Origin of the sequence: Rheinheimera sp. WS51, from assembly GCF_050936095.1 — a bacterium.
GTDB lineage: Bacteria > Pseudomonadota > Gammaproteobacteria > Enterobacterales > Alteromonadaceae > Alishewanella.
In genome coordinates, this window is the sequence record NZ_JBOTRC010000001.1 from 113,604 (window position 1) to 228,946 (window position 115,343).

At 42.4% G+C, this 115,343-nt stretch carries 101 protein-coding genes (2 of these 101 cut by a window edge); 50 read left to right on the forward strand and 51 right to left on the reverse strand.

All coding sequences use genetic code 11. The features are described from left to right. Nucleotides 1-375 carry the 5' portion of an LPS assembly protein LptD gene (gene lptD, locus ACRCA4_RS00630; RefSeq protein WP_433182681.1) on the reverse strand. 1,887 nt of this gene lie to the left of the window's left edge, so the window shows 375 of its 2,262 coding nt (coding positions 1-375); its start codon is at nucleotides 373-375; the stop codon falls past the left edge of the window. Between the two features lie 164 nt (nucleotides 376-539). Between lptD and djlA the strand changes: the two genes are divergently transcribed. Further along, nucleotides 540-1,322 (forward strand): co-chaperone DjlA, encoded by a 783-nt coding sequence (gene djlA, locus ACRCA4_RS00635; protein ID WP_433182684.1) that lies wholly within the window; start codon nucleotides 540-542, stop codon nucleotides 1,320-1,322. Between the two features lie 5 nt (nucleotides 1,323-1,327). On the opposite strand, the gene ACRCA4_RS00640 is transcribed toward djlA, so the two are convergent. The 5 genes from ACRCA4_RS00640 to rapA all read right to left on the reverse strand — a co-directional run bounded on the left by ACRCA4_RS00640 (nucleotide 1,328) and on the right by rapA (nucleotide 7,560). After that, nucleotides 1,328-2,098, reverse strand: a complete 771-nt coding sequence (locus ACRCA4_RS00640) for a DUF3530 family protein (protein WP_433182687.1) — start codon at nucleotides 2,096-2,098, stop codon at nucleotides 1,328-1,330. Nucleotides 2,099-2,153: 55 nt separating this feature from the next. Further along, nucleotides 2,154-2,516 (reverse strand): hypothetical protein, encoded by a 363-nt coding sequence (locus ACRCA4_RS00645; RefSeq protein ID WP_433182690.1) that lies wholly within the window; start codon nucleotides 2,514-2,516, stop codon nucleotides 2,154-2,156. A 210-nt stretch (nucleotides 2,517-2,726) separates the two neighbouring features. After that, the gene (locus ACRCA4_RS00650) at nucleotides 2,727-3,824 is read right to left on the reverse strand and encodes an OmpA family protein (RefSeq protein ID WP_433182693.1); all 1,098 of its coding nucleotides are present in this window, start codon (nucleotides 3,822-3,824) and stop codon (nucleotides 2,727-2,729) included. Between the two features lie 172 nt (nucleotides 3,825-3,996). Next, nucleotides 3,997-4,650 (reverse strand): bifunctional tRNA pseudouridine(32) synthase/23S rRNA pseudouridine(746) synthase RluA, encoded by a 654-nt coding sequence (gene rluA, locus ACRCA4_RS00655; protein ID WP_433182696.1) that lies wholly within the window; start codon nucleotides 4,648-4,650, stop codon nucleotides 3,997-3,999. Nucleotides 4,651-4,656: 6 nt separating this feature from the next. Beyond that, nucleotides 4,657-7,560 carry an RNA polymerase-associated protein RapA gene (rapA, locus tag ACRCA4_RS00660; protein WP_433182699.1) on the reverse strand — a complete coding sequence of 968 codons (2,904 nt, stop codon included), beginning with the start codon at nucleotides 7,558-7,560 and terminating at the stop codon, nucleotides 4,657-4,659. A 198-nt stretch (nucleotides 7,561-7,758) separates the two neighbouring features. Here rapA and ACRCA4_RS00665 point away from each other — a divergent pair, with 198 nt between their 5' ends. Beyond that, nucleotides 7,759-8,826, forward strand: a complete 1,068-nt coding sequence (locus ACRCA4_RS00665; RefSeq protein ID WP_433182702.1) for a hypothetical protein — start codon at nucleotides 7,759-7,761, stop codon at nucleotides 8,824-8,826. A 12-nt stretch (nucleotides 8,827-8,838) separates the two neighbouring features. Here ACRCA4_RS00665 and ACRCA4_RS00670 read toward each other — a convergent pair whose 3' ends face one another. Both ACRCA4_RS00670 and ACRCA4_RS00675 read right to left on the reverse strand, forming a co-directional pair. Beyond that, nucleotides 8,839-9,789 (reverse strand): hypothetical protein, encoded by a 951-nt coding sequence (locus ACRCA4_RS00670; RefSeq protein WP_433182705.1) that lies wholly within the window; start codon nucleotides 9,787-9,789, stop codon nucleotides 8,839-8,841. A gap of 5 nt (nucleotides 9,790-9,794) precedes the next feature. Next, nucleotides 9,795-10,463 (reverse strand): choice-of-anchor H family protein, encoded by a 669-nt coding sequence (locus tag ACRCA4_RS00675; RefSeq protein WP_433182708.1) that lies wholly within the window; start codon nucleotides 10,461-10,463, stop codon nucleotides 9,795-9,797. A gap of 84 nt (nucleotides 10,464-10,547) precedes the next feature. On the opposite strand from ACRCA4_RS00675, the gene ACRCA4_RS00680 reads away from it, so the two are divergent. Beyond that, complete coding sequence (locus ACRCA4_RS00680; protein WP_433182711.1) at nucleotides 10,548-11,384, forward strand: RluA family pseudouridine synthase; 837 nt, start codon at nucleotides 10,548-10,550, stop codon at nucleotides 11,382-11,384. A 257-nt stretch (nucleotides 11,385-11,641) separates the two neighbouring features. After that, nucleotides 11,642-11,971 (forward strand): hypothetical protein, encoded by a 330-nt coding sequence (locus ACRCA4_RS00685; protein ID WP_433182713.1) that lies wholly within the window; start codon nucleotides 11,642-11,644, stop codon nucleotides 11,969-11,971. On the opposite strand, the gene ACRCA4_RS00690 is transcribed toward ACRCA4_RS00685, so the two are convergent. Beyond that, entirely contained in the window at nucleotides 11,968-12,432 is a 465-nt protein-coding gene (locus tag ACRCA4_RS00690) for a TerB family tellurite resistance protein (protein WP_433182716.1), read from the reverse strand. The two genes, ACRCA4_RS00685 and ACRCA4_RS00690, sit on opposite strands and share 4 nt — an antisense overlap. A gap of 162 nt (nucleotides 12,433-12,594) precedes the next feature. On the opposite strand from ACRCA4_RS00690, the gene ACRCA4_RS00695 reads away from it, so the two are divergent. After that, the gene (locus ACRCA4_RS00695) at nucleotides 12,595-13,416 is read left to right on the forward strand and encodes a zinc-dependent peptidase (protein ID WP_433182719.1); all 822 of its coding nucleotides are present in this window, start codon (nucleotides 12,595-12,597) and stop codon (nucleotides 13,414-13,416) included. Nucleotides 13,417-13,418: 2 nt separating this feature from the next. Here ACRCA4_RS00695 and ACRCA4_RS00700 read toward each other — a convergent pair whose 3' ends face one another. After that, nucleotides 13,419-13,604, reverse strand: coding sequence for a hypothetical protein (locus ACRCA4_RS00700; RefSeq protein WP_433182722.1), 186 nt, complete (start codon nucleotides 13,602-13,604; stop codon nucleotides 13,419-13,421). Nucleotides 13,605-13,745: 141 nt separating this feature from the next. Between ACRCA4_RS00700 and ACRCA4_RS00705 the strand changes: the two genes are divergently transcribed. From ACRCA4_RS00705 to ACRCA4_RS00715, 3 genes are all read left to right on the forward strand, one after another. After that, nucleotides 13,746-14,714 carry a calcium/sodium antiporter gene (locus ACRCA4_RS00705; RefSeq protein WP_433182725.1) on the forward strand — a complete coding sequence of 323 codons (969 nt, stop codon included), beginning with the start codon at nucleotides 13,746-13,748 and terminating at the stop codon, nucleotides 14,712-14,714. A gap of 127 nt (nucleotides 14,715-14,841) precedes the next feature. Beyond that, nucleotides 14,842-16,296: an NAD-dependent succinate-semialdehyde dehydrogenase gene (locus ACRCA4_RS00710; protein ID WP_433182728.1), complete on the forward strand. Its 1,455-nt coding sequence runs from the start codon at nucleotides 14,842-14,844 to the stop codon at nucleotides 16,294-16,296. Nucleotides 16,297-16,577: 281 nt separating this feature from the next. Next, nucleotides 16,578-16,787: a cold-shock protein gene (locus tag ACRCA4_RS00715; RefSeq protein ID WP_070048214.1), complete on the forward strand. Its 210-nt coding sequence runs from the start codon at nucleotides 16,578-16,580 to the stop codon at nucleotides 16,785-16,787. Nucleotides 16,788-16,888: 101 nt separating this feature from the next. On the opposite strand, the gene rmuC is transcribed toward ACRCA4_RS00715, so the two are convergent. Beyond that, on the reverse strand, nucleotides 16,889-18,493 hold the full coding sequence (rmuC, locus tag ACRCA4_RS00720; RefSeq protein WP_433182731.1) for a DNA recombination protein RmuC: 1,605 nt from the start codon (nucleotides 18,491-18,493) through the stop codon (nucleotides 16,889-16,891). 360 nt (nucleotides 18,494-18,853) lie between these two features. On the opposite strand from rmuC, the gene ACRCA4_RS00725 reads away from it, so the two are divergent. Together ACRCA4_RS00725 and ACRCA4_RS00730 are read left to right on the forward strand one after the other, a co-directional pair. Beyond that, nucleotides 18,854-19,993: an efflux RND transporter periplasmic adaptor subunit gene (locus ACRCA4_RS00725; protein ID WP_433182734.1), complete on the forward strand. Its 1,140-nt coding sequence runs from the start codon at nucleotides 18,854-18,856 to the stop codon at nucleotides 19,991-19,993. A gap of 12 nt (nucleotides 19,994-20,005) precedes the next feature. Beyond that, nucleotides 20,006-23,137, forward strand: a complete 3,132-nt coding sequence (locus ACRCA4_RS00730) for an efflux RND transporter permease subunit (RefSeq protein WP_433182737.1) — start codon at nucleotides 20,006-20,008, stop codon at nucleotides 23,135-23,137. A gap of 27 nt (nucleotides 23,138-23,164) precedes the next feature. Here the strand turns inward: ACRCA4_RS00730 and ACRCA4_RS00735 are convergent, their stop codons facing one another. From ACRCA4_RS00735 to ACRCA4_RS00745, 3 genes are all read right to left on the reverse strand, one after another. Then, nucleotides 23,165-23,788, reverse strand: coding sequence for a TetR family transcriptional regulator (locus tag ACRCA4_RS00735; RefSeq protein WP_433182740.1), 624 nt, complete (start codon nucleotides 23,786-23,788; stop codon nucleotides 23,165-23,167). An 88-nt stretch (nucleotides 23,789-23,876) separates the two neighbouring features. After that, nucleotides 23,877-24,596 (reverse strand): M15 family metallopeptidase, encoded by a 720-nt coding sequence (locus ACRCA4_RS00740; protein ID WP_433182743.1) that lies wholly within the window; start codon nucleotides 24,594-24,596, stop codon nucleotides 23,877-23,879. Beyond that, nucleotides 24,593-25,984, reverse strand: a complete 1,392-nt coding sequence (locus ACRCA4_RS00745) for a Na+/H+ antiporter NhaC family protein (protein ID WP_433182746.1) — start codon at nucleotides 25,982-25,984, stop codon at nucleotides 24,593-24,595. The genes ACRCA4_RS00740 and ACRCA4_RS00745 overlap by 4 nt, the downstream gene beginning before the upstream one ends. A 272-nt stretch (nucleotides 25,985-26,256) precedes the next feature. Here ACRCA4_RS00745 and ACRCA4_RS00750 point away from each other — a divergent pair, with 272 nt between their 5' ends. Then, entirely contained in the window at nucleotides 26,257-27,621 is a 1,365-nt protein-coding gene (locus ACRCA4_RS00750; RefSeq protein WP_433182749.1) for a M14 family zinc carboxypeptidase, read from the forward strand. Between the two features lie 39 nt (nucleotides 27,622-27,660). Here the strand turns inward: ACRCA4_RS00750 and ACRCA4_RS00755 are convergent, their stop codons facing one another. The 4 genes from ACRCA4_RS00755 to ACRCA4_RS00770 form a co-directional block, all read right to left on the reverse strand. Further along, a complete protein-coding gene (locus tag ACRCA4_RS00755; RefSeq protein ID WP_433182752.1) occupies nucleotides 27,661-28,206 on the reverse strand; it encodes an NADPH-dependent FMN reductase in 546 nt (181 codons plus the stop codon). A 134-nt stretch (nucleotides 28,207-28,340) separates the two neighbouring features. Next, nucleotides 28,341-29,555 (reverse strand): exo-beta-N-acetylmuramidase NamZ family protein, encoded by a 1,215-nt coding sequence (locus tag ACRCA4_RS00760; protein ID WP_433182755.1) that lies wholly within the window; start codon nucleotides 29,553-29,555, stop codon nucleotides 28,341-28,343. Continuing rightward, nucleotides 29,552-30,481 carry an N-acetylmuramic acid 6-phosphate etherase gene (murQ, locus tag ACRCA4_RS00765; protein WP_433182758.1) on the reverse strand — a complete coding sequence of 310 codons (930 nt, stop codon included), beginning with the start codon at nucleotides 30,479-30,481 and terminating at the stop codon, nucleotides 29,552-29,554. The genes ACRCA4_RS00760 and murQ overlap by 4 nt, the downstream gene beginning before the upstream one ends. Beyond that, nucleotides 30,481-31,365 carry a BadF/BadG/BcrA/BcrD ATPase family protein gene (locus ACRCA4_RS00770; RefSeq protein WP_433182761.1) on the reverse strand — a complete coding sequence of 295 codons (885 nt, stop codon included), beginning with the start codon at nucleotides 31,363-31,365 and terminating at the stop codon, nucleotides 30,481-30,483. Before ACRCA4_RS00770 ends, murQ begins: the two co-directional genes overlap by 1 nt. A 323-nt stretch (nucleotides 31,366-31,688) precedes the next feature. On the opposite strand from ACRCA4_RS00770, the gene ACRCA4_RS00775 reads away from it, so the two are divergent. Together ACRCA4_RS00775 and ACRCA4_RS00780 are read left to right on the forward strand one after the other, a co-directional pair. Further along, nucleotides 31,689-33,647 carry a glycoside hydrolase family 3 N-terminal domain-containing protein gene (locus ACRCA4_RS00775; RefSeq protein ID WP_433182764.1) on the forward strand — a complete coding sequence of 653 codons (1,959 nt, stop codon included), beginning with the start codon at nucleotides 31,689-31,691 and terminating at the stop codon, nucleotides 33,645-33,647. Continuing rightward, complete coding sequence (locus tag ACRCA4_RS00780; protein ID WP_433182767.1) at nucleotides 33,601-34,842, forward strand: acyltransferase family protein; 1,242 nt, start codon at nucleotides 33,601-33,603, stop codon at nucleotides 34,840-34,842. The genes ACRCA4_RS00775 and ACRCA4_RS00780 overlap by 47 nt, the downstream gene beginning before the upstream one ends. 56 nt (nucleotides 34,843-34,898) lie before the next feature. On the opposite strand, the gene ACRCA4_RS00785 is transcribed toward ACRCA4_RS00780, so the two are convergent. The 6 genes from ACRCA4_RS00785 to ACRCA4_RS00810 all read right to left on the reverse strand — a co-directional run bounded on the left by ACRCA4_RS00785 (nucleotide 34,899) and on the right by ACRCA4_RS00810 (nucleotide 40,399). Beyond that, the gene (locus tag ACRCA4_RS00785) at nucleotides 34,899-36,005 is read right to left on the reverse strand and encodes a transporter substrate-binding domain-containing protein (protein WP_433182770.1); all 1,107 of its coding nucleotides are present in this window, start codon (nucleotides 36,003-36,005) and stop codon (nucleotides 34,899-34,901) included. 72 nt (nucleotides 36,006-36,077) lie between these two features. Further along, on the reverse strand, nucleotides 36,078-36,944 hold the full coding sequence (locus ACRCA4_RS00790) for an aminotransferase class IV (protein ID WP_433182773.1): 867 nt from the start codon (nucleotides 36,942-36,944) through the stop codon (nucleotides 36,078-36,080). A gap of 144 nt (nucleotides 36,945-37,088) precedes the next feature. Next, complete coding sequence (locus tag ACRCA4_RS00795) at nucleotides 37,089-37,955, reverse strand: DUF4392 domain-containing protein (protein WP_433182776.1); 867 nt, start codon at nucleotides 37,953-37,955, stop codon at nucleotides 37,089-37,091. Then, nucleotides 37,956-38,933 carry a biotin-dependent carboxyltransferase family protein gene (locus tag ACRCA4_RS00800; protein WP_433182779.1) on the reverse strand — a complete coding sequence of 326 codons (978 nt, stop codon included), beginning with the start codon at nucleotides 38,931-38,933 and terminating at the stop codon, nucleotides 37,956-37,958. Continuing rightward, the gene (gene pxpB / locus ACRCA4_RS00805) at nucleotides 38,930-39,628 is read right to left on the reverse strand and encodes a 5-oxoprolinase subunit PxpB (RefSeq protein WP_433182782.1); all 699 of its coding nucleotides are present in this window, start codon (nucleotides 39,626-39,628) and stop codon (nucleotides 38,930-38,932) included. Before pxpB ends, ACRCA4_RS00800 begins: the two co-directional genes overlap by 4 nt. A 45-nt stretch (nucleotides 39,629-39,673) precedes the next feature. Further along, nucleotides 39,674-40,399, reverse strand: coding sequence for a 5-oxoprolinase subunit PxpA (locus tag ACRCA4_RS00810; RefSeq protein WP_433182784.1), 726 nt, complete (start codon nucleotides 40,397-40,399; stop codon nucleotides 39,674-39,676). A 228-nt stretch (nucleotides 40,400-40,627) separates the two neighbouring features. On the opposite strand from ACRCA4_RS00810, the gene ACRCA4_RS00815 reads away from it, so the two are divergent. Continuing rightward, nucleotides 40,628-41,635 carry an isopenicillin N synthase family dioxygenase gene (locus ACRCA4_RS00815; RefSeq protein ID WP_433182787.1) on the forward strand — a complete coding sequence of 336 codons (1,008 nt, stop codon included), beginning with the start codon at nucleotides 40,628-40,630 and terminating at the stop codon, nucleotides 41,633-41,635. 26 nt (nucleotides 41,636-41,661) lie between these two features. Beyond that, a complete protein-coding gene (locus ACRCA4_RS00820) occupies nucleotides 41,662-42,822 on the forward strand; it encodes a trans-sulfuration enzyme family protein (protein WP_433182790.1) in 1,161 nt (386 codons plus the stop codon). 145 nt (nucleotides 42,823-42,967) lie between these two features. Here ACRCA4_RS00820 and ACRCA4_RS00825 read toward each other — a convergent pair whose 3' ends face one another. From ACRCA4_RS00825 to ACRCA4_RS00855, 7 genes are all read right to left on the reverse strand, one after another. Continuing rightward, a complete protein-coding gene (locus tag ACRCA4_RS00825) occupies nucleotides 42,968-43,762 on the reverse strand; it encodes a putative hydro-lyase (protein WP_433182793.1) in 795 nt (264 codons plus the stop codon). Nucleotides 43,763-43,788: 26 nt separating this feature from the next. Continuing rightward, a complete protein-coding gene (gene recG, locus ACRCA4_RS00830; protein WP_433182796.1) occupies nucleotides 43,789-45,870 on the reverse strand; it encodes an ATP-dependent DNA helicase RecG in 2,082 nt (693 codons plus the stop codon). Then, entirely contained in the window at nucleotides 45,870-46,262 is a 393-nt protein-coding gene (locus tag ACRCA4_RS00835; RefSeq protein ID WP_433182799.1) for a RidA family protein, read from the reverse strand. The genes recG and ACRCA4_RS00835 overlap by 1 nt, the downstream gene beginning before the upstream one ends. Nucleotides 46,263-46,268: 6 nt before the next feature. Then, on the reverse strand, nucleotides 46,269-48,413 hold the full coding sequence (gene spoT / locus ACRCA4_RS00840) for a bifunctional GTP diphosphokinase/guanosine-3',5'-bis pyrophosphate 3'-pyrophosphohydrolase (RefSeq protein WP_433182802.1): 2,145 nt from the start codon (nucleotides 48,411-48,413) through the stop codon (nucleotides 46,269-46,271). Between the two features lie 127 nt (nucleotides 48,414-48,540). Then, nucleotides 48,541-48,816: a DNA-directed RNA polymerase subunit omega gene (gene rpoZ, locus ACRCA4_RS00845; RefSeq protein ID WP_433182804.1), complete on the reverse strand. Its 276-nt coding sequence runs from the start codon at nucleotides 48,814-48,816 to the stop codon at nucleotides 48,541-48,543. A 41-nt stretch (nucleotides 48,817-48,857) separates the two neighbouring features. Further along, nucleotides 48,858-49,490 (reverse strand): guanylate kinase, encoded by a 633-nt coding sequence (gene gmk / locus ACRCA4_RS00850; RefSeq protein ID WP_433182807.1) that lies wholly within the window; start codon nucleotides 49,488-49,490, stop codon nucleotides 48,858-48,860. A gap of 68 nt (nucleotides 49,491-49,558) precedes the next feature. Next, entirely contained in the window at nucleotides 49,559-50,044 is a 486-nt protein-coding gene (locus ACRCA4_RS00855) for a DUF4442 domain-containing protein (protein ID WP_433182809.1), read from the reverse strand. Between the two features lie 172 nt (nucleotides 50,045-50,216). Here ACRCA4_RS00855 and ACRCA4_RS00860 point away from each other — a divergent pair, with 172 nt between their 5' ends. From ACRCA4_RS00860 to ACRCA4_RS00890, 7 genes are all read left to right on the forward strand, one after another. Continuing rightward, nucleotides 50,217-53,162, forward strand: a complete 2,946-nt coding sequence (locus tag ACRCA4_RS00860; RefSeq protein WP_433182812.1) for a ligand-binding sensor domain-containing diguanylate cyclase — start codon at nucleotides 50,217-50,219, stop codon at nucleotides 53,160-53,162. Between the two features lie 103 nt (nucleotides 53,163-53,265). Continuing rightward, nucleotides 53,266-54,726: an aminoacyl-histidine dipeptidase gene (locus ACRCA4_RS00865; RefSeq protein ID WP_433182815.1), complete on the forward strand. Its 1,461-nt coding sequence runs from the start codon at nucleotides 53,266-53,268 to the stop codon at nucleotides 54,724-54,726. Nucleotides 54,727-55,037: 311 nt separating this feature from the next. Next, nucleotides 55,038-57,074 carry a methyl-accepting chemotaxis protein gene (locus ACRCA4_RS00870; RefSeq protein WP_433182817.1) on the forward strand — a complete coding sequence of 679 codons (2,037 nt, stop codon included), beginning with the start codon at nucleotides 55,038-55,040 and terminating at the stop codon, nucleotides 57,072-57,074. Nucleotides 57,075-57,153: 79 nt separating this feature from the next. Then, entirely contained in the window at nucleotides 57,154-58,719 is a 1,566-nt protein-coding gene (locus tag ACRCA4_RS00875; RefSeq protein WP_433182820.1) for a serine hydrolase, read from the forward strand. Between the two features lie 10 nt (nucleotides 58,720-58,729). Beyond that, entirely contained in the window at nucleotides 58,730-59,248 is a 519-nt protein-coding gene (locus ACRCA4_RS00880; protein WP_433182822.1) for a DUF1569 domain-containing protein, read from the forward strand. A gap of 81 nt (nucleotides 59,249-59,329) precedes the next feature. After that, on the forward strand, nucleotides 59,330-60,049 hold the full coding sequence (locus ACRCA4_RS00885) for a helix-turn-helix domain-containing protein (protein WP_433182825.1): 720 nt from the start codon (nucleotides 59,330-59,332) through the stop codon (nucleotides 60,047-60,049). Nucleotides 60,050-60,116: 67 nt separating this feature from the next. Beyond that, nucleotides 60,117-60,818 carry a transglutaminase-like domain-containing protein gene (locus ACRCA4_RS00890; protein ID WP_433182828.1) on the forward strand — a complete coding sequence of 234 codons (702 nt, stop codon included), beginning with the start codon at nucleotides 60,117-60,119 and terminating at the stop codon, nucleotides 60,816-60,818. A gap of 52 nt (nucleotides 60,819-60,870) precedes the next feature. On the opposite strand, the gene ACRCA4_RS00895 is transcribed toward ACRCA4_RS00890, so the two are convergent. From ACRCA4_RS00895 to ACRCA4_RS00905, 3 genes are read right to left on the reverse strand one after another with little or no spacing between them, the layout of a single operon-like run. Further along, nucleotides 60,871-62,232 carry a leucyl aminopeptidase family protein gene (locus ACRCA4_RS00895; RefSeq protein WP_433182831.1) on the reverse strand — a complete coding sequence of 454 codons (1,362 nt, stop codon included), beginning with the start codon at nucleotides 62,230-62,232 and terminating at the stop codon, nucleotides 60,871-60,873. 51 nt (nucleotides 62,233-62,283) lie between these two features. Beyond that, nucleotides 62,284-63,207: a M14 family metallopeptidase gene (locus tag ACRCA4_RS00900; RefSeq protein WP_433182833.1), complete on the reverse strand. Its 924-nt coding sequence runs from the start codon at nucleotides 63,205-63,207 to the stop codon at nucleotides 62,284-62,286. A gap of 45 nt (nucleotides 63,208-63,252) precedes the next feature. Further along, nucleotides 63,253-65,646 (reverse strand): fatty acid cis/trans isomerase, encoded by a 2,394-nt coding sequence (locus tag ACRCA4_RS00905; protein WP_433182836.1) that lies wholly within the window; start codon nucleotides 65,644-65,646, stop codon nucleotides 63,253-63,255. Nucleotides 65,647-65,815: 169 nt separating this feature from the next. Between ACRCA4_RS00905 and recC the strand changes: the two genes are divergently transcribed. The 3 genes from recC to recD all read left to right on the forward strand — a co-directional run bounded on the left by recC (nucleotide 65,816) and on the right by recD (nucleotide 75,116). Then, nucleotides 65,816-69,244: an exodeoxyribonuclease V subunit gamma gene (gene recC, locus ACRCA4_RS00910; protein ID WP_433182839.1), complete on the forward strand. Its 3,429-nt coding sequence runs from the start codon at nucleotides 65,816-65,818 to the stop codon at nucleotides 69,242-69,244. Then, entirely contained in the window at nucleotides 69,237-73,052 is a 3,816-nt protein-coding gene (gene recB, locus ACRCA4_RS00915; RefSeq protein ID WP_433182842.1) for an exodeoxyribonuclease V subunit beta, read from the forward strand. Before recC ends, recB begins: the two co-directional genes overlap by 8 nt. A gap of 75 nt (nucleotides 73,053-73,127) precedes the next feature. Continuing rightward, nucleotides 73,128-75,116, forward strand: coding sequence for an exodeoxyribonuclease V subunit alpha (recD, locus tag ACRCA4_RS00920; protein ID WP_433182844.1), 1,989 nt, complete (start codon nucleotides 73,128-73,130; stop codon nucleotides 75,114-75,116). A gap of 70 nt (nucleotides 75,117-75,186) precedes the next feature. Here the strand turns inward: recD and ACRCA4_RS00925 are convergent, their stop codons facing one another. From ACRCA4_RS00925 to ACRCA4_RS00935, 3 genes are all read right to left on the reverse strand, one after another. Next, complete coding sequence (locus ACRCA4_RS00925; RefSeq protein WP_433182847.1) at nucleotides 75,187-76,245, reverse strand: NADP-dependent oxidoreductase; 1,059 nt, start codon at nucleotides 76,243-76,245, stop codon at nucleotides 75,187-75,189. A gap of 91 nt (nucleotides 76,246-76,336) precedes the next feature. After that, nucleotides 76,337-77,494, reverse strand: coding sequence for an iron-containing alcohol dehydrogenase (locus tag ACRCA4_RS00930; RefSeq protein ID WP_433182850.1), 1,158 nt, complete (start codon nucleotides 77,492-77,494; stop codon nucleotides 76,337-76,339). A gap of 89 nt (nucleotides 77,495-77,583) precedes the next feature. After that, the gene (locus tag ACRCA4_RS00935; protein ID WP_433182853.1) at nucleotides 77,584-78,168 is read right to left on the reverse strand and encodes a TetR/AcrR family transcriptional regulator; all 585 of its coding nucleotides are present in this window, start codon (nucleotides 78,166-78,168) and stop codon (nucleotides 77,584-77,586) included. Between the two features lie 228 nt (nucleotides 78,169-78,396). On the opposite strand from ACRCA4_RS00935, the gene ACRCA4_RS00940 reads away from it, so the two are divergent. Continuing rightward, a complete protein-coding gene (locus ACRCA4_RS00940; protein ID WP_433182856.1) occupies nucleotides 78,397-80,442 on the forward strand; it encodes a prolyl oligopeptidase family serine peptidase in 2,046 nt (681 codons plus the stop codon). Nucleotides 80,443-80,505: 63 nt separating this feature from the next. On the opposite strand, the gene ACRCA4_RS00945 is transcribed toward ACRCA4_RS00940, so the two are convergent. Then, nucleotides 80,506-82,365 (reverse strand): Na/Pi cotransporter family protein, encoded by a 1,860-nt coding sequence (locus ACRCA4_RS00945; protein ID WP_433182859.1) that lies wholly within the window; start codon nucleotides 82,363-82,365, stop codon nucleotides 80,506-80,508. A 103-nt stretch (nucleotides 82,366-82,468) separates the two neighbouring features. Further along, nucleotides 82,469-83,323, reverse strand: a complete 855-nt coding sequence (locus tag ACRCA4_RS00950; RefSeq protein ID WP_433182862.1) for a PA4780 family RIO1-like protein kinase — start codon at nucleotides 83,321-83,323, stop codon at nucleotides 82,469-82,471. A gap of 246 nt (nucleotides 83,324-83,569) precedes the next feature. Between ACRCA4_RS00950 and ACRCA4_RS00955 the strand changes: the two genes are divergently transcribed. The 3 genes from ACRCA4_RS00955 to ACRCA4_RS00965 all read left to right on the forward strand — a co-directional run bounded on the left by ACRCA4_RS00955 (nucleotide 83,570) and on the right by ACRCA4_RS00965 (nucleotide 88,084). Beyond that, nucleotides 83,570-84,739 carry a nuclease-related domain-containing protein gene (locus ACRCA4_RS00955; RefSeq protein WP_433182865.1) on the forward strand — a complete coding sequence of 390 codons (1,170 nt, stop codon included), beginning with the start codon at nucleotides 83,570-83,572 and terminating at the stop codon, nucleotides 84,737-84,739. Between the two features lie 317 nt (nucleotides 84,740-85,056). Beyond that, nucleotides 85,057-87,360 carry a TonB-dependent receptor gene (locus ACRCA4_RS00960; protein WP_433182867.1) on the forward strand — a complete coding sequence of 768 codons (2,304 nt, stop codon included), beginning with the start codon at nucleotides 85,057-85,059 and terminating at the stop codon, nucleotides 87,358-87,360. Between the two features lie 43 nt (nucleotides 87,361-87,403). Beyond that, nucleotides 87,404-88,084: a Fe2+-dependent dioxygenase gene (locus tag ACRCA4_RS00965; RefSeq protein WP_433182870.1), complete on the forward strand. Its 681-nt coding sequence runs from the start codon at nucleotides 87,404-87,406 to the stop codon at nucleotides 88,082-88,084. Between the two features lie 63 nt (nucleotides 88,085-88,147). On the opposite strand, the gene ACRCA4_RS00970 is transcribed toward ACRCA4_RS00965, so the two are convergent. From ACRCA4_RS00970 to ACRCA4_RS01005, 8 genes are read right to left on the reverse strand one after another with little or no spacing between them, the layout of a single operon-like run. Then, nucleotides 88,148-88,684, reverse strand: coding sequence for a DUF3833 domain-containing protein (locus tag ACRCA4_RS00970; RefSeq protein ID WP_433182873.1), 537 nt, complete (start codon nucleotides 88,682-88,684; stop codon nucleotides 88,148-88,150). Beyond that, the gene (locus tag ACRCA4_RS00975; RefSeq protein ID WP_433182876.1) at nucleotides 88,681-89,211 is read right to left on the reverse strand and encodes a chalcone isomerase family protein; all 531 of its coding nucleotides are present in this window, start codon (nucleotides 89,209-89,211) and stop codon (nucleotides 88,681-88,683) included. The genes ACRCA4_RS00970 and ACRCA4_RS00975 overlap by 4 nt, the downstream gene beginning before the upstream one ends. Further along, entirely contained in the window at nucleotides 89,204-89,707 is a 504-nt protein-coding gene (locus ACRCA4_RS00980; protein ID WP_433182879.1) for a DUF2878 domain-containing protein, read from the reverse strand. The genes ACRCA4_RS00975 and ACRCA4_RS00980 overlap by 8 nt, the downstream gene beginning before the upstream one ends. Next, a complete protein-coding gene (locus tag ACRCA4_RS00985; protein WP_433182882.1) occupies nucleotides 89,707-90,972 on the reverse strand; it encodes a class I SAM-dependent methyltransferase in 1,266 nt (421 codons plus the stop codon). Before ACRCA4_RS00985 ends, ACRCA4_RS00980 begins: the two co-directional genes overlap by 1 nt. 26 nt (nucleotides 90,973-90,998) lie before the next feature. Then, nucleotides 90,999-91,727 (reverse strand): DUF1365 domain-containing protein, encoded by a 729-nt coding sequence (locus ACRCA4_RS00990; protein ID WP_433182885.1) that lies wholly within the window; start codon nucleotides 91,725-91,727, stop codon nucleotides 90,999-91,001. Then, nucleotides 91,727-92,992, reverse strand: coding sequence for an NAD(P)/FAD-dependent oxidoreductase (locus ACRCA4_RS00995; protein WP_433182887.1), 1,266 nt, complete (start codon nucleotides 92,990-92,992; stop codon nucleotides 91,727-91,729). The genes ACRCA4_RS00990 and ACRCA4_RS00995 overlap by 1 nt, the downstream gene beginning before the upstream one ends. Nucleotides 92,993-93,009: 17 nt before the next feature. Beyond that, entirely contained in the window at nucleotides 93,010-93,723 is a 714-nt protein-coding gene (locus ACRCA4_RS01000; protein WP_433182890.1) for an SDR family NAD(P)-dependent oxidoreductase, read from the reverse strand. After that, nucleotides 93,720-94,157: a nuclear transport factor 2 family protein gene (locus ACRCA4_RS01005; protein ID WP_433182892.1), complete on the reverse strand. Its 438-nt coding sequence runs from the start codon at nucleotides 94,155-94,157 to the stop codon at nucleotides 93,720-93,722. The genes ACRCA4_RS01000 and ACRCA4_RS01005 overlap by 4 nt, the downstream gene beginning before the upstream one ends. Before the next feature lie 209 nt (nucleotides 94,158-94,366). On the opposite strand from ACRCA4_RS01005, the gene ACRCA4_RS01010 reads away from it, so the two are divergent. The 11 genes from ACRCA4_RS01010 (at nucleotide 94,367) to ACRCA4_RS01060 (ending at nucleotide 103,038) form a co-directional block, all read left to right on the forward strand. Then, the gene (locus ACRCA4_RS01010; RefSeq protein ID WP_433184382.1) at nucleotides 94,367-94,951 is read left to right on the forward strand and encodes an LON peptidase substrate-binding domain-containing protein; all 585 of its coding nucleotides are present in this window, start codon (nucleotides 94,367-94,369) and stop codon (nucleotides 94,949-94,951) included. 42 nt (nucleotides 94,952-94,993) lie between these two features. Beyond that, on the forward strand, nucleotides 94,994-95,611 hold the full coding sequence (locus tag ACRCA4_RS01015; RefSeq protein WP_433182895.1) for a sigma-70 family RNA polymerase sigma factor: 618 nt from the start codon (nucleotides 94,994-94,996) through the stop codon (nucleotides 95,609-95,611). After that, nucleotides 95,608-96,273 (forward strand): ChrR family anti-sigma-E factor, encoded by a 666-nt coding sequence (locus ACRCA4_RS01020; RefSeq protein WP_433182898.1) that lies wholly within the window; start codon nucleotides 95,608-95,610, stop codon nucleotides 96,271-96,273. The genes ACRCA4_RS01015 and ACRCA4_RS01020 overlap by 4 nt, the downstream gene beginning before the upstream one ends. Before the next feature lie 352 nt (nucleotides 96,274-96,625). Beyond that, entirely contained in the window at nucleotides 96,626-97,570 is a 945-nt protein-coding gene (locus tag ACRCA4_RS01025; RefSeq protein ID WP_433182901.1) for a hypothetical protein, read from the forward strand. Between the two features lie 357 nt (nucleotides 97,571-97,927). Beyond that, nucleotides 97,928-98,941 carry a hypothetical protein gene (locus ACRCA4_RS01030; protein ID WP_433182904.1) on the forward strand — a complete coding sequence of 338 codons (1,014 nt, stop codon included), beginning with the start codon at nucleotides 97,928-97,930 and terminating at the stop codon, nucleotides 98,939-98,941. Continuing rightward, a complete protein-coding gene (locus ACRCA4_RS01035) occupies nucleotides 98,938-99,441 on the forward strand; it encodes a hypothetical protein (RefSeq protein ID WP_433182907.1) in 504 nt (167 codons plus the stop codon). Before ACRCA4_RS01030 ends, ACRCA4_RS01035 begins: the two co-directional genes overlap by 4 nt. Before the next feature lie 248 nt (nucleotides 99,442-99,689). After that, the gene (locus ACRCA4_RS01040) at nucleotides 99,690-100,214 is read left to right on the forward strand and encodes a hypothetical protein (protein ID WP_433182910.1); all 525 of its coding nucleotides are present in this window, start codon (nucleotides 99,690-99,692) and stop codon (nucleotides 100,212-100,214) included. A 145-nt stretch (nucleotides 100,215-100,359) separates the two neighbouring features. Beyond that, entirely contained in the window at nucleotides 100,360-101,310 is a 951-nt protein-coding gene (locus ACRCA4_RS01045) for a hypothetical protein (protein ID WP_433182913.1), read from the forward strand. 2 nt (nucleotides 101,311-101,312) lie between these two features. Further along, a complete protein-coding gene (locus ACRCA4_RS01050; protein ID WP_433182916.1) occupies nucleotides 101,313-101,999 on the forward strand; it encodes a hypothetical protein in 687 nt (228 codons plus the stop codon). A 122-nt stretch (nucleotides 102,000-102,121) separates the two neighbouring features. Beyond that, entirely contained in the window at nucleotides 102,122-102,436 is a 315-nt protein-coding gene (locus ACRCA4_RS01055) for a hypothetical protein (RefSeq protein WP_433182918.1), read from the forward strand. A 311-nt stretch (nucleotides 102,437-102,747) separates the two neighbouring features. After that, on the forward strand, nucleotides 102,748-103,038 hold the full coding sequence (locus ACRCA4_RS01060; RefSeq protein ID WP_433184385.1) for an RHS repeat-associated core domain-containing protein: 291 nt from the start codon (nucleotides 102,748-102,750) through the stop codon (nucleotides 103,036-103,038). A gap of 40 nt (nucleotides 103,039-103,078) precedes the next feature. Here the strand turns inward: ACRCA4_RS01060 and ACRCA4_RS01065 are convergent, their stop codons facing one another. Then, nucleotides 103,079-103,417, reverse strand: coding sequence for a Fic/DOC family N-terminal domain-containing protein (locus tag ACRCA4_RS01065; protein ID WP_433182921.1), 339 nt, complete (start codon nucleotides 103,415-103,417; stop codon nucleotides 103,079-103,081). Nucleotides 103,418-103,485: 68 nt separating this feature from the next. Here ACRCA4_RS01065 and ACRCA4_RS01070 point away from each other — a divergent pair, with 68 nt between their 5' ends. The 9 genes from ACRCA4_RS01070 (at nucleotide 103,486) to ACRCA4_RS01110 (ending at nucleotide 112,293) form a co-directional block, all read left to right on the forward strand. Continuing rightward, the gene (locus tag ACRCA4_RS01070; RefSeq protein WP_433182924.1) at nucleotides 103,486-103,755 is read left to right on the forward strand and encodes a hypothetical protein; all 270 of its coding nucleotides are present in this window, start codon (nucleotides 103,486-103,488) and stop codon (nucleotides 103,753-103,755) included. 397 nt (nucleotides 103,756-104,152) lie between these two features. Further along, on the forward strand, nucleotides 104,153-104,938 hold the full coding sequence (locus ACRCA4_RS01075; protein ID WP_433182926.1) for a DUF3427 domain-containing protein: 786 nt from the start codon (nucleotides 104,153-104,155) through the stop codon (nucleotides 104,936-104,938). A 394-nt stretch (nucleotides 104,939-105,332) separates the two neighbouring features. Further along, the gene (locus ACRCA4_RS01080; protein ID WP_009575812.1) at nucleotides 105,333-105,623 is read left to right on the forward strand and encodes a helix-turn-helix domain-containing protein; all 291 of its coding nucleotides are present in this window, start codon (nucleotides 105,333-105,335) and stop codon (nucleotides 105,621-105,623) included. Continuing rightward, nucleotides 105,613-106,962, forward strand: coding sequence for a type II toxin-antitoxin system HipA family toxin (locus tag ACRCA4_RS01085; protein WP_433182930.1), 1,350 nt, complete (start codon nucleotides 105,613-105,615; stop codon nucleotides 106,960-106,962). The genes ACRCA4_RS01080 and ACRCA4_RS01085 overlap by 11 nt, the downstream gene beginning before the upstream one ends. 18 nt (nucleotides 106,963-106,980) lie before the next feature. Beyond that, a complete protein-coding gene (locus ACRCA4_RS01090; protein ID WP_433182932.1) occupies nucleotides 106,981-107,985 on the forward strand; it encodes a YecA family protein in 1,005 nt (334 codons plus the stop codon). A 10-nt stretch (nucleotides 107,986-107,995) separates the two neighbouring features. Continuing rightward, nucleotides 107,996-108,940 carry a hypothetical protein gene (locus tag ACRCA4_RS01095; protein WP_433182935.1) on the forward strand — a complete coding sequence of 315 codons (945 nt, stop codon included), beginning with the start codon at nucleotides 107,996-107,998 and terminating at the stop codon, nucleotides 108,938-108,940. A gap of 624 nt (nucleotides 108,941-109,564) precedes the next feature. Continuing rightward, nucleotides 109,565-109,870: a transcriptional regulator gene (locus ACRCA4_RS01100; protein WP_433182938.1), complete on the forward strand. Its 306-nt coding sequence runs from the start codon at nucleotides 109,565-109,567 to the stop codon at nucleotides 109,868-109,870. Then, complete coding sequence (locus tag ACRCA4_RS01105) at nucleotides 109,867-111,117, forward strand: type II toxin-antitoxin system HipA family toxin (protein WP_433182941.1); 1,251 nt, start codon at nucleotides 109,867-109,869, stop codon at nucleotides 111,115-111,117. Before ACRCA4_RS01100 ends, ACRCA4_RS01105 begins: the two co-directional genes overlap by 4 nt. Before the next feature lie 438 nt (nucleotides 111,118-111,555). After that, on the forward strand, nucleotides 111,556-112,293 hold the full coding sequence (locus tag ACRCA4_RS01110) for a DUF3427 domain-containing protein (protein WP_433182944.1): 738 nt from the start codon (nucleotides 111,556-111,558) through the stop codon (nucleotides 112,291-112,293). A gap of 136 nt (nucleotides 112,294-112,429) precedes the next feature. On the opposite strand, the gene ACRCA4_RS01115 is transcribed toward ACRCA4_RS01110, so the two are convergent. The 3 genes from ACRCA4_RS01115 to ACRCA4_RS01125 form a co-directional block, all read right to left on the reverse strand. After that, nucleotides 112,430-113,416: a nucleotidyl transferase AbiEii/AbiGii toxin family protein gene (locus tag ACRCA4_RS01115; RefSeq protein WP_433184388.1), complete on the reverse strand. Its 987-nt coding sequence runs from the start codon at nucleotides 113,414-113,416 to the stop codon at nucleotides 112,430-112,432. Beyond that, on the reverse strand, nucleotides 113,403-113,807 hold the full coding sequence (locus ACRCA4_RS01120) for a DUF6088 family protein (RefSeq protein ID WP_433182947.1): 405 nt from the start codon (nucleotides 113,805-113,807) through the stop codon (nucleotides 113,403-113,405). The genes ACRCA4_RS01115 and ACRCA4_RS01120 overlap by 14 nt, the downstream gene beginning before the upstream one ends. 352 nt (nucleotides 113,808-114,159) lie before the next feature. Beyond that, nucleotides 114,160-115,008: a YicC/YloC family endoribonuclease gene (locus tag ACRCA4_RS01125; RefSeq protein WP_433182950.1), complete on the reverse strand. Its 849-nt coding sequence runs from the start codon at nucleotides 115,006-115,008 to the stop codon at nucleotides 114,160-114,162. Nucleotides 115,009-115,145: 137 nt separating this feature from the next. Between ACRCA4_RS01125 and rph the strand changes: the two genes are divergently transcribed. Further along, nucleotides 115,146-115,343: the beginning of a ribonuclease PH gene (gene rph / locus ACRCA4_RS01130; RefSeq protein WP_433182953.1), read on the forward strand. It continues 516 nt past the right edge of the window; the window shows 198 of its 714 coding nt (coding positions 1-198); its start codon is at nucleotides 115,146-115,148; the stop codon falls past the right edge of the window.

The window sequence follows — 115,343 nt, forward strand, 5'->3', positions numbered from 1 at the left end:
TAACTTAGCGCTATCTTTTGCGATAATAGCCTCAAAACTACTGCCATTTACCGTCATATTTGAATTAAAATATGCAATGCCGCCATCGGCGGTTAAGCTTTGTCTCAACTGGCTATAGCTAGCGTTTGGAGCTATTAATAAAGTGTCGCGATGACTTATTTCAACTTGACCACTGAAGTGTGCGGTTTGATTTTGGTTTAAATCAACGGTATTAGAGTTAATATAAATAGCAGGATCATTACTATCTAAATTCGTCAACGTATCTGGTAATAAAATCGGCTGATAGCAAAAGTTAACAGCAGACTGCTCTGCAAATGCCCTGTTGCATGTTGCCATGAGAAATAAATAAAAAAACAGAATAAACCGATGTTTCATGCAGCGACTTTTGCCTTACCTTGGATTATCATCATCATATTACTGATAGTTAACGTGCTATGATAAATCAATTTTAGAAATCCTGCTAATCCGATATAGTGCACAAGTGAATTCATTGATACAAAAGCGCATGTTTGTAGCATCTGGCCAAGAAGGATTTAAGCGTGTGGGGTAAAATTTTAGGCGGTTTATTTGGTTTAGCCTTATTTCGTATACCAGGTTTAGTGCTAGGCATTATGATAGGTCATTGGTTTGACAAGGCCTATAGCCAACAGTTTGAACAAAAAGGCGGCTTTAATAGCTTATTTGGTGAAAAATCAGATGAGCAGGCGCTTTTTCGTTATACGACCTTTGCTACTATGGGCCATATTGCTAAAGCAGCGGGGGTAGTAACTCCTGCTCATATTCAACAAGCAAGCCACTTTATGGCTCAGTTAGATTTAACAACAGAGCAAAAAAAAGAAGCGCAAGCGGCTTTTCGTGATGGTAAATTAGTTAGTTTTCCGCTAAGAAAACAGTTACTAGATTTTTATCAAGTATATCGTCGGCGTAAAGATGTATTACAATTATTTCTTGAAATTCAAATTAACACAGCCTTTGTTCAAGGCAAGATGTCTGATGGCCAGTATCAAATTTTGCACCAGGTCGCAGGCTATTTAAGTATCAGTTCAGTTCAGCTAGAGCAGCTATTACAGGTTTTCACTCATCAACATAAGCAACATCACCATAACCACAAAACAAATGTAAGTGATGCTTATAAGGTGTTAGGAGTTGACGCTTCAGTTAGCGATGCTAGCTTAAAGCGTGCTTATCGTAAGCTAATGTCACAACATCACCCAGATAAGTTGATGGCGCAAGGTGTTCCTGCTGAAATGTTAGAAGTAGCTAAGCGTAGAACCCAAGATATTCAAGCTGCGTATGAGCAAATTAAACGCTCTCGACACTGATATCGCTATAGCCCTATTGAAGTTAACCAGCCATATATTTCTTGTAATACCCAATACTGGTTATCGGCTTCGTAACCAGATCCTGTGATTAAACGCTGGCGATAAATTGCTTTAAATAGCTTGTCTACCAATTGTTGGCGTTGCTTCAACTGGCTTAATGCGAAATGATTATCCAAACTGCTGGTGATATCTAGCGTTGGGATTGCATGGCTTGCAATGGCTTGTGCCTGCTGGTTGTTCAAAGTGACATCAGGAAAATACGCACCTAAAATAATTAATGCTGATACTTCAGTCAGCTGTTGATTCGCATATAACTGATTAATAATTGCTGCGCTGGTGCCTTGTGCAATTATTAATACAGCACCTGGAGCCTGCTGAGCTTCATTAATTGCCGATTGCGTTCGTTGTTTAACTTGTTTTTGGTAAAGATCTACACTAACCGGATCAAAGAGATTGATAACCGGTGGCATGATGGATAATGTATTCCAGCCTAACTCTGGGAGACTCACTCGTAGAAAATTAATATATTTTGCACTGGCGGCATGTTCGTATAAATCCGGGACTAAAACGACAGTACCTTTTTGAAATCCTGTTTGGTAGGGGCGCTTTAATGCTAAAAAAGTAGGGTCTTGTCCAAGCAGCATCTGTTCATGCTCTGGAAACTGACGCTGTAGGTCGGCTTCTATAATAAGTGTACTAGCAAAGCTTGCAGGAAATAAAAAGGTTGCAAGACTAAAAATCAGGAGTAAAACGATACAATAAAACAGTTGCCGCATATCTATTCTTTATTTAAAAAGCCTATTGCAGATATCGGCGGCGTTAATTTTTTCTTTAATCTACTTGCGCCATCTCTGGCTCTTCCTGTGGAGCGCTTAAATACTTATTAAAAGTATATAAGGTTTGAGTTTTATATTTAAACTTTACGTAGGTAGGGTAGGTTTCAAGTATTTGGACATGGCTGTCTGGAGTTAATATAAAGCAATATTTTGTTGCTTTAAATTCGACCAACGCTCTTGCCATCTCTTGAAGCTGTTCATTTTCGGCTAAACGAGCCACTTCAGTTTCAAGATTACAAACATGGGAGTGAGCTAATAGATTGACTGTTGCTAATGGCAGTTGCTCAGCGAGAGTAGCAGGGCTAGATACTAGCGAAAGTAATGATACTAAAAATAATGGGCGTTTAGACTTTAACATTATTACTCCAAGGCTGCCGGCTGTTGTCAGAGTGTTATGACTGACACTGGCAAATAATGATTAATATACTGTAGTAAATCGCTGCTTATTTTTGCAACTGTATTGCATCCTACCATAGCTTTTTAGGCCTGACAGCTCTTATTTCTGGCAAGAAATTCAGAAAATAAAAAAGCCGCTGGAATTCAGCGGCTTTGGTTAATAAAAAATTAATTAACGTAATACTGGCTCTTTAATTTTAGCAGTTACTTTAGCCTCGATACGTTGGTTAGCACGGTGCGCAGCACGAGTGTTTCCTTCAACGCGAGGTTTAGTGACACCATAACCAACAGAGCTGATGCGTGACTCTGCAATGTTAAAGTCTTGCTTTAACATTTTCGCAACAGCGTCAGCACGACGTTGTGATAACTTCATGTTATAAGCTGGGTTACCAATGTTAGAGGCATGACCTTCAATGGCAACGGTAGACTCAGGGAAGCGTTGCATAAATGCACCTAAGCTTTGTACATCAAAACGTTGATCAGCTGGAACAACTGCAGAGTCAAAGCCGAAACGAACTTCGATATCTACATCACCAACAGCAGCCATTTTTTCAACATAAATAGTACAGCCATCTGGTCCAACTTTATGATTAGCGGCCGTATTTGGACACTTATCATCTTTGTCATTAATGCCGTCATTGTCTGAGTCAACAACTTTTACGACTACAGGTTTCTCAACCACTTTAACCGGAGTCGGCGCTGGTGCAGGAGCTGGAGCCGGAGCAGCTTTTTCTGCTACTGAACCAAATAAATAACTAACGCCTAGTTTAATACCAGCATCTGCGTAACTTTCATCAATACCTTGATAGCGGTTAGCTTCTGCAAATAAGGCTACATTTTGATTAAAGAAATGTTTATAGCCAAGACCTAGGTTTACTGCAGTAGTTGTTTGCGCAGCATCAAAACGCTTTAAACCACCGACAATATACACAGATGGCATTTGAGAAATATGATACATAGCATCAAAACCAATACGGTTACCGTTAACATCAGTACCGTCTAATTTAGACTCCATTTCTAAACGAGCATATTCAGCACGTAGTGCCCAAGTCTCATTTAAATAATAACCAAGTTCAATTCCGTAACCCCAATCTTTAGTCATGTAATCCCAAGCCGCTGATTCAGTTTTATCAGTATCAGGCATGTAATATTCTGTAAATATTGAACCAAAAACACGTTTTTCTTTATCAACATCGGCAGCGTTCGCAGCAAAAGAGCCTAACAGAGGCAAAGTGGCGGCAATGGCGACACATAATTTGTTTAGTTTCATCCATATCTCCTTGGGTAGATTTATTATATCGATACTATTATACAGTAAAGATTAAAGTGTTTCTGTAAAAATAGTATAAATCAGATACTTTTCAATAATATTTACAATATTATACTAAGTAAATGAATGCGAGATTAATAAATATCAAGCCTGAGTATTATTTAAATAAAATTTAAAAAGGACAAGGACATGTAAATTGCATTTTTTTATTAGAGCTTGGATGCCTAATAGTTAATGCTTCTGCATGTAATTGGAGCCGATTGGCTTTAGTAAAGGCGGCTTGGTGTGCGTAAAATTTATCGCCTAATATAGGATGACCAAGCCATTGCATATGCACCCTCAATTGATGCGAACGACCCGTTATTGGCGTAAGCAATATTCGACTAGAATCTTGGTTTTGACTGATAACTTGATAATGGGTTAATGAGGGTTTGCCATGCTGGTAGCAGACCTTCTGCTTTGGCCTGTTAGGCCAGTCACATATCAAAGGTAAGTCTATGCTGCCGCTATTTGCGGCGAGTTGGCCCCACACATTGGCAATATAATGCTTTTGGGTTTCACGTAGTTGAAACTGCCAGTTTAGCTGGCGTTGGCTATCGGCAGTTAGTGCCATAATAACTATGCCTGAGGTCGACATATCAAGTCGATGTACTAGCCGTATCTCAGGCCAAACCAAACGAGCACGATATTCTAAGCTATCTTTATGCTCAATGGCTTTACCCGGCACGGTTAATAAGCCGCTAGGTTTATTAAACACCACCAACTGCTGATCTTGGTAAATAATATCCAGATAAGGCTCGGTTGGTGGTGAATAGATAAAGTTCATCAACAATTATTCGCCAGTAACAACAATTAAGCGTAAAGCATCTAGTTTTAAACGCGCCTTGCTAACATAGTCTACTAATTGTTGCTTTTGCTCTAATACCGCATCCACTTCATCAGCTCGTACTGAAGGGTTGAGTTCTCGCAAGGCTGTTAAGCGCTGATGTTGCTGGCTAAGTTGCTCGGTTACTAGCTGCTGCGCTTGTTGTTGTACTTGTGCTAACTGTTGTTCTGCTACCTTATTTGCTTGGTTAATAAGTGGGTGAATTAAGCTTTGTAAGGCATTAACTAATTTAGAGCCGGTTTGCCGACCTACTGGCTTTAATTGCTTATTTAATTGCTCAAAACTGACTTTGTCTGACAAATTATTTGCAGACTTGTCTAATAAAACGCGAATAGGCGTGGCTGGTAAATAGCGGTTTAGCTGTGATTGAGCAGGCGCACTCGCTTCAACGATAAAATTAAACTCGACAAAGTAACTACCTGCAGGGAGTGCTTTATTCACTAATATCGCAACTGAACTATTACCTTGCGGCTCTGTTGTCAGTAAGTCTAAGGTGCCACGAACCATGGGGTGATCCCAAGTGAGTAGCTGAATATCTTCTTGTGCTAAGGCGGTTGCTCTATCGAATGTTACGGTAGTACCATCTTCTGCTAAGCCTGGGTAGTTACACTGCATATGATCGCCTGGCGTCAGTACTATGCTGGTGTCACTGTGATCATCTTGATTAACACCAAACATGTCCCAAGCTTTAAGCATTAACATTGGCAGTTCTGTGGCGTCATCTTGTTTACCTATAGTGCTTGCTAATTGTTGAGCAGCACTGCCACCACCAGAGTTAATTTCAAGCAATAAGTCTCGGCCTTGCTCTAGTTGTAATTTTAACGCTTGGTTCGCTTGAGCTGTTTCTGCAATCAGGATGCTAGCAGCTTGCTGATCAATATTATTACTGGCTAATAAGGCATGGAGTTGGTTGGCAAATTGTTCAAAAATAACCCGACCGGTTTGGCAAGTTTGATTAAAAGCATTTAAGCCTTGATCATACCATTGCATTAATAGCTGTTGGGCTTGGTCGACAAAATAAGGAATATGAATTTGAATATCGGCAGTTTGACCAATACGATCTAAACGGCCAATTCGCTGCTCGAGTAAGTCTGGATTTAAAGGTAAATCAAATAATACTAGATGATGAGCAAATTGGAAGTTTCGACCTTCACTGCCAATTTCTGAACATAACAATAACTGTGCCGCGTAATCATCTTGGGCAAAGTAGGCTGCGGCTTTATCGCGTTCAACAATAGTCATACCTTCATGAAACACTGCTGCTCGAATGCCTTCTTGAGTTCTTACTGCTTCTTCTAAAGCGATTGTTGTCGCTGCATTGGAGCAAATAAGTAAAAACTTTTCATGCTTGTGTGTTTTAAGCAGTTGCAGTAGGTAATCTACTCTTGGGTCAAATTGACACCAGCTAGCGCTTGGATCTAAAGCTTGAAATATATGCTCTGGAAATAAATTAGCTTCTGCTTGCTGCGCTAATGTTAGGTTGCCATTTAGACTATGATGTACCTTTAATGCGGTTGTGTACTGCTCAGGTAGTGTTAAACCTGTTAGTTGCGGTTGCCTCTGTGGGAAGCCTTTAACGCTGGCTCGGCTATTTCTAAATAAAATACGGCCGGTACCGTGCCGGTCAAGTAATTGTTCTAATATTTGCTGGCGCGCTAGCTGCTGTTGCTCGCTATCACTTGCATTTAATTGGTTTAACTCGTTACTAATATCTTGCTCACTAATGCACTGTTTTAATTCTTCAATTTCAGTGGCACTGATGGCTTCATCACCTAATAACGGTTTAGCAATAGTGGCAATATGCTGATAGTTTTTTTCTTCTGTAACAAATTGCTCGTAGCTATGAAAACGATTAGGATCAAGTAGCTTTAAGCGGGCAAAGTGGCTTTGGTGGCCTAACTGATCTGGGGTTGCGGTAAGTAAGATTAACCCTGCTGTTTTTTCTGCTAATTCGCTGATCCGCAAATAATCTTCACTTGGTGCATCTGGTTGCCACTGTAAATGATGCGCCTCATCGACGACTAATAAATCCCACTGACTTTCAAGTGCTTGCTGATGCCATTTTGCAGAATTCTTTAAGAAGTTTAAGCTGCACAGTACCAGTTGCTCGGTATCAAATGGATTAGCGGTGTCTAAACTGGCTTGCTCACAACGCTCTTGATCAAAAATGGCAAAGTGTAAATTAAAACGACGCAGCATTTCTACTAACCATTGGTGCTGTAATGTTTCAGGCACAACAATAAGCACTCTACTTGCTAAACCGCTAATCAGTTGTTGATGGATAATTAAACCTGCTTCAATCGTTTTGCCTAAGCCAACTTCATCGGCAAGTAAAACACGTGGTGCATGACGTTTAGCCACGGTATTGGCAATATGTAATTGGTGCGGGATTAAGCTAATACGAGCGCCAACTAAACCTTGTAGTGGATTTTGTTGTTGTTGATGTATTTGCTGCCATGCTTGATAACGTAAGGTAAACCAGTCAAAGCGATCAATTTGGCCCGCAAATAAACGATCTTGAGGCTTATTAAAGCTAATAAAATGGTCAAGAAAAGTTTCGCGTAACTCAATGTACTCGTCGGTATCGTTGCGCTGACCACAATAAATCAAGTTGTCATGCTGTTGCTTAATGGCGCTGACTAATACTTTAAAACCATCAGCACTACTGACTTCATCGCCAACATTAAAGGCAACACGGGTAAGAGGGGCTTCGGCTTGTGCATAATAGCGTGTTTCGCCACTAGCAGGGAACAGTAAGGTTAACATGCGGCCTTCAAGGGCCACTATGGTGCCTAAGCCTAAATCTGATTCTGTATCACTAATCCAACGCTGACCAAGAGCAAACTTCATTACATACCATATCAACAAAAAATCGGGGCGCTATAGTACTAAAAATACAGCCGAACTGCACCTAGTATTACGCAATAAAAGACTTGCATTTTATTAGATGAAAAGTCATTAAAACTCGCTGTAAAATTGACTTATCAGCCTGTTCAACTAGGCTAATTGAGGAGTTCTCACCTTTGTCTTATATGCATAAGGAGTTGCATGAAAAACCCTGTTTATCTTGAATATCAACGAGCTAAATTGTTAGGCGTTATTCTAATTGTTGGCTTGTCTGTTTTAGGGGCCTTGAGTCATTATTTAAGAGCGGTTGATGACGGTGTAATAAAAACTAAGCAGCAACTTAATACGGCTAGTAGTCAGTTAAATGAAAAGTTTAATGCTCTGCAGAGTTATGCGACAGCATTACAAAGTACGGCTCAGTTAAAATTACTTGCAGTTCGTCCTATCGTAGATGCTGAAGTTGCCGTATTGTCATTCAGTGATGCTCAAACAATTAAGATTGCTTTAGATGATGAGCAAGATCCTTTTTTTATTGAAGCTAATATGTTGCAGCAACTGCAACCTTATTTTGATTTGATTTCGCAAGTGCAGCCTTTTATAAGTAATATTTATTATGTTTCTGAACAAAATGTTGCTTTTAATGGTTTATCACGCTGGCCAGATTATATTGCTGAACAGATGCTAAGTTGGCATAGTGGTTTTGTTAAAAGCCAGTCTTTTAATCGAGAAAATATTTTTCATTCGACATTTATTCAGCAACAGTCGTTATTGCAAGTTCCATTATATGAAAATGATAAAATATTAGGCCGATTTTTATTTGCTTTAGATTTAAAGTCTTTATTAAAACCGGTTTATTCCTTATATCCACAAAATGATTTAATGTTATTAGATCAAGCAGGTAATTTAATTGCTAATTCAACCTCACGAGCTTTACCTGAAATTGAGCAACAGATGATGCATGTGCAAAGATTAACTAATACGCCTTGGTCTTTAGCGATTCTTGCACCTAAAACCAGCTTATTTGCCTCTGGTTTTAAAGTGTTCATTATTCACTTTATCAGTTACTTAGTTTTATTGTCATTATTATTCAGTTTAATGAATTACCGATTTAAACGTAGAGTGGTTTCACCTATTAATAGGCTATTTATTCATATTGAACGCTTAGCCAGCAGTGATACCGATGGCGTAAGGCATATTCCGCTGGGATGGAATGATATTTTTGATAAGGTGTACCGGTTAACTCAGCAGAATAACTCTAAGCAGCAATGATTATAGCTGAAGTTAAAATACCCTATAGTCACTAGGCCCATTTTGAATATAGGTTTTATACTCTGAACTTATTTTACCTACTTGTAGCTGGGCAGGGCCGGTGGCATCGACAAGCACATAAAGCTGACCTGCTATTAACGCTGTTTCGTCTTCGTCTTTTGGCTTAATGGCAACAGCAAGTAGGGCATGGTTAGGCGGATAGATAAAAGCGAGCTTTATTTTGGGAAACATTATCTTAATTAAAGTGGCTAATAATACCGCTTTACTATCACAGTCACCGCGATTCTCAGCTAATAGCTTTAAAGGTACATTAAAACTTGAACCGCTAGAGTGCTGCCTATCGGTTAAGTCTTGATAAGGTATCTGTTGCAACCAATTGCTGATATAAGCCAGCATTTGCCGTGGGGTTAGATCAGGCTGCTGCTGTTTTATTGCTGAGGCTACAGGCGCTAAGTCTGTTAAGCTGTCTAAGACGATTCTTACATGATCAGGTATTATGCTAGGTTGGCCATAAGCGAAACGAAATTGGGTGTAATACATCTGCGCTAAATAGTGAGCTTCTCGTTCAGTAGCTAAGGCTGTGAGTTCATTACTTAGCTGCTTTATTAATTCAGGATCTTGGCCTTTTATTTGGTAGCGCAAAGCCGAGAGAGCATTTAAGCGCTGCAACTTTATACCAGGATAACTCGCTGCATGTTGTTGCAGGTCTCGCCAAATATATTGCTGAATATAAGTAGGTTGATAACGCCTAAATTGACGAAAGTGCTCAGCAACAGTTAGGTTGCTAAGGCTAAACTGTAAGCGTTCTAATTTATTTTGATAATGAAATAAATAACTAAACTGCTGGCTTTGTTCTTGGGATGTTATTTTTATTTGTAAAGGTGCGGTTGCCATAGAGCTAAATGGCAACCAGCAAGCAATAAGACTACTACAGAAAATGCGGCGAGCTAAAATTACATTCATTCAATTTAGACTAGTTTGCGACGTATACATAGCAAGCTTAAGCCGAATAAAGCAACTATGCCAGTGCTACCTGCTGCAACGCCAACACTGACAGAGCTATTAGGAAATCTATTATCTCGTTGGTAATCCTCCAACGGCAATAAATCTAGGTTAATATCGTCATATCCAGAGATTTCCGCGACTAAATAGCCGCTATTCGCATCAAATAGGCGTATGGTGAGTAAGTACTCGTCGCGAGGATAATCTTGCTCTAAAATAGTATCAATCGCTAGCCAATCTTCGCTGCTTTCACCATATAACTCAAAAATTGAGCTGGTATAGAAAATATATTCATCACCATAACTCGATTTTAGACTAAATTCGGCAAACACTTGAGTATATGGCTCGAACGTATCTGCATCTATTTCAACTTCTAAGCGGTGATAAAATCCATTATTATTAATATCACGGCTAAGATATAAGTCTACACTGTGAAACCAAACATAACTCTCATAAGCTTGGCTCACTACTTTTGCTGGACCTTTAGTTGGCTTTTTTAGCTGCATTGCTTGGTTTAATTGGCTTATATCGGGAGCGCCAAACCGTTCTGTTGTGGTCGATTTAGCTTGCTCAGTACTATAGGCTGGTGCCGCTAACACCGTAAACAATACGATAGATAACAGTATGTTTTTCATATCAGTGTCTCCATTTGCTTTGATACTATTACAGGCTAATGGCATGAATATTGGCTGAATTGACTGTAAATAATAGGTAAAGAGATGAAATTAGTACGTTGCTTGACGGCAGAGCAAACCACAACCGCTATCGATTTATTAGCAACAGCATTACCAGAATTATCAAAAGGGCGGATAAAAGATGCTATGGCTAAAGGCGCTGTCTTGCTGAATAGCAAACCTAAAAAACGCTTAAGGCGAGCCCAAACAAAACTACAGCCAGGCCAGAAACTAGACATTCATTATGATGACGTTTTGTTGCAACGCCAATGTGATAATGCTGAATTATTACATGATATGAAAGGCTATAGTATATGGTTTAAACCTGCGGGTATGTTGTCGCAAGGTAATGAATGGGGCGATCATCTCGCCTTGTTGCGTGCAGTAGAGTTGCATTTTCAGCATAAAAGACAGGTATTTTTATTGCATCGCTTAGATAGAGAAGCCAGCGGTATAGTAATACTGGCGCATTCAAAAAAAATGGCTGCCGCCTTTAGTAATATGATTGCTCGCCATGAAATTGATAAATTTTATCAAATCGCGGTTAGAGGGCAGCTAACATTAGAGTTACAGCAACAGGCAAAAATTAATTTGCCGCTAGATGGTAAAGTTTGTGAAACGCAATTTACCGATGTGATATATGAACCAGAATTAAATCAAAGTAAGCTGCAAGTGAAGCTGATATCGGGCCGTAAACACCAAATACGTCGTCATTTTGCTGAAGTTGGCCATCCCGTTATGGGCGACCCTATGTATGGTAGCAATAATAAAGATGGCAATGGCTTAGCCTTACAAGCCGTAGGTGTAGACTTTATTTGTCCGCAATCTAAGCAAAAACAAAGTATTAGATTACCAGAGCAGTTAAAGCATATTTCAGTGTAGCCTTATGCATTATAGCTTAAGTTGAACCGGCCATTTTTGCTCGGCTTAGCCTATTAATGTTAATTCAATTTATTAAAAACGCCGATAAATAATAGCCAAAGCATTGTAATTGGCTCAAGGTGGATATATTAAGGTTAGTTCAGGTGCCGCTCAGTGTTAACTGTTACACTTAAACAACCTAGCCGCCTAATTTAGTCATTAAAGTGTCGTTAAACAGTTTTGATTTTTAGCGGCACATACAAACAGCCGAGGTAATTATGTTTTCATCATCTTTTAAGCGACAGACGAGTCAGTGGCAGCAAGCTTTTGCTCAGCGCCAAGCTGCAGGACCGCTGCAAAAGTTATTCGCTTGGCTAATGTTAGGTGTGCTTTTAGTGCTCGGTGCGGGTTTATTGCTATTTATGTTATTGCTTAGCTGGATAGTGATCCCTGTTATGTTATTTAAACACCGAGCGAAAATGAAAGCCTGGCAACAACGGCAACAGCAAGCCCGAGGCGAACATTCAGCTGATTTCTCAACTGATGACTCAGCTCAGCAGGGACCTACTGTTATTGAAGGTGAAGTGTTAAATAAAAAACAAGATTAGCTATTAACTGCTTTTAGTTTAGCCTGAATATAATCGCTATGGCGAATAAAGAGTAAATCCGCTATTTTGCGCAACATCGCCTCTTCGTTAGGATCTAACTCCTTGTCTATATAGGCCTGCAGCCACAGTTGCTCAATTAAATCTAGCCGAGTATCGTAACTTAATTGTTTTAACTCTTTGGTAAATTCATGCAAAGACACTGCATCATCTGCCCGTTTTATGGCTTGCTGGCAAACTTCTTTTGCCTCTGCTGCGGTTAATGCTAGTTCGGTCTGCAAATAGTGCTCGACAAGGGCGGTTTCTTCATTGCCAAGTGAGAAGTCGGCATTAGCTAACATTAACATTAAAGAGACACTAGCAAATTGTTCGCTACTCAAGCCAGATACCGTCTTGTGCTGATTGCTAGAAGAGGCTTCAGTGCCACTAAGGTTATCAAGTAACGTTTTAAATAATTGCAGCATAAATTTTCCTGTTTTACTACTTTAAGGGCCTGAATTAGAGCCTAGATTATATATTTAGTTACATAAACTCTGCATGAACTTGTATTTACTCCGTTTTAGCCGCATTAACTCTGTAATACGTTAATACTGCATTGGAATAAGCAGCATCTTTAGGGGTAACTTTTGGCTATTTTTATTACCTCAGTAATTGGTTTTGTTATTATTGGCTTTATACTCTTGTTACCGCAATGGCAGCGTTATAAACGCCAGCGTTTAATGGCTCAGCCTTTCCCTGCTGCTTGGCGGAAAATTCTTAAACAACGGGTGCCTTTTTATCACTCACTCCCTACAGATCTTCAATTACAGTTAAAACAGCATATCCAAGTTTTTATTGCTGAAAAGCAATTTATAGGATGTGCAGGGCTTACAGTAACAGATGAAATGAGAGTAACAATAGCGGCGCAAGCCTGTTTGTTGTTATTTAATCGGCCTAATTATTATTACCCTAAGCTAAAGCAAATTTTAATCTATCCCAGTGCCTTTATCGTTAAAGGGCCTCAGCGTGATGGAGCCGGTGTTATGCATCAGCAGCAGCGTTTATTATCAGGCGAGTCGTGGGGGTTAGGTAAAGTGATTTTAAGTTGGTCTGATACCAAGCAAGGTGCGGCAGATCCTAGCGATGGCCGAAATGTAGTTATTCATGAGTTTGCTCATCAGTTAGATCAGGAAAAAGGGATGGCGACAGGTGCGCCATTATTAGAGCGAAGCACAGATTATCAGCAATGGTCAAAGGTGTTAGCAGCAGAATTTAGTCAATTACAACAGCAAGTCGCGTTGGGGGAAGCCAGTTTATTTGATGCCTATGGTGCAACAAATCCTGCCGAGTTTTTTGCCGTGATTTCTGAAGTGTTTTTTGAGCAACCCCAAGCGTTTTTTGCTCAGCATAAAAAGCTATATCAACAGTTAAGTCGGTTTTATCGAATAAACCCTCTTAGCTGGCGCTAGGTTTAGAAACCATCGGGCCAAAATAAAGCACGTAATACCTGTAACGCAACCATCACAATAAGCAAAGGCACAATAAAGGCGCTAATTTTACTGGGCTTAGTCTCGCCTTTGTTAGCAAATTTTTCGGTTAGGCTAACAAGAGCAATTAAGCTAACAAATAAAACCGCTAAAATAATTAATAAAGTCACAATATTCTCAATGTTGCTTTGACAGAAGCTAGGCTATGTAGCTTAGCGGTAAAAAGCTGGCAAAAGCAAGCTATCAAGACTGTGCCATACTTTTGCATCGTGCTATGCTGCGCGCATTTGAGCAAGATAATAGGATGGGTGATGTTATTAGCAATTTTAGCATTAGTTGCTGGGTTAGCGTTATTAGTTTGGAGTGCCGATAAGTTTGTTGATGGGGCGGCTGCAACTGCAGGTTATGCCGGTATGCCACCTTTATTAATTGGTATGGTCGTTGTTGGCTTTGGTACTTCAGCACCTGAGATGGTGGTATCTGCTATTGCTGCTTTAGATGGCAATCCCGCTTTGGCGATTGGTAATGGTTATGGCTCAAATATCACCAATATTGCGTTAATTATTGGCTTAGTTGCGCTAATTAGCCCTATAGCTGTCAATTCTCAAGTGGTTCGCAAAGAGCTACCTATTTTAATGTTAATTACTTTATTTGCCGGTTGGCAGCTGTACGACGGTTACCTAAGTCGAGCTGATGCTTGGGGTTTGTTAGCGGTGTTTTTTGCTGTTATGGGCTGGTCAATATGGCAAGGTATGCGAAATGCAAAAGACGATTATAGCGCCCAGTCTGATGCGGAATTTAGTGAAACTAACTTGTCATTAAAACAAGCTCTCTTTTGGTTGGTTGTCGGCTTAGTTTTATTGGTTGTCGCCTCAAGATTAGTGGTATTTGGCGCCGTATTTATTGCCCAAAGTTTAGGGGTTAGCGATCTTGTTATTGGTTTAACCGTAGTGGCTATTGGCACTTCTTTACCCGAGCTTGCGGCCTCGCTTATAGCAATAAAAAAAGGAGAGCATGACTTAGCCTTAGGTAATGTCATTGGCTCTAATCTTTTTAATACTCTTGCCGTTGTAGGTATTGCAGCAGCAATAAAACCAATGTCACTGGATTCGGTTGTACTTAGCCGAGATTGGGCATTAATGACCGGATTAACAGCAGCGTTATTTATCATGGGCTATGGTTATAAAAAGCAAGGGCGTATTAATCGTTTACATGGGGCGTTATTGCTAATGGTTTATATTGGCTATAGTGGTTATTTAGTGAGTACCGTTATCCTTTAATGTTGTAGTGTACTACAGTGATGTTTAATCTGGTGACTAGTTACTAAGCTGATAGGCTAGTTAGGTTTAATCCTTAAATATGGTAGCGAAACGCCGTTAAAGTCTGTTTAAAGATAGAGGAGTGAAAATGCAACCGACACTTTCAAACTATTTACTACGAAACGGCTCATATATAGGTGGAAACTGGCATAACTCAGATAATTTCTTTGCGGTAATTAACCCCGCGGATGGGCAACAATTGCACCAGGTTGCTAATGCTGGAGTAGAACAAGCAACAGATGCTATAGCTGCTGCGAGTGATGCCTTTACTCGCTGGAGTACGCAGCCTGCCGCTAAGCGATCTGAGATTTTATACGCTTGGTATCAGTTGTTAATTAGCCATACCAAAGATCTCGCTCTGCTACTCACCGCCGAGCAAGGTAAACCATTAGCCGAAGCTGAAACAGAAATTCAATATGGTGCCTCTTATTTGCAGTGGTTTGCCGAACAGGCTAAGCGCATGGATGGCGATACTATTCCTGCGCCCTCTGCCGATAAGCGTATTATTGTCCAGAGGCAAGCGGTAGGCGTGGTTGCCGCTATTACGCCTTGGAACTTTCCCAATGCCATGATGATGCGCAAGGCCGCCGCGGCTTTAGCTGCTGGTTGCACCTTTGTTGTAAAGCCTGCCCAGTTAACTCCTTTGTCTGCCCTTGCTATGGCAGTTTTAGCCGAAGAAGCTGGTATTCCTAAGGGCGTATTTAATGTCGTGGTAGGTACAGATGCTAAAGCTTTAGGTACAGTATTAACTTCTGATCCTCGGGTGGCCAAATTTAGTTTTACCGGCTCAACAGCGGTAGGCAAAGTGTTAGCAGCTCAGTGCGCCCAAGATGTTAAACGAGTCACTATGGAATTAGGTGGCAATGCGCCTTTTATTGTATTTGATGATGCAGACTTAGACGCAGCTGTACAAGGTTTGCTGGTGGCAAAATTTCGCAATGCAGGGCAAACCTGTGTCTGTGCTAATCGTGTTCTTGTGCATCAAGCTGTGTATAGCCGTTTTACCGAAAAGTTAATTACAGCGGTGCAACAGTTACAAGTAGGGTCCGGCCTAGTTGCTGGCTCTGATCTAGGCCCTTTAATTAGTAAAGAGGCCCTAGATAAAGTAGAAACGCTGGTTCAAGAGGCTGTTGAACAAGGGGCTAAGGTTGAACTTGGTGGTCAGCGTCATAGTGCGGGGGCGCAGTTTTACCAGCCGACAATACTGAGTCAGGTGACAGCGGATATGCAAATTAGCCAACAGGAAATCTTTGGCCCTGTAATTGCGTTACAAACCTTTACTGATGAAGCACAAGCCATTGCCTTGGCGAATGATACTAAATACGGCTTAGCAGCTTATTTTTATAGTCGTGATGTTGGTCGAGTTTTTAGGGTAAGCCAAGCCTTACAATTTGGCATGGTGGGGATTAATGACGGCGCTATCTCAAATGCTGCAGCGCCTTTTGGTGGCATAAAGCAGTCGGGATATGGTCGTGAAGGCTCTAAATATGGCCTTGATGACTATACCGATATTAAATATCTGTGCTTAGGCGGCTTGGCTTAAAGCTACATCGCTATAGCTATTACGCGTAAATTAGGCTGGCAAAGTGGTACTGTCAGTATTGTTATCTGTATTTTTGCACGTTTTTTCAACTAACAGTTGACAGCCTCTCTCAAGTCGCGCTATAGTCGCCTTGGCTTGAGGGAAAGCCTAGTTTTATTTAAGTACAATCCGCAGTTTTAGTCATAAACCTTCGTTCTGTTATATCTAAATCTCAGTTTTCTTCTTGCTGAATTGCCTATTCAAGGCTTATATATTTTTTAATTTATTTCAGGATTTTAATTATGTCTAATACTGTTACTGGTACCGTTAAATGGTTCAACGAAGCTAAAGGTTTTGGTTTTATTGAGCAAGCTTCAGGTCCAGACGTATTTGCCCATTTCAGCGCTATCAAAAGCGACGGTTTCAAAACTTTAGCTGAAGGCCAACAAGTACAATTTACTTTAAGCCAAGGTCAAAAAGGCCCACAAGCTGAAAACATCGTTTGCATCTAATTGTTAATTAAGCGCGTTTTGCAATTTAGCCAAACATAGCTTAAACAACGAATGCATATCCTAAGGCCTTATATTAAGGCCTTAGTTGTTTCTGTCCCTGCCTAATTTATTCCATTTGTTTTATCTGCCACTTCGTTAGATCCCGCTTCATTGCTCTGTGCTATAGGCTCAATTAGCATAGATAACCGCTCTGACTCAAAGTCGCGGTGTGACGTCTCTAGTTGAGGTAAGCTTTTACTCACCTTGGCTGAAAGCTGACTAAAGCGATCAACCTTGCCATATAAGCCTTGCTGTCCAGCTAAGGCGGTAACAGTACTATTATAATGATTACTAACCGTGTTTAAGGTTACGCCTAATTTTTGCAAACGCTCTGCAACTAGACAAACTTGATTATAAACTTCGGCTGCCCGTTCACTAATTTCACATGCCTCCGTATTACTGCGTTCTATCATCCATAAATTAGAGACGGTACGTAAAATGGGGATCAAGGTCGTGTGCGAAACAAGCACGATATTTTGTTTATATCCGTATTCAAATAAGTCTTTGTTATGCTTTAAAGCCTCAATATAAGCGGGTTCTATTGGCATAAACATTAAGACAAAACTAGGGCTATGCATGCCAATTAAATTGGTGTAATCCTTGCTGGCTAAGTCATCAATATGCCGCCGTACAGCTTTAATATGTTCAGCCATCGCAAGCTGGTAGGCTTCGTTAGAGTCAGCTGAAATTGCTCTATCGTAGGCAACTAATGAAACTTTGCTATCAATAATAATATGCTTATTATCCGGCAACTTTACTAAAAAATCGGTTTGCTTTTGTTTGCCGTCACGATCTTTAAAACCAGTTTGTACCGAAAAGTGCGCATCTTGTACTAAGCCGCTCATTTCTAGCGTGCGTTGCAGTTGGGCTTCACCCCAGGCTCCTCGTTGTTGTGAATCACCTTTTAATGCTGTGGTTAAATTATTGGCTTCTTTGCTCATGTTAATACCAATATCCAGCACTTTTTGTATTTCAGCGTTTAAATTTGCGCTGCCGCGAGTGGCTGAATCATGAACTTCATTAACGCGCTTTTGAAAAGCTTCAATTTGCTCACGAAAGGGCTTCAACATCCCATCAATGCTTTGTTTGCTGGTATCAGTAAAGGTTTTGCCTTTTTCTTCAAAAATTTTATTGGCTAGGTTTTCAAATTCTTTACTGAGGATTTGTTTGTTTTCGGCTAGTTGAGACAGCTGCTGCTCAAAGTGGCGTTCTCGTTGTTGTAATGAGGTATCTAATTCTGTGTGCTGCTTGGTTAGCTGCAAGTGTTGCTGCTGTAGTTGGCTGAATTTGCTTTGTTGTTGTTCAAGCTGGCTTTTTAACTCAGTAATGTAATCTTTGGCTTGCAAGCTGGATGTTTCAAACATCTTCGCTTTTTTACCTTCTTCACTCAGTTGCTGTTGCAGCTGGTTTAGCGTATTGCGTTCTTGTTGTAATTGCTGTTGCTGTTGCTGTAAATGCTGTTCAATATTGTGCTGGCTAGTTTCGGCTGCAATTAGCTGTTGCGCTAATCGGCTATTATGTAAGGCGCTGTCTTGTAACTGCTGTTGTAACGCGGTCAGTTTGCGCTGGCGCAGGATAAATGTCACTAAAGCAGCAAAAATAGCCGCGATTAAGCATGCCATGCTAAAGAGGCTAATAAGTTCAGTGTTCCATTGCAAAGACGACATGGTTTATCCTGTAGGTTATTAATCGCAATATACAGCAGCTGTTTTCAGGCTAACTGATTAAACTAACATTTTCTGTTACTTATAGTACTGCTAAATCATTGTTAAGCCTACCGTTGCTGTACCTAGTTTCGCTAATTTTCGTCTTGGTATAATAAGTGACTTTCTATTTTTGCCTAGTTGATTCAGAAGTTGGCTTTATAGACTAAAATTACAGAAGTTAATTTTAAGCTTTTTAACGACAATAATTGGCTATGTAACGGATCTTGTATTGATAACATACATGCATGTATGTATATTGCACTGCATTATAATGCCGAAGTTTTCCATGCTAGAAACGGCAGTCTTCTAAAGGATGTTTTTATGACAACAAAGTTAAAATTACTAGTCACCGCTGTAGCCAGCTTAGTGCTAGTTGCTTGTAGTGAGCCGCAGCAGGGGCCTGCACAACAATTTACTCCAGAAGTTGAGGTTATTAGCTTAACTACTTCTAGCGTTGCTTTAAATACTGAGTTACCAGGTAGAACAATCGAGTTTCGCCAAGCAGAAATTAGGCCTCAAGTCAGTGGGATTTTACAGCAGCGTTTATTTCGTGAAGGCCAGTACGTTGAAGCGGGGCAGGTTTTATATCAAATTGATGCGGCCACTTACCAAGCTGCTTTAGCTAGTGCTAAGGCAAATTTAGCTAGCGCTAAAGCGGTGCAACTTAATGCGGTAAATAAGGCTAAGCGGATCCAAGGTTTGTTAGATAGCAAAGTGGTTAGCCAACAAGATTATGATGATGCTAATGCATTAATGATGCAGGCAGATGCAGGCGTAGCAAGTGCAGAGGCCGCACTACAAAGTGCCCAAATTAACCTTGATTATACGAAAATTAAAGCGCCAATTAGTGGCAAAATAGGCCGCTCAGCTGTTACAGAAGGGGCATTATTAACAGCTAACCAGGCGCAAGGTTTAGCGACAATACGTCAACTGGATCCAATTTATGTTGATTTAACTCAGTCTAGTACTGAATTGTTAAAGTTAAAAAGACAAGTCGGTGCTGATATTAATCAAGAGGTGACGGTTGACTTGCTATTAGATGATGGCTCTAAGTACTCTCAGCAAGGTCGTTTAGCGTTCTCAGAAGTGAGTGTCGACCCTAGTACGGGTATGGTGGCGCTTCGGGCCGTTTTTGATAATGAGCAGTCAGATTTATTACCAGGCATGTTTGTTCGAGCCATTTTACATCACGGCACTAATGATAATGCCATTTTAATCCCGCAAGCGGCTATTAGTCGGACACCTAAAGGCGCAGCTTTAGTAATGGTGGTTAATTCAGATAACCAGGTTGAGGCTCGTCCTGTAGAGCTTGGCCAAAGTGTTAATGGTCACTGGGTTGCTAATTCAGGCGTCGCTGTTGGTGAGCGGGTTATTATTTCTGGTTTGCAAAAAGTGCGTCCAGGTGCAATGGTACGTACTGTGAATGCAAGTGATAATTCTACTAACACTGCTGCGCAGTAAACGGAGTAGCAGATGGCTAATTTCTTTATAAATCGTCCTATTTTTGCCTGGGTAATTGCTATTGTTATTATGTTGGCAGGTTTACTGTCGATTAAACAATTACCAATTGAGCAATATCCTAGTATTGCCCCGCCAGCAGTCACGATTACCGCGAGTTATCGTGGTGCTTCAGCGCAGACAGCTGAAGATGCGGTTACTCAAGTTATTGAGCAAGCCATGAATGGCCTAGATAACTTAATGTATATGTCAGCGAATACCGATTCAATTGGTAATGTATCTATTACTTTAACCTTTGAAACCGGGACTGATGGCGATATAGCGCAAGTTCAGGTACAGAACAAATTACAGCAAGCGTTACCTTTATTGCCGCAGGAAGTGCAGCAACAAGGGGTACGTGTTGCTAAGTCTAATGGTAGCTTTTTAATGGTTATCGGCTTTATTTCTAATAATGAGAATATGAGCCGGGATGATATTGCCGACTATGTTGTTGCTAATATTAAAGATCCAATCAGCCGTACTGAAGGCGTAGGTAATGTAACGGTATTTGGTAGTCAGTATGCGATGCGGATTTGGTTAGATGCCGATAAGCTTAATCAGTTTAAAATGACGCCTTCTGATGTTGTCTCCGCTATTCGGGTGCAAAACAACCAAGTGACAGCAGGGCAGTTAGGTGGTACGCCTTCGTTACCCGGACAGCAGTATAGCGCAGCTATTTTAGCCCAAACGCGCTTAACTTCAGCGCAAGAGTTTAGCGATATTCTACTGCGAGTAAATCAAGACGGCTCATTAGTACGTTTAGGTGATGTTGCCAGAGTGGAACTAGGTGGTGAAAGCTACGCGGTAAAAGCGAGATTTAACGGTAATGTCGCCACAGGTATGGCTATTGAGTTAGCCACTGGAGCCAACGCCTTAGATACTGCCGATGCGGTTAGAAAACGGGTGGCTGAATTAGAGCCTTATTTTCCCGATGGCCTAAGTGCGGTTATTCCTTATGACACAACGCCTTTTGTTGAAATTTCAATTAACTCAGTTGTGCAAACCTTAATAGAAGCCATTATTTTAGTCTTTGTTGTAATGTATTTGTTTTTACAAAACTTTAGAGCAACCTTGATCCCAACTTTAGCGGTGCCAGTTGTACTGTTGGGCACCTTTGGCATTATGGCTGCCTTTGGCTTTACCATTAATACCTTAACCATGTTTGGCATGGTGTTGTCTATCGGCTTATTGGTAGATGACGCTATTGTTGTGGTTGAAAACGTTGAGCGGGTAATGACCGAGGAAGGCTTATCAGCAGTTGAGGCCACTCGTAAGTCTATGGGACAAATTACCGGTGCGTTAATTGGTATAGGCTTAGTGTTGTCAGCCGTATTTGTTCCTATGGCATTCTTTGGTGGTGCAACGGGCGCTATTTATAAGCAGTTCTCTATTACTATAGTGTCGGCAATGGCGTTATCTGTACTGGTTGCTATTATTTTCACCCCAGCGCTATGTGCCACTATGTTAAAGCAAAATAAAAATGGCCATGTTAAAAAAGGTGGCTTTTTTGGTTGGTTTAACCGAAGTTTTGACAGGACTAATCATAGCTACCAGCGCGGCGTAGCCGGCATGTTAAAACGACCAGTACGCTCAATGCTGGTTTATGGCGTTATTGTGCTAGTTATGGCGGTTATGTTTTTACGCTTACCGTCATCGTTTTTACCCTCAGAAGACCAAGGTATTTTTATTACTATGGTGCAACTGCCAACGGGTGCTAGCCAAGAGCGGACAGAAGCGGTGATGACCAAGATTGCTGACTACTATAATAGCGAAGAGGCTGTAGAGTCTGCGTTTACAGTATCTGGCTTTAGTTTTAATGGCCAAGGTCAAAACGTTGGTTTAGCCTTTGTTCGCTTAAAAGATTGGTCAGAGCGTGATGCTAGCCAAAGTGTGAATGCTGTTATAGGCCGTGCTATGGGCTACTTTAGTACTGTTAAAGAAGCGCAAATTTTTGCCTTCAACTTGCCACCTATTGCGGCCTTAGGTAATGCAACCGGCTTTACTTTATTCTTGCAAGACCGAGCAGGCTTAGGCCATGAAGCGCTACTGCAAGCCCGTAACCAATTATTGGGAATGGCTGCACAAGATCCCACACTAATGGGTGTGAGACCAAATGGGATGGAAGATGCGGCGCAATTACAGGTTGATGTTGATCAGCTAAAAGCACAAGCCTTAGGTGTATCGCCTGCGGATATTAACCAAACCTTATCTATAGGTTGGGGCTCAAGTTATGTAAATGACTTTGTTGACCGAGGCCGTGTGAAAAAAGTCTTTGTTCAAGCGGATGCAAAATTCCGAATGAAACCTGAAGATATTAATAACTGGTATGTACGCAATAAAGCCGGTGAAATGGTGAGCTTTGCCTCTTTCGCTACCAGCCGTTGGGTATATGGCCCGCAGCGTTTAGAGCGCTATAACGGGGTGTCGGCGATGGAAATTCAAGGTCAGCCTGCGCCAGGTGTTAGTTCAGGTGATGCCATGTTAAAAATGGAGCAGTTAATTGCTAGCCTACCTGACGGAATAAGCTTTGAGTGGACAGGTACCTCGTATCAAGAAAAGCAATCTGGCTCGCAAGCGCCGGCATTATATGCCCTATCTATTTTAGTGGTGTTTTTATGTTTAGCGGCGCTATATGAAAGCTGGTCTATACCTTTTGCCGTTATTCTCGTTGTACCACTTGGTATAGTAGGGGCTTTAGCTGCAACCTTTATGCGTGGCTTAGAAAATGATGTGTACTTCCAAGTTGGTTTGTTAACAACTATGGGCTTAGCCTCTAAGAATGCTATCTTGATTGTTGAATTTGCTAAAGAGTTACAGGAACAAGGTAAAGGCTTAATTGATGCAATTTTAGAAGCGGTTCGCTTACGCTTGCGGCCTATTATTATGACATCAATGGCTTTCTCATTAGGTGTGTTGCCTTTAGTTATCAGCAGTGGTGCAGGCTCTGCAAGCCGTAACGCTATTGGTACTGGTGTGCTTGGCGGTATGATTTCTGCGACTGTATTAGCGGTGTTCTTAGTGCCTATCTTCTATCTTGTTATCATGAAGATTTTTGATAAAAAGCATATTGAAACAGAAGTACAGCAAGTAGCTAAAACCAGAGAGTAGGTTTTCAACCTTGATAAAAAAAGCCGGCTAACAAGCCGGCTTTTTTAATCCTAATAACATCATGTCGACAATGTTTGGTGCATTAGCAGCAAGATCACATTGCGTGGGCTTAAGTAAAAAGTGGCTAATAACGCCGCGAATATACATATGTAATGATAAAGCCGCAAAACGTGGGCTGAGATCGTGGCGTAATAAGCCGGCTTTTTCAGCCCGGCTAAAGGCGCGCTCAATTACTGTGATTGCTCTGGCATCAATGTCATCTTGCTTAGTTACCGCCGGATTAAGCTCATCGATAAACTCGCAGCGGTGAAAAACAATGGTCAGGATCCGGTGATGTTGCTCATTATTAGCGACTAATAATAAACATTTAATCATTAGCTGGCGAATTTGTTGCAAAGGATCACTGCTTTCATCTTTAGCAACATCGGCAAGTAAATGTTCAAAGGGTAAGCGAACTCGTTCTAACATGGCGTTAAATAAGTCGGCTTTATTGTCAAAATGCCAATAAATTGCCCCCCGAGTCACATTCGCTTGTTGGGCTATTTTTGCTAGCGTTGTTTGTGAAACACCCTGTTCGTAAAATAAGTATACGGCAGCATCTAAAATAGCTTCACGTGTACTTTCAGCGTCAGCTTTTGTCCGTCTTGCCATGGCCTATACTTAGTTCCCATTTGCCAAAAATTTAATAAACAAGTTTACCATAAATAGCCCCTGCAGGCACCTATACTAAGGGCTAGTCTTAGCGGATCATAAAGTCGAAATAGGTGTTGGTATAAGCCGGTGGTTGATGAGTAAAGTGCCACCATTCCATGTTATAAACCTTAAAGCCGGCTGCAGTCATAATATCTAATAATTGCTGTCGGTTTGCTTGTTGCTGTTGGCTAATTCCACTTGCCCCAACATTAGAAATAGGATCAAACAAGTCAAAGGGGCTGCCGGTATCTAGCTGCTGCCACTGACCGTTATTATCTTGTTTGGCTAAGGTTAAGTCCACGGTACTGCCACGACTATGGCCAGACTTTTGGGCAATATAGTCACCCACTAAAATGTCTTTGGCTAAATTAGGGTAAAACTCCGCTTTGGTTTTAGTGTTGTTTAAATCTGCGGCCCAACGCATAAAGTGATCAACGGCCCGTTGCGGTCGATAACAATCAAATAGCCATAAGCTATAGCCTTGCTCTGTTGCGATTTGTTGCGCTTTGGCTAAGGCGTGTGCCGCATCGGTATGCAGAATACACTTATTAGCTTTATAGCCATCAATTACAGTACCAACGAAATTATTCGGAGTAAAATAGGCCATATGCACTTGGATAGAAGGCGCAATAGTGGCTACATCTACAAAATCAGCCGGAATAGCTGCAGAACTTTCTGCTGTCGCTGATAGGCTGGCAAGACTACAGCAGGCTGCGGCAAAAAAGCCTGCTAACAGTGGCAATGCTTTTAGAGTGCTCGGCTTCATATCATTATTACTCCTGCAATGACAAAGGCGATTAATGCTAAGGCACCACAGGCTAAAGCATAAGGAAGTTGCGTTTTTACATGCTCGAGTAAATCGCAGCCTGAGGCAACAGAGCTTACAGCTGTACTGTCGGAAATGGGGGAGCAATGATCGCCAAAGACGCCACCACTTAAAATAGCGGCTAGCACTAAAGATGGCGGTAAGCCAAGCAGTTCCACCATTGGCATACCAATAGGGATTAAAATGGCAAAGGTGCCCCAGCTAGTGCCTGTGGTGACTGAAATTAAACCACCGGCTAAAAATAACAAGGCAGGGATCAGGACTAAGGGTAAGTTTTCATTCACAATAGAGGCAATAAAAGTGCCTGTGCCCAGCAGTTTTAAACTGCTACCTAAAGATAACGAAAGCAAAACAATCGTCACTAAAGGCAGTAATTCGGCTATGCCTTTAAAGCCAATATTGACAAGTTGTTGATGGTTAAAACGACGGCTGAATAACATCATACTGTAGGCCACTAAACAGGCCACTGTAGTGGCATATAACACTGACTTTGAGCCAGAGCCTGCAACAAGTTTGCCATCGCCTGTCATCATCATAAAGCCGAGCATCGCTGCCACTAAGGTAAATAGCGGAACCAGCATAAAAGATGGATGTGATGGGGTTTCATTAATTTCAGTTGCTTGGGCTTGGCTGGCTAACTTTTGCTCAGCGCGTCGTAGTGGGCCATGCACTTTACCTGTGATAATAGTGTACAGCACGGCGGCTAAGGCAAATAAAGCATAAAAATTAAAAACAATGGTGCCCATCAGTACAGAAACGGCGTTTTCACCTAAAGAATAATTGCTTAGCAAACCTAAAATATAAGCTCCCCAACCATTTAGTAAAATAATAATACAAATAGGGGCGCTGGTGCTGTCAATAATATAGGCTAGTCGGGCTCGGCTCATTTTAAACTTATCAAAGAGTCCGCGTGAGCTAATACCGGCCGTGAGTGAGCTTAGGTTCGACTCAATAAAAGTAACAGAGCTAATAAAAAAGGTAAGTAAACCCGCTTGTCGCGGCGTTTTAGCGATGCCTTTACGCACCAACATTTCTACCGTAGCTGAAACGCCACCGGAATCACGCATATAGGCTAATAAGCCGCCAACTAATAATGAGAACATTAATATGCGTGCATTGCTGGCATCGGCTGTTACAGCAACTATGCGTTCAATAGTATTAATGCTGCCATGTAAGACTAAACTAGGATCAAGCGAGTTATTGCTAAAGACATAAAGTAATAGCTCTGAGCAACAAAGTGATAATAACAATGCCAAAATAACTTCTTTGCGCCACAGCACAATAATAATAGCAATGAGAGCAGGAATTAAGGTTAGCCAATCAGCCAAAGCGGCCTCCTATAGGGTATGCTTTATAATACTTTATAATGTTATGCATAATTATACTTATATATTTACAATGAATAACGCAGTTAGCTGTTATAACTTAACTTGTTTTATTGATAGTTGCTGTAACAAATAACATAATTTTTGCAAATGCTTAAATATTTGTTTTATAGACTATTCAACGAGTATGACTCTTTGTTAAGTTAACCGCAAAATCTGCGGCTTCTATGCTTTATTCTGCTGTCGTTAACTCTTTTCTTTACCATGGTGTACCTATGAACTTGTCATTGATAACAAATGAATTTTCACTGCAATATCCTCAATATAAGCAGCAGGGTTTAGATAAACCGCAGCTAAACTATGATGATATAGCGCAAATACTAGAGCAGCATAGAAACAATAGCTTATTTAATTTCAGTCAATTAGGCGAGTCAACACTAGGTATCCCTATTTGGCAAATTGAAATAGGCACAGGCGATGAAAGAATTTTAGCTTGGTCACAAATGCATGGTAATGAATCTACCGCTAGCGCAGCATTAATGGACTTTTTAAATTTTTTAGCATCTGAGCAGCAAGCCGCTTGGTGTCAGCAATGGCTAAGTAAAGTTAAGCTACGCATTATTCCGATGCTTAACCCCGATGGTGCCGCACGAGCAAGTCGTTTAAATGCAATGAGCATGGATATTAACCGTGACGCTAGCGCATTACAAACGCCAGAAGGGCAATTATTAATGCAAGCAGCAAAAAACTTTAAGCCAGCATTTGCCTTAAATTTGCATGATCAAAGCCGCTTTTATGCCGTAGGCGACAGTAATAAAACGGCCACTATTTCATTGTTAGCACCGGCTTTTAATGTTGCTAAAGATATTAATGCAATACGAAAAAAAGCCATGCAATTAATTGGCGATATGCACGATTTAATTCAGTATGAGTTACCAGGGCATTTAGCTAAATATAACGATACCTATTCTACTCGTTCATTTGGCGATATTTTCACTGGTATGGGGATAAGCACTATTCTAATTGAGTCGGGAGCTTATCCTAAGGATGATAATAGAAGTGTGGCAAGAAAGCTGAATTATCAGTTATTGATTTTAAGTGTGCAAAGTATTGCAAGCCAAGCTTATAACAAGCAATCGCTCGCTGTGTATGACTCAATTCCTTATAACCGCAAAGAAGCGATTAAAGACGTTTTAATTACTAACCTGAGCATTAACTTGCAACAGCATCAGGCTAAAGTCGATTTAGCTATAGAATTTAAAAAGCAAAACCAAGCAGAGATAGTGGAAGTGGGTGATTTATCTGTATATAGCGCCTTTCATTGCTTTGATGCCTCGGGGTTAGACTATCAATCAGGTAAAGCCTACCCATTAACGACCGCATTAAACTTAGATGATGCTGCTTATATAGCATTATTAAGTCAGGGCTATAGTCATTTCACCGGCGACAGCAATTTATTGCAGGTGAAAACAAGCTTACCGGTTAGTATCAATGGCCCCTCTTCAGGGCCGACGACGCCAGAGCTTAATCAGGCCGCGGTATTTTTAATGGCTTCTAGCGAGGGGGTGCAATTTGCGATGTTAGCTGGCCTGTTAGTAAATTTAACAACGGGCCAGCTGGTTTATCAGCGCGGCACCTAAGACGCTGCTTTAATGAGGTTAAAGGCCGCTAGGCTTGTATTAGCGGTTTAATTGTTTATGCCAACTTAATAAGGCGTCTAATTGCTTAGTAACAAGGCCTTGGATCCTTTCGTCGATTAAATCGCCGTTATTATCAAAGCTACCACTAAAGGCATTAGAAAATACTTCTGGTTGATTTAGCGGGTAGAGGTTTAAAAAGACACATACTTGGCGCAAGTGATATTGCGCTCTAGAAGTACCCATACCACCGCCAGATCCCATAATGGCAACCGCTTTACCGGTTAGCATATGATTATCTGGCTCTCTTGATGCCCAGTCTAAAGCGTTCTTTAAAGCTGGCGCTATAGAATAGTTATATTCTGGGCAAGCAAAAATTAAGGCATCGGCTTGGCTAATTTGCTGTAATAAGGTTTTAACTGCGGCGGGTTTCTCATCTAAATCAGCATTATAAAAAGGGACATCTAATAAGTCAGCTATATGAATTTTCATGCCTTCAGGAGCATGAGCTTGGGCATAACGGATTAAACCGTGGTTGGTTGACTTGGCGCGTAAGCTTCCGCAAATAGCTAGAACATTTATACTCATAAATTACTCCTGTTAATAATCAGCTATCACAACAATAGCTTACTATAAGACATTTTTGTAGTGAAATTAGCAAGGCTATCAGCAATAATTTTATTTAGCTAAAAGCAAATAAGTCACTGAGCTGCAAAGCTTTACTAGGGATACAATAGATAAGGTTGCCGTTGCTGTTTAAATTTAACTAAGTCAGCTTGCCAGCTTTGTCTTATCTGCTCTTCGCTTAACCCTTGTTCTATCTGCAACCGAAGTTTATTGGTGCCAGCGAGCTTATCCATAAAGCTCTCTGAGCTAAAAAATACTGCATTATGCTGTTTAAACAACTGATACCAATTAATAAGATAACTTAAATTCAAACCTTGGCTGTGAACTTGGCGTAAATCTTGGCCTAAAACCGGTGTATTCATTAAAGGCGGCGTTAAAGCTGCACCCGGTGTAGAGACTGGCGTAAAACTAAAATTAGCTAAACTAAATTTGTCGTAGCCAATAACCTGAAAAGGAAAATCAGTGCCACGGCCAATACTTAGCGGCGTAGCCTCAAAAAAGCCAAGCGAGGGGTATAACGCTATGGCTTGATCATTAGGCAAATTAGGGCTGGGTTTAACAGGCAATGAATAGGCCATATCATGGCGATAATTGCTAAGCGGGATCACTGTTAGCTGTAGGTTATCGGCTTGCTTAATCCAGGCTTCACCTTTTATCATTAAGGCTAACTCGCCTACTGTCATACCGTGCAATAAAGGAATAGGGTGCATGCCAACAAAGGACTGATAGGCTAAATCTAACACTGGGCCATCAATAAAGGCTGCATTAGGGTTTGGCCTGTCTAGCACGAGTAACGGAATCTTAGCTGCCGCGGCCGCTTGCATAAAGTAATGTAACGAGCTGATATAAGTGTAATAGCGCACGCCGACATCTTGAATATCAAAAACTAACACATCAATATTGGTTAATTGTGTTGGCGTAGGCGCTTTGTTGGCGCCGTATAACGAGACAATTTTCAGTCCGGTTTTGCTATCTATGCTGTTATTAACCTGAGCGCCTGCATCATAATTACCTCTAAAGCCGTGCTCTGGCGCGAAAATAGTCTCTATATTGATATTCTGTTGCAGCAATAAATCCACTAGATGCAGTTCGTCGACAGTTGCAGTTTGGTTAACTAGTAAACCGACTCTTTTGTTAGCTAATAATGGCAAGTAAAGATCGAGTTGAGCCGCGCCTATAGTTAGCTCTGTGCTAGCAGCTTGGGTTTTTACGCTATCAACCGGCAATGCTTGGCTACAAGCACTAATTAACAGCACCAGTAGTAATATCGCACCTTGGCTAGTTGCTGCCGATAATCTTGCGAAACTCATAACTTAGCAGCCATTAAGGTTTGCCGAATTGAGCCGGAATTTTGCTGCAACTTGTGCTGGCACTGCTCAATAGTGTCGCCAGTTAAAATATGCAAGATCGCTAATTTAGCGCTGTTATTGGCAGCGGTTAAAGCGGCGCGAGCTATATCGGGGCTACATTCGGTTGCTTGCATCACAATACGCACAGCGCGAGCTTGCAGTTTTTCATTGCTGGCGTGTAAGTCGACCATTAAATTTTGATAAACCTTACCGCTGCGGATCATAGCGGCTGTGCTTAGCATATTTAAAATCATCTTTTGCGCTGTACCTGCCTTCATTCGGGTTGAGCCGGTCACTACTTCAGGCCCGACAACGGCACAAATGGCATAATCGGCTTTGCTTAATATAGGCGCTTTAGCATTACAGCTTATCGCAGCGGTAGTTGCGCCTACAGTGCGGGCATAATCTAAACCACCTAAGACATAAGGCGTGCGGCCACTAGCTGCGATGCCAATTAAAATATCGTTGTGGCTAAAGTTAATTTGCTTTAAATCGGCTTTGGCTAAATCAAAATTATCTTCAGCACCTTCTACCGCTTTATAGATGGCTTTATCACCGCCGGCGATTAAACCAATCACTTGTGAAGCTGGCACACTAAAAGTAGGCGGACATTCCACTGCGTCTAAGATCCCTAAACGACCACTGGTGCCGGCGCCCATATAAATTAAGCGGCCGCCTTGGCTAAAGGCAGTAACAATTTTATCAACTACTTGGGCTATTTGTGGCAAGCAAGTGGCAACAGCAGTGGCAATAGTTTGATCTTGTTGATTAATTTTTTCAACAATCTCTAAACTAGACAGCTGATCAAGATCCCAAGTATCAGGGTGTCGCGATTCTGAAGCCATGGCTTCAAGCTGCTGTAATAAAACATCTTGCTGTTGAGACATTAGGGTAAATCCTTGTGCAGATTATCGCGTTGATATAATTGCAGGGCTAAAAAGTGAGCTCCATCTAGAGCCGAGCCTTTTGCTGGCTGTAATATGGCTTGTTCTGATTGCCGTAATAAAGTGCCTGTTAGTTTAGCTAAGCCGCCTAACAGTACAACAGGTAATTCAGTGTCCTCACGGGCAGCATAAATTAACTGACTCACGGCTTGGCCTTGTTGAATTAATAGTTGTCTAGCAATACTACATTGCTGTTGATACTCAAACACTAAAGGCGCCAATTGAGCATAATCTTGGGCTTTAGCATGTTGTAGCCAAGATAATAATGGCGTCGGTTTTGCCGCTGTTTTATCGGCTATAGCTTGCAGTAAGGGGCTGTTAATTCCTGCTAAGCTATCAAGTTGCCATAATAATTTACGCATTGCTAATTTACCTAGCCAAGCGCCACCACCTTCATCACCAATAGCAAAGCCCCAGCCCCCTACTTGATGTTCATGACCATCTGCTTGTAAACGCATAGCAACCGAGCCGGTACCTAAGGCAACGACAATAACAGGCTGACCTAAATTAGCGCCATATAAAGAGGTACGTGCATCTGTTGTAATTAAAAGCTGAGCAAATAAAGGGGCAAGCTCAGTGTTTGCTTGTTGCTGCAGTTGACTATTATTAGCGCCGGCTAAGCCCATGACGGCAATTATCTGGCTAGGCACAGCGCCTGAAGCTTGACATAACTGACTAATCAATAGGTTTATATTGGCCAAGGCTAAGGTAAAGTCATTAGTTAATGATGCGGGGCCTGCTTGTTGCTGCCAGTGTTGGCCTGTTTCTATATTGCTAAGTTTAGCTAACGTTTTACTGCCACCGCCATCTAGGGCTAGAATCCACATAATCACCTCCACCACTTGCTGATCGTAAAGCAAGGTTAACTTTTAAAAGCGCTGCTGCGATCTGAAATAATAATGCTGAACGGTTATTAATGATAAGATTAGGCCGTTAGCAGCCTGTTCACCATCGTCTTTGATTTTACGCCGAAAGTTTTAGAACAGGCTAAAGCTAATCAGAGTCGTAGAGTTTATCACTTAGTAAAAGTTTTCAATAACTTAACCTTACCATAATGTTGAATATTGCAGTAAAGTATTCATTAGATTAGGTTAAGATAAGTTATTTCTTGCAGTTGCTTTTTACATTATAGGAAGCCAAGGTGGCCATATTGCGTATTGGAGTTAATAAGTTATGCCAAGCCTCATTTTTACTACCATTATTAACAACAATAGCAACAGTCTGTGCTTTGTTAAGCAGCAGCTTATTGGCGGACACTATGGCGAATAAACAGGGCTTAAACAATAGTCAGCAAAGCTTAGCTGCAGCAAAAATACCACCAGCGAGCATTAAGCAAATGCTAGGGCAAAAGCTGATGTTAGATTTGCGTTATTATTGCCCATCGGTAAAGCCGCAAGCTAAAGGCAGCTGTAAAACCGCCATGACAACCTTACCTGCCGAGCTCGCACAGTTAATCCGCGATTATGATATTGGCGGTATTATTTTATTCGCAGAGAACCTAGCGGATGTAGAGCAAATTGTGCGTTTAAACCGAGACTTACAGCAAGCCGCTGCTGAGTCTAAGCTTAAGCAACCGCTTTTTATCGCTATTGACCAAGAGGGCGGTCGCGTAGCGCGTTTACCCCGGGCCTTAGCGACCTCTTTTAGTGGCAATATGGCCATAGGGGCAACTTATCCGCAGCAGGGAACTTATTTTGCTTCTGAGGTAGGCAAGGTGTTTGCTGCTGAATTACTGCCGCTGGGTATTAATGTCAATTTTGCGCCTACTGTGGATGTTAATGTTAACCCAGATAACCCGGTGATTAATGTTCGGGCTTTTTCAGAAAGCCCGCAGCAAGTAGCCGAGCTAGGTGCGGCTATGACAGAAGCCATGCAACAACAAGGCATGATAGCGGCGTTAAAGCATTTCCCAGGCCATGGCGATACCTCGGTTGATAGCCATTTTGGTTTACCCCTAGTCAAACATGATGCAAAGCAAATTCGAAAAGTTGACTTATATCCTTATAAACATATTTTTCAGCAGCATAGCCCCGGCATGGTGATGACGGCGCATATCCAATTTCCAGCCTTAGATAATAGTACCTTTGTGGCTAAAAACGGCGAGGAAATGATTAAGCCCGCGACCTTGTCACGCAAAATATTACATGATGTATTGCGTCAAGAATTAGCTTATCAGGGGGTTATAGTAACAGATGCGCTAGATATGGCGGGGATAAGCCAGTTTTTTAGCCAGTCCGAAGCGGTTATTCAAACCTTTGCTGCCGGCGCCGATATTGCCTTAATGCCAGTTAAGTTGCAGCAGCCAGCAGAGCTTACCGCTTTAGGGACTTTATTAGATGAGTTAAGCCAAGCGGTAAGTAAAAATATTATTCCGCAAGCGGAGTTAACCGCGTCTTATCAGCGTATTATTCGTTTAAAGCAGCAATATCCTTTATTGCCTAAAGCAAACTCTATTTCTGAGCAGGTGCAACAAGCACTAAAGGCCTTAGGTAGCCCAGAGCACAGAGCAACAGAGTTAGCCTTGGCTCAAGCGGCTATTAGCCAAGTTAAGCCTGCGACAGCTAACCCTAAACTGCTGAATAAAAAGCAGAATATTTTAATAATTATGCCAGATCAGGCCAAAGCGGCGGCATTAAAAGCAAGCTTGCACCATTATAGCCGGACAGCGCTTAAAATAGAGACCCTAAGCTTGCTGCAGCAGGATATCAGTCGGGCAGCTGAAAAAATTGCTGTAGCAGATGTCGTTATTAGTGGTTTTATTTCGCCGATGCAAAGCCTAGCCGAGATTGGTGGCATGGATGATATGGCCAATATTGGTAATGTATCAGCGGCTTATCAGCGGCAAAAATCACGGTTTGAAGCTTTATTACCACAGATTACTGAGGCTAAAAAAACGCATGTTTATATAAGTTTACGCGCGCCTTATGATATTAGTGAATATGGTCATACAGCAGAGTGGGTATTAGCAACCTATGCTTATAATACAGCTGAAGATCCCACTAATATGGCTGGGGGTAATGCAAGTTACCAAGCCTTAGCGCAAGTCTTGCTAGGGCAAATTAATGCCGTTGGGCAACTACCTGTCACCGTTAAGCCGAGCTCACTGTAATATGTTGCGCGCTTTTAAGCAGCACTGCCAGCAGATCATGGCTCAGTTACCGTCAGAGCGGATGTTGGCCTTAGATGTATTACGTGGCTTAACCATAACGGCGATGATCTTAGTGAATAATCCAGGCAGTTGGCGTTATGTTTATGCGCCACTGCAACATGCCCAGTGGCATGGTTGGACATTAACCGATCTTATTTTCCCATTTTTTATCGTTATAGTAGGCATATCAATTCAACTGAGCTTAGCTAAAAAAACACTTTTACCTAAAAGGCAGCTCTTAAATCAAGGCCTAGTCCGCAGTGCTAAGTTGTATATTTTGGGGCTGTTTTTAGTACTGTTTTACTATAATTTTCGTGATCCTAATTATAGTTATCTAGAACAAAAGCTGCAGACACTGCGAATCTTTGGTGTGCTACAACGTATAGCGGTTGTTTATTTTATTAGTTTAATTATCGCTTTATATTGTGCGACTAGAGGCAGAATTGTTGCAGCGGCTAGCTTAACCATTATTTATTTACTGGCTATGTATAAGCTACCCTATCAATCGGTATATGGCCGCGAGTTTGTAGGCTTATTTGAGTACGGTAATAGCTTTGCTGCTTGGCTTGATCATACCGTGTTAGGCGCTGCACACGTGCATTTTAGTAAAGCGACACCTTTTGCTTTTGATCCCGAAGGACTATGGTCAAGTTTACCGGCTATTGTAAGTTGTATTAGTGGTTTACTTATTGGTCAGTGGCTGCAAACAGAGCGCAACCTAGTGGCTAAAGTACGGGGTTTGGCATTATTCGGTGTAGTGGCTGTCTGGTTAGCCGAGCTGTGGCATTTTAGTTTGCCTATTAACAAAAACCTGTGGACTCCTAGTTTTGTGTTATTAAGTAGTGGCTATTGCGCCTTAGCGCTGGCGGCTTGTCTTTGGTTGTGTGATATCAAGCGCTACCGATTATGGTGTGCACCCTTTATTGTGTTCGGTGCTAACGCCATTTTATTTTTTATATTCGCGGGGGTAATGGCGCGAGTGTTAGGCATGATAAATGTTGGCGGTAGCTCATTACATAGTTGGTTATTTAACAGCCTTTATCAGCCGGCTTTTGGCAATTATAACGGCTCATTGGCTTATGCATTAAGCTTTCTAGTGTTGTCGTATTGCATTATGTATCAGTGTTATCGGCGCGGTTATATTTTTAAAGTCTAGGCTTGAATATCCAGATTAAAATATAACCGCAGCCTGTAGCTTATTAGGTTGATGGTTTAATTGCCATCAAAGTAATTACTCACGCGCTGTGGCCAATTGGGTGAGTTAATTCTACTTAATAAGCTAGCATTAATTTGCTCTCGTATAGGGCTGTTATCAGGCAAAATAAACACATAGTCTTGCCGAGCTAAGGTGATAGGTAATACTTGTAGCTTACCTGAAAACTCTTGCATAATGGTCCAGCGCAATAAAGGCTCATCATAAATAACCGCATCTACCTTGCCATCTTTAAGTTGCTGTAAGGCTTGGCTTAAATTTTCGGCTTTATTGTAGTTTAATTTGCGACCTTCTAACCAATGAGCGCTAGAGCTACCGTGTAAGCTGGCGATATTCATACCTTTTAAATCATTGGCACTACTTAGTTTATTGCTAAGTTGGCCAACGGTTAAAGCACTAGTAATAGAGGCAGTAAAAAAAGAAACGATAATTAGCGCTGTTAGCATCCAAACTAAGCCTAATAAGCGCCCTGCTACAGTGCGAGGGGCAACATCACCATAACCAACCGTTGTCATGGTTACCATGGCCCACCAAAAGCCAGAAAATAAACCTTGGGCCGTACTGCCGCCAAATTGTTCTTGGTTTTTTTTACGCTCAAGTAACCAAACCACAAAGCCTACGGCCAGTAGCAATAACACCAGTAAAGAGATGATCTTTAAAAATGCAGCTGAAGCTAAGGCGGATAACACGGCCATCCAGCCTGAAGCCCATTCACTACGAACTGCAACCGATAAACCTGAGCTTGTTAGGGTGTGAGTAAAGTCCATTTGCAACGCACGCTGCGCTGTCGCGGTAATAGCACCAATGCCAACATCAACTTCACCGCTAGTTGCTGCATCTAATAGCTCAGCTAAGCCATAAGGTTGATACTCAAACTTCCAACCATGTTCATCGGCAATTTCTTGCCATAAATCTATAGATAAGCCGCTGTATTCCGTACCGTCATACATAACAAAAGGCGGTGCTTCTTTAACACCTATACGTAAAACAGTTTGTTCGGGATCAGTTAAATTAACCTCTTGCGCTTGGCTAAGGCCACTAAAACAGATAAACACGAATGCGAATAAGCTGCAAAATACAGAATAAAAAAGGGGCTTTTTTAGCATTAAATTGTCCTTAATAAAGTGAAACCTTTAAATAAGATACTACAGAGCTTTAGCTGTTGGCGACTAAGTTAATTAATAATCAAATTTGTGGGCGCTAAATAACTGCTGAGCAACTAGCCATAAATCGTCAACTTGGCCGCTACCTACAGGCTGGTTGTTGACGGTTAATACTGGTGCTACTTCTTTGCTGGAGCTGGTTAGCCAAATTTCATCAGCGGCTAATACTTCGGCTTGGCTTATCTCGCGTTGCTGTATTTCTATATCAGTATGCTTAGCTAAAATAGCTAATAGTATTTGTCGAGTAATGCCAGGCAGTATTTTGTTGCTTAATGGCGGGGTGGCAATAACGCCATCTTTAATAATAAAGACATTAACAGAGGCACCTTCGGTTAAATTGCCTTGCTCATCAAACAGCAGTATTTCTTGGCCACCTTGGTCGGCTCCTTGCTGATAATGCAGCACATTACCTAGCAGTGACGTCGATTTAATATTACAACGCTGCCAGCGTAAGTCTTGCCCGGTGACTACATGAAAGCCTGTGGTTTTTGCTTTATCAGCGATAGGTTGTGCAGGAATAGCGAAGGCAAAAGCAAATATAGTTGGCGTAATATTAGCGGGAAAAGCATGGCCGCGTTTAGTATCGGTGCCACGACTGACGTGTAAATAAATGCCTAAATTATCGCCTAATTCAGCTCTATTGTCGGCAATTAGCTTATCGGTTATCTGTTGCCAGTTTTTAGCCGTTAACTTGGCATCAATAGACAGTAAGGCTAAGCCATTTTGCATTCGCTCTAGATGCGGAGTAAAACCAACGCAACGGCCGTTATAGCTGGGGATCACCTCATAAATACCATCACCAAATAAAAAGCCTCTATCCATAGGCGAAATTTTGGCTTGGTTGGCGGGAATAAAATCGCCATTTAAATACACTGTTGTCATTGCTGTTCTCGTATTAAAGCAAGTTTGAAATTTGCAACGTTGAACAGACGTGTTCTAAGCCAGCCGTTGCAGCCCTGGACGGGCGGAAACGAGCCTACAGGGATGTATTTACGGCGTGTTGGTGTGGACACGACTGTTCTAAGTTTAGTTAACGCTTTGATATAGAGTGCCTAGAACGTTAATTAGGTTTAAGCCTTCGCTAGGGGGCAAACCGTCTTCGGTTAAGGTGTTTAATCGTGTTACGCCATCTACGCTGCCTTTGGCACTTAGATACTGCAAAATGGATAAGGGATCGGCCTTTGCTAGTAAATCTTGTTTTGTTAGTACTGATACCATAGCAATAAGTCCCCATGCCGCCCAATTAGACACATCCGCCACTATTAATTCATCACACTCAGTTATAGAGGGAATAATATCAAGTTGTGCTAAAGCTTGCTTGAGATTTCCCATACCAATTTCGTTGCCGCCATCGCCTATACCTATAGTTGGGCAAGTGGCTAAATTTAAAAAATGATCAAAGCTTGCGCAGCGCTCTGAAATATCTTCACCACGCATATTGCTATAACGCTGTGCAGCATTAAAACCAGGGCGCTCAATTGCAATTATTAATTCTGGTGCAAGGTGAGTTAAGGCGTGCTGGGCTATATCGGTTAAGGCCTGGTACTGATTTACCTCAAGTTGATAACAATGATAATCAGCTTCTAATTGGCTAAAAAGCGGATCACCACAAACAATAATAGGCTTGGCGCCTAGCTGTTGTAATAATTGATATAAGGCAATAGCGCCAACGGGACCATCGGTTTCAAAGGTGTCTAGTACCGGAAAGCCCGTGCCAATTAATACCGTACCGCGGCATTGTAAAACTAACTGAGCCGCGCGTAAGATATAGCCAGGTTTAAGTAAAGGTTGTAACTGGGCCATTCCGCGCAAATTTTTGCGCACTAATAGCCTTTCAATGTGCTGGCTTAAGGCTAAATGATTTTGGTTTAAGTTCTGATGTAAAGCGTCCATTTAAGCTTGAACCCAAGCTGCAGTGAGCCGCTTAAAATGGGCATCGGCTAAGCATAAAGCATTATGCGCTTGTTCAATAGAAATAGGTGTAAAATAAACTTTAGTGCCAGGGCTAGCTTGGGCGAGTAAAGCGCAATCTAAAGATAATACTGAGCCTATTTTCGGATAGCCGCCCAAGGTTTGGCGGTCATTAAGCAAGACAATAGGTTGGCCATCAGGCGGAATTTGTACCGCACCGTAACTAATACCTTCTGACAATAAGCTTTGTTGCTGGCAATGGATAGCGGCGCCGGTTAATTTGTAACCCATTCTATCCGACTGTGGTGTTACTGTATAAGGCTGTAGATAGAAGCGTTGTCGCTCAGACGTTGAAAATTGCTCAGCTTGATAACCTTCAACTAAACGCAGGGTTAAGCTGTTATTAAATTGCCGCCAATGCTGTTTAGCTAAACTATGCGACGTTGCACGACTGACACTAGTAATAGCTAAAGTATCGCCAACTTGTAATTTATCGCCATTTAAGCCGCCAATTTTTTCCCGTAATACGGTAGCGGTACTAGAAAATTGTGGCTTAACCTTAAAGCCTTGAGCAACCGCTACATAAGCGCGTAAACCGGCACTAGCCATACCTAGTTCAATAATATCTCCTGCACTAACCGCTAGACTCGTCCACATGGCTGCAGCTTGGCCGTTAATCGTTAAACTAAGTTCAGCGCCAGTAACGGCAATAAAGCTGGCGCAATGGGCTTCTAATTGTAAGCCGCCAATACTGCACTCAATTAAGGTTGCGTTGCTATTATTATTTAATAGGGCGTTAGCCATAGCCGCAGAGTAGGGATCAGCCGGGCCACCCGTAGTTAAGCCTAAATCACTTTGGCCAAAACGCCCGCGATCTTGCAATAAGCTAAGAATGCCGGCAGAGCGTACAGTAAAAATATCACTAGAGCTATCATTCAAACTAGCCATTTTGTGACTCATAGCTCACCACCTAAGCGTAGGAATTCGGCTTTATCAATAGCGACAAACTGCACTTCATCGCCTACTGCAACTGGCATAGCGGGTGTTGTTTCTGGTGTAAACATGGGGCTTGGGCATAAGCCTATTAAATTCCAGCCACCGGGTGATACCGCAGGGTAGACAGCGGTTTGTCTATCGGCAATCGCCACCGCACCTTTTGGCACCTTGGCTCTAGGAGAATTTAAACGGGGCATCTGTAAAATGGGATCAATTTGGCCTAAATAAGCAAAACCGGGGGCAAAGCCAATAGCATAAACCCGATATAGTACAGCTTGGTGCAGTTGAATAACTTGACTAATGCTTATTTGTTTAGTTTTAGCAATTAAGGCTAAGTCGGGGCCACTTTCTTCACTGTAATAGACAGGAAGCTCAACTCGCTTGCCGCTGCGGCTTTGTGCGCTAAAAGGCTGAGCTAAACAGCGCTTAATGTTGGCGCTGACCATAAAGTGATTGGTTGTCAGTGGATTAAAAACAACTAATACAGAAGCATAAGAAGGTAATAGATCAATTAAATCATCAGCTAAGGCAAGACGAATTTGCTCAGTGGCCCATTGTACTTGGCCTGATATTTCAGCCGACATTTGCTGCTGAAAATAGACTATAAACGCATTCTCACTGGCAATGTCTAATTGATACTCTAGCTGCTGCGGCTTCATAGTTGCTGACTCATAAAAACTGTCTGCTAGCAGTTATATCTATTTTCATACTAGTAGCTGACGTATTTTGGCTATTTGTAAAATAGCAGCAGAATTATCACCATGCACGCATAGCGTATCTGCTTTTAAGGCTAATTTTTGGCCAGACTGGGTGGTGACAGTGCCCGACTGCACGAGCTGTTGCACTTGTTGCAACATCTCAGCTTCTGATAGCACAGCACCGGCTTGGCTGCGTGGGGTTAGTTTGCCCTCGTCGGTATAGCGGCGATCAGCAAAAGCTTCAAATAATAAGCTAACGCCGGCTTGTTTTGCCAAGTGTTGATAATGATCTTGCTCAGCGGTAGCTAAAATCATTAATTTTAACGGCTGATGGTAACTGGCAATCGCTGTTAATACGGCATTAAAAATCTGCGGGTTACTCATCATATCGTTATACAAAGCACCGTGTGGCTTAACGTATTCAAGGGTTAAGCCTTGTGTTTTAGCCATGCCTTCTAAAGCGGCAATTTGATAATGGATAATATTAATAATTTCACTATCAGATAAAACCATACTACGCCGACCAAACCCCTGTAGATCTGGATAAGCAGGGTGAGCACCAATGCTAACTTGATATTGTTTAGCCAGTGCCAAGGTGCGGGCTATTACATCAGGATCACCGGCATGAAAGCCACAAGCAATATTCGCCATATCGATATGAGGCATGGCGCTGGCATCTAAGCCCATTTGCCAACTGCCAAAACTTTCGCCTAAATCACAGTTTAATTTCATTTTTTTACCTTTTCCAAGCGAGACAAACAGTGTGCGATATGGCCTAAATGAAGTCCAGCCGATCTAGCTTATTGGCTTAGTAATTTGTCGTAATTGCTTAAAATTCTAAAATGGATGTATAGATGGCTCTATATAGCTAATTGGAATCAATAAGCTTTATTTGATCCTTATGGTTATAGTTAATTAAGCCTAATATAGCGACATTATAGAGTAATGTTAGGTGGAAAAATGGCTCAATTAAATTTGCCTGTGTTAGATCTTAGCTTATGGTTCGCAAAAGGACAGTCTCGGCAGCGTTTCTTACAGCAATTAGCAGAAGCATCGCGCGAGGTCGGCTTTTTTTATTTAACCGGCCATGGCATAGCAATAGAGCAGCAACAACATATTCTCGACTTAGCAAAAACATTTTTTGCTTTACCTGATGCCGATAAGCAAGCAGTACAAATGGTTAAATCACCGCACTTTCGTGGTTATACTCGTTTAGGTGGCGAATTAACTCAAGGTCAAATTGATCAACGTGAGCAATTCGACATTATGAATGAGCAACAGGTACTGCCTGCGAGTACTGAAACGCCAGCTTGGCAAGGTTTAGTTGGACCTAATCAATGGCCTGCGGCTTTACCTATGATGCAATCAACCCTACTTAACTGGCAGCAACAATTATCTGATCTTACTGTTACTTTGCTTGAAGCGTTTGCCGCGGTATTACAGCAACCTGAAAATGCCTTTGCTGATACTGTAGCAGATGGCCCTTATACGCATATGAAACTGATTCGTTACCCAGGCTCTGATACAGCACAAAAGCAAGGGGTGGGGGCGCATAAAGATCCGGGTTATTTAACCTTAGTATTGCAAGATCAGCATTCTGGTTTAGAAGTATTAACTGATAAAGGTTGGGTAGGCGCGGCACCTTTAGCTGGGGCATTTGTGGTTAACATAGGTGAGCTGTTAGAATTAGCCTCAAATGGTTATTTAAAGGCCACGCTACATAGAGTTGTTAGCCCGCCAGCGGGTATAGAGCGATTATCCTGTGCTTTTTTTATGGCAGCCCAGCTTGATGCAACAGTGCCTTTATTAAACTTGCCTGAAGCTTTAGCTGCAGAGGCAAAAGGGCCGGCGAGTGATCCTAATAATCCATTATTTTATCAAGTGGGTGAAAATGTACTAAAAGGCCGCTTACGCTCACATCCCGATGTAGCCCAGCAGCATTACGCCACTTTAAAAAAGATAGCCTAACAGCGCGACGATAACGGAGCCCAAAGATGAAGTTTAAAACCCAATTGTTGCATAGCAACGGCGGTGCTGATGCGCAAACCGGCGCCTTAACTACCCCAATCTATCAAAGTAGTACTTTTACTTACGGTACGGCAGAACAAGGCCGGGCCCGTTTTGCCGGTGAACAACCTGGTTTTATTTATAGCCGTATGGGTAACCCGACAGTGCAAGCCTTAGAGCTGCAACTCGCTAAATTAGAAGGTGCTGATGAGGCTCTGGTTGTAGCCAGTGGTATGGCGGCAGTGAGCAGCATTTTTTATGCTTTAGCTAGCCAAGGTGATGAAATTGCATTTATTGATCCAGTCTATGGTGGTACAGCCGCTTTTTTAATAAATACCCTAACCCGAGCTGGCATTAAAGTAAGCCGTTATCAAAGCGATGATGATTTACTAGAGAATATTAATTCAGCCACCAAAGTTATTTTATTTGAGCCTATTACTAACCCTAATCTACGGGTGAATGATTATCGCAAAATTAAGGCCGCAGCAGAAAAATCTGGTGCCATTACCGTGTGTGATAATACCTTTTTAACCCCGTATTTATTTAAGCCTTTAGAGCATGGTATCGATATTGTTATGCACAGCGGTACTAAGTACCTAAGTGGTCATGGTGATATTATTGCTGGTGTAGTGGCGGGGCGCACTGAACTGATGCAACCTATTCGCACTATAGCGTTAAAGCATATAGGGGCGCCAATAGGGCCACAAGAAGCGTATTTGTTACAGCGCGGTATGCGAACACTAGCATTACGAATGGATGCGCATTTAGCTGGCGCTATGCAAGTGGCCGAGTTCTTAGCTAAGCACCCTAAGGTTGATAAGGTTATTTTCCCAGGCTTAGCCAGTGATACCGGCCATTCGGTGTTAGCAGAAACTGTCGGCGCCTTTGGTGGCATGATAAGCATAGAGTTAGAAGGCGGTTTTAGCCGCGCCGCTCGCTTTTTAGATCAATTACAACTATTTACCCAAGCGGTAAGTTTAGGTGATTTAGAGAGTCTAGCTTGCCATCCTGCCAGCACAACGCATGCCGCCATGGATAAGCCTAGCCGCTTGGCCGCAGGTGTTACGGATGACTTAATTCGCTTTAGTATCGGTGTTGAAGATCCGGCCGATTTAATTGCCGATTTAAAACAGGCATTAGAATACTAAATGAGCCGCTAAGTCGCCGTTAAATCTATGTCGTATTTAAAGCAAAGCTGCATTTAAAGCCCTAGGGGCATGGGGCATGGCTAAATTAAACAGCTGCAGTAAGGTTAACAATTCTGTTAATAATAGCTGCAGCTTTTTATTGGCGTTAAAGCAGCGACAACTTACTATTGGCTAAATCGGTTACTAACATATAGCCTGGGCTATGGGTAATGCAAATAGCTAATTTAGCATTAGCAATTGCCACTTGCGGAGTTACACCACAGGCCCAAAATACCGGGACTTCACCGGCTTTAATACTAACAGCATCACCAAAATCGGGTTTATTAATATCCGTAATACCAATAGCGGCAGGATCAGCAAAGTGCACCGGCGCACCATGCACTTGCGGAAAACGTGAACAAATTTGGATAGCCCGTATCGCATCAGCTGGTTTCATCGGCCTCATACTTACAACCATGTTGCCAGAAAATACGCCCGCGGGCTGACAAGCAATATTGGTTTTATACATAGGCACATTAACCTGCTCGGTAATATTACGAATTTCTATGCCATCGGCAATTAACGCTTCTTCAAATGAAAATGAGCAGCCAATGGCAAAGCTAACAAAATCATCCTGCCAAAAAGGCGTAATATCACTCACTTCTTCTGTTAATTGGCCTTGTTTAAATACCCGATATTTAGGGATATCGGTTCTAATATCTAAGTTTGCTGCCAGTTGCGGCATATCGACAGCACCTGCTGTGGCCGACATAGCTAACAGCGGGCAAGGTTTAGGATTAAAATGGCAAAACTGTAAAAAATCTGCCGCATATTGCTTGGGCATAATGGCTAAATTGGCTTGAACAAAGCCCGGTGCTTGGCCAGAGGTATGAGCGGTAAATTGATTTAAGCGAATTTGCTGGCGCAATTGTAATGGCGATAAGATCGGACTTGCAGACATAGCGACACCTTGATAGTTAGTTGATGTTAAGCATTACCGTATATTTCTTTATTAGCCAGCCAGCGCTGGATTAAGCGCTCACATTGATCGGGCGCTTGCTGCCATAGTGTAGTGGCAATTTGTTGTGCTTGAGGTAGCAGTTCAGCGTCACGGTTTAAATCGGCAATTTTAAATTGTAAAACGCCAGTTTGTCTTGTGCCAAGTAACTCGCCAGGGCCGCGTATTTCTAAATCGCGCTGGGCAATAACAAAGCCATCATTGCTGTCACGCAGCACGGCTAAGCGGGCTTGGGCTGTTTTTGATAAAGGCGCATGGTATAGCAAAACACAGTGCGATGCTGTGCTGCCTCTGCCGACTCGGCCACGAAGTTGGTGCAGTTGGGCTAGGCCTAACCGCTCTGGGTTTTCAATAATCATTAAACTGGCATTCGGTACATCAACCCCGACTTCTATTACCGTAGTCGCCACTAGCAGATCTAATTTAGCTTGGCTAAACTGTTCCATTACGGCTTGTTTTTCTGTAGGTTTTAATCGGCCATGAATTAAGCCTACTTTTAAATTAGGTAAGGCTTGTTGCAAGTTTTGCCAAGTATCTTCAGCCGCTTGGCATTGCAAGGTTTCCGATTCTTCAATTAAGGTGCAAACCCAATAGGCTTGACGCTGTTCTTGGCTAACAACATGGTTAACCCGAGCGATAACATCATCACGCCGCGAGTCGGGTAGGGCCACAGTAGTCACGGGGGTTCGTCCCGGTGGTAGCTCATCAATAATAGAAGTATCTAAGTCGGCATAGGCTGTCATGGCTAAGGTGCGAGGAATAGGTGTCGCTGTCATCACGAGTTGATGTGGATAAAGGTTTTTAATACCACCTTTTTCGCGTAGCGCTAAGCGTTGATGAACACCAAAGCGGTGTTGTTCATCAATAATAATTAAACTTAAAGCATGAAATTCAACTTGTTGCTGAAATAAAGCATGGGTGCCCACTACCATTTGGGCGCTGCCATCGGCTATTACTGCTAAGGTGCTTTGTCTTGCTTTACCTTTAGTTTTGCCTCCTAGCCATGCCACACTAATATTCAGCGGGGTAAACCAAGTCGCAAAGTTAGCGGCATGTTGCTCGGCTAGTAATTCAGTCGGGGCCATAAGGGCCACTTGATAGCCATTACTAATAGCGGTTAAAGCAGCAAAAGCAGCAACTAAGGTTTTACCTGAGCCAACATCGCCTTGCACTAGCCTTAGCATAGGTAAAGCTTTAGCCATATCATAACTAATTTCGTCACTAACTCGTTGCTGTGCTTTAGTTGGAGTGAAAGGTAAAGCCGATAAAAATTGCTGTAATAAATTCGGATTCATTTTAAGCGGTAAGCCCTGCTGCTGTTGGCTTTGGCTGCGCAGTTTAATCATACTTATTTGCTGGGCGACTAATTCTTCAATAATTAATCGCTGCTGAGCAGGGTGTTTGCCTTGTTCTAACAAGGCTAAGCTGGCGTCTGGTGGCGGCCGATGAATATAGTGCAGAGCCTCAGATAACGACCAAGTTTGGCCTAAGCCACTAGCACCAAGTAACTCTTCTGGCGCCATGGTGGTTAAATAGCCTAAGGCCGCATCAGTTAAATTACGCCAAGTCGCTTGGCGTAGACCTTCTGTTGTGGGGTACACCGCTGTTAAGGTTTCAGCCACCTCTATTAAGGGTTGCTCCGCTTGTAAACGGTATTCAGGGTGAAGCATTTCTAAGCCGCGAGGGCCGCGTTTAGCTTCCCCAAAGCAGCGTATAATAACGCCTGGTGTTACTGCATTTTTTTGCGCGGCACTAAAATGAAAAAAACGTAAGGTTAAAAAACCACTACTATCTTTTACTTTAACTAACCAGCTGCGTCTTTTACCAAATTGCACCTCACTAGACACAACTTCAGCAACAATAGTGGCATGCATTAAAGGCATAAGATCGGCAATGGCATAGATACGGGTGCGATCTTCATAGCGAAGTGGTAAATGAAACAAAATATCTTGGATGGTAAAGATATTTAATTTTGCTAGCTTTTCAGCCACTTTAGCGCCAACGCCTTTAATTGAGGCGATGGCGACTTGATGTAGTGCCGTGTTAGACATTAGTAAGTTGAGGGTACTTCCAATACGCCATCAATTTCAATTTGGCTGGCTTTAGGTAAGGCGCTAATTTGCACGGCGGCACGGGCTGGATATGGCTCAGCAAAGTACTGACTCATAATCTCATTAACGGTGGCAAATTGGCTTAAATCGGTTAGATAAATATTTACCTTAACCATATCGTTTAAAGTACCGCCTGCTGCTTCACAGACGGCTTGTAAATTTTTAAACACTTGATGGGTTTGTTCAGCAAAGTCTTCTGACACCATCTGCATAGTGCTAGGCACTAAAGGTATTTGCCCAGAAATATAAACTGTATTTTGAATTTTAACTGCTTGGCTATAAGTGCCAATGGCAGCAGGTGCAGCGTCTGTGCGAATAATGACTTTTGACATGTCGCGTTATCTCCTTCTATAAACTTTTTGCACGTCAGGCATGACCCTAATTTTACGCATAACGTTAGCTAAATGAACTCGGTCATTGACCGAAAGTGTAATTTTAATGACGTATTCACCCGTGTCTCGATCTTCAGTAGTCAGATTTTGGATATTTGACCCTTGAGCTGCAATAAGGGTTGTCAGTTTAGCTAATAAGCCGTGGCGGTTTAGAATAATAATGCGAATATCACATAAAAATTGCTGATCGACGGTTTTATCCCATTTAACAGGGAAAAATTTACCCGGCTCTTTATCCCAACTTTTTATATTGCGACAGTCTGAACGATGAACATATAGCCCCTTACCAGGGGTGGCACTAGCGACAATCTCATCGCCATGAATAGGGCGACAGCACTTCGCAAAAGTAATCAACATGCCATCAGAGCCGACGATAAAGGCCTTACTTTTTAGTTTACTATTTTCGCTGTTGTCTACAGTAGATGTTTTCGCGGTAGCTTCGGGATCGGGCGAGTCAAATTCACCCAGTAAGCGTCTAGCAACAGCAATAGCTAGTTGGTTGCCTAAACCAATTTCACTGCATAACTCGTCTAAAGAATGTTGTTTGCTGTTATGCAACACCTGCTCTAAGCGTTCAGGTTCAATCTCTTCAAGCTTTATATCACCCAAAGCTGAGCTAAGTAAGCGCTTACCTAAGGTAATAGCTTCAGCTTGTTTTTGTTTTTTCAAATAATTTCGAATACCTAAAATAGCGCGACTTGTAACAACATAATTTAGCCAGTTGGCATTAGGTTTGCCGCCAGGGCTGGTAATAATTTCTATTGTCTGGCCGGTTTCTAAGGGCTTGTTTAACGGGTAAGGCCGACGGTCAACTTTAGCGCCTACACAGCGATTACCAATATCAGTGTGAACCGCGTAGGCAAAGTCGACACAGGTTGCTCCTATAGGTAACTCAACAATGCGACCTTTAGGTGAGAAAACATAGAGTTCGTCGGGGTAGAGCTCTGATTTTACGTTTTCAACAAACTCAGCACTATTACCAGCATGTTGCTGTAGCTCTAATAGGCTCTGCATCCACCGGCGGGCGCGAATTTGCGCCGTAGTATCTTGGTGTTCGCCATCCGCTTTATACATCCAATGCGCAGCGATACCATTATCCGCTGTTTCATTCATTTCATGAGTACGCATTTGAATTTCAATAGGAATACCGTGAGGCCCAACTAAAGAAGTATGTAAAGACTGGTAGCCATTTTGTTTTGGCATGGCGATATAATCTTTAAAACGAATTTCAATTGGCTTGTATAAGTTATGGACAACACCTAAGGTGCGATAGCATTGATCGATCGTATCGACGACGACCCTAAAGGCATAAATATCCATAACATCGTTAAACATCAGCTCTTTATTTTTCATTTTACAGTAAATGCTGTACAGATGTTTTTCTCGGCCACTTACTTCAGCAATAATGCCAACGGTACTAAGGCGATCTAAAATTTCATGACGAATTTTTTCTAGCAATTCGTGACGATTTCCCCGGGCCTGACGGACAGCGGTTGATAAAGCGCGATAACGCATGGGATATAAGGCTTGAAAGCCGCAATCTTCTAGTTCATTTTTTATATTATGAATACCCAAGCGGTTCGCTATGGGTGCATAGAGCTCTAAGGTTTCTTTGGCTATACGGCGGCGTTTTTCTGGGCGAAGTGCGCCTAAGGTGCGCATATTATGGGTACGATCAGCTAACTTAATTAAGATAACCCGAATATCCTGGGTCATGGCCATAAACATTTTTTGTAAGTTAGTGACTTCGAACTCGTGATAATCTTTAAATTTTACTTTATCTAGCTTACTTACACCTTGAACTAGCTCAGCAACTGTTTCACCAAAGAGTTCCGCTAAGTCTGTTTTATCGTAAGGTGTATCTTCAATAACATCGTGCAGCAAAGCGGCCATTAAGGTTTCATGGTCCATGCGCATTTCTGCCAAGATGCTACTAACAGCAACGGGGTGAGTAATATAAGGCTCGCCACTAGAACGGGTTTGTGGGGCGTGCGCATCCCTTGCCACAATATAGGCTTGCTGCACTAAGGCAACTTGCTCAGGTGGTAGATAAGCACTAATCTGATTTTTTAGACCTTCAAATAAATACACTGGTGCTCCCAAACGGTGACAGCAAACAAGAAACGCCGTAAAGCGCGGGATCTATTATGAATATACGTCTATTTTAGGAAGTTGCCAACGGCTAATGTGCCGTTGGCATACAGATATGCAGGATTTTTTATTGGTCAGAGCCAATAATAGCAGCAACAGCAGCCATTTCAGTTGCTTCTTGCTGAATTTGATCGCGACGCTCTAGAGCATCTAGAGTTGTACTGGTGATCAAACCTTTTTCAATTTCACGTAAAGCAACTACAGTTGGTTTATCATTTTCTAACTCAACTAAAGCTTCTTTACCTTCAACCGCAAGCTGACGAGCACGACGAGATGCTACTAAAATCAAATCAAAGCGGTTACCAATTTTATCTACTGCATCTTGAACTGTTACGCGCGCCATTTACCACTCCAGTGTGTTTTCACAAGACTCATTAGTTTACGCTATTTTGTTGGATTGGCCAACAACTCTGTGACTAAGCTGTGATGTTTACTCAATTGCGACTGAAAACTGTTGCGTTGCGCTAATACAATTTGCTTAAATTCTTGTTCAGCTTGAGCAAAATTATCATTAATAATTAAATACTCATACTCATTGGCATGGCTCATTTCGCTATAGGCTTCAGCCATGCGTTTTGCAATAACTTCAGCACTATCTTGGCCTCGCTTAGTTAATCTTGTTTTTAACTCGGTTAAATTAGGCGGGAAGATAAAAATACCTGTTACAGCCTGAGTTTGCTGGCGAATTTGTCTTGCACCTTGCCAGTCTATGTCTAAGAAAACATCTATACCTTGCTCTAATTGTTGCTGAATGGCTTGTTTAGAGGTGCCATAATAATTGCCAAACACTTCAGCCCACTCAAAAAAAGCATCTTGCTTAATCAGCGCTTTAAATTTATCGACACTAATAAAGTGATAGTGAACACCATCAATTTCACCAGGTCTAGGTGCTCTTGTAGTATGAGATATGCTGACCTGCATATCATTATGTTGTTTTAAAAGCGCTTGGATCAGGCTAGATTTCCCTGCACCGCTAGGCGCAGAGATAATAAATAGATTACCGCTAAGTTGCTGCATAGTTTTCAGTATTAAAGTAGCTAAGAGACTGGCAGATTCTAATCGTTGTCGGCGTTAGGTGCAAACAGCTAGCCTTTGCGTTTTTTGGCCTTTACTGAGAGAGTTAAGGTAAATGTCGCCATAGGCTCAGCACCATGTAAACTGGGGCAAGTGGCTACAACTGAGACTGGACGGTTAATGCGTTCACCGCTAGCTAAGGATTCATCTATCATTTGGTCGATAATGTCACCATCGTGGCTGGTAAAATGCACTTTAGCTTCAGGACGTTTCAAAAATTGGCCTTGAACATCTTTAAAGGCAAAATTAGCGTTAACACCACGGTTTTGCGCCTTAGTAAATACCAAAAAAGCACCTGCTAAGTCGGCACCTATGGCGAGGGCGCCAAAATACACACTGCCTAAATGATTTTTAGTGCGCCAACCGCAAGGAATGGTGACTTCGAGAGACTTCTCGTCCATATGAACAATTTTGGGAGAACAAAAACCAATTAATGGAATATAGCGCCACGAAAAAAATTTCAAACCCCAATTTGCTTTACGTAATGAAACTGCCATTGATGTTATTCCAAAGTATTTACTTTTATAAAGCTTATACTGGTACGACCATTACTGCAAGCGCACCGTTAAAGCAGTAAAAAAGACCGTTCATCGGTGATGATTAACTGTTCAATTCAAACTATAGTAAAGTGGATTAGCAAAAAAGCTTTGGGATAAAGGTGTTAACGCATTGGTTCGATATCAATTTATTTTATTTCTACTTATTTTTAGCTGCTTCTTTTCGGCTCCTACGCATGCTAATGCCCCAGAGCAAAAGGATTATTTATACCGTTTTTGGTCGGTTGAGGCGGGCTTACCTCAGATCTCTGTTACGGCGATTGTTCAGGATGAGTTAGGCTTCCTTTGGGTGGGTACGCAAAATGGTTTAGCCCGTTTTGATGGCGTTAACTTTCGAGTATTTAATACAGCAAATACAGCCCAATTATACTCTAACTTTATTACCGCTTTATATATTGATCGACAGCAAAGGCTTTGGATTGGTACTGCCAATGGTTTAGTTCTTTATCAAAATAATAGTTTTACCGCAGTAGACAACCTGCGTTTAAATAACGGTATCAACAGTATTGCTCAGCGCGAAGATGGTACTGTTTATATCGGTGCTGGGGCACTTTATCGATGGCATGAAGAGAAAAAGGTGTTAGAGCCAGTCTTAACCTATGATGGCAGTGTGGTATCGCTACATCAACAGCAAGATACACTTTATATCGGTGGTATAACTGGGTTTGGTCTACTTAATCAAGATAGCTATCAATGGCATGCCGCACCGGAGGAGCTTGGCGAGCTGCAGGTGCTCCATATCGCTCGCCAGCAAGAAGATTTATATTTAGGCACTACCAAAGGGCTATTCCGTTGGGATCAAGGGCAATGGCAGCTTATTACCCTAGCTGGACACCCAGCTGATAAACCACTTGAAATGTTTTACCTCGATCCGCAGCAACATTTGTGGGTCGCAAGTTACAATAGCTTATACCGAATATATCAAGGTCAGGTATTTAGTGCTGAAAATATTCAAGGGCAGGCTGAAGACTTCTCTTGGATTGAAGCCATGTTGCAAGACAAATTTGGCAATATATGGCTAGGCAGTCATGCGCATGGTTTAAAACGGCTGCGTCTGCCTAAAGCACAGCGTTATAGTACTAAGCAGGGAATAACGGATCCTTTTGTTTGGTCACTGCAGCCGTGGCATCAAGATTTACTGGTTGGCACTAATGATGGTTTATCTTTATTAAAAGAGGGGCAATTTGAACATTTAAAGGCGAATAGTCATATTCCTAACCCATTAATCTATAGCATGATGTTAGATTCTCAACAGCGACTGTGGGTTGGCACTCGAGGTGGATTAAGCCGGTTAGATGGCACAACGTTACAGTGGCAGCAAAACTATGAGGCCATATCGCATTTATTAGTAAGTACCTTTGCTGAAGATAATGACGTAATTTGGGTTGGTACTAATAAAGGATTGTATTATTTAAAAAATAATAAATTAGAGATACTCGCTGAACCAGCCTTATTACGCGATGCTCAAGTACGTATTATTATGCGCGACAGCCAGCAGCGTTTATGGGTTGGCACTGAAACAGGGCTATATTTACGTGATGAAAATGGGCTGTCTAAGCTAGAAAACTTACCAATATCTAATAACTTTATTAGCGCTATAAAAGAGTTTCCAGATGGTAACTTTCTTATTGGCAGCTTGGATTATGGTTTTGTTTTTGGCAAGCCGGGTCAATGGCAATGGTTTAATCAAAGTCATGGCTTGCCCAGTAGCGGTGTAATACATATTGAAAAAGTAAAAGATTACCTTGTTATTAGCAACTTATCGGGTGTTTATCGACTGAATTATCATGAGTTGACCCAAGGTAATCTTGAGCAAGTTTATGTGCTTTTAGACGATAGAAAACCAGAGGCTGCAACGGATTCACGACGCTGTTGTAATGGTGCTGGTAGTAGTAAAGGGGCTCTACATAATGGCAAGTTATGGTATCCAACATTAGATGGCGTCTTGTCCTTTCCTACCGAGTTTGTCGGCCAAGACGGCTTGATACCGCAAGCTGTGCTAGAAAGCTTAACTGCCGATAATGTACAATATTTTAATACCAATGTTACGCTGCCTGCAGAGCAACGTGATTGGCACTTTCGTTTTACCTCTCCTTTTTTCGCTTTAGCTTCAACTATACATTTTCGTTATAAATTAGAGGGCTATGATAATAACTGGGTGGAAGCCGGTGGTCGGCGAGAGGCGTTTTATACTAACTTACCGCCTGGTAATTATCAGTTTAGCGTACAAAGTCGTTTAGCTTCAGATTATCGCTGGAGTGACAAAGTGAGTATAAATATTAGGTTAAAGCCTTTTTGGCATGAAACATATCTAGCTCGAGTTGTAGCCTTGTTGATCTTGTTGCTACTATTTTGGGCTGTATATCGTTGGCGGCTAAAAGCATTGGCTAGATCAAAGCAACATTTAGAACAGCTAGTGAAAGCGCGAACTGGTGAATTACATCAAGCGAATGAAAAGTTAAAACTTTTAAGCATGCAAGATGCCCTTACAGGGGTAAGTAATCGGCATTATTTAAATACAAACATACAACAAATTATCTCTAGGGCTAACCGTAATAAGACCCCTCTTATTTGGCTATTACTGGATTTAGACTACTTTAAACAAGTGAACGATAACTATGGTCATCATGCTGGTGATGAGGTATTAGTTGCTGTTGCCACTATACTGAGGAAAAGCAGCCGTAACACTGATCATCTTATTCGTTGGGGCGGAGAGGAATTTTTACTGTTACTTGAGCAGACAGAAGACCCATTATTAGTATTAGAGCGGATCCAAAGCGCCTTGGCTCAATACCCTTGGCAAGACAAAACTGCTTTACAGCAGCCATTAACCTGCTCTATGGGGGCAGTTATACAACTGACAGATTGTGATTGGCAGCAGAGTTTACGCTTAGCCGATCAAGCATTGTATTGGATAAAAGAGCATGGCCGCAATGGCTATATGTTGCTTGAGCCAAGTGTAATACCTTGTTCAGAATTGGTTGATAACATCAATATTAACCAACTAATAGCTGAGGGTAAATTAAAGGCTAAATCTAATAAAGATCTCACTATTTAGCTTTAACAACAGGTGAAGTAATCAGGTGAGCTGTGAACCTAATAAAGGCTTGTGGTAAAATGGGCTATTCATTTGTTGCAAAAAACAATCTTCAGGAGTTCACGTGTCAGAATTAGCCTCTTTATACCCACAATCTCTGTGGCAGTGGTTCAGTGAAATTTGTGCCATTCCTCACCCCTCTAAACATGAACAAGCATTAAGTTTGCATATCCAAAATTGGGCTAAAGACAAAGGCTTAGCCATTGTTGAAGACAAAGTAGGTAACCTTATTATTAAAAAGCCTGCCACTGCGGGTATGGAAGACCGTAAAACGGTTGTGCTGCAAGCCCACTTAGATATGGTGCCGCAAAAAAATGCTGATAAAGTGCATGATTTCACAACCGATCCTATAGAAGCTTATATCGATGGTGATTGGGTAAAAGCTCGCGGCACAACCTTAGGTGCTGATAACGGTATTGGTATGGCATCTGCTTTAGCTGTGTTAGCAAGCGATACTATTAAACATGGCCCATTAGAAGTGCTACTCACTGTAGATGAAGAAGCTGGGATGACAGGCGCTTTCGGTGTAGAGCCAGGCATGTTAGAAGCTGAGATCTTGATTAATACAGACTCAGAGCAAGAAGGTGAAATTTATATGGGCTGCGCTGGCGGTGTAGACGCTGAGTTTAGCGTTAAAGCTCAATGGCAAGAAAGCGCAGCTGATAGCGAAGCATGGCAACTTAATATATCAGGTTTAAAAGGTGGCCACTCAGGTGTCAATATCCATTTAGGTCGTGGCAATGCAAATAAATTATTGGCGCGCTTTTTAGCAGATAACAGCGCCGAGCTTGGTTTGCAATTAGCCAGCTTTAATGGTGGCTCATTACGTAATGCGATACCGCGTGAAGCCAGCGTAGTGTTGATGGTAGAAAAACAAAAAGTTAGCTTATTACAACAAAAATTGGCTGAATATCAGCAGATTTTACAGCAAGAACTTGCTGCAGTAGAGCCAAGTATCGACCTAAGCTTAACGAGTGTGGCTAAACCAAGTAAAGTGTTAAGCGCAGAGAGGCAACAAAGTTTAATTCATCTTATTAACGCTTGCCCTAATGGCGTAATGCGGATGAGCGATGAAATTGAAGGGGTGACAGAAACCTCATTAAACTTAGGCGTTATTGAGACGACTGAACATAGTATTCAGGTTTTATGTTTAATTCGTTCGTTAATCGACTCAGGCCGTGAGCAAGTGCAAGGTATGTTAACGTCATTAGCTCAGCTAGCGAATGTTAAAGTTGAATTTAGTGGTGCTTATCCAGGCTGGAAGCCAAATCCTGATTCAGCGGTGATGGCAATAGTTAACCAGACTTATCAAGATATTTATCAAAAAAAGCCAGTAGTTATGGTGATCCATGCTGGCTTAGAATGCGGTTTATTTAAAAAGCCTTATCCAGATATGGATATGGTATCTATAGGGCCAACCATTCGTTACCCACATGGCCCAGATGAAATGGTCAATATTAAAACCGTAGGACAATATTGGCAGTTGTTACTAGCTGTATTAGAGCGCATCCCAGCTAAAATGTAGTTATAGCCTAGCTCACAACCCCGCCTTAAAGAGCAGCAAGTTAATTGGCTTATCTTGCTGCTTTAATTTAATGTTGTTTCTGCGTAATAAATACTGTATCTATATCAAATCGTTATTTGAAATATAATCGAATCTATTATAATTTTTCTATTATCACTAGGATGGTGTAAACCAGGTTTTAATGATGTAACTAATTTTATTACCGACAATAAAATTACGACCAAAACAATCTGACTGTTATCATGGAAAGCTAGCATTTTTATAAAGAGTGTGATTAATATTAGTTTATATGCTTTGCGCTAGGAGTCACTATGGTCAAAATTAAGCAACTGTCTATAAAACAAAAATTTCTGTTTAGTATCGCTTCAGTTATTACAGTATTGTCGGTGATGACTTCTTGGTTTACCGTGAATCATCTAAGCGAATTGACTCGTGATAGAGTTAAAACAGAAGTAAGTAGTAAGGTTGAAGCCGGTGCTATAGATGCACTTAAATTTTTTAGCGAATACACCCAAGTATCTCGTACCTTTATTGAAAATCCCCAGTTTATAAAATGGTTTGCTGAGTATCCAGGTCGGGGCGTAGATCTGAATACAGTTCCAGGCTATGAAGATATTAATAATACTTTTAAAAGCATTAGTGAGCGAGATCCGGTTATCTTGTCTGCTTTTTTTGGTTTTGGTCCTTCAGACGAATATTTTCGTGAAGATGAACGCACTGGGGTAGATAAAGAAGGGCCAGATGCAGGCAAGCTTGATAAAGGTTACTTTGTTACTAAGCGTCCTTGGTATCAAGAAATGGTTAAAGAAAATGCTTATGTGGTTCGCTCTCCGCATGAAGATTTTCAAACTGGCCGTATTTCAGGGGTAGTTCAAGGCCCAGTTTATTTCCCTGACGGCACTTTAATGGGTTTTGGTGGTGTTGATCTGCATATGAATAAAATGGGCGAGCAAGTCGACCAAATTCAATATGAAGGTGAAGGTTTTGCATTCTTGCTAGATGAAAAAGGCAATTTAGTGCATTTAGCCACTCGCGCGGGTATTGATCAAATAAAAGTAAATGACAGCTTTAGTAAGTTAAATGATTTACCTGACTCATCAGGCTTTCATTTATTAGTTGAAGCGGCAAAAAAACAAACTTCAGGCTTTATTCCGGTGAGACTTAAAGGCAAAAATTATTATGCCTCATTCCAGCCTGTGGCAGCTGATTTCCCTAAAATAGCTTGGTTAACAGGCTTGTTAGTGCCAGAGCATATGATTGAGGCTCCAATCCAACAGGCAGCAAACTGGGCCATTGTATTTACCGTTATCTTTATTACCGCTATGGTTATCGTGGTATTGCTATTAATTCGTATTATTCTAAAACCACTGTCTGCATTAGAGTTGGCGCTGCGTGGTATTGCTAGTGGTGAAGGTGATTTAACGCGTACTATTCAAATAACCAATGAAGATGAAGTAGGTATTATTGCTAAGCATTTTAATGCGTTTGTCGCAAAACTGCGTCAGTCAATACAAGATACCGCCAGCCAAGCGGATAAAGTGCAGTACTCTAGCCAGCACCTAACCGCAGTCGCAACTGATACCAATAACGAAATTCAAGCAAATAAGCAGCAAATAGACTCTGTCTCTGCAGCGGTAAATGAAATGGCGGCAACTGTTCAAGAAATTAGCCATAACGCCCACGAGACAAGTGATGCTGCTATTGTTGCTCAGCAACAAGTAGATGAAGGCACTAATTTGTCTAATAGCTCAGTGTCAGATATGGGTATGCTAGCTAAAACGATGCTTGATAGTGTAGAAGTTATTGCCGGTTTAGCTAAAGAATCTGAAAATATTGGAACTGTTGTTGATGTAATTAAATCAATTGCTGATCAGACTAACTTACTGGCATTAAATGCTGCTATAGAAGCTGCGCGGGCCGGTGATCAAGGTCGCGGGTTTGCAGTAGTTGCTGACGAAGTAAGATCATTAGCCGGACGGACAAGTGATAGTACTGAGCATATTCGAGTTATGGTCGAAAAGTTACAGCATATTGCTAAAAATGCCGAAAATAAAATGCAGCAAGGTAAGCAACAAACTGAACAGAGCGCTGACAGAGCTAAAGCAATCCAAAGTGCACTGGCTAAAATTAGTGTAGCTATCGATAAAGTGCAGCAGCAAAGTAGTGAAATTGCTGGGGCAACTTCACAGCAGCAAGTGGTGGCTGAAGATATTAATCAGCGTCTAACGGAAGTGAATGACTTAGTGAATAGTACTGCTAAACATGCGGATGCATTATCGTTAGAGGCTATTTCATTAGATAAGTCAGCCACTGAGCTTAATAAAATTGTTCAGCAATTTAAGATTTAATCCCACTTAAACCTAGATGCTGTTAACCGCCACGGTTAGCAGCACCTAGGCAAAACTATTTCACTTTGGAGGCCCTTCCATGCACGCAATGTCTAAAATAATTAGCGTTTCTTTATTAAGCGCCTTGATATCCGCCTGTAGCTCTACAGTCACCAGCCCTGAACAGAGCAATCTAGCTTTAGATCAAAAAATTCGCCAAACAGCACAAGCAAGTTTGCAAGCATTTAATATTCCCGGTATTGCCGTGGTTGCAGTACAAGATGGCAAAGTTGTTTTAGCTGAAGGTTTTGGTATTCGTGATCTTGCCAACCAAGAGCCGGTAACAGCGGATACATTGTTTGGTATCGCTTCTCATACTAAAGCCTTTACCGCTGCGGCTATTGGACAGCTGGTTGCACAAGGGAAAGTGAATTGGGATGATAAAGTTATTCAACATTTACCCGAATTTCGCTTAGCGGATGCAAGCTTAACGGAAAAAGTGACTATTAGAGATTTATTAAGTCATCGCACAGGCTTAGGCTTAGGTGCAGGTGACTTAATGATTTGGCCAAATACAGATAAAACCTCAGAGCAACTCTTAGCGGGTGTTGCTCATATACCGATAGAAAAAGATTTACGCCAAGGGTTTGCCTATAACAACCTAATGTTTGTAACCGCAGGGCTAGTAATAGAACGAGTAACCGGCGTACCTTATGCGCAATATATTGCCGAGCACTTTTTCCAACCGTTACAAATGGAAAACAGCGTTGTAGGCTTTGATAACTTAAAGCCAGATAACAGCAATATTGCTATTGGTAATATCGACTATAAAGGCGAAGTACACCGTTTCCCGCTTGATTATTTACAAGATTTCGCAGCTGCAGGTGCCACCCTATCTAGTGTTGATGATATGGGTAACTGGCTTCTTACGTTATTAAATGAAGGTAAAAGCCCAAGCGGTGAGCAAATAATAGCGCCTGAGCAATTAGCGCAAATGTGGCAGCTAACTACACCATTGCCGGTGCGGCATAAACCGGGCCAGCAAAGCACTCATTTTAGAGGCTACGGCATGGGCTGGTTTGTAAAAGACTACCATGGTGTAAAACATATCTCGCATAGCGGTGGTATCTTAGGCATGTTGTCGTTAACAACGCTAATTCCAGAGAAAAATTTCGCCATTACAGTATTGTCTAATCAACAGGCTTTCCAAGGTTTAACAACAGTAACAGAAGAAGCCTTAGAGCAAGTGCTTAACTTGCCCGACACTGATTGGTTAGCATTGCAAACTAAACAATATCAAGAGTTTATGCAGCATAAAAATAGCTTTGCATTAAAGCCTGCTGATAATAAAGCTGCTGCACTACCGTTAAAACATTATGCCGGCAAATACCAAGATAATTGGTATGGTGAAGTGACAATACAGAAACAAGCTGAACAACTGCATATTCGTTTTGAGCATACTGAAATGTTAAAAGGTGTATTAGAGCACTATGATGGCAATACCTTTGTTGTCCGTTGGAATGAACCTTTATTAGAAGCTGACGCTTTTATCCGCTTTACTGCGGCTGATAACGGTAAAATTAACAGCGCAACAATGGAAGCTATAGCCGACTTTACTGACTTTAGCTTTGATTTTCATAATTTAAACTTAGTTAAAAAGCAGTAACCAATAACTTATGCAGCGGCGTAAGTTTATCCAATTCGCTCTTGCCGTTCCGGTGGCGACCTTATTAGGTACTAAGGTTGTTGCTATGGTGCGGCATTATCCGTTGGCTGATTTGCTGCAACAGCTTAAACGTTATCCAGCAGATAAGTTAATTAACCACGGCGACTGGCCTGTCAGTCAGATATTGCAGCACTTAGCGCAAAGTGTCCGTTATTCTCGCCTTGGTTATCCTGAGCATAAATCAACCTTATTTCATTATACTGCTGGCAGCATTGCATTTAATGCTTTTGCCGCCAGCGGTAGCATGCATCATGCGTTAAATGAACCTATACCTGGGGCACCGAGTTTAGTGAACAAGGTGCCTAATGATGTCGCGCTGGCTGAGTTGATACAAGAGCTAGAAATATTCATTGCTTGGCAAGGTGACTTAGCGGCGCACTTTGCTTATGGCCACCTAACTAAACAGCAATATTACACTGCGCATTATTTGCATATTCAGGATCATCTTAAGCAAATTAGTTTAAGTTAAAATATAAAGTTTAGTGGATCGCTAAAATGAGAGCTGCAATGACGAACCGCTGTACCTATTACACAAAGCAAGAGCATTAAAGTGGCTGAATCATCAAGGTCTTTACAAACCGTGTCATATTTTTTGCCGGGTATGGCTATTGCCTATGGCCAGGCTATTGATACCCATCCGCATCGCCATTCACTATGGCAGCTTTGTTTACCTAGTGATCTTTATTATTTAAATGGTCAGCCATTAACAACGGGTAAAGTTATTCAGCCCAATGAATTGCATCAGCTTTCTATGCCTAATGGCTGGGTTATTTTAGCAGAGCCAGAAAGCTTATTAGGCGAGGCGATTAGCGGCTTACCGCAGCAGTTACCTAGCGTAACTAAAGACGCTAGGTTAGAAGCCTTACTTGGCCAGTTAAGTGGTTTTGATCAGTTAGCTTTTGCGTTAAACCATAATAGCTATCAATGCCGTGATCCGCGCTTATTAGCTTTACTGGCTAAGTTAGATAATTGCCTGCAAGCAGAATGTGTCAAGCCGGAACAATGGCGAGCCAAAGAGATTGCATTTGACTTAGCTCTTTCTGAAAGCCGATTTTTACATTTAGTTAAAGCCGAACTAGGCATAGCGTGGCGGCCATATTTATTATGGCGACGGCTGATCTGTGCGGTGCAGGCCATCAAAAGTGGCCGTAGTGCAACAGATGCAGCCTATTTAGCCGGGTTTAGTGATAGTGCTCATCTTAGCCGGACGATTAAAAGCACCTTTGGCATGACCAGCAAACAATTATTAACGAGCTTCTCAGCAAGATAGCCAGTTTATTCAATTTTCAGCTACAGCCAAAGGTTAAGCTAGCCTCTAAACCTAGGAGGTAAGCATTATGAATCAATTAACAGCAGCAACCCCCATTCTGGATTTTCAACACAAGAGTATTCAGCAATTAATTAAGCAGCGAGGTTGGAACAAACTTGAGCCTGTGCAAGCTGTAACCGCAATATATTATTTTATTCGTGATGAAATTCACTTTGGTTATAACCGTGATGATGCCATTGCCGCCAGTGAGGTGTTAGCCAATGGCTATGGCCAGTGTAATACCAAAGGCTCATTGTTTATGGCGCTTGTGCGAGCCCTTAATATACCTTGTCGCTTGCATGCTTTTACTATTTATAACTCTTTGCAGCAAGGCGCTATTCCGCGCTATTTTATGCCACTGGCACCTAAGCGTATTTTGCATAGTTGGGTAGAGGTGTTATTAGATGGCCAATGGCTTAATGTAGAAGGCTTTATCATTGATAAGGCCTTTTTAAGCCAAGTGCAACGTGGCTTTTCCCAGTGTAATAGCTTTAGTGGTTATGGCATTGCTGTGCCTTGCTTACAACAGCCAAATAATGAATTTAATAACAATCATACTTATATTCAAGCTGAAGGAATTGCCGATGATTTTGGTGTTGTTGCAAGCCCAGATCAGTTTTACGCTAAGCATGGCAGTAATTTGCAAGGCATAAAGAAATTAGCCTACCGTTATGTGTTAAGACATCTTATTAATGTCAATGTAAAACGGATCCGTCAGTATGGCATTTAACAAAAAAGCCCAAGCTAATTGACTTGGGCTTTTAGATAGCTGACTAAGCTCACTAGCTTGCAAAGCGTTGCTGTAAGTATTCAAACACGGCACGAAGACCAAAGGCTTCACCACCTATAGGCCGACCTGGTAGGGCGCGATTATTCCAAGCCATTATATCAAAATGACTCCAGCTAATGCCTTCGTCAACAAAAGCTTCTAGGTATAAAGCGGCTGTTATCGCCCCGCCAAAAGGTGTTTTGCCGCAGTTGGCTAAATCGGCGATATCACTGCCGGTTAGGTCATAATAAGGCTTATAGAGCGGCATGCGCCAAACCGGATCTTCAACCTTTAAACCCGCGGCGGTTATCTCTGCGGCAACGGTATCATCATTACTGAAAAAGCCGGGTAATTCAGTGCCTAAGGCTACCCGCATAGCGCCGGTTAAGGTTGCAAAATCAATCAGTAAGTCAGGCCTATCGTTACTGGCTTCTGCTAAGGCGTCACATAATACTAAGCGGCCTTCGGCGTCGGTATTATCTATTTCAACAGTTAAGCCTTTGCGCGTTTTAATTACATCGCCAGGCCTAAAGGCATTTGCTGACACTGCATTTTCAACCGCAGGCACTAATACCCGCAGGCGCACGGGTAACTTTGCCGCCATAATCTGGTGAGCAAGGCCAATAACATGAGCTGCACCGCCCATGTCTTTTTTCATTAAACGCATGCCAGAGCCTGGCTTTAAATCTAAACCGCCAGAGTCAAAGCAAACACCTTTACCCACTAGGGTGACTTTAGGTGCATTTTCATCGCCCCAGGTTAGGTCAATTAAGCGCGGTAAATTGTCACTAGCACGGCCAACCATATGAATAGTAGGGTAGTTTTGCTTTAATAAATCATCACCAACAATTTGCTGAACCTTGCCACCAAATTCGTCGGCTAATTGCTGCATAACCTCGGCTAAGTGTTGCGGCATCATGTCTGCTGCGGGCGTATTAACAAGATCACGCACTATCGACACCGAGCGAACTAATTGTAAAGTACTGGCTACGATATCGGGGTTATCAATAACCAGTTGCGGGTACTGCTTATCGTTTTTCTTATAACGATCAAACTTATAAGCACCTAAAGCCCAACTAAAAGCAGCAACACGACACTGGGCATCACTGGCTGATAGTAAATATTTGTTTGCCGGCAACTGATTAATAATATCACCACATACCCAATAAGCATCAGGCTTATCGGTAACATAAATAACTTGGCTAATTTGGCCATCGCTATCAGGAATAAGGCTTAAGCCTTTAGCTGAAAATTGAGTGGCCTCAAGCCAGTTTTGTAGCGAAGTGGCTTGTTTAGAAAGCCATTGCTCAAAGTCTTGCTTAGCAATAATAGTTAAAGGAATTCCGGCTGAGCCGTTAATAAGTAATGGGTTCATAAAAATCCACTTAATCAGATAGGTCAGACATAAAATTAACTAAGGTTAGCATTAACCTTGGCTCAATAAGTAATCTAGTGCAGCACAAACAGCAGCAACTTGGGCTTGAATACATTGCTCTGGTGTTGCGGTTGGGCTATCTGGGTAAACCTCTGTTGTGCTAACTAAAGGGGCATTGGTTACGCTGCCACATAGGCCTAGAGAGGCTTTAGCATAGTTGATAACACCAGGTTGTTGTATTGGCTCGCCAATGAGTTTGCCGTTGTCATCTGCAGGGGCGATATGGGTAACCTTTGCTACGGCATCAATAATGGCTTTTTGCAGGGCAGGGCTTGGATGCTCACTGTCGTCTACGGTGTAAAAGCCGTCTGGAATATTCCAATTATGGTTTACGGTGCCATCATGTGCGGCTTTGGCTGGCCTAAATTCGCTGTTGTCGCTATCGGTGGTTTCGTGTAAATCAATGTGTAATGCAAAATTTGTCGCGACTGATTGCACATATTGGCGTGCTGCTATGGCTTCTGCAGCTTTACCCTCTGGGCCAAAGCTGCGGTTAGGATCAATAGCTTCCGGGTTCCAGCGGTTGATGGTTTCATAACCCCAAGGGCTAATACAAGGTAAAACCACTATATTAAAATTGCGGCTATATTCAGCGGCTTTGCTTTGTAAAAAACGCAGTGCGCCATGGACACCACTAGTTTCATAACCATGAACACCACCTGTAACTAGCACAGTTACTTTATTTTGCTGCCAATCGCGGCTTTTAACTGCATATAGAGGGTAAGTTTTTCCACATACGGCTTTGTAATCAAGCTCGCCATATTTAACTAGATTAAACTCTGCAGCTAAGGCTTCTATGTCAGGCAACACTTCAGTAAAAAAACTGCGCTTTATGCTTTGCTCGGCTAACCACTGAGCTTTTTCTGCTGCTGTCCAAGGTTGGCCTGCGGTACCAATGTGATAGGTTTTATTCATATTTAATCCTGTATTCGGCATTCTGAAATCTGGCTACTATAGCATTTATCTGTTATCTAAGCGGTTATAGTCTAATAAGCCGGCTTCTATAGGGTTAAGTTGATTAAAAATAGCATTGAGTTGGTCACTAAACTGCCAAAAGTCGCTGGCGGTTCTGCGCACACCATAATTATTTAATAATTGCTGATAATCTTGTTCATTGGTTAGCTGCTGGGCCATAGCGACTACTTTAGCTAGGTCAGTTTCTTTAACATGCCAAAATACATTGGGATAGCTACCTAATAAACCATTAACAATAGTCATATTATCATTGGCATAGTCACGGTTACTTTCCTCTTTAAATAAACTGTTCACATTGTAGTGGGCGCTATTTCTTATCAAGGTAAATAATTGCGGCGCTAAGTTGCTGTCAGTGGGCTGCAGCATAATCATGGTCAGTTCGGGTAAAAGCGACGCCGCTTTGCCTTTAATTTTGCCCAGCTGCTGCAATAAGGCCTGGCTGTTTGGGCTCAAAGGGCTGTTTTCTAGTTGGTAACGCTTTGGTTGAACTTGGCTTAGTTTGTTGGCAAAAATTTGATAAAGCTCGGCTTTAGGTTGGTCAGTATTAAAAGTGATACCACTAGGCTGAGCAAAGGGGTTAATATCGCCGGCAATAAACTGAGTTAATTCAACCCCCGCTTTTTGATACCAGTCTTTAAATTCAGCGCGGCGTACCTCTGGCGGTAAATAAGCTAGGAAGTTAGACTCGCCTTCCATGCGTAAAAAGTCCATATATAAGCGGGTCATTAATTGGTGGCCATAGTTACCATAGACATCAAAGCCAGCAACTAATAAATAATGAATGCGCTCTAGCAATACATAATCAATAACCCAAGCTGTTTTCGGTGCATCGCCTATTAAGCCTTTTACTACAGTCGCATTATCAAAGTGGCGAAACACAGTAAGGCTAGCGTTATTATTAGTGCCATCCCCATCCCATAGCGCATCAGCGGTTAAATGGCGGCCATCTTTTAATACGCTGTTTAAAAAGTCGCTGCGAGCGCGTAAGTAATCGCCTTGGCGTTTAGCATAAGCCGGCCAATTAATGGCACGAGCCGAGCTTTCGTCTTCAGCTGGCAAGCGTAAGTTATCTTTTTGAGCTAGATAAAAGGCTTCTACCTTGTCGTTAGTAACAAGATCAGGGTCAAGAAAATATACCCAAAAATGATCGTTTATTACGTTTAATGCCACTTGGCCACGACAAACGGGGCCTTTGATATAGCCCATAATTGTATTTTCAGCCCGCTCTAGCATAAAACGATAACGCGCATTAACCGGCAGTTGCACAAAAGCCGTTAGCGGATTAGCAGCAATTTCTGGCTGATAGCTAGGTAGCTCTGCCACCTTATAATCGGCTGCAACAAACCACTGCTGCCACTTAGCTAATAAGTCTTTATTAATTGGATAGGGTTGGTGGGTTTTATTAACAATAGTGGCCCGCACCGGTTGTAAGCGATAATAGACTCTGCTTACCTTAGGATCGTCGTAAGGGCGTCGACTAGCGATTATGTCAATTGCTTGGCCTGGCGGAGTTGTTGAGCGGACTAAGTTATAAAACTGCGGTTGCTGTTGCGCAGTAACCAGTTGCTCAAAATAGAGGTGTGAGGTAAATAAATGCTCATAAATATAACGCGCACTTAGCTGCATTTTTAAGCTATCGTCGTTAAGCCAAGTTTCTAGTTTTTGTATGGCTTGTAATTCGCTATCAGCTAAAGGCGGCTCGGTTGTCATTTTTGCCCCTTGGGCTAACCAAGTGAGTAATTTGCTATGCTCATCAGGAGCTAAAGCGGGCAAACCATAAGGCATGCCAGCTAAAGGCTGGTTACTGGCAAAGCCATCAAATTCTTCTATAGTTGGGCACTGCTGAGCTCTGTTTAAGCTAAAATCAAACTGGTTTGACAAAATAGTCGTATCTGGCAGCGGATGTTGCTGCTTTAACATTAGACTGCGGGCTAATAATGAGGCTTGGGTATTGGCTTCAATATTTTGTTTGCGCTCATTCAGTACAGGAAAAAAGCCACGCTCACGCCATTGCTGAATTTCTAAGGCATCGATAAATAAACGATTTGGCTCCGCTGCATTAAAACGAGTTGCATCATAAACTAAGTCTTTATGGGCACCGCGTTCTATGCCGGCAATAGAGCTTAAATTAAGCTGGCAGGGCGAGTCATAGCAAGCGTGACAGACAACACAGCGCTGTTCTAAAATGGGTTTAACCGTTTGATGATAAACATCATCTTTAGCAGCATTAACTGCAGAGCTTATTGCGCTAGCTCGGTTTGTCGGGGTTGTTTCACCAAATTTTTGATTAAGATCACGCGTTGCAAGTGCGGCACAGCCAGCAATAATAACTAGCATGACTAGTAAAACGGTTTTATTAATACGAAATTTTGCAGCCATGCTGTCTCCGCAGCCTAATTAGAGATGTTGAATAATAACGTTATTTTAGGTTATTTACGAATTATGGCCGGTTAACTTATTACTGCTGTATTTTTTACCAGTGATGTCCATTCTAAAATCTTAGTTGCTGTGCTAATCTGCCAAGATATTGTTTTTGTAGAGAGTTAGCATGCTGCAGCCTGGCTTTGTGGTTATTCATAGTAATCAATTAGAAACCCTACGCGAGTTACTGGTACAGTGGTTAAGTGCTAATCCAGTGCCCGTACTGGGCACAGAAGAGGTGCTAGTACAAAGTAACGGTATTGCTCAGTGGCTAAAAATGGCCTTAGCCGAAACCGCTAATGGTCATCCTGGTATTGCCGCGGGTTTACAGGTTGAATTACCCAATCAATTTGTTTGGCAGCTTTATCGGGCCGTATTAGGCGAGGCCATTCCTAAAAGCTTACCTTATGATAAAAACAACTTAAGCTGGCGCATTTTAGGCTTATTAAACCAGTTATCCGATCCGGTGTTTGCGCCTTTAAACCGCTATTTACAGCAAGACTTAGATGGGCGCAAAAGTTATCAGTTAGCGTTGCGTTTAGCCGACTTATTCGACCAATATCAAGTGTATCGAGCCGACTGGCTACAACATTGGCGTAATGGCGACGATGTTTTAGCTAAAACCCCCCTTAAAACCGTACCCGACGATCAATTATGGCAGCCGGCGCTCTGGCGTTTATTGCAGCAGGATATTGCCAGATCCGCAGGTGATTTAGCCTATTCTAGTCGCGCAGATGTGCATAATCAGGCGTTAGCCGCATTACAGCAGGGCCAATTAGCTAGGCCAGATTTATTGCCTGATCGCATAGTGGTGTTTGGGGTGTCATCGTTAGCTCAGCAAACCATAGAATTGCTGGCGGCTTTGGGATCGCAGCGCCAAGTGTTACTAACGGTACTTAATCCGTGCCGGCATTTTTGGGGCGACATTAGTAGCATTAAAGATGATATGCGAGCTAAGCAAAAGCGTCAGCAGCGTAAGCCAGGCTTGCCCGACGTGCTTGATGCCGATGAACTGTATTTACATGCGCCTGTTTTGCTGGCGAGTTTAGGTAAGCAAGGTCGCGATTACATTAGTTTACTGGATAAGTTTGACCAACCAGAGCAGTATCAGCATTGGTTTAATAATAAAATAGACTTATTCTCTGAGCCGGTAGCAGATATCGCTAAGCTGCCTTTATTGCAACAGCTACAGCAAGATATGTTAGAGCTAAATGCCAGCACAACCGAACCTAGAGTCGTCGCCGCTGACGACAAGAGTATTAGCTTTCATGTTGCCCATAGCCGCCAACGTGAAGTAGAAATTCTGCAAGATAATTTGCTCAGTCAATTTGCCAGTGATAGTAGCTTATTACCGCGTGATATTATTATTATGACGCCAGATATTAGCTTATATCAAAGCCATATTCATGCGGTATTTGGCCGCTTAAACCGCGATGATAAACGCTATTTACCTTATACTTTAGCCGATCAAAGTTTGCGTGGCAGTCAGCCGTTAATGGTGGCGTTAGAATATATTTTACAGCTACCAGAGCAACGCTTTACCTTAACCGAAATGAGTGACTTGCTGGATGTTCCGGCCATTCAGCGCCGTTTTGCTATTAATCCTCAGGCGCTAGGGCAAATTCGCTTATGGCTAAATGAAGCGGGGGTGCGCTGGGGGTTAGATGGCGAACAACGTGCTAGCTTAGGCTTAGATCAACTGGCCGATAATTATAGTTGGATGTTTGGTATAGAGCGGATGCTGCTTGGCTTTGCTCTTGGTGATGTTGAGCAATGGCAGGGCCGGGCACCTTATGCTGAAGTATCAGGCTTAGCCGCCGCAGAAGTGGGGCCTTTACTGCAGTTTATTCAGCAACTTAAACATTGGCAGCAACAACTTGTTGCTCACCCCCAAGCCAGCTTAGCGCAGTGGCAACAAATGCTGTTTGCACAGCCCGGTTTATTAACAGATTTATTCGACTTTAGCAGTGATCAAGATCAGCTTATTTATGGCCGTTTAGCTGATGCTATGCAGCAGTTAGTGGATGCTGGTCTAAGTGGGGATTTTAGCGGTGACATTAGTCTAGCAGTGCTGCGTGAAGCTTGGTTAGACCAAGCCAGTGAATCAGGCTTAAGCCAGCGTTTCTTGGCCGGTAGTTTAACTTTTTCTACCTTAATGCCTATGCGGGCTATTCCGTTTAAACGGGTCTATTTACTGGGTTTAAACGATGGCGAATACCCGCGTACTCGGCAAAGTGATGACTTCGATTTAATGGCCAATGATTATCGCCCTGGTGATCGCTCGCGACGTGATGATGATAGATTTTTATTTTTAGAAGCCATGCTTAGTGCTCGACAAGCATTGTATATAAGCTGGGTAGGCAAGCATATTCGCAATAATAGTGAGCTACCGCCTAGCGTACTGGTAAGTCAATTAGGTGATGTGATAACGCATGGCTGGCAGCATCAGTCTGGTTTACCTGTGCTAAAAGCACTTAGCCAAGAATACCCATTACAGCCTTTTTCACCACGCTATTTTAATGGTGAATACGCAACCTATGCTTATGAATGGCAAGCTGCGCATCAGACTGAGCCAGCATGTAAAGACTCACTTAACAGTACAGAGCAAGAAGCACTTAGCAGTACAGCGCAACAAGAGGCTTTGCCGGTATTAAGTGTGCGTTTATTAGATGACTTTTTAGCCAACCCCTGTCGGCATTATTTAAATCAACGCTTTAAAACCCGCTTTTATCAGTCGGCAATGCAGGCGCAAGATGATGAGCCTTTTGTACTCGACACTCTGCAACTTTATCAATTAAAGCAACAGTTATTGCAACAGCTGTTACATAAACCCGATTTTAATTTATCTGCCGCTGTAGCTCAATTAAGCCAGCAAGCTAAATTACCACTGGCTATATTTGGCAAAAATGTTGCGGCAAGCATAGAGCGTGAAGTGGAGGTAGTTTTTAATCGATATCGCTCTGATGGCATCGCTTGGCAAAAAGCTGCTCAGCCCTTAGCTATTTCCTTGCAGTTTGCTGATGTGGCATTAAACGACAATTTAACTCAGCTCTACCAAGCTGGCTCGTCAGGCATTGAGCAACAAGCACTGATATTATTACGCGCTAGCGCTATTCGTAAAGATGACCAATTGCGTTGGTATACCTTGCGCACTAGTTGGTTACAGCAATTAGTGGCCAATGCGCAAGGCGCTAAGGTAAGCACCTTGCAGTATGGGTTAGATGATAAAGTGCAGCTAATAGCGCAAGCGAAAGACAGCGCTTTTGCGCAGCTACAACAGCTGGTTAACTATTGGCAACAAGGCTTGCAGCAGCCGCTACCTGTAATGCCAAAAACGGCAATATGTTGGCTGCAAACTCAAGATGCAGAAAAGTGTCGGCAAACCTATGAAGGGGGTTACACCTTTGGCGGTGAACGGGATAATAGCCCCGAGCTACAACGCTATTACCCTGATTTTGCGAGTCTAGAGCAAGCAGGCTTTGCAACATGGGCAGAGCAGCTATATCAACCGTTATTAAATGCCAAATTAGCTAAGCAGGAGTCTGATCTTGACTAAACAACAGGTAAATTCAGATCTCAGCGCTGTGATTACGCTTAAGCCATTACAGTTTGAACTGCATGGCAGCCGATTAATAGAGGCGAGTGCCGGTACGGGCAAAACCTATACCTTGGCTGCGTTATATCTGCGTTTAGTGCTGGGCCATGGTGTCGCCGAGCAAACTGCCTTTAATCGGCCTTTATTACCGCCAGAAATATTAGTGGTCACCTTCACTAAAGCGGCAACGGCTGAGCTGCGAGATCGTATTCGGGCTCGCTTAGTGGAAGCGGCTATTGCTTTTCGCCAACACCAAAGTGCGGATAGCTTTATTAAAGATTTATTAGCCGAATACCCGCCAGAGTTGCATTTTCGTTGTGCCGGAGTGTTAGAGCGCGCCGCGCAATGGATGGATGAAGCCGCTGTTTTTACTATTCATGGTTGGTGCCAGCGCATGTTAAGCGAGCATGCCTTTGACTCTGGCGCGGCTTTTGGCGAGAACCTAAGCAATGACAATAAGCAATTATTACATACCTTAGCTTGCGATTATTGGCGCAGTTTTTTATACCCATTACAAGATCCAAATCTATTACAGGCGCTGGGGAATGTCAGTAAGTCTCCTGATGACTTACTGGCAGATATCAAGCCTTGGTTACAAGCCGATGCCGGCAACTTACATTTTACCGTTAAGGGGGCCGATTTACCTGAAGCCTTAAGTCCAGATCAAGTGGCGCAACCTTTAGCTGACTGGGTAAACCTAATTCAGGCCCATTGTCAGCTAATGCAGCAGGCGCTTGATGCTGAAGCCTTAGCGCAGTTAGACGATGCCTATGCTAATAGTTGGTTAAACGGCAATAAGTTTCGCAAAGCAAGCTGGCAAGAGCAGGAGCGCGCATGGTGGCAAAAAATAATAGCAGAGCCAGAGTTGTTACATTGGCAACAAAGCGATTTTGCTAAGAATGTAAAAAAGTTCAGCCTAGAGCATTTAACAGCCGGCACTAAAAAAGGCCAGCCATTAGTGCAACATCCGGTGTTTGCTTTGTTTGATCAGGCTTTGCAGCTATTAGAGCAACAACCTGATATCGCCATTCATGTTCGCCATCATGCGGCCTTATGGTTAACCGCAGAATTTAGGCAACGTAAAAAGCAAGGTGCCGAGCGCGACTTTAACGACTTACTTCTTGATTTACACCAAGCCCTAAATGCCTCAGGCGGAGAAGTGCTTGCCGCGCGTATTCGCCAGCAATATCCGTTTGCTATGGTTGACGAGTTTCAAGACACGGATCCAATACAGTTTGCTATTTTTCAGGCTATTTATCCTGATGTTACTAGCCGCGAAACAGGGCTAGTGTTAGTGGGCGATCCTAAGCAAGCTATTTATAGTTTCCGTGGTGCAGATTTACATACTTACTTGCACGCTAAGCGTTTAACAGAGCAGCGCCATTATAATTTAAGTACAAACTATCGTTCGACTACAGACTTAGTGGCTGCGGTGAATGCGTTATTTAGCCAAGCAGAGCAAAGCCCTCAAGGCGCCTTTGGATTTGGCTCTGCTGCTACTAATACTACGGATGCTAATAGTGATAGCCAGACTCGCACACCGCTGCCTTTTTTAGCTGTTAAAGCACAAGGTAAAGCCGAACACTTTATTTTAGCTAGTCAAGCAAATTCGGCCCAAACTGTGTCTGCGCAAGCTGTGCCGGCTGTTAACTATTGGCTGGCTGATATTACAACCGAGGAGTTAAAAAAAGGCGCTTATCAGCAATTAATGGCAGCTGCCTGTGCCGACCAAATAGCCTTTATTTTAAGCCAAGCACAACAAGCTAAAGCGGGTTTTGTTAAGTCAGACGCGGCTAAGCATGCTGAGTTTATGCAAGTTGAGCTTACGCAAGACGAATTTACGCCAGTACAGCCTTCTGATATTGCTATTTTGGTTCGAGATCGTAATGAAGCCGCTTTGGTAAGAAAACAGCTAAGCCAGCGGCAAATTCGTTCGGTTTATTTGTCTGACAGTGAATCTATTTTTGCCAGTGCCGAAGCCACAGCGTTATTATTTTGGCTGCGGGCCTGCTATGAAATTGAGGATGAAAATGCCCTACGTATGGCCTTAGCGTTACCCTTATCAGGGCAAACGGATGCTAAATTAGACTATTACTTTAATAACGAGCCAGCATGGGAAGCCTTAACAGAGCAAGTGCGCGAGTTTAAATTAGTTTGGCGCTTTAAAGGGGTGCTGGCGCTGGTGCAAGCTTGGTTGCATTACTTTGAACTGCCCAGTTTATGGTTAAGCCAAGAGCAAGGCGAGCGTACTTTAACCAATATATTGCACTTAGCTGAATTATTGCAGCATGAAAGCCAGCAACGAGATGGTGAAACGGGTTTAATTCGCTGGTTAGCCGAGCAAATAGAGCAGCCCGATAGCGCTGAAGAGCAACAACTGCGGCTAGAGAGTGAGCAACAACTAGTGCAAGTGGTGACTATCCATAAAAGTAAGGGCCTACAATACCCGCTGGTATTTTTACCCTTTATTTGTGGCTATAAAGCGGCGACGGCTAAGCAGCCTCAGCGTTATTACGATGGCACTAAAATGGTGCTAGATTTAAGCCCAGATGAAGCTGCGGTTGAGCAAGCCGAACGTGAACGTTTACGTGAAGATATTCGGCTGTTATATGTTGCCTTAACCCGGCCTATTTATGCTTGCTGGTTAGGCTTAGCTGCTTATAGTGAAGGTAATAGTAAAGGCAGTAAAATTGCCCTTAGCGGCATGGGTAATCTATTGCAGTTGGGTGCTGATGTTGATCAGCAAAAACTCGCTGCCGTTTTGGCCGACTTACCTTGGCAGCAACAGCCTATTTTAGAACAACAACCACCATTAGCTGCCACTGCCACCGCAGAATTAAGCCCAGCTTTACGCTTAGCTTCAGCCGTCAACCAGCAACGCTGGTGGATTGCGAGTTACTCGGCGTTACGTAAAGCCGATAGCCACAGTACGAATAGGCTAATAGCAAACAGCCCAGAAACTGAGGCTAGCAGTGACTTAGCTGCCGATACGGCCTTAGATACCCAGCGCTTAGAAGAAGCGTATGAACCCGTCGCAAGCAGTGAGCTACAAGAGTCCATTCATGACTTTCCGCGTGGTGCCGTTGCTGGTACGTTTTTGCACCAATTATTTGAGCAAGCGCAGCAACAGGGGTTTAGCCAATGTGATGCAACAGCTATTAACGCAATTTTAGAGCAAAGCTTGCCACGGCATAACTGGCAGTCATGGCAGCCAGTATTAGCCCCGTGGTTTGCCACTATGCTAAGCACGCCTATTTCAGCCTTAGGGGTAAGTTTATCGGGCTTAGGGCAGCAACGAGCTGAGCTAGAATTCTGGCTAGAAACCCGTCAGGTTGATGTGCTGGCGCTAGATAAGATTATTAGCCAAGCTATTTTGCCAGGCCAAGCTAGGCCAATGTTATTAGCCGATCATCTAAATGGCATGCTTAAAGGTTTTATCGATTTAACCTTGCAAGATAGTCAAGGTCGCTATTGGGTGTTGGATTATAAGTCGAATTGGTTAGGCGATAATAACGAGGCGTATAACCAAGACAGCATGCAACAAATGTTTTTACAACACAGATATGATGTGCAAGCAGCGTTATATATGCTGGCCTTGCATCGGTTGTTAAAACAACGTCAGCCTGGTTATTTAGCTGCACCAGAGCAGTATATTGGCGGTGCTTTATATTGGTTTATTCGAGCCCCTAGCGAGGGTCAGCTAGATATCATGCCAAGCCCAGCATTGCTGCAGGCTTTAGATCAGCTGTTTGCTAATGAAAGCGGCTAATTCTGGCAGCGAAGGTTAGTAATTAATAGCCATGCATAACAATAAGCCATCAGTGTAAAATAAGGCGGGGAACTCATGTCAAATCAGGCTAATTTAACGGCAACAGCGCCAGTGCAAGATCTAGCCGCTATGCAGCAACTTTTGCAACGCTGGGTAGACCGACGCTGGCTGCGAGCACTCGATGCCCAGCTGCCGCTGACCTTAAATCAAGTTGTTGCCGAGCCGCAACCGCTGGTTTGGTTGCTATGTGCTTTGCTTTGCCATCAATATGGTCGTGGCCATAGCTGTATTTTATTGCAAGACTTAATAACCAATCCCGATAGCTTGTTAAGTTTGCCACCACAAAACCAGTATGCGCAATTCTTTTCTGATAGACCTTCGCATATTTTAGCGGCAATCAGCCTAAGCGATATAGAGCAAGCATTGGCCAGTAGCCACTGGCTTAAGCAAGATGAAATATCTCCTTTAGTGTTAGCCGATAACCGCTTGTATTTACATCGCTTATATCAAGCCGAGCAAATAGTTAAGCAGCAAATTAGCCAGCGAGTGCAGCAACAAATAAGTTTAAGCCCAGTGCTTAAGCAGCGTATAGAGCAGTTATTTCCAAGTGCCGAGCCTAGCCAAGATGGCAGCAGCGAGACCGATTGGCAAAAGTTAGCTTGTGCTATGGCATTGCAGCGTCATTTTGCCATTATTACCGGCGGCCCGGGAACCGGTAAAACAACTACAGTGGTTAAGCTATTGGCCTTAATTCAGCACAGTGCGACAGAGCTAACTGAGCCTGAACAAGCTGGCAGTCAGCGTGCTTTAACGATTAAGCTAGCTGCACCTACAGGTAAAGCTGCGGTGCGCTTAACGGAGTCAATCAGTGGTGCTATCAGCAAGCTACCAGCACAGATGCAAGCTGGTATTCCAACTGAAGTGGTAACACTACACCGTTTATTAGGTGCTATGCCCAATCGGCGTCAATTTAAACACAATGCCGAGCAACCGTTAGCGCTAGATGTGCTAGTGATAGATGAAGCCTCTATGGTTGACTTAGAAATGATGGCGGCTTTGTTGCAAGCCTTACCTAGCCATGCTCGGTTAATATTACTCGGCGATAAAGATCAGCTAGCCTCAGTGGAAGCCGGCTCTGTACTAGGCGATTTATGCCGCGGTGCCGAATTAGGCGGTTACTTGCCGCAAACCCTGAGTTTATTGGCGCCCTTTAGCGCAACAGACTTAAGCCCTTGGCAGGGGAATGGCACTGTGCTTAATCAAGCCACTGTTATGTTAAGAAAGTCGCATCGGTTTGATGCTAACTCGGGAATAGGCCAGCTAGCCTTTGCCGTGAACCGCGGTGAAACCAGCGCCGGCAATTTATTTAATCAATATACCGATATTCAATTATTAGCTGGTAATAAGCTAGAAAGCTTAAAGCCTGTTGTTGTAGCGGGGTATCGTCACTATTTACAGCTTGTGCAACAGCAAAGCAGTTATAGTGCTAACACTGCCAGCAGCGACATTAGAGACAGCGATAGCAGCAATAACACTTGGGCTAAAGCTGTGTTAGCTGCCTATAGTCAATTTCAGTTATTGTGCGCCTTGCGTAGTGGGGATTGGGGGATTGAAGGGCTAAACCAACAAATAAGCCGCTGGTTAATGGCCGAAGGCCTGCTGGATTGTTCACAGCAATGGTACAACGGTCGGCCTATTATGATGCAGCGTAATAACTATAGCTTAGGCTTAATGAATGGAGACATTGGTATTACGTTACTTGATGCTAGCAGCGGCAAGCTACGGGTAGTGTTTCTATTAGCCGATGGCAGCTTAAAATGGGTGTTACCCAGCCGGTTAACAGATATTGAAACCGTATTTGCCATGACAGTGCATAAGTCGCAAGGCTCTGAATTTAGCCATTGCTGCTTAGTGTTGCCACCCGATAATAGCCCAATATTAAGCAGGGAATTACTTTATACCGGTATTACCCGAGCCAAAAAGCAATTTACTTTATTGTGTGGCGATAGCCAGATTTTAGCCCAAACCATTACAAAACGGGTTAGCCGTAGTAGTGGTTTGTAGTGATAATCAATAACAGTTTAGCTGCAAGGGGTTTTAAGTGTTATGACCCCTTGAAGCTTGGCTAAATTAGTTAGGCTAGGTTGTCTTCGCCAACGCGGATCACTAGTTTACCGAAGTTTTTACCTTCTAATAAACCAATAAAAGCGTCAGGCGCAGTGGCTAGGCCGTCAACAATTTGCTCTTTATAGTGAATTTTACCTTGCTGCAGCCATTGCACCATATCTTGAGCAAATTCATTATAGCGATGAGCATAATCATCAAAAATAATAAAACCTTTTACTGTCATGCGCTTAACTAAAATGGCGCCCATTAACTGGCCTAAACGATCTGGCCCTGCTGGCAGTTCAGTCGCATTATATTGCGAAATTAAGCCGCAGACTGGAATTCGCGCTCCAGTGTTTAATAAGGGTAATACGCCATCTAGCACTTTGCCGCCCACGTTTTCGTAATAAACATCAATGCCTTGAGGACAGGCCGCCGCTAATTGCTGGGCAAAATCTTCGGCTTTATGATCAATACAGGCATCAACACCCAGTTTTTCTAGAGCATAAGCACATTTTTCTGCACCACCAGCTATGGCTACTACCTTACAACCTTTTAGCTTAGCTATTTGTGCTACTACTGAACCCACTGCACCTGTCGCTGCGGCAACAACGACAGTTTCACCCGCTTGTGGTTTACCGATATCAAGTAAGCCCATATAAGCAGTAAAACCTGGCATACCCATAATGCCTAGGGCATAAGAAGGCGGCATTAGGTTGGGATCGAGCTTAATTAAGCCAGCGCCATCACTTACAGCGTAGTCTTGCCAGCCGTTAAAGCTAAGCACCCAGTCACCGGCTTTAAAATCAGCATGCTTACTTGCATGCACTCGGCTAACGGTGCCGCCAACCATAGGGCTGTCAATAGCAACAGGATCAGCATAAGACTTGGCATCGCTCATACGGCCACGCATATAAGGATCTAGGCTAAGGTAAACCGTGCGTAATAAGAGTTGTCCATCACTAATACTTGGGATTTCAGCGCTGATAAGAGCGAAATTGTCGCTAGTGGGCACACCTTGTGGTCGTGATGCTAAGGTTAATTGACGATTAACAGTATTGCTTTGTTGATTTATTTGGTTTGGCATTGTTATCCCTTATAAAAACGTTCACTGCACTTAAATGGGCTAATTAGTCAAGTCGCTGCAGAGTAAGCAGCTACTTGACTCGCCAGCGCAGTTATAGGCTGGCTTGTAAAATGCTACGGCATAAATCAGGTGTGACATCGCCATGTTCACCTAAGGCCACCATATTATGTTTAGTTAAACTATGGATCAGCGGCTCTATATGTTCAGCGCCAAGCTGATAGTCACTTAAGCGGGTTGCCACGCCAAGAGACTCAAAGAAGCCACGCATTTTTTCAATGGCTGCTTCCGCTTTTTCATCATCAGTACCGTTATCGATATGCCAAACCCGCTGGGCAAACTGAACCAGTTTAGTCATTTTGCTGGCTTTGCGCTGGCGCAACATTTCCGGTAACACTATGGCTAAGGTTTGAGCATGATCTAAGCCATGCTGGGCAGTTAATTCATGGCCTAACATGTGAGTAGCCCAATCTTGCGGCACACCAGCACCAATTAACCCATTTAAGGCTAATGTTGCAGTCCACATTAAGCTGGCGCGTACTTGGTAGTTTTCTGGTTCAGCTAAGGCTTTAGGGCCAATTTCAATTAAGGTTTGCAATAAGCCTTCGGCAAAGCGATCTTGTACTGGCGCGTCAGCGGCATAGGTTAAGTATTGCTCCATTACATGAACAAAAGCATCTACTACGCCATTAGCAATTTGCTTTTGCGGTAAGCTGTAGGTTTTTACCGGATCTAAAATTGAAAACTGGGGAAATAATAATGGGCTACCAAAAGGCAGCTTAGCTTGTAATGATTTACGCGTAATAACAGAGCCACTGTTCATCTCTGATCCTGTTGCCGGTAACGTTAATACCGTAGCAAAGGGCAGGGCTTGTTTTATATGTTTACCGCCGGTAACCAGAATTTGCCAAGCATCTTCTGAGTATAAGGCTGCAGCCGCGACAAATTTAGTACCGTCTATTACCGAGCCACCACCTACAGCCAATAAAAAATCAATATTATGCTGCTTTATTAGCTCTACCGCCTGAATTAAGGTTTCATAGCTAGGGTTTGGCTCTATGCCTGAGAACTGATGCGTTTCGCGCTCACCTAAAGCGCTAAGCACCTCATCTAAGGTACCGTTTTTCTTAGCACTTTCACCGCCAAGTAATACCAGTACTTTGGCATCGGCTGGCACTAGCTGGTTAATTTTGGCAATTTTACCTGCGCCAAATTCAATTCGAGTTGGGTTATAAAAACTAAAATCTTGCATAACATACCTTCTTTATAAAATTAGACCAGTCGACTAGTGGGTTTAGCTAAAAAAGCCCGCACTAAAGCGGGCAAACAGCCTAGTTAAACTTAGTTTACCAGTAGTTGTTGTGTCATTTGCATGGCTAAATCTAGGTGGCGCTGATCACGGTGTAGCTTAGTGAGTAAGCTTGCCCCTAACCATAATTGATATAAGCTAGTGGCAGTAAATTCTGCTTGGCTTACAGCCAAAGAGCCATCAGCAATGCCCGCTTCAATACAAGCGGTTAAACGGTTAATAACGTGATCTGTACCCGTTTTAAGCGTTAAGCGCATCGCCTCAGATAAATCGGCGACTTCTGCACTGAGTTTAACCACTAAGCAGGTACTGGTGCCGTCAGTGGCACAATAGCGCCGTTGCCACTCTGACCAATATTGCATTAATTGCTGCTGGCCGGTTAAATCAGCTTGATTAAAAAGCTGATCAAGTTGGGCTAAATAATGGCTAAAGTAGTCTTCTAATAGGGCTTGGCCAAATTGCTCTTTAGACTTAAAGTAATGATAAAACGAGCCTTTAGGCACTTCAGCCTGTTGCAATATTGCCGCTAGCCCAACCGAGCTAAAGCCCCGTGCTGCTATTATTTGATGGCCAGTGTCTAACAGATGCTGGCGGGTGTCGTGATGTTTTTTCGTCATGGGCTAATACTAAGCTGAATTAGACCGGTCGTCTAGTGATTATTGTAAAGTTTTTTAAGTTAGCCTTGTTGCTTCGGTTTCAGTGTTGATTACTGCTACTCTATTAAATTAAAACGTAATTACAAAGTTAATCGCATGCTTTAGCCAGCCAACCGCATGCTTAGCTTAGCTGTAAATGCTTGTATGCTATGGTTTAACGTTAAGTTTTTTTATTATTTAGGTATTAAAATGAAAAGTCACGGTTTTATTTATAAGGGATTAGTGAGTGCGCTAGTGTTTGCTAGCAGCCAACTATTAGCTAGCCCGCAGCCAATAACGTCGGCAGACTTATGGCAAGCTGCTCGGCCAAGTACGCCGGTAGTGTCGCCAGATGGTAAACAAGCGGTGTTTTCGTTAACGCGCTACGATATGGCAACCGATAAAGGTAATGCGGATTTACATTTATTAGATATCAATAGCGGCGCTATTAGCCAACTTACGCATTTAAAAGAAAGTGAATCTAGCCCAATCTGGAGCCCAGATGGCAAACAATTGGCCTTTGTTGCCCGCCGCGGTAATAGTAAAGGTCAGCTATTTATGCTGCCATTACAAGGTGGTGAAGCTAAGCAACTTACTACCTTGCCTGTATCGGTATCGGCACCGCAATTTACGCCTGATGGCAAAAGCATTATTTTTATGGCTCAAGTGCCAGCAGACTTCAATGGAGACTTTAAGACCCTTGAAGCTGAACTAAAGCAAAACAATAAAGTTAGCGCTAAGGTAACTGAAGATCGGGTTTACCGTTATTGGGATCATTGGCTAACCGATAATCATTTTCCGCGCTTATTTAAGCTAGATTTAGCCAGCAACAATGTAACTGAATTAACTCCAGGCTGGCAGCCTTGGTTTTCAGTCGGTGGTGGTGTGCAATATTCTATTGCCCCTGATAGTAAAAGCTTAGCCTTAAGTGCTATTACTAGTGAAAAGCCTTATAATCAGCTAAACAGTGATGTATTAATGTTAAAACTGGATGGCAGTGGTGACTTTACTAACTTAACTAGCGATAACCCAGCTCGGGATACCAACCCAGTGTTTAGCCCCGATGGTAAGTTTCTGATTTATGGCGCTCAAGAAAGAACCGACTTTTATGCCGATAGAGTGAAGTTAATTCGCCATGATCTTAAAAGCGGTAAAAGAACCGAATTAGCGAAAGAGTTTAGCCATTCGCCAGCTGACTGGCAGTTTAGCCAAAATGGTAAAACCATCTATTTTGTTGCAGGTGATCGAGCTAAACAATCTATTTTTTCAGTGTCGGCATCTGGCGGTAAAGTAAAACAAGTACTGCGTAATCAAAGCAATAGTGGTGTTAGGGTTGCCGCTAACAACCAGTTAGTTTTTGTTCAGCATGGCATTAGCCAGTTTCCTGAGATTTTTAAACTAAAAACCAATGGTAAAAACTTAACAGCGTTAACTCGCTTTAACCAAGAGTTACAGCAAAATATTGCTTGGGGTAAGGTAGAAGAAGCAGAATTTACCGGTGCTGATGGCAATGCGGTTCAAATGTATATTGTTTATCCGCCCAACTTTGATAAAAACAAAAAGTGGCCATTATTAAACTTATTGCACGGCGGTCCACATGGCTTCTTTGGCGATAACTTTAGCTTCCGTTGGAACCCGCAATTATTCGCGGCGCCTGGCTATGTGACTATTATGCCTAACTTCCATGGTTCAACCAGTTTTGGTCAAGACTTTGCCGTTTCTATTCATGGTGAGCATCCAACTAAACCCTTTATTGATAGCCAAGCCGCAGTCGACTTTATGCTGGAAAAAGGCTTTATCGATGAAAACCGCTTAGCCGCAGCTGGTGGTAGTTATGGTGGTTATTTAGTTAGCTGGATTGCCGGCCATACTGATCGCTATAAAGCCTTAATAAACCATGCTGGTGTTTATAACCTAATGGGCCAATTTGCATCAGACAGCACAGCACATCGTGTTCATTCATATAATGGCGCACCTTGGGACGGCTTAGATAAAATGCTGCAATGGAGCCCAGCTATGCATGCCGATAAATTCGTTACGCCCATGCTGGTGATCCACGGTGAAAAAGACTATCGAGTGCCAGTAACACAAGGCTTAGAAGCTTATGGTGTATACAAAGGTAAAGGCATAGATGCCCGTTTAGTTTATTTCCCAGATGAAAACCACTGGATCTTAAAACCGAATAACTCCGTATTTTGGTTCAAAGAATTCCACGGCTGGCTAGAGCGCTACATCGGCAAAGGCCCTTCAAATTAATACTAAATAAACAGCCACTAAAAGGGGTCAGAGTGATTTAATTAATTCACTCTGACCCCTTTTTTATAAACTGACTAACGGTATTTTATCGCCGCCTAAATTGCGAATGTCGCGCAGTAATTTATTTTCATCAGTTAAGCTTACCTGCAACACATGGCTAAAACTTTGCGCTATACGGTGGCTATAATTTAAATCGTTCATCAGTGAGCTAGCTTGTAAGTTATTTAAGTTTTGCATTCGAATAGCACTAAAAATACGGTGTCTAAATTCTTTAACGAAACGCTCTGTTTCGGTGTTAATTTCTGATAACGCGAGCAATGATTGCTCTTCTGTTAATTCGCTGCGATTTAATGAATAGGTTTCACGTAGCACCCAAAATATATGTCGACGCAAATCTAGGTATAAACTGCGGGTGAAAATAGAGTCTTCACGCAGATAACGAAATAGATTTTTTTGTAGATGTTTAGCATTTTTGACGGCATCCACTAACTGCAATGCTAACATCTGGCATGTTATCCAGAACTTTTGTTGCTCTTCATCTAACTCAACGTTTAAGCGGCTCATAAAACCGAGTAAGTCTGAATAAACACCTTTTATATGTTGTTGGTATAAGTCTTTAGCATCTAAGCTGTTGTTATCATTAGGTAGGGTATTAAGCAGCTTTTCATCTAAAATTGGCGAGTTTAATTGCTCTATGGGTTGATATAAAGCATGACAAATTACCTCTAAACTTAAACGGCTTAAATGTTGTAGTTCATGCACTACCGCACTTGCTGCGGTGTCTGCCGAAGCGAGTGCCGCATCGTTCAGGTAGCGGGCTTGGTTAGGTGTCGCTTTTGTTGGCTTGATAATAAGATCAGGCTGTTGCTCTGGTGTTAAAATTAATACTTCAGGCTCAACTGCATCAGGCAATAAACGGCATAACCAATAGGCCATTTTAGTTTGCAGAGGCCAAAATATAATAACGCCGATAAGGTTAAATAAAGTATGGAATAAAGCCAGCTGTAATAAGGTGTTATCGCCTGCGCCTAGCAGCGCCATACTGTGTTGAGAAAACCACAATAAAGGCATTAAAAATAGAAAAGTAACTACAGCGGTAACTATATTGAATAAGGCATGAATTAATACTAAGCGCTGACCACTGCGGTTGCCGCCTAACCAGCCAACAATAGCGGTTGTTACACTGGTGCCGACATTACCACCAATAGCAATAGCCATTGCCTGCCATAGCTCAATTTGACCGCCGGCTAAGGCTGCTAATACTAACATTAAAGTAGCATGGCTAGATTGCAGCACAGCTGTTAATGCTAAGCCAATAAAAATAAAGGCTAACTGGCCCACTAAAGTAGGATCAAATTGTTTGGTTAAATCTAGGCTATTACCAAATTCACTAAAGCCGCCTTTAATTTGATCAATACCTAAGAAAATAAAGGCAATGCCCAGCACGATACGGCCTGCTGCTTTACTTTTCGGGCCATTAAAGCCAGCTAGCACACCAAAGACTAACAAGGGCAAAGCCAAGGGGCTAAGGCTAAAATTATGCCCCGCTGCAGCGAGTAGCCAAATACCGGCACTCGCACCAAGGTTAATACCCAGTAATATAGAAATAGCACTGACAAACTGAATTAACCCTGTGCTAAGAAAGGCGATAGTTAATATCGACATTAAGGTTGTCGATTGCAGCACCATAGTGCCGCCCATGCCCACTAAAAAGCTTTTAACTGGGGTTGCTGTGCTCCGAGCTAGTACTTGTTCTAACTTACCGCCAGCTAATTGTTTTAAACCTTCTTCTAAGCATTGCATACCAAATAAGAATAAAGCTAAACCGGCACATAATTGTAGCCAGCCACTGCTATACCAAAAGCTAATGGCAAGCATAATGAGCATAGCAAGTGGCAACAAAAAGGCTTTAAAAGGATGCATAGATGCCTTACAAAAAGAACAGGGTTTACATAACCTTAGATTAAGACTTAGTAATGATTTTAGCTAGTGGTCGAGTGTGAAATAGTTATCAGACTAACCGCTGTTAGTCTTCGTCGTTGTCTGCTAATCGCGCCTTGCGATCTTCGGCTTCGGCAAAGGCGGCTTTAATTTGCTCTAATACTGAATCAACATCGGCTGCGTCAGTATCGGCAATAAAGTTACCGCTTAGCTCAACCTCAGGGGTAAGCTCGCCAGCTTCATATAAAGCCCAAATCTCTTCGGCGTAATTTGTGGTTAATAGCTCGGGTGCATACAAGCCGTAATAGTCTCGCATATTATTAACATCACGGCAGAACATCCACTTAGCATTATTGTTAGCTGCAGCATCAACGGCTTGTGGTAGGTCGATTATGACAGGGCCTTGATCATCAACTAAGACATTAAATTCAGATAAGTCGCCATGAACTAGCCCTTCGCATAGCATTAAGACAATATAGTGCAGCATAGTGGCGTGATCAGCTAAAGCGAGTTCCGCATCCATGGCAATATCAGCTAAGCGTGGCGCCACCATACCTTCGTCATCACAAACTAATTCCATTAGCAAAACGCCATCGTAACAACCATAAGGTTGTGGCACGCGCACGCCGGCTTTAGCTAGTTTGAATAAGGCATCTACTTCTGCATTTTGCCAGCTTTCTTCTTGTTGCTGGCGGCCAAACTTAGAGCCTTTCTCCATTGCTCTAGCACGGCGAGTACTTCGCACCTTACGGCCTTCTTGATAAAGCACTGCTTGCTTAAAACTGCGTTTATCGGCATCTTTATAAACCTTAGCGCAGCGAATATCCTCGCCACAACGGACGATATAAACAGAGGCTTCTTTACCACTCATTAAAGAGCGGATAACTTCATCTACCAAGCCTTCATCAACAAGAGGCTGGATACGTTTTGGAATTTTCATTGCGCCGTTATACATGAGTTAACAAAGCTTATAAATAGCTATGCGATACAATTGACAGAAAATAGTTTTAACTTAAATATAAGCGGTTAGTCATTATGACATGCTAGTTAAATAGGTTTTAAAATAAAGCTATAGAAAAGAAACATTTGGCTACAGTTAACATTATCGTATATTTTAAATACATTAATAGGTGTTTATTGACTTTGTTGCTGCTAGCATAAGGATTGAATTAATCAAGGGTGATTTATGCGTTGTTTGTTATTGATTGTCTCGCTGTTATTTTGCATTTCACCTTTGGTGTATGGTCAAGAGCAATACTCTGAGGGCGCATGCATTCTGCTGCAACAGCAAATTGATCGCTTTAGTGCTCAAAAGCAAAGCAGCAATTTTCGTGGTGCAACCCGTGAATATGAACAGTTTTGTAAAAATCCCACTTCGTTTATGCCGGTTTACACTAAAAAAGCCGCCAACGTTGAGACTAAGCCAGAAGCAACTAAAGGGCCTGAAAATAAAGCCACAACTGACATTGCTAAGCTAAGCACAGCCGCAAAACCTGTTACTAAATCTAAGCCAACTGAACAGGTTGTTGCGACAATTACAGAGATAACTAAAGAGCAAGTGGCAGCTAATGAAGACGCAAACCTAGCCAAAAATGCAGTTTTAACCACAAGCAAACAAGCTAGCAATTCAGAGCCTGAAGTAGCTATCCCAGAAGTTATTGTTACAGAAGATACAATTGCACAGGCTCCTGTTCGTGAGATAGCTTCAGCAACTGAGGTAAGGTCTGACATAATGGATCGAGATTTAGTGCTAGAGCTGCTAAATGATATTCCCATGATGTCAGCCCATATTGTTGCTTTTTTATTAGCGATATTTTTACTCACTAACTGGCTAGGGCTTAATTTACCTGGCTTTAAAGGTGTATTTGCTGAATATAAGTTAAACCGCTTATTACGTTGGCGTTTATCTAAACACTACAAACACTTTAGAAAATTAAAATTAGTAACAGCAAAAGATGAGCCTGTTGTAATAGACCATTTAGTATTTAGCCCTTTTGGTATTTTTGTAATTACAGTAAAAGGAGACCGGGGCCGTATATCTGGCAGTGAAGCTCAAGCTAACTGGATCCGGCAGTATTTTGGTAGAACCAAACAATTAATGAACCCTTTGCACCAAAACTATAAAAATTTAGAAGCGGTAAAACACCTGTTGCAGCTATCCGGCAGTGATGCCACGCAAATTGTTCACTCAGTGGCTGCATTTAGTCGACTTGCAAAGTTTGAAGCGGATATACCAGAAAACGTCACTTATATTGATAAGGTGCCTGCTTACATTAAACAATTTAAAGAGCCATGTTTAACCGATGAGCAGCAGAACCGTTATCTTGCGCGTTTAAAGCAAGCAAAATCAGAGTAATAATATTTATTATACAGTTTTAGCTTAACTGTAATTTTGAAATGCCTGCTATATTATAACGAACTAAAGCAAATGGTCGTAATTGTGCCGTTTTTAGTGACAAATAACCCTCGTATGTTTAGTAAGTCTTTTTAAAGCAGCAGGTTAGAAAATAATTCCCCGCATTTTTATTCTTGGCTATTAATTTTAGTTAAGTTACTTTAGCTGAAATTAAAACTTGATTACAAATGAGATCTATTATCATTTGTGTTTACATGCTGATTTTCTCTGTTTATAATCGCGCCCTCAAAACACAAAATAAAGGATGCGTTTTCGTTATGTCTGCTAACAAAAATATAATTTCAACCTTAGGATCTCATACGCTTTTAACCACTTTAGCTCTATCTGCCTGCACCGCTTTTGCTGATGATGCGGCTATAACTTGTGATAAAGCAGAAACTAAATGCTCGCAAGAGGCGATAGAGCTGATTGAAGTGCACGGTATTCGTACCTCTATTTATAATGTTAAAAAGTCCGGCGATATTAGACGTGTGGCCGATTTAGTAGACACGCCGCAAACCATTACCGTATTAACTAAAGATCAAATCCAAGAGTCAGGTAAGTCTGATTTAAAAGAAGTGCTGGCAGCTCAGGCAGGTGTCACCTTAGGTACAGGCGAAAATGGTAATGCCTTTGGTGATCGCTATATTATTCGCGGTCATGAGGCTCGCTCAGATGTTTTTGTTGATGGTATTCGTGACCCAGGTATGACAACTCGGGAAAGCTTTGCTACCGACCAAATTGAAATAACCAAAGGCCCAAGCTCAACCTTTGCTGGCCGAGGCTCATCGGGTGGGGCGGTAAATAGCATTACCAAAAAAGCCTCTACCGCTTATGATTTTGGCCGCGTAGATGCCAGCATAGGAACAGATAAGCATCATCGTTTGGTCATCGATTACAATACGCCAATAGCTGAAAATATAGCCACCCGAGTTAACTTATTAAGTACCGCTGAAGATGCGCCTAATAGAGATAATATTGAACGCAGCAGAAAAGGTGCCTTGCTATCTGGCTTGTACGATAATGTTGATGATTTACGTGTTTATGCTGACTTTTATTACCTAGAGGCTAAAGATACGCCAGATTTAGGTAGTTACTTTAATAAAGAGACACGTAAACCAGAAAAAAATATTCCCGTCTATGCCCAAAATAATGACTTTTTAGATTCAGAAATTTTTGCATACACCCTTAGAACCGAATACGACATAAACGAAAATCTTAAGTTTTATAATGCCACCCGTTATGGCGAAACGACTAACGGCTATGTAGCAACCGGCGCTAATAAATCTGTTCGCGCTGACTCTGATCCTATGGCACCAGGTGCCGCCACTATCAAGCTAAGTAACCACCAAGGCTGGCAAGATGTAGAGTATTTTGCTACTCAGTTTAATTTATTTTGGCAGCTAAGCACTGGCAATTTAGACCATACCTTATTATTTGGTCTTGAATTTAGCGACGAAAAAGTTAACAACGGTTTTTATAATCTAAGCTATAACAAAGCGCCTAACTGTGTGACGTCAGGCTGGCGTGGCGACAGTGCTGGCTTTTGTTTGGTAGATGGCAACGGAAACTTATATCCAAACATGGCTAGCATTATGGGTACTGAATATAGCAAGGGCAACTCTGACTCATTATTTTCCGCCAAAACTATAGCCGCTTATGTGATGGACACGGTAAAGATTAACGATCATTGGCAGTTATTCTTTGGCCTGCGCCAAGATACTATCGATTACAGTAACAATGTTGTTAGCCGCGGCAATGCGTTAGATTATAGCTACAAAGATGACTTTTATAATGGTCATTTAGGGCTAGTGTACAGCATTCATGATGACGCTAATATTTATGTTACCTACTCAACAGCAACTAATATTAACGGTGGTGAGTCTGACTTAGGCGCTAACTGTGGTTATGGTGGTTTATGTGGCGATCCTGAACAAGCCGCTATGGCTGATCCAGAAACAGTAGAAAACATTGAAATAGGCACTAAATGGTCTGTATTAGATGAAAAGCTATTTGTGTCATTAGCGTGGTTTCAATTAACCAAGCGCGATGTTATGGAAAGTGTTGGCGATGCTTATTCAACCTTAGGCACACTTAACACGGGTAAAAACCGAGTGGAGGGGGTTGAATTTGCCGTAAATGGTAACTTAACTGACAAACTTAGCATGCAAATTAGTGCTGCTATGATGTCATCAGAAGTGCTAGCTTCTGTAAATGAAGACATTATTGGCTATGAGCTAAGTAACTTTGCTGGTGATAGTTTATATACCCAATTACGCTATCAGTTAACTGAAAACTTTGCCTTTGGTGGCGACTTTACCTACAAAGGTAAAATGTATGGTGGCCAGCCAGATTCTGCTGCGTCTTATGATGCAACGAATGGCTATTACAGCATAGTGGTGCCTAGCTACAAAGTGGTTAACTTATTTGCAAATTATAGTGTTTCAGACAGCACTACACTGCGTTTGAACATAGGTAATGTTACAGATACTGAGTACTGGACAGCCGCTTATCGCTCAGGTGCCTTTATGTACTTAGGCGATGCGCGCTCAGCTAAATTTACCTTAACTTATGAGTTTTAATTAAGCCGCAACTTAACTGTTACCTAACTGAGGAGCCATACAAATGGTTGTTATTGAACAATTACTATCAAAGCAAGAAGTACAAGCCTATCGTGATATTCTAGATAAACAGGCTTGGCAAGATGGTAAGCAAACAGCCATGGGTATGGCCGCCTCAGTTAAAAGTAACGGTCAAGCCGACGCCAGCAATAGCGCTATCAAAGCGTTAACGAATCAGTTGTTGGCTAAGCTTGGCGCTACACCTAAGCTAATTTCCGCAGCATTACCTCATCGCATATTTCCACCTTGTTTTAATCGTTACAGCCAAGGTGAACATTACGGGTTTCATGTCGATGCCGCCATTATGCGCATACCTAATACTAACGACGTAATGCGCTCAGATATGTCAATGACCCTGTTTTTATCAGAACAAGATGAATACCAAGGTGGTGAGCTTATTATTAAAACCGACTTTGGCCAGCAAAAAGTAAAACTTAACGCCGGCGATGCCGTGCTTTATCCCTCTAGCAGCTTGCACCAAGTAAGCCCTGTTAGCCAAGGCAAAAGAGTGGCAGCTATTACTTGGATGCAAAGCCTTATCCCCGATGCCCCTATGCGCGAAACCTTATTTAATCTAGATCAAAGCATACAAGCCTTACTTAGCAACCCCAACATAGCCAGAGAAGAATTAGATAGGCTTCATCATGTTTATCATAATTTAATTCGCCAGCATTCGCAGGTGTAAAGATATATGCTATAGCAAGCTCAAATACTTGATGTATTAGCGCAGTGTTTCGTGACCAATACGCTAGTCAACAGGCTGTATTTGCTCTATATACAAGGTTAGTTCACCGACATAAAAACCAAAATAGGTCATTTTAGTACGGTTAAACATGCGTTTGTTATCTAGTAGATACATCCAGTCATCTAAGCTAATGTCGAGTTCACCATAATCAGTGGGCACGCTAAGCTGGTATTTCCAGTTCAAAGCATTACCGGCGGTAGTGCCTACCGCAGTGCCAATAACATCGCTAGCAGTACCGGTATAACGATTATCAGCCGTTTTAGTCAGATACCAGATACGCTGTTGTTTACGGCCGTCATCCCATATAAAGTCTTCTTCGAGTACACCGCTGTTGCCTTGCCAGCGGCCAACCATATTTACACTGAAGCGGCCAGTTATTTTACCTGAGCGATCTTGTACCATGCCATGGGCTCGTAGTTGGCCGTTAAAAAATTGTTCTAGTTTTAGTTCTGGGCTACTGTCTTTAAAATCGGTAATGCTGGCAGAACAGCCATTTAGCAAGACGACTAAAAATAGGAGTAGGGTGTAGTAGAATTTCATGGTTTTGTTCCAATTAGCTCATTGCGGTTTTTTGGGTAGCTGGAATGCTCACTTAACCAGATAGCTAAAAACTGTTTAGTAAACTGGGCACTGTTTATCGTACCGAGTAAACCGGTATTATTGTAAAAGTTAATAATCTTGCCATCAGGTGTGAACGCCAGTAAACAGTCACCTTTTTTAACGTCGGGCCATAACTGCTTTAACTGCTTAAGCCATTGCTGTTGTAACGCAGTATCGCTATAACCTAACTTCTGCCATTGTTTAGCTGTATTCTCAATTAGCTCTTCTGCTTGAATATCACGAAGATAGTGTAAGTTTAGTGCAACGGTTTCAGCGTCAGGGTAGCGTCCGGTATCTGTGTGTAATATGGCGTCGTATACTCGGAAAAATAATACTTTTAGTTGGCTTTTTCCCACTAGTTGCAGCTGGGATGTTAGCTGTGGTTGGCATTGCTTAACCTCTGCTTGGCTGACAAAAGGTAACAGCAAAGTGCAGCACATTAATAACATAATATTAACTTTATTCATGTTGTTGCCTGCTATTACCTACTGTATCTAGCAGCCGGACAAACAACAGCATAATTATCATCCAGACTAACGCATAGCCCCCTGCTAGTTGCCAGTAGCTAACGCTAGTACTGGCGGCACCAAAGCTCAAACCTGTTAAATAGGTAACAGGACCTAATACGATACCGGCGATTGCTGCTAGCCAGTATCGGCGATGCAATAGGCTACTTAATGATACAAAAGCCATAGCAACGAAACCTGCCCATAGCAGTATCAACCAATTGGGTAGCAGTTGATTACCGCTAAAGCTAATTTGGCTACTGCTAACCATCAGGCTCTCTGCTAGCAAGCCTGCAGCAGCTAATACCAACATGGCGTAACGACGAGGCCATAGGTGTTGCCAACCCGACACAAATAGCAATAAGGTTAAAATGCTGCTTAGCCAAAGCCAATCCTCACGGCCATAAACAGCACTAAACCATAGCGCATTAAATACCACAAAATGAAGCAAACGCATTAACAGCGCGCAACATTTTTCAGAGCCTGTTTCTGCTCAGGCTTAGTGGCAAGAATTTGCACCGCACTGACGCTACGTTCACGAAATCCACCTTCGCAATAGCACAAATAGTAGTTCCAAAAGCGCGAAAAACGTTCATCGTAACCCCAGATTTCCAGTTCATGGCGCTGGCGGTTAAAACGCTGACGCCAATCGGCTAAAGTGCGGGCGTAGTCTAGCCCTATATCATCGAGTTGACGTAATACCATATCGGTTTCGCTAGCAAGCAATTGCGTCATTAGACTAACCGAGGGTAAATAGCCTCCAGGGAAAACGACCTGCTGAATAAAGTCAACATCGCGCTCATAACGGGCAACACGTTGGTCGGCAATGGTAATTGCTTGTAACACCATACGACCATTAGATTTTAACAATTGTCCGCAGCGAGAAAAAAATTCCGGCAACCAGCTTTTACCTACCGCTTCAATCATTTCAATTGAAACCAATTTGTCGTACTGACCTTGTAAATCACGGTAATCTTCGGTCAGTAGTGTTATTTGTTTTGTTAGCCCTAGTTTGGCAACTTTATCACTAGCATATTGATACTGGGCTTGAGAAATTGTCGTTGTTGTAACCTTACACCCATAGTGTTGAGCGGCATATATGGCGAGTCCACCCCAACCGGTGCCAATTTCTAGCAAATGATCACTAGGTTGTAAGTCTAGCAGTTGGCATAGCCGCTCCAACTTATGTTGCTGTGCTTGCTCTAGCGTTGCTTCGTCTGTTGGGTAAACCGCGCTAGAGTATTGCATACGGCTGTCAAGAAACCGAGTGTATAACTCATTGCCAAGATCGTAATGACTAAGAATATTTTGCCGCGCTTTATGTTTTGAATTACGTTTAGCAAAAAATGCCAGTTTCTGCACAGGCCAACTAAGCCAGCTAAAGCGGGTAGCAATTTTATCCATTGCTGTAAGGTTCACTGCAAACAAACGGATAACGGCCAGCAAGTCCGGGGTGTGCCAGTCACCATCAACATAGGACTCCCCAGCACCAATATCACCTTGAAACAAAAAACGCTGATACATGCGTAAATTAATGACGTCTATATGGGCTTTTAACGCTGAGTTTTTATCGCCATACTCGCCAACAATATGGCTATTCTCAGTCAGGATTAAGTAGCCGTGACGCAATGCGGTAAGTGCTTTTAACGCCAGTTTTCGGCTCCATTTTTCCGTTAAACCGGCATCAGCTACCGTGGTAATTACGCGTTCTTGTTCAGACATAATGTGGCATTCCTGTTAATTAATCTTTATTGTTTCCGACTATATAGCGGCACTTTTTTGATTAGTAGCTTCATGGCTTGCCAGTAAATACCAGCAACAATTTTCAGGCTCATCAGCGGATGTGTTTTTAATACGTGATAAATTGCTTTTTGGTTCAGTGGTTGGCGTTTAAGTGCCATAGTAGCGTCAAAAACACATTGTTCACGATGTGCCTCTATGTGCACCAAGGCGCGTTGTTCTGGTGCTCGAATATGCCATTTGTAGTGCATATCCATAGGGTTAAACGGTGACACAAAAAAAGCTTTTAACGTGTCAGCTTGTTCTGATAGATCAACTAAATAGTAATGGCGTTCATTCCAAGGAGTATTACTAACTTCTGCCAGCATATGGCTAAAAATACCGGCTGAATTTTGAATGAAATAACAATTGATAGGGCTGAAAAACAGGCCAAAACAACGCAGATTGCCTAAAAAAAATACCCTACCACTGAGTGTTTTTCCGTTCAGTTGACTACTGGTATCCAGTACCGCTTGCTGCAATGTGGTGGCGTTAGCCCATTTCCCAGGCAAATAATCAGTGCTGTTAAAGCGTAGAATGGCGCGGTTAGGGCCAGTGCTGAACAGCCGGCTTAAACCATTAAGCTGCTCAAGCTCATCAAGCGCTATCCACCATTGCATTACACTGTATTCAAAACGATGTATTTTTGGTGTAAAACGACGGTGGCGTACTTGACCGAAATACAGTGCGCTGTCCATTAGTCTGCCTCCGGTACCTTGGGGGCTAAATTAAAACGCGCCGCCACATCAAAAGCACTGCGCACCCCATCTTCGTGAAAACCGTTGTACCAGTAGGCACCAACAAAATGGCTATTATTATGACCACAAATTTGCTGGCGCTGAGCACGCGCAGCCATTGACGGCAATGAATACATCGGATGATAGTAAGTAAAACGACGCAAAATATGCTCAGGGTTAATTAAATCAGTGTTATTTAGTGTGACACAGTAGGTTTTATTACTATTTAACCCCTGCAATATATTCATATTGTAAGTTACAGAGCTTTGCTTGTGTTGCTTCTGTTCGCCAAGCGGCAGTAAGTAGTTCCAGCTGGCCCAGGCAGCTTTATTTTTAGGTAGTAATGAAATGTCGGTATGTAACACCACATCATTTGCTTGATAGCCAATCGCCCCAAGAACATTTTTTTCAGCATCGGTTGGGTCTGACAATATGGCCAATGCTTGATCGCTATGACAGGCAAAAATAACCTGATCAAATTGTTGCTCACCCTTGCTTGTTGTTAAGGTTATGCCCTGTAAATGGCGCTTTACCTGTAAAACCGGGGTGTTAAGGTGAATTCGCTCTGCGAACGATTGCGTTAATGGCCCAATATACTGTTTTGAACCGCCTTTGATAACAGCCCATTGTGGTCGATCATTAATGTTTAATAGACCGTGGTTCATAAAAAAACGCAAAAAGAAGCCCAGCGGAAAATTAGCCGCGTCTTTCAGGCTGACACTCCAAATTGCGGCGCACATGGGGTATAGATAATTATCCATAAACAAGCTGCCAACACCCGTTTGAGCAACAAATTGCGCTAGCGTTTTATTATCAAGTGCAGTGTCTTTTTTAACTAGCTCAGCTTTGGCTAGTTTATTAAATCGTACAATATCATTAAGCAAACGATAAAAAGACGGGCGCAGCAGGTTACGTTTTTGCGCAAACAGTGTAGCAAGATTACGGCCATTATATTCCAAGCCAGTGTCGGGATTTTGCACACTAAAACTCATTTCAGTATCTTGCCAAGTTACACCTATTTCACGCATTAAATGCCGAAATCTTGGATAGTTACGATCGTTAAAGACGATAAAGCCTGTGTCGATAGCTAAGTCATCTACGTTAACGGTTGCGGTATGGCCACCGATATAATTGTTGGCTTCAAATACATCTACTTGATGCTCGCGGCTTAACAGATATGCGCTGGTTAACCCGGCGATACCACTACCTATTACTGCAATTTTCATTGAAAATCTTACTCCGTTTAGTTTTTTAATTTATCAGCAATACGGCGCTGTATAGCGTCAGGCAGCAGGTGTAACAAACGTAATAGCCAACCAAACAGTCGCGGGAAATAGATGCTTTGTTTGCCAACAGCCAATTGTTTTTGTATTGCTTGTGATGCCTCGGCCACGCTGATACGCGTTGGCATAGCAAAATCGTTGGCGTCGGTCATAGGCGTTTTAACAAACCCAGGTGAAACAGTAACAACATTAATACCACGCGGCGTTAAATCGGTTGCTAGTGAAGAGGCAAAATAGTGTATTGCGGCTTTGCTGGCGCCATAGGCTTGGGCTCGGCTAAAGGGTAATAAACGACTCATGCTATCTATAAACACTAGCTTGCTACCAGCTTGCATCTGCGGTAGCAAGGGCTGGGCGCAATTGAGCATGCCAAAAAAGTTAACTGCAAATACACGTTGCACTAGCTCAAGGTCAAACTGTTGAGCATCGTCGATGTATTCACACACACCAGCGCTTAATATCACCAGATCTAACACAGGCAAACCGGTTAAAAGCTCACGGCACTGCGCCGCATTGCTTACATCAAAGCAAAGTGTTGTAACATTGTTGCTAGCCATAATATCTAGCTGTTGTTGATTGCGGCCACAGGCCCAAATTTGATGTCCGGCAACGGCATAATCTGTTACTAATTGCTGGCCAATACCCGAGGTCGCGCCGGTGATAAGAATATTCATGCCAGTGTTAGCCTTTGTTTTACTTTATGGGTTACCCAACCGAGTAGGGGTATATGTTCATATAGCATAGCTCCCATATCGTAGTAGTCGGTATGGTGTTGAATTTTTCCATCTTGTTGCAGTACCAAGTAGCTAACACCGGGTACAGTTACCTCTTGGCCATTATTTAGCTTAGGATGGGCAAACTGCATGTGCCAATTAAGATAAATTTGCTGGCCACTTATTAGTTCATGCTGAAACACAAAATGGCAATATTTTACGTTTTCTAACGTATGGCTAAAGTATCGCTGTAGTTTGCTAATACCTTGCACCTTTTGAATAGGATCAGCAAAGCTAACATTGTCAGCGTACAACTGCGGTAACATCGACAGCTTGTCTGTCGTCATTGGCTGGTAAAACTGTTTTAGCTGCATTAGCAATTCAGTATTCGTCATCTTTATTCCTATTTTGTGCCTATTTTTTTGTGACCATGCTTGCTAGATGTTCGGTTAATATCGACAGATTTTTAGGCTGAAAATACGTGTCTAATCAGGTGTCGTTATTAGGATTACGCAATCTTTTCTAAATTAGATCAATTATTGCGATCCAAATTTAATTTTGCTGCGTAATCATAGAAACTACTTTAAAACAGGACAGCAAAGTGATGAAAGCCGATGAACCGATCACGCTTGCTCTTTTTCCGCTAACGGTGCACGTGTTGCCCGGAGGCCGTTTACAGCTGCGAATTTTTGAGCCGCGTTATATCCGCATGGTAAAAGAAGCTTTTTCGTTACAAGCAGATTTTGGTATTTGCATGCTTAATCCTGACGGCAATGAACAGCATAATACCCATATTTTACCGCTGGGTACGTTAGTGAAAATTGTTGATTTTGAGCAACTTGAAAACAATATGCTGGGCATTACTGTAGAAGGTATTCAGCTGTTCGAGATATTGCAGATAGCCACCGCTGCCGACGGTTTGCGCACCGGTAAAGTACAACTTCGGCCTAATTGGCAATATAGCCCATTGCAAACGCAAGACCTGATATTAAAACAACGTTTATCTGAAGTGTTTGATACCTACCCCGAGCTGGCTCAGTTGTACCCAGATAAACAGTTACAGGATGAAAGCTGGATCTGTCAGCGTTGGCTAGAAATATTGCCGTTAGAGCCAGAAAAAAAGCAGCAATTGCTGTTAGAGCCACAACTGTTGGCACTGAAACAGTTTATCCTTCAACTGCTGGACTAACAGCCGTTTTCTCTTTCAGAACGAAGCAAAGACGATTAAACTATGATGCATACTGTATTTGAAAAAGTGCAACGCCGCCCTGTGAACTATACCAGTCAACCGCCTGTATCAGGCGACTTTGCTAACATGTTGCTTAAAATTGCCGATCAACGTTGCCGGCACTCTTTTAGCATCTTGTTTAATTACTATGCTCCACGTTTATTATCCTATGGTTTGCGTCACTTAGGTAATGAGCAACTGGCTGCTGACTTAGTGCAGGAGACGATGACAAATGTTTGGCACAAAGCGCGTTTGTTTAACGTAGAAAAAGGTGAGCCAGACATGTGGATTTTCACCATAGCCCGTAATATCCGTTATGACGTGTTGCGGCGTAATCGGCATCGACAAAACGACCTTAGTGCCGACGATTTATGGCCCATACTAACCGAGCAAGGCGAAATGCCAGAATCTGCAGATACGCTGGAAAATGATATTTTGTTGCAGCAACTCAGCCGCTATTGTCAATTATTGCCTGAAGCGCAGCGTAAGGTTATCGAGCCTTTATATATTGAAGGAAAATCGCAGCAGCAAGTATCTGACGAATTAGGCATTCCGCTGGGTACGGTAAAATCGCGCACCCGTTTGGCACTGATTAAGTTAAAAGAGTTGATTGATAAATGATTCATTCTCATCCGACACAAGCTATGTTGCACAATTATATCTGCGGCGATTTATCAGCCGCTGCGGCACTGGTCGTGACAGCCCATCTTGAGTTTTGCTCACACTGTCAAGGTTGTGCTGCGAGACTAGAAGATCAGCAAGCAAGCAAAGAGTTAGCGCAAATAGCGCCAATAACGCATATCAATATGCAACAAATGCTTGAATCAATTATAGACTCAGAGCCGCTACCTCAGTTACAGCCTATAGCAAAAGAGTCACCAGAGTTATTGCTAGAAAACAGGCGTTTTAAATTACCCTCAGTACTGGCCAGACAACAACATAGAATTAAACCCTGGAGCAAAATGCCGGGCAAGCTATGGAAAGCGGGCATAGAGCTGGGAACAACAGAAAATATGAGTCTAATTTATCTCGACAGCCATACCGCTATACCTGAGCACACCCACAAAGGTACTGAGTTGCAACTGGTTTTGCACGGCAGCTTTAGTGATGAGTTTGGCAGTTACAGCGATGGTGATTTAATCTTACTTGATGGCAGTCATCGTCATACCCCCAAAACGAATGATGAAGACTGCCTTATTCTAGCTGTGCTTGACGCTCCACTGCACTTTACCTCAGGGATCAGCCGTTTACTCAACCCCTTTAGTGCATTGTTTTTTCGTTGAGTGTGAACTCTAACATTTGCTTATTTAAGTTGTTACATTAAATAAATAGCATTAGCTATATTTTTAGTGCCGTATCTTATTTAGGAAATTTGACTATATGATACTAGCTGTTTTATTCAAAATTAGTCAGTGGCAATTGCACAGATTTAGCCTTGTGCTTTTTGTTTGTAGCCTGTGGTTATATTCGCCTTATACTTTTTGCGCTAATGACAACACTTTCTCGATAGCGTTTTTATCACAAAGTGAGCGTACTCAGCTGCAAGCGTTACTTGCTGAACATAAAGATGATATAACAATCGTACCCTTTGCAGAGCAAACGGTATCAGAGAATTTAATCAATATAGGCAGTTGGTTGCTAACAAAAGGTTATGCTACTTTAGGTCAAAAGGTGCTAAACCAAGCATTGCGATATGCCGAGAGTTATTCTGATGCAGAGCTAGGATATATATATAATTTATTAGCCAATACAGCAGAAAGTAACCTACCTCAAGCTATTAATTGGTATGAAAAGGCTATTGAATTAGGTAATTTATCGGCTTGTGTAAATTTAGGCGTGTTTTACGAAAAACAACAGCAGTACGACAATGCCGCGAACATTTATAACAAGTGCACAATGGCAGTTGATCAAGTAGACATTGTTGATAAAGAAACCGTTGCATTGGCTTATTTAAATTTAGGCTCTCTTTATTACAACGGTGTACTCAATAAAGATAATAAACATGATCAGCAAGTAGCTGGAAAACTTTGGCAAGCTTCCTATGAATTAAATCCTTATGATCTAGATATCCACTACAACCTTGCTATTTATAATCGTTATGTTTTAAAAAACTTTACACAAGCACGCTATCATTTAACTGTGTGTGCATGGAGCCTTACTGAATGTTTAGCTGGGTTAAATGATTATAAATTAGCAGCTTTGTCGAGTGAACAACAACACCTACTAGATTTACTTAAGGCTCAAGGCGCAAAAAAAGAGCATATATTATCCGATAGAGCTAAATATTGGTTACCTGAATTAGCCTATCTCAATTTTAGAATGCCTTATGGCGAAATGAATACGATTACCAATGAAGATGAGATCATAGGTATTAAAATTAGTTTTACAAATGCGCATTCGCAAAAAGCAATTGCAACGATCAATAGGCTTGTTTTCGTTGATATGTTTAGTGAGATAAACGCATTAACTTACTCATGGTCAATTGCATTAAAACCCCGACAAATGGAATATTTAGGCCAGAAAATTAAATTAGAAGCCAAATCTGGGCAATGGATATATCAGATACTATTTAAGGAATGAAATTGCACAAAGTCTCAAATGTATTTTTATGTATTGCTTTATTTGTATGCTTACAAGTATTTAAGCCGATAGTTTTTATGGAAATATACCGTTACGTCTTCAGTTTTGACCCTCACCTTTATAGTAATTGGCAACTGTATAAGATGGTTTGGTTTACTATTACAAAGGGTAGTTTAGCAGCAAAAGTTACTTTACCTTTTTTACTAGCTGAAGTGCTTTGGGTTTTAATACCAATAGGTGTTTATCAGCTATTGCGAGATAAAAGCGTTGTTAAACGCTAATTAGCAACTCGCAGAAATTAATGCAATGGTTAGGTTTCATGAGCTGGTCTTGCTTTTTCTTTAGCTTTCATTTTTTGTGCAGCAGCCAAATAATATTCAAAACGTTAACCGCTATAGTTATGTACTGAATAACCCGCTGAATAAAACCGACCCATCGGGCTACTTCTTCCAGATGTTGGTTGTGTGGGCAGTGCAGTATGTCGCCGCTGCAACCGCCACAACAGCGATAGGTGCTGCACTAAGTGCTGCACTAACAGCTTATAGTTACTACGGCTATGCCCAAATGGCGATAGGTGCAGTAAAAGCCATAGAAGGCGGCGGCACCGCCATGGCCAACTTCGCCGGTGGCATGGCGAAAGGGTTTGCCAAAGGAGCGATATTCCAAGCTGTTATGGGGGATGCGTCAGAGCTTGGTGCAGCGCATGCGGCAGAACGCAGTGGCGGTGCTGCAGGCAAGACCGCAGCGAAGCCTGTTCAAAGTGCTCAAGGCTCTACTGAAACTGATGGGCACAGTCATACTGCAAGTGGTCAGAGCTCTTCGGCGGCAGGTGGATATAATCAAACCTCTTCGTTAGTTGATTCGGATGGTTGGCAGTATGCTGGTGGCGCTGATGGCGGGCTCAATCATGGGCGTTATGTTACTGTGGGACAAAGACTTCCGCAGAGTAATTTTTTGTTAGATTTTGCTGCCGGACTCGCGGATAACTATACGTGGGGTTTATCAGAGGACTATACGTCAGCTAATAGCAATGTTAATAAAGGTTCTTCAGCCTACCAGCTCGGCAATCTAATTGGTCTTAAAGGTGCAGGAAAGGCTGTATCGCGTAAAGTAACGAATGAAGTACGAAAAAGAACATTTAAGGATGCTCAGGAATTAGTCAAAAAGAAGCGTGGGCCAAAAGGAATTTCCCGCATTTATGAACCCGAGCAAAGTGTTATAGGTTCTCAGTGGGAGGCGCATGTGGGTGGCCGAGGTAGTCCAGCTTTGAAGCAAGATGGAACATGGAAGCATGTTAAGTCTGGTCAGAATCCACCTAAGCTACCTAGAAGGACGGTGGAATGGCTTCGAGAAAGTGGTTGGAATATATGAGTGCTATTAATTATTTGTCGAAGTTAGATGAGATTTTACTTGAGGAAGGGTTAACAGATTTTTCTTGGATTGAAAACCTAACAGATTACCAGAGCTATGCAGTTTTTGAATCTAAGGAAGCTTGTTCATTTTTTGATTCGGTTCCTAGAGATTTGTTGCTTGAATTCTTTTTATATGGGGTTATAAAGGTAATGGACGGTGCAAAAGACTATGTGGTTTCAAATCATAGTTGTAATGGTTTTTTTGTGGCTATCCATTTTGATAGTTTAATTCTCAACCCCAAGGTTGTAATAGATCCTAAAGCTGGTGGTAGCTTTATTAATGATTTTAGATTGCAGCGAGATGGCTTTGAGATCATTTCAGATGTTGATGAATTTTTAAAGGAAGTTGGGAGGTATGATATTCTTGCTGGAGCTTTTGTTCGTGGTGAGCTTCATCAAATTTGGCTAGGTTATGCCGATAATAAAAATATTAAAGGTATCTCGAAATATTTAAGTTAAAGTTGGTGTCATCACTTATTTATAGTAAATGGTGGTAGCGAGAAATTAAACCAGATTGTTTCTGGTGGGGTATGTTCGCATCCGCGCCATGATTGAAGTAGGGCTGGTGTGCTTGATATGTAAATGAAAATGTTTGCGTCATAGTGACATTAAGTTCTATCTAGTTATCAATCCTTGGCTGACAGCTAACCCATGAAGTTATTCGAATAAACAGCATCATGCAGTGTGTGGAAATATAAAGGACGTTTATGAAAAACAACATAATAATAGTACTGGCTTTGTTGGTGCTGCAAGCCTGTAGCGCTGTGCCAGTTTATACGCCTGGCCAGCCGTTGAAATCGAACGAAGGCTTGCTGTTAGTCAACTTCCATATTTCCGGTAATATTGCACGCGCTAATTTTTTACCAGAATTGAAGTTGCCGCATTCATTTGTAATAGATGCACCCGGAGCATTGGTGCTGCGCCCGGTAAAAGCAGGCACCTACCGGTTTAACGATGTTCTGTATATGCAGGGTGTTAAATTTTTACAACCTGATATTGAATGTATGGGTGAATTTACTGTACAGCCTGGCGTGGTAAATTATATTGGCGATATTTACTTTCATGCCGGTGGTAGCAAAGAATATATCATTTTCTCAAGCCACGCTTACCAATTACAGTTAATTGATAACCTTGACAGCACACTGAAGCTGGCAGGTAAACAATATCCGCAGTTGCAGCAGGATTACAAAGTGGAAAACCAGCTTATCGGTCCTTTTACTTGTGGTGACTGACCGTCTATTACGAAAGGTGATACGGGGTCAAGTCTTGCCTTTTGCCTATTATTCAGCGACTAAGTAGCGCAAAAGCCCAAGGAAAGTCTGGCCCCATAGTCCCTCAGCAGCATGAGCCTGCACGGGTTCATCGGCCGACCCTTTTGTGCAGCAGCCGAATAATATTCAAAACTTTAACCGCTATAGTTATGTACTGAACAACCCACTAAATAAAACCGATCCGTCGGGCTACTTCTTCCAGATGTTGGTGGTATGGGCAGTGCAGTATGTCGCCGCTGCAACCGCCACAACAGCGATAGGTGCTGCACTAAGTGCTGCACTAACAGCTTATAGTTACTACGGCTATGCCCAAATGGCGATAGGTGCAGTAAAAGCCATAGAAGGCGGCGGCACGGCCATGGCCAACTTTGCCGGGGGGATGGCGAAAGGCTATGCCAAAGGGGCGATATTTAATACGGTTATGGCTGGTGCATCTTATCTGGCATCTGGTGCAGGACAGCAACCAGCAGGCGAGGTTGAAGGTGAACAAGGTAGCGATACTACTGATGGACACAAGAAGCTCAAAGTCGACGGTGATGAACCGAAATACAATGGGTACAGAAAGACCCAACACGATTTAAAAATGGTAAACGGCAAACTAACTGGTACATTGCGATGGTTATGTAATGGTTCTAGTCAGGAATGCAGTTCCGCCATCTCAGAAATGAATGAGCTTGTAAGCGAAAATGCTGATTTCTTAGATATAAAAAACGAATTAAGTGATGGGACAGGTAAAGCTATTCGACTCAATTTCGCAAAAGAAATACCCAGTGCAGGCAGAGGTCAAACTGGTGGGTACTTTGATGAAGCAAACAATGAGCTTCGTTTATCTCGGAGAGTCTTAAATGATAATAATTTTAGCCGGATTATGAAACATGAATTTGGCCATGCGCTAGGTTTAGATCATATGGGTAATGTAACAAATAATTTTATGAGTTACAGTCAGCTAGGTCCTGATGGAAACCCAAGCAATGTTAAGTATCAGCTAACTAATTACCAAAAAGAAAGTATTGCGAACGCATATAAAGAAAAAAGCTTTTGGGAGAGGTTATGGTAACAATGAGATTATTAATCTTGCTTATAACAATGCTCTTCGCTAGAGGAGCTCATTCAGCAATTGTCGAGTGTGACAGAGTGGAAAGTTCTTTAGGTGGTTTTAAGTTTTATAATTTTAAATTTAATTATGAATTTAATAATATTCGTTTTGTTAATAAGTGTGGTAGTGGTTATGTTGTCGGTGATATTGTAAATTTTCCTGGTGGGTTGAATGTAGAGGCGAATTTTGATTTTACGAGTGATGCTGATGGGTATGTTTTGCATGATATCGATGGATTTAGTATTTGCTTGCACCAGGGGGATTGTGAAAATTCTATTCATGTGGATAAATCAATTTTTGAAAGGTATGGTGAATATTTTGTAGTTGACATGTATAGGGTTGTTAAGGAAGCTTACCTTAATGATGGTGTGGGCCTTATTGGGATGTTTTCTCCCGGTATGTCTGGTGTTTGGCTTTATTTTAATAAAGACTACCGAGTAATGATTGATAGTTTAAAAAAGCTTTTGTCTAAAGATATATATCATCTTAGTTTGGCTGAAAAAGAAGTTTATGACGAGAGTGGAGCTGTTCTAGCGGTGTATTTGTCTTTAGGGATTTATGTTGAAGGACGCATTTATTTTGTTTATTTCAGTGTGAGTGGTAGTGACTTTGATCCCATTTTCGAGAAGTTCAGTGTTGCAATAGTTTGAATAAACGAATAAACGAATAAACGAATAAATGGATAAATGGATAAATGGATAAATGGAGCCAGGTCAAAATTAAATAACTATCTAAGTTTGATAAGATAAAAGAATAAAAAATTAGAGCGGTTTTGACTGCTTTGATTATGTTAATTTATTGCAGTGTGCAAACTGATACGACTGCCAAGATTGATAAAATACTAATGTATGAAGGCGGCAACCTGGTTTATATCTACCCGGTGGGTGGCGTGCAAAATAAACCGGCTTGTCATGGCTCTAACGGTGATTATTTATCATTTAGCATGGCCCGGCCAATGGCGAAAGACTATTTAAGCGTGTTGATGATGGCATTTGCCATGCAGAAAACGGTGAGTTTTAGAACCTACCGGGATTGTGTGGACCAGCCAATGTCGGACACTATCAACTGGTTTACGGTAATAAACTGAATGTGATTTATTCGTTTCATAGTAAATGAAACGGCGTTGCTCTTTAACAAACAGAACATAGCAGAACCACCGATACCTTATATATTGGCGGCTTATACGAGCGGGTAAGCTTACCCACAGCCGTTACCGAGCATAAGTTTTATGTTGGCAATGCGGTAATTACCAAGCGTAGCAATAACGCGCATGACGAATATTACCTGCACAAAGATGGCCAGGGCTCTACCACCAGCATAACGAACAAAGATGGGGCGCTGCGTCAGCAGTTTATCTATGATCCCTGGGGCAAGCAGTACAGCGTAAGCAGCAACAGCCTGTTTACCACTTACAGCAACCCGGGTGACAGTAAAGGTTATACCGGCCATAAGATGATTAACGACTTTGACGTTATTCATATGGGCGGCCGTACCTATAACCCGACACTCGGCTGTTTTATGCAAGCCGACCCTTTTGTACAGCAGCCAAATAATATTCAAAACGTTAACCGTTATAGTTATGTACTGAATAACCCGCTAAATAAAACCGACCCGTTGAGCTATTTTTTTCAAACGCAGAGATTGCATACGCTATATACAGCCAAGGTGGAGTTTCGGCAAAAGAAGTAACTTCGCTTACTGTTGATGCAGTATATTCAGGTCTATCTTTTTACGCTCTAAATGCGTTGATACTATTACTGTCTTTTGTTATTAACGTCATCAATCGTGGGTGTAAAAAGAATTTTTCCTTACCGGAATTTATTTCTGCATCCATTTCGGAGTGTTTTAATGTACTGTATACTTCAAATAGCAGTCGCTGTGCAAAGCGGCTTACTTTCAAGCTGCATATGGCCTTGATATAACGCTGTTCTGTAGCGTAAAGCTTCTTTTGTTGCATGATCAGCGCCTTTATCTTCAAGCCATACTGAAAAAGCTTATCGGTAGTGGTGTCAATATTTTCAATTTCTGAACTGTCTTTTGCTTCTCGCAAATGCAATAAGTTATTCACAAACTCAGTACACCCAGCACGTCAGGAGCGGATTTTTCGCTTGCCCGAAGTAAAGGCCAAAACAGGCTTTGGTCGCAGCACCAATCCCGTTACCTGCCTGCGAGATAAATAACAACGTGCCAACATTACCGGCTGGTTTTGCCTATAACGCGCAAAACTGGCAGGTGATGCAAACGGCAGTGCAAGAAGTGCAGCATGTGATGGAACAAACACATATGGAGGTGTTTGGTGTCAGTATTGCACAGCGGAAGCCTAGTGAGCTGGCGCGCAGGCAACAGGCATTAAAGTTGGGTATTTATGACTACTTTGACGAGCCGGCATTTAATAGGTTGCAGTGATAGTAGTTATTACATATTGCAAACAAAATCAGCTTACACTAAAGTCGGTACAATTCGCTTGTTGTAGTTAAGGATAACTAAGTTGAAAGATAAGGAAAAAATTGCTGTTTTCATCGATGCTGATAATGCCCCAGCATGCAGCTGGCGCTTTTGTGAGCACTTGAAGCAGCTAATTAAACTCAGCTATTTCAGTGCAATTTCCTACAGCAGCCTGCACTTAAGCGCAACCTATCTAATTTAGGCCTAAGCATTAAAGCTTGCTAAATCAGCTTTAGGCTAATTTGATTCTATAGTCTTCGCAGTTGATCTTTTTAGGTTCATTTGAGTTAATGAGTTTTAAAGGAAAACGGTTACTGCTTAATGCAACTTATGCAAAAGATTAACTTAAAGGGAACTTATGCAACAAATTGGAATTTATGAACAGCTTATTACTCAGCTGGTTGCTTCTAGATTAAATTCTCAAAAGTTCTATGTAGGTGATAGGGCGCTAGAGCCTGCAGAAGCATCAGTTTGGTTATCACGATTTTTAAGTAACATCCTAGAGTATGCTATCGCTTCTATTCCAACAGGTGACAATCAGCTACAAGCACAAATTGAGTTGGCTAATCAGCTTTTGTTGTGGCTTAAGGCCCAGTTAAATGAAGTGCTTAGCTTATTAGTTAATCGAATTCATCACGAGCAGCTTAGGTTAGAAATCTTAGCACTTAATCCATTAAAGGTTCATGCGCGTTATACCAGAGGGCAAATACTAGCCGGTTTTGCTGCAACAACTTTTGTTTATCAAAAGCCAGCTCGTGAAGGAGTTTTGGTGATTGAAGAACAAAATATAGAACTACTTTTTGTTACATTAAATAAGAATGAAAAGCAGTTTTCACCAACAACTATGTATCATGATTACGCCATAAATGAGCGGTTATTTCATTGGCAATCACAGAATAGTGCAAGGCCAGATCGAGGCAAAGGTTTAAGTTATATTCAGCACAAACAAACAGGTAAAAGAGTATTTTTATTCGTTCGCGAACAAGCTAAAGATGAATATGGCAATACTATGGGGTTTGTTAATTTTGGTGAGGTGGAATACATATCACACCATGGCAGTCAGCCGATGAGTATAACTTGGCAACTTAAAACGCCTATACCGAATTTTATGTGGCAACAAGCAGCTAAATTGGCAATTGGCTGATATAAAACGAGATGGGATCGTTAACATAAAATTAATGTGCTACGACCCCATATTAGGTGTTACTCCACGTTTTGAATCTGCTCATTGAGCAGCGGACTAGATCCTAACAAACTCAATGATTTACCGAAAAGAAACCGTTCAAAAATGCCTGTTTGCCCACCAAACTGCCCACCACTTGCCTATGGCTTTTACTAAATCTTAGTGGTGCTTCTTGGCTAAAACTACGGAAAAACAGTGCCGTTTTTATGCTGCTGTTAGAGCTAAAACATAGCAGTTTTGAAGGGCTTTATCGAGTAATTTTTTCAACACCTCATTTAATAATGGATACAATAATATCCACTTTCTATTTTATTTGACTATAATGGATATAACTGTATCCACTTGGTCTGTGCGGATGAAATTTACCTTACTTGATGATACCGATGTAAGCCAAGCCTATGCGGCTTATTTACGCGAGTTACGAAAGCAGGCAAAGCTGTCACGAGCGGCGCTTGCTGAGCGCAGCTGTGTGCCTGCGGCCACCATTAAGAAGTTTGAGTTAACTGGGCAAATTTCATTTCGCCAATTGCTGTTGCTTTGGCAAACACTTGATTCGCTAGAGAGGCTTTATCAGCTCACACAACCTAGCAAAGAGCGCGCTGCTGTACCCGCGAGTATTGATGAGGTGCTAAAAGATGAGTTTTAAACCCATTCAAAAACTCGCCGTAACTCGAACGCTAAGCTCAGGTGAGCAGGTTGCTGTAGGGATCTTGGCGCAGAATCGGCAAGGCGTTTTTTTTCAATATGCAGACAGCTATTTGCAGCAGTTTGGCAATTTATCTCCTTTTACCTTGCATGCGAACGCGCAAGTTCAAGTCGCTCCTAAAGCGCCGCACCAAGGTGTACATGGCGTATTTGGAGATTGTTTGCCCGATGGCTGGGGCATGCTGTTACAAGATCGTATTTTCCGGCAAAAGGGCATACTGCCTAATCAATTAACGGCGATGGATAGACTGGCCTTTGTCGGTGATAAAGGCATGGGAGCATTGTCTTTTTCTCCGGTGTCTGAGTTTTCAGCCACCACGCACGCGGATATTGATTTAGCGACGTTAGGCTTAGAAGCACAAACGCTGTTCGATTCTTCGATGTCAGATTATATGGATGATAATCACGATGAGTTAGATGGGCATACGCAACAGGTGTTGGCCGCATTAGTCGCCGGAGGTAGTTCGGGTGGGGCAAGGCCTAAGGCACAAATTTATATGCCTGCTGGGGAAGCTCAGCATTGTCGAACCTTCGCTCAGCTTGGAGATGAGGCTTGGTTGGTGAAGTTTACCTCTAAAAATCTCGCGCTCGGCCATGAAGAAGGTTTGTGTGAGGCGGTTTATTTACAAATGGCAAAACTTGCTAAGTGTCAACCGCCGCAATGGCAACTCATTGAAGCACCACCTACAAGCGGTGCGTCTGCTTGGTTGGCGCTTAAGCGTTTTGATTATGTCACTGAACGGGCCAACTTAGACAGAAAGCGGAGTGCAGGTCGGTTGCATATGCACAGCGCTTGCGGGCTGCTGGATGCAGACTTTCGAACGCCAAGTTTAGATTACATTGATTTAATTAAAGCCAGTCGCCAGTTGTGTAAATCGCCAGCCGCCGGACAGCTGCAATTTCGCCGCGCAATGTTTAACCTGCTGTCGTCTTACCAAGACGACCACAGTAAAAACTGGGCGTTTTTGCAAGCGGATGACGGTCAATGGGATCCTGCCCCTTTTTACGATGTTACCTATAGCCCACATCCATTCAACGAACACGCCACTACTTTCGCAGGTTATGGTAAAGCGCCACCGCTTAAAGTGATGCAAAAACTTGCTACCAGCGCTGGCTTTGCGAATTGGAATGATGCAAGGCAAGTCATTGAAGAAGTCGCAGAAGCCATCAGCCAATTTACGTATCTGGCACGGCAGCAAGGTATCAGTAAAACAACAGTGTCTGCGATTGCTAAGACATTGGATCAGCGCAAACAGGAAAATGCAGCGCTTTTTCTATAACAATAAGAAGGAGTAATAATGAAGCTCGGCCGAAATGATCCCTGCCATTGTGGCAGTGGTAAAAAATTTAAACGTTGTTGTATGAGCAGCGTTTCCAAGCAACATGCCCAAGTTTTCGATGATGTTGAAACCATGCTGGCAATGAACCCAAATTTGAGCCTTGATGAACTCAACGCTGCTTTACAACACAAAGCGCAAGATCGCAATAATCAGCCTCATCCCGATTTTTGTGGCATGACGCCAACGCAAATGGCCAATTGGCTTTATGCGCCTTTTGATCAATTACAGTGGGTGACAATCAGCACTCCCGACTCTCTTTCTGCCAGCCCTGTGATGCGTTATCTAGCGCTCATTCTTGATGAGGCCATGGCGCAAGAAGGCTCCTTCAAAGCCACAACTAAAGGCAACTTACCGACTAAATTAGTCAAACAGGCCAGTGAGTTATTGCCTGAGTTTGCCGTTGCTCAATTCGAACGTAATATAAGCATCAGCGAGTTTGCCGGCAGCAACGAAGACAAATTCAATGCCTTGCACTATACCCGCGTGCTGGCCGAAATTAGTGGCATTATTTATCGACGAAGCGGTCGCTACCATGTAAAAAAATCAGCGCAAAAGCAGTATCAGGTGCTAGGTGTGCAAGCATTTTTTGCACCTATGTTAGAAGCCGCCGTCAGCAAATATAACTGGGGCTATTTAGACGGTTTTGAGTTTGATGCCGACTTGCGAACCTTTTGGCTGTTTATGCTGTGGCGTATTCAAAGCCACAGTAGTGTAGATCTGCTGGTTGAAGAGGTGAAAGTGGCTTTCCCAGATTTACTACAGGGTTTCCCAGCAGATGATTACTTCTCGCCGGAAAGAAACTTAAGCATACTCATCGAATCACGGTTTATTGAGCGATTTTTACAGTTTTGGGGATTTGTGACCCTTGATCCAAGAAGTTTTTTAAACACGGAATCTGTTGGTAGGACGGTACAGGTACTGCCTTTATTGAAACAAACTTTTCAATTCACAATAAATACATAACAAGGTCATCGTGAGCGAATATCAATACTATAAATTTGAGCGTCTGGATGGGTATTTAGATGCTAAAGCACGTCAAGCACTCCGATCAATTTCAAGCCGTGCCGAGATCAGCGCTACGTCCTTTGAGGTGTATTACAACTACGGCGACCTAAAGGCAGACCCTTTTAAGCTGATGTTAAAATACTTTGATATCGGTTTTTACTATGCTGATTGGGGCTCAATCGATGTCTACATCAAGCTACCAGCAGGAACGCTCCCTGAAGCTTTACTTGGCTTTTCAAGTGATGGGCTTCATGTTCACGAAAACGATGAGTGGCAGTTGCTGATTTTTTCCCTTGAGGAGTATGACGAATATTTTGACGATGAGCATGCCGACCAATTTTTCCAGCATTTAGCTGGGTTACGCAGCGGGTTAATGCAAGGGGATTGGCGCCTTGTGTACTTCATGTGGCTTAAAGCGTTTGATTTTAATGATGACGTTGAACGAGTGCCGTTAGTTCAATTCGATTTTGAGCACCTCAGTGAAGAGGAGCAGGCGTTTGCAGCGCTGTATGATATTCCTTTAGCATTGGTTAAGGCTCTGTCCATGGTGCTGAAGGAGCAACCCGGCCATCAAGCCAAACAAGCCCAGTTTCAGTTTGATACGTGGCTAAACAATCTCACGGAAGTTGAGAAAGACACGCTATTACGCGCACTGTTTGAGCAAGGCCAGTTAACCCGTCACCAAGCTTTAGCGCTGACGCGAAAAGAACCTGTCAACACAGACGAGAACTATCAATACTGGTTAACCCCCGAGGTAATTTCCCCTTTCATTGAGCAAGCCCAAGGCCAATTACAGCAAGAGCAAGCCGCAGCACTCGCAAAAAAATTAGCCATCGAAAAAGCAGAAAAAGAAAAAGCGTTGACGGATGTTTACAATCGGCGTGAGCACTACTGGCAGCAAGCACAAGAGTAAGCGGATCGCACTTGCGCCAGTGGTTACGATGCGGCATTACGCTATTTGCATCAGCTGTGTGAGGCCTATCAGTTCAAAGCGGATGAAGCGGCGTTTGAACAATGCTTTAAGCGCTTTGTAGTGGCGAATAATAGCCGTAAAGCACTGTTAAATCGGTTGAGTGATTTGCTTAAACGAGGAAGCTATAGGTCGGCCAAATGACGTGAGTAAAAAATATCATTCAGTTTTGATTGGTTGAAAGCTGGAATCTTCGTTCAGGTATACAAATTGTTACCTATGAAGTCACTGTGTGTAAACCTCTAACTGCTGAATTTCCCCGTTCGGTAAAACGCATAGAGGAGTACTTAACTTGCATTGCACACTTTTACGCGCAGAAAAGTGCAGAGTTTTACATTTTTATGCGCCGAAAAGTGTAGTTTGGTGGCCTTTGGCATTCAGGGATCCACATCATCGCCTTGGCCAACGCGCAAGCTAAACCTAAAGGTGGGATATAAATCCAATTATATTGAGTAAAGTGGGAATATAGTCCCACATGTAAGCTGTTGGAGTTGCTTGGGATTCCAAGTTGGACTATATTCCCATTAACGGTTAAATAGTGGGAATATAGTCCCTTTGGTTGGTGATATGGCTAAGCGTGGCTTACACAATGTATTGTTTCCAAAGCAGCGCAAAATCCTGACGCAGTTTGGTGAAGACTTGCTGTTGGCGATGAAACGACGTGGTTTTACAAAAAAGCTACTGTGTGAACGTACTGGTTTTGATCATAAAACCGTGAATAAAGTCTTCGCCGGTGATCCGGGCGTTGCCATAGGCACTTACTTAAAAGTGATGGCTGTTCTTGGCATGGAAAGCAACTTTGCAGAAATGGCCGCTCATGATGAAGTGGGTATCAAGCTGCAAAACATAAAATTGCTGGAAGGTTCAAAATGAGCCGTGAAATCGTCGAAGTCTATGCCGACTGGCAGCCAATTGAAGCGCCTTTGCTAATTGGGCTGCTAGCTTACAGTGATTCAAGCCGAGGTGGCGTATTTAGTTTTGCCTACGATAAAGCATTTTTAACCTCAGCCTATCGCTTGCAAATTGATCCAATCCTAACGCTTCACTCCGGTGAACTCTACAACGATGAAGCCGATAAAAACTTTCGTGCATTTCTCGATTCATCGCCTGATAGGTGGGGACGTATTTTAATGCAGCGGCGTGCAGCCATTGAAGCGCGCAAAGGCATTCGAGCAACAAGTCGATTAAACGAATTGGATTACTTGTTGGGCGTGCACGACTCTTACCGGATGGGTGGCATTCGATTTAAGCGAGCAGGCTCGAATGCTTTTTTGGACGCCAATTCTGAATTTGCTGCGCCGCCAATAGCTTCTTTGCGAGAACTAGAGCACGCAGCAATGCAGATTGAAAAAGACGATAATATCGACAGTGACGAGTATTATCGCTGGTTGAAAATGTTGATTTCTCCAGGTTCATCATTAGGTGGTGCAAGGCCCAAGGCTTGTGTCACAGATGAACAAGGCCACTTGTGGATTGCTAAGTTTCCCAATTTAAACGATACCCATGACGTGGGGGCGTGGGAGATGGCCTGTTATGAATTGGCGTTGGCAGCAGGTGTTGACATGTTTCCAAGTGAGATCAGGCAGTTTTCGTCACAGCACCATACCTTTTTAACCAAACGGTTTGACCGCGACGGTGAAAAGCGGCTGCATTTTTCATCGGCCATGACACAGCTTCAATACTATGATGGTGAACAATCTCAAGGTGCTAGCTACTTAGAGATTGCTGAATTTATTTCCAATTGTGGTGCACAAACCACAGCCGATTTAGCTCAGTTATGGCGACGTATCGTGTTTAATATTGCGGTGTCTAACACGGATGATCATCTGCGTAACCATGGATTTTTATTAACAAAAAATGGCTGGAAGTTATCACCGGCTTATGATTTAAACCCGATAGTGGGTAAGCATGGCCTGCATCTGAATATAACCGATGCAGACAACACTTTAGACTACCAATTAGCCTTTGACGTAAAAGACTTCTTCCGACTTTCGCAAACCCAAGCCACGCAAATTTACGATGAAGTATTAATTGCGGTTAAGCAATGGCAAACCGTTGCTAAGCGGCTAGGAATCAGCCGAGCGGAGCAAGCCATGAAACAATCAGCGTTTAACGTTTAATGAGTCAGTGAAACTATATTTTCATTTTTAATCAGATAAAGAAGTTTTAGTTTCACTTTATGCTTTGCCTCATACTCCATGTGTTTTAACACTTCGCTCATCCGTTGGGCACCTGGGGCAGCTTGGGCAAAGCCTTAGTTCACGCCACTTAGGCACACACTAACCCTGCCCACAGAGCATTTATTGTTTTGGGCACTATCTACAAACTGGGGCAAGTAGCTACCTGTACCCTCAGAAAGCTGCACGATCTGGGCATTTATCTACCTACTGCGTCCGTTTAACTCTTTAATACTAGTGGGGACAAACGCCTAAGAGAACTTAACAGAACAGTGAGGAAGCAAACGATGAACCCAACTACACAATCACCCACAAACTCAGTGCACCCTGCGCGTCAGCAGCGGATTTTGCGCTTGCCCGAGGTAAAGGCCAAAACAGGCTTTGGCCGCAGCACCAATCCCGTTACCTGCCTGCGAGATAAATAACAACGTGCCAACATTACCGGCTGGTTTTGCCTATAACGCGCAAAACTGGCTGGTGATGCAAACGGCAGTGCAAGAAGTGCAGCATGTGATGGAACAAACACAAATTGAGTTGGCTAATCAGCTTTTGTTGTGGCTTAAGACCCAGTTAAATGAAGTGCTTAGCTTATTAGTTAATCGAATTCATCACGAGCAGCTTAGGTTAGAAAACTTAGCACTTAATCCATTAAAGGTTCATGCGCGTTATACCAGAGGGCAAATACTAGCCGGTTTTGCTGCAACAACTTTTGTTTATCAAAAGCCAGCTCGTGAAGGAGTTTTGGTGATTGAAGAACAAAATATAGAACTACTTTTTGTTACATTAAATAAGAATGAAAAGCAGTTTTCACCAACAACTATGTATCATGATTACGCCATAAATGAGCGGTTATTTCATTGGCAATCACAGAATAGTGCAAGGCCAGATCGAGGCAAAGGTTTAAGTTATATTCAGCACAAACAAACAGGTAAAAGAGTATTTTTATTCGTTCGCGAACAAGCTAAAGATGAATATGGCAATACTATGGGGTTTGTTAATTTTGGTGAGGTGGAATACATATCACACCATGGCAGTCAGCCGATGAGTATAACTTGGCAACTTAAAACGCCTATCCCGAATTTTATGTGGCAACAAGCAGCTAAATTGGCAATAGGCTGATATAAGACGAGATGGGATCGTTAACATAAAATTAATGTGCTACGACCCCATATTAGGTGTTATTCCACGTTTTGGATTGTTTCACTTATCTTATTTCTGATTTTACCTATCACTTTTTGTTCGCTTTAAATGCTCATTAACTGCTTATATTCGAAAGCGGGTCATCAAATTGTTGCTCTGCATAATCTAATACGTCATTCGATAACTTTACAAAAACCGCCAACGCGTCTTGCCATATAACGGGATTGGCAGCATATACCATGGGGCTAACATAACTGTTATAACGCTCAGAGAATATTGGATCATCTAATAAAAGTTGTAACCCAAAGCGCAGTTCGTTAAATGGTGACTGGACCATCTGTGAATGTTGATTACCATATCGCTGAACATCAGTTTTGATAGCTCTGGCTACTAGTGAGCCAAGTTGTGCGATATTAGAAGGCTGGGCAAGCTGAATATGGTAAGTATCGTAGACATGTCGTATCAAAGTTTCGTCATCATCACGTTCGCTGTTGCGTGCCACACTAGCCGTTCTACGCATCATTGACAGCAGTTTTTCTGCTTGAGTTTCAATAATTGCAGCGCAGGGCAATTTTTTAATCTCAACATCACTTTTTAGCATTTGCGCAAAAATAGACTGTACACTCCGTGACTCTGCTGCGCTTAATAAAGCAGATTCGATGAATTCCAGCTTGATAAATGGGCGTAAGCAGGGTGCTTGTTGGTACTCTTGTGGATAGCGGATGTCGAAGCTAAAGTATCTATATTCGTCTAGTACAGTAGCTGCTTTTTCAATTGAAAAAATTATACTCTTTGCAATTACTGACTCAACTAGCTGCTTTGCTTCCTTACGTGCGTTTCTCTTTGCACTTCTTGAGGCAAGCATAGAGAAGGCCGGCTTTGGGACTAGTTTTAAGTCAACGTCTTCTGACATGCGATACGTTTTAATAGCCGACTTTGCCAAAGCTGTTCCGCCAGAAAATACGATTTGATGATATTCAAGTTCAAGTGCGGATATATGCTGCAGCAACTGTACAACGTAATAGTCTTTTTCCACAATAGCCGGGTTACCAAGGCCTAAAGCATCAGCAATATCGACAAAGAGTGTGCTATCGAACTTCATTGACACGCTGTTTCCCTATTACGATTTTACGGGTAAAGCGTGAACTCTTAGGAGTAATTTTAACGTTTGCTGGAATTTGAGTGCTTTCGCCCGACAGGTTTTTAAGGGACAAGTCATCAAGCTTATAATCAACGCCTAACCTGTCCATGGCTTCAATAATCACACCATCGTTGCCCGCAGGATTATCAGGCATTAACTGGCCAGTGATACGATTAACTCTAGCGCGCACATAGAGCCCGTAACCAATTTTTAGCAGTAAACCTTTTTGTATCATGTTTCTGAGGCCTCGGCCTACCTGATCATAATCAGCGATATCAGCAAAATCAGAACGCAGGAAAACAGAACGCTTAGAGCGCTTCACTCTGGTTTGTAGTCTGTCTTGTATCGTCATCTGATACCTCCTGCAAATAATGCTTATAGCATATGCAAAAATACGACATTTATCAAGTGCAAAAATACGACATTTAAATGTCAATTTACTCAATGTCAATAATGCTTTGGCGAAGAATGAAATTCAGTTGAATTTGCCTGATTGTGTTAGTTAACAACCCAAACCTAATTGCATTTACTGAGGTGATTAGCCATGCTATTCACCTCACTGAATGAGTAGATTAGCTAATATATTCTCTTCAACACGGTAAGTCTGTCGACTACCAGCCAGCATTTGGCCCAGTTGGTTGAAATGGGGGGCCAATAGCAGGTACCTGATTGAACCTGCTATTTTAATCAGTGGCAGTGTAACGTTATTCCACGTTTTGGATCTGCTCTCGCATTTGCTCTATTAGCACTTTAAGCTCTACTGCTGCATTGGTGATTTCTGTGCTGATGGCTTTGGATGATAGCGTATTGGCTTCGCGGTTGAATTCTTGCATCATAAAGTCTAGGCGTCGGCCACAGGCGCCGCCTTTTTTTAGGATGTGTTGGGTTTCTTTAATGTGGGCGTCTAGGCGGTCTAGCTCTTCTGCTACGTCTGATTTAGAGGCAATAAAGGCCATTTCTTGCTCTAGGCGGCTTTGGTCGAGTTCGGCTTTAATTTCGGTTAAGCGGTTTACAATGCGATCACGTTGCCATTGCATGGCTTGCGGTAGGTGGCTGCGAACAAAAGATACTTGTTCTGTAATGCCGGTTAAGCGTTGCGTAATCATTTGTTCTATGGCGTCGCCTTCGCGGCCACGGCCGGCTAAGAAGTCTTGCAAGGCGGCATCAAAACCAGCGAGTAGTTCTTTTTGAATGGCATCGATGTCGTCATTCGGTGTTTCCATTACGCCTGGCCAGCGCATAATGTCGGCGATATTAAGCTGGGCTTGTGGTGCTTTGGCTAGTAATAATTGCGCTTGCTGTAGCAGTTGCTCGGCAAAGCTATGATTAATGTTAAGCTCGCCGGCGGCTTGGTTTGCATGAAAGCGAAGGTTTACTTCTACTTTACCGCGATTCAATTTAGCCCGTAGTTTGTCACGTAATAGGTTTTCTAAGCCTCGAAATTGCTCTGGTAGGCGAAAATAGGTTTCTAAATAACGCTGGTTAACTGAGCGAATTTCCCATTGGGCGCTGCCCCAGTTAGCGTTGGTTTCGTGGCGGGCGAAAGCGGTCATGCTATGGATCATAATTTAGTACTCTGGCTACAAATAATGCCTGAGTATACCTTAGCTTAATCGATTTTGGCGAATTGATAGCCCTCGCCGCGGTTAGCCTTTATAATAAGCGCTAAATTAATTATAGGAGTGCAGCTATGCGTCCAAGTGGCAGAACCGCCAGTCAGATCCGTCCCCTTACTTTTACTCGCCAGTTTACGGCTCATGCTGAGGGCTCAGTATTAGTTGAATTTGGTAATACTAAAGTGATTTGTACCGCTAGTGTTGTTGAAGGTGTACCACGCTTTATGAAAGGCCAAGGTAAAGGTTGGGTTACAGCTGAATATGGCATGTTA

Bases quoted from the DNA above. Each gene is read 5' to 3' on its own strand.
- ACRCA4_RS00640 (WP_433182687.1), bottom strand. From the start codon at position 2,098: ATGCGGCAACTGTTTTATTGTATCGTTTTACTCCTGATTTTTAGTCTT.
- ACRCA4_RS00645 (WP_433182690.1), bottom strand. From the start codon at position 2,516: ATGTTAAAGTCTAAACGCCCATTATTTTTAGTATCATTACTTTCGCTA.
- ACRCA4_RS00650 (WP_433182693.1), bottom strand. From the start codon at position 3,824: ATGAAACTAAACAAATTATGTGTCGCCATTGCCGCCACTTTGCCTCTG.
- rluA (WP_433182696.1), bottom strand. From the start codon at position 4,650: ATGAACTTTATCTATTCACCACCAACCGAGCCTTATCTGGATATTATT.
- rapA (WP_433182699.1), bottom strand. From the start codon at position 7,560: ATGAAGTTTGCTCTTGGTCAGCGTTGGATTAGTGATACAGAATCAGAT.
- ACRCA4_RS00665 (WP_433182702.1), top strand. From the start codon at position 7,759: ATGAAAAACCCTGTTTATCTTGAATATCAACGAGCTAAATTGTTAGGC.
- ACRCA4_RS00670 (WP_433182705.1), bottom strand. From the start codon at position 9,789: ATGAATGTAATTTTAGCTCGCCGCATTTTCTGTAGTAGTCTTATTGCT.
- ACRCA4_RS00675 (WP_433182708.1), bottom strand. From the start codon at position 10,463: ATGAAAAACATACTGTTATCTATCGTATTGTTTACGGTGTTAGCGGCA.
- ACRCA4_RS00680 (WP_433182711.1), top strand. From the start codon at position 10,548: ATGAAATTAGTACGTTGCTTGACGGCAGAGCAAACCACAACCGCTATC.
- ACRCA4_RS00685 (WP_433182713.1), top strand. From the start codon at position 11,642: ATGTTTTCATCATCTTTTAAGCGACAGACGAGTCAGTGGCAGCAAGCT.
- ACRCA4_RS00690 (WP_433182716.1), bottom strand. From the start codon at position 12,432: ATGCTGCAATTATTTAAAACGTTACTTGATAACCTTAGTGGCACTGAA.
- ACRCA4_RS00705 (WP_433182725.1), top strand. From the start codon at position 13,746: ATGTTATTAGCAATTTTAGCATTAGTTGCTGGGTTAGCGTTATTAGTT.
- ACRCA4_RS00710 (WP_433182728.1), top strand. From the start codon at position 14,842: ATGCAACCGACACTTTCAAACTATTTACTACGAAACGGCTCATATATA.
- ACRCA4_RS00715 (WP_070048214.1), top strand. From the start codon at position 16,578: ATGTCTAATACTGTTACTGGTACCGTTAAATGGTTCAACGAAGCTAAA.
- rmuC (WP_433182731.1), bottom strand. From the start codon at position 18,493: ATGTCGTCTTTGCAATGGAACACTGAACTTATTAGCCTCTTTAGCATG.
- ACRCA4_RS00725 (WP_433182734.1), top strand. From the start codon at position 18,854: ATGACAACAAAGTTAAAATTACTAGTCACCGCTGTAGCCAGCTTAGTG.
- ACRCA4_RS00730 (WP_433182737.1), top strand. From the start codon at position 20,006: ATGGCTAATTTCTTTATAAATCGTCCTATTTTTGCCTGGGTAATTGCT.
- ACRCA4_RS00735 (WP_433182740.1), bottom strand. From the start codon at position 23,788: ATGGCAAGACGGACAAAAGCTGACGCTGAAAGTACACGTGAAGCTATT.
- ACRCA4_RS00740 (WP_433182743.1), bottom strand. From the start codon at position 24,596: ATGAAGCCGAGCACTCTAAAAGCATTGCCACTGTTAGCAGGCTTTTTT.
- ACRCA4_RS00750 (WP_433182749.1), top strand. From the start codon at position 26,257: ATGAACTTGTCATTGATAACAAATGAATTTTCACTGCAATATCCTCAA.
- ACRCA4_RS00755 (WP_433182752.1), bottom strand. From the start codon at position 28,206: ATGAGTATAAATGTTCTAGCTATTTGCGGAAGCTTACGCGCCAAGTCA.
- ACRCA4_RS00760 (WP_433182755.1), bottom strand. From the start codon at position 29,555: ATGAGTTTCGCAAGATTATCGGCAGCAACTAGCCAAGGTGCGATATTA.
- murQ (WP_433182758.1), bottom strand. From the start codon at position 30,481: ATGTCTCAACAGCAAGATGTTTTATTACAGCAGCTTGAAGCCATGGCT.
- ACRCA4_RS00770 (WP_433182761.1), bottom strand. From the start codon at position 31,365: ATGTGGATTCTAGCCCTAGATGGCGGTGGCAGTAAAACGTTAGCTAAA.
- ACRCA4_RS00780 (WP_433182767.1), top strand. From the start codon at position 33,601: ATGCCGTTGGGCAACTACCTGTCACCGTTAAGCCGAGCTCACTGTAAT.
- ACRCA4_RS00785 (WP_433182770.1), bottom strand. From the start codon at position 36,005: ATGCTAAAAAAGCCCCTTTTTTATTCTGTATTTTGCAGCTTATTCGCA.
- ACRCA4_RS00790 (WP_433182773.1), bottom strand. From the start codon at position 36,944: ATGACAACAGTGTATTTAAATGGCGATTTTATTCCCGCCAACCAAGCC.
- ACRCA4_RS00795 (WP_433182776.1), bottom strand. From the start codon at position 37,955: ATGGACGCTTTACATCAGAACTTAAACCAAAATCATTTAGCCTTAAGC.
- ACRCA4_RS00800 (WP_433182779.1), bottom strand. From the start codon at position 38,933: ATGAGTCACAAAATGGCTAGTTTGAATGATAGCTCTAGTGATATTTTT.
- pxpB (WP_433182782.1), bottom strand. From the start codon at position 39,628: ATGAAGCCGCAGCAGCTAGAGTATCAATTAGACATTGCCAGTGAGAAT.
- ACRCA4_RS00810 (WP_433182784.1), bottom strand. From the start codon at position 40,399: ATGAAATTAAACTGTGATTTAGGCGAAAGTTTTGGCAGTTGGCAAATG.
- ACRCA4_RS00815 (WP_433182787.1), top strand. From the start codon at position 40,628: ATGGCTCAATTAAATTTGCCTGTGTTAGATCTTAGCTTATGGTTCGCA.
- ACRCA4_RS00820 (WP_433182790.1), top strand. From the start codon at position 41,662: ATGAAGTTTAAAACCCAATTGTTGCATAGCAACGGCGGTGCTGATGCG.
- ACRCA4_RS00825 (WP_433182793.1), bottom strand. From the start codon at position 43,762: ATGTCTGCAAGTCCGATCTTATCGCCATTACAATTGCGCCAGCAAATT.
- recG (WP_433182796.1), bottom strand. From the start codon at position 45,870: ATGTCTAACACGGCACTACATCAAGTCGCCATCGCCTCAATTAAAGGC.
- ACRCA4_RS00835 (WP_433182799.1), bottom strand. From the start codon at position 46,262: ATGTCAAAAGTCATTATTCGCACAGACGCTGCACCTGCTGCCATTGGC.
- rpoZ (WP_433182804.1), bottom strand. From the start codon at position 48,816: ATGGCGCGCGTAACAGTTCAAGATGCAGTAGATAAAATTGGTAACCGC.
- gmk (WP_433182807.1), bottom strand. From the start codon at position 49,490: ATGCAGCAACTTAGCGGTAATCTATTTATTATCTCTGCGCCTAGCGGT.
- ACRCA4_RS00855 (WP_433182809.1), bottom strand. From the start codon at position 50,044: ATGGCAGTTTCATTACGTAAAGCAAATTGGGGTTTGAAATTTTTTTCG.
- ACRCA4_RS00870 (WP_433182817.1), top strand. From the start codon at position 55,038: ATGGTCAAAATTAAGCAACTGTCTATAAAACAAAAATTTCTGTTTAGT.
- ACRCA4_RS00875 (WP_433182820.1), top strand. From the start codon at position 57,154: ATGCACGCAATGTCTAAAATAATTAGCGTTTCTTTATTAAGCGCCTTG.
- ACRCA4_RS00880 (WP_433182822.1), top strand. From the start codon at position 58,730: ATGCAGCGGCGTAAGTTTATCCAATTCGCTCTTGCCGTTCCGGTGGCG.
- ACRCA4_RS00890 (WP_433182828.1), top strand. From the start codon at position 60,117: ATGAATCAATTAACAGCAGCAACCCCCATTCTGGATTTTCAACACAAG.
- ACRCA4_RS00895 (WP_433182831.1), bottom strand. From the start codon at position 62,232: ATGAACCCATTACTTATTAACGGCTCAGCCGGAATTCCTTTAACTATT.
- ACRCA4_RS00900 (WP_433182833.1), bottom strand. From the start codon at position 63,207: ATGAATAAAACCTATCACATTGGTACCGCAGGCCAACCTTGGACAGCA.
- ACRCA4_RS00905 (WP_433182836.1), bottom strand. From the start codon at position 65,646: ATGGCTGCAAAATTTCGTATTAATAAAACCGTTTTACTAGTCATGCTA.
- recC (WP_433182839.1), top strand. From the start codon at position 65,816: ATGCTGCAGCCTGGCTTTGTGGTTATTCATAGTAATCAATTAGAAACC.
- recD (WP_433182844.1), top strand. From the start codon at position 73,128: ATGTCAAATCAGGCTAATTTAACGGCAACAGCGCCAGTGCAAGATCTA.
- ACRCA4_RS00925 (WP_433182847.1), bottom strand. From the start codon at position 76,245: ATGCCAAACCAAATAAATCAACAAAGCAATACTGTTAATCGTCAATTA.
- ACRCA4_RS00930 (WP_433182850.1), bottom strand. From the start codon at position 77,494: ATGCAAGATTTTAGTTTTTATAACCCAACTCGAATTGAATTTGGCGCA.
- ACRCA4_RS00935 (WP_433182853.1), bottom strand. From the start codon at position 78,168: ATGACGAAAAAACATCACGACACCCGCCAGCATCTGTTAGACACTGGC.
- ACRCA4_RS00940 (WP_433182856.1), top strand. From the start codon at position 78,397: ATGAAAAGTCACGGTTTTATTTATAAGGGATTAGTGAGTGCGCTAGTG.
- ACRCA4_RS00945 (WP_433182859.1), bottom strand. From the start codon at position 82,365: ATGCATCCTTTTAAAGCCTTTTTGTTGCCACTTGCTATGCTCATTATG.
- ACRCA4_RS00950 (WP_433182862.1), bottom strand. From the start codon at position 83,323: ATGAAAATTCCAAAACGTATCCAGCCTCTTGTTGATGAAGGCTTGGTA.
- ACRCA4_RS00955 (WP_433182865.1), top strand. From the start codon at position 83,570: ATGCGTTGTTTGTTATTGATTGTCTCGCTGTTATTTTGCATTTCACCT.
- ACRCA4_RS00960 (WP_433182867.1), top strand. From the start codon at position 85,057: ATGTCTGCTAACAAAAATATAATTTCAACCTTAGGATCTCATACGCTT.
- ACRCA4_RS00965 (WP_433182870.1), top strand. From the start codon at position 87,404: ATGGTTGTTATTGAACAATTACTATCAAAGCAAGAAGTACAAGCCTAT.
- ACRCA4_RS00970 (WP_433182873.1), bottom strand. From the start codon at position 88,684: ATGAAATTCTACTACACCCTACTCCTATTTTTAGTCGTCTTGCTAAAT.
- ACRCA4_RS00975 (WP_433182876.1), bottom strand. From the start codon at position 89,211: ATGAATAAAGTTAATATTATGTTATTAATGTGCTGCACTTTGCTGTTA.
- ACRCA4_RS00980 (WP_433182879.1), bottom strand. From the start codon at position 89,707: ATGCGTTTGCTTCATTTTGTGGTATTTAATGCGCTATGGTTTAGTGCT.
- ACRCA4_RS00985 (WP_433182882.1), bottom strand. From the start codon at position 90,972: ATGTCTGAACAAGAACGCGTAATTACCACGGTAGCTGATGCCGGTTTA.
- ACRCA4_RS00990 (WP_433182885.1), bottom strand. From the start codon at position 91,727: ATGGACAGCGCACTGTATTTCGGTCAAGTACGCCACCGTCGTTTTACA.
- ACRCA4_RS00995 (WP_433182887.1), bottom strand. From the start codon at position 92,992: ATGAAAATTGCAGTAATAGGTAGTGGTATCGCCGGGTTAACCAGCGCA.
- ACRCA4_RS01000 (WP_433182890.1), bottom strand. From the start codon at position 93,723: ATGAATATTCTTATCACCGGCGCGACCTCGGGTATTGGCCAGCAATTA.
- ACRCA4_RS01005 (WP_433182892.1), bottom strand. From the start codon at position 94,157: ATGACGAATACTGAATTGCTAATGCAGCTAAAACAGTTTTACCAGCCA.
- ACRCA4_RS01010 (WP_433184382.1), top strand. From the start codon at position 94,367: ATGAAAGCCGATGAACCGATCACGCTTGCTCTTTTTCCGCTAACGGTG.
- ACRCA4_RS01015 (WP_433182895.1), top strand. From the start codon at position 94,994: ATGATGCATACTGTATTTGAAAAAGTGCAACGCCGCCCTGTGAACTAT.
- ACRCA4_RS01020 (WP_433182898.1), top strand. From the start codon at position 95,608: ATGATTCATTCTCATCCGACACAAGCTATGTTGCACAATTATATCTGC.
- ACRCA4_RS01035 (WP_433182907.1), top strand. From the start codon at position 98,938: ATGAGTGCTATTAATTATTTGTCGAAGTTAGATGAGATTTTACTTGAG.
- ACRCA4_RS01040 (WP_433182910.1), top strand. From the start codon at position 99,690: ATGAAAAACAACATAATAATAGTACTGGCTTTGTTGGTGCTGCAAGCC.
- ACRCA4_RS01050 (WP_433182916.1), top strand. From the start codon at position 101,313: ATGAGATTATTAATCTTGCTTATAACAATGCTCTTCGCTAGAGGAGCT.
- ACRCA4_RS01075 (WP_433182926.1), top strand. From the start codon at position 104,153: ATGCAACAAATTGGAATTTATGAACAGCTTATTACTCAGCTGGTTGCT.
- ACRCA4_RS01080 (WP_009575812.1), top strand. From the start codon at position 105,333: ATGAAATTTACCTTACTTGATGATACCGATGTAAGCCAAGCCTATGCG.
- ACRCA4_RS01085 (WP_433182930.1), top strand. From the start codon at position 105,613: ATGAGTTTTAAACCCATTCAAAAACTCGCCGTAACTCGAACGCTAAGC.
- ACRCA4_RS01090 (WP_433182932.1), top strand. From the start codon at position 106,981: ATGAAGCTCGGCCGAAATGATCCCTGCCATTGTGGCAGTGGTAAAAAA.
- ACRCA4_RS01100 (WP_433182938.1), top strand. From the start codon at position 109,565: ATGGCTAAGCGTGGCTTACACAATGTATTGTTTCCAAAGCAGCGCAAA.
- ACRCA4_RS01105 (WP_433182941.1), top strand. From the start codon at position 109,867: ATGAGCCGTGAAATCGTCGAAGTCTATGCCGACTGGCAGCCAATTGAA.
- ACRCA4_RS01115 (WP_433184388.1), bottom strand. From the start codon at position 113,416: ATGAAGTTCGATAGCACACTCTTTGTCGATATTGCTGATGCTTTAGGC.
- ACRCA4_RS01120 (WP_433182947.1), bottom strand. From the start codon at position 113,807: ATGACGATACAAGACAGACTACAAACCAGAGTGAAGCGCTCTAAGCGT.
- ACRCA4_RS01125 (WP_433182950.1), bottom strand. From the start codon at position 115,008: ATGACCGCTTTCGCCCGCCACGAAACCAACGCTAACTGGGGCAGCGCC.